The sequence below is a fragment of the Actinokineospora sp. NPDC004072 genome (assembly GCF_053604195.1).
The window spans coordinates 202828-313462 of the sequence record NZ_JBSGHB010000003.1; the positions used below are offsets into that span (position 1 = coordinate 202828).

Below are 110635 nucleotides of genomic sequence, written 5' to 3' on the forward strand. Positions count from 1 at the left end.
AACGATGGAGGCAACCACGAACCCTGACCCACAACCGAATAGCGCGGCTCACCCGCGCACCTGCACAGCACCTCGCGGCATCGCCGCCCACCGGTGCCCGCCCGTCACACCCGATCGAGCCACCGTCTCGGGTCGACAGGCAGGAAACCGCTCGGGCTGCCCACTCCGGCCGCCGCACGACCCCGACGATGTGGAACGCGCCCTGTCCCCTCCCCGCCCCCCGGCTGGCTGGGCGAGGGCTCGGTCAGGCCGACTCGCGGAGATAGGCGAGTTGGGCCTGGACCGACCACTCGGCTGCGTCCCAGAGGGACGGGTCGACGTCGGCGTAGACGAGTTCGACCACCTGTCGGGCCGTCGCGGTGGGGCCCAGTTGGGTCAGGGCGGTCCGGATCTGGGATAGGCGTTGTTCGCGGTGGGCGAGGTAGGTCGCGGCCGTGGTCGGGAGGTCCGGGAGGTCCGGGCCGTGGCCGGGGAGGACCCGGGTGCCGGGGCTGGTGGCTGCCAGCAGGCGCAGCGAGTCCAGGTACTGGCCCAGGTGGCCGTCCGGTGGGGCGATGACCGTCGTCCCCCTGCCGAGCACCGTGTCGCCGGTCAGGACGGCCGTGTGGCCGTCGTGGGCGATCGACAGGCAGATGGAGTCGGCGGTGTGGCCCGGGGTGTGCCGGACCTCCAGCTCCAGCCCGGCCAGCGCCAGGACCTCGCCGTCGCGGAGCGGGCCCTCGCCTGCGCAGAGGGCCGGGTCGAACGCCCGGATCGGGGCGTTGGCGGCGCGGGCCAGCCAGGGGGCGCCCTGGACGTGGTCGGCGTGGTGGTGGGTGATGAGGATGGCCGCCACCTGCCCCGCGGCCTCCAGTACGCGGCGCAGGTGGGGTTCGTCCTCGTAGCCGGGGTCGACGACGACGCACTCGGCGGCGCCGGGGGCGCGCAGGAGCCACGTGTTGGTGCCGTCGAGGGTCATCGTGCCGGGGTTGTCCTCCAGCAGGACCGATGCGAACGGGGTCACCGGGCGGACCACGCCGTAGGCCGGGTGCGTCATGCGGGGTCCTCGGGCAGGACGACGCGGGTGACGCCGCCGTCGCGGACGATCTTGGGGATGATCTTGCCGAGCCTGCGGTCGGCGGCCATCGCGTCGGCGACCGTGAAGTGCTCGGCCAGCTCGGACAGGGTGACCCAGGTCGGCGGCATCAGCGCGCACTCGCCGCCGCGCCAGTCGGCGAGGGTGTCGGCGGGGCGCTGCCAGTGGGCGTGGTCGGCCTCGGTCGTCTCGCCGTCGGCGCGCTGGCCCGCGGGCAGGGCCGCGAGGAAGAACCGGGTGTCGTAGCGCCGCGGCTCCTCCGCGGGGGTGACCCAGTTGGACCACGGCCGCAGCAGGTCCGCCCGCAGCACCAGCCCGGCGTCGGCGAGGAAGCCCGCCAACGAGATCTCCCGGGCCACCAGCGCCGCCCGGGCCTCGTGGTACGGCCGCGCGTCGGCCACCACGCTGCCCCCGTCCGGCCCGGCCAGCAGCACCCCGGACTCCTCGAACGTCTCCCGCACGGCCGCGCACACCAACGCCCGGGCCAGCGCGGGCGAACACCCGAACCCGTGCGCCCACCAGTCCGCGTCCGGCCCGTGCCACGCCACCGAGGCATCCACGTCGCGCTGGTCGACGCCCCCGCCGGGGAACACGGTCATCCCCCCGGCGAACGCCATGCCGACCACCCGCCGCTGCAGGAACACCTCCAGCCCGCCAGGGGTGTCCCGCACCAGCATCACGGTGGCGGCATCCCGGGGGACGGCAGGCGGATCAGGCGGCACCGGTGGCACGAACCCGTCAGGCAGCACCATCTCCGCAGGCAGCTCACGCACGCCCCGACCCTATACGCGCCCACCCGGCCCAGAGGACCCGCAGGCCGGAGCCAGGACCAGCCGATACCCGGAAAGGCACGGCAGAAGAGACCGCGGCCGGAGCTGAAGCGAACGTTGCAAGGAAGCAAGGGATGGCGACTGGTGACCGGTGGAGGGGCGGGCGTTGCCGATTTAATGAGCCGCATGCTGCGGGTTGGGTTGATCGGGGCGGGGCCGTGGGCCCGGCGGGTGCACGGGCCGGGGCTGGCGAAGCACCCCGGGGTCGAGTTCGTCGGGGTGTGGGCGCGGCGGCCCGAGGCGGCGGCGGGCATGGGTGGGCCGGTGTTCGGGGATGTCGCGGAGCTCTTGGGGGAGGTGGACGCGGTCGCGTTCGCGGTGCCGCCCGCGGTCCAGGGCGGGCTGGTGGTGGAGGCGGCACGTCGGGGGAAGCACGTTCTGCTGGAGAAGCCGATCGCCGGGACCGTCGAGGACGGGGAGCGGGTCGCGGGGGCCGTCGGAGACGCGGGGGTGGTGTCGCTGGTGAACCTGGTGCGGCGGTTCGCCGGGGAGACCGAGGAGTGGCTGCGGGACGTGCACCGGCTCGGCGGGTGGGCAGGCGGGAGCGCGCGGTGGCTGTCGGGGGCGCTGCTAGGTGGGGAGTACTCCACCTCGACCTGGCGGCATGAAGGCGGCGCGCTGGCCGACGTCGGGCCGCACGTGCTCGACTTGCTCGACGTCGCGTTGGGGCCGGTCGAGGAGGTCCTGGCGGCGAGCTGGTCGGCGCCTGACCTGTGGCACGTGGTGCTCGGCCACGCCGGTGGGGCGACGAGCACCGCGACGCTGTCCATGCGGCTGCCGATGCGCCCCACCATCACCGAGGTCTCGGTGTACGGGGAGCACGGCTACCGCGAGGTCGTCGGCCGGGCCACCGGCCCCGAGGACGCCTACGCCGCCGCGCTGGACCGGTTCCTCGCCCTCATCGACGCCGGCCAGCCCGAGCACGACCTCGACGTGCGCCGCGGCCTGCGGCTCTGCAGGCTCGTCGACGCCGTGCGCAAGGCCGTCTAGGAGCGCTGGTCCGGCGGTTGCAGCGGCACGCCGTTGACCATCGTGTTGGCCTCGTGCCAGTCGAACGGGTGGTTCGCGGGCGCGGGCAGGTCGCCCTGCCAGGCCGCGGGCTGCTGGGGCGCGGCCCCGTCGGCCTGCTCGCGGCGGGCCAGCTCCTCCTGGAGCTGGCGCAGCAGGTCCAGCTCGTGGTCGTTGAGGGACTCCGGCGCGGGCTGCGGGGCCTCCTCCATCCAGGACGGACCGGCAGGCTCCGGCTCGGCGACGACCTTGACCGGCGTGGCGGACACCGCGGGCGGCAGGGACGCGCGCTCGGCCATCACCTCGGTGGCGTACCGGACGGCGGCGTGGTGGTAGTCGCTGTGGTCGGCGCCCTCGCGGAGCACCTCGACCGACGCGGTCAGGCCCGCGCGGCGCAGGGCGTGCTGGACCCGGTAGGCGGTCGCGGGCGCGAAGCCGCCGGGGCCGACGCCGATCAGCACGACCCGGTGCGGCACCGGCCCGGACACCGCCCCCGCCGGGGTGGTCCGCCAGACCGCCCAGACGGCGCGGATGTCCGGCAGCACGTCGAGCACCCGCGACGCGGCCTCGGCGACGCCGTCCTCGGGGGACACACCGTCGACGCGGCCCGCGACGAAGCGGTGGCGGAAGGCGGCCGCGGCCTCGGTCACCGGCACGCGGGCGGCCACGGTGGGGTCGCAGTGGGCGGCGACCATCAGGTCGTGCAGCTCCGCCTGCTCGTCCGGGGTGAGCGGGATCGGGCCCGCGACCAGGCAGCCGACGACGAATTCCAGCGCCCGATCGACCTCGGTGGCCGCGACCAGCTCGCGCGCCTCGGCCAGGGCGTCGTCGTCCAGCCTGCCCGCGAGCGCGAGCAGCAGGTCGTGCACCCGGATCGGCAGCGCGGTCCCCTTCCTAGCGGTGACCTGTGTCACGGTCGTCCTCCCCTTGCGTCGGGACCAGCGCCGCGGCTGGTCGTGACCTGCCGGGTCTAGTGGTGGGCCAGCGCGACCAGCGGCTCGGACGCGGCCAGCGCCGCGCGGTGGTAGTCGGGCACGTCGTGCCCGCGGACCAGCACCTCGACCGCGGGCTCGTCGCTGCCCAGCGCGCGCAGCACCCGCTGCAGCTCGCCGGTCAGCCGCACGGCGTCGCCGGTCACGGTGACCAGCACGACCCGGGTGTCGCCGGAGCGGCCGCGCCGCCAGCTGGAGCGGGCGTCGACCACCTCGGGCCGCCCGCGCAGCAGCGCGCCGATGACGACCGCGAGCGAGTCGCCCCGGCTGGCCCATTCCGGTGATTCCGCGCTGAAGGTGAAGCCCAGCTCGGGCACCTCGTCGACCCACGGGACGGCGTTGAGCCGCTCCGGGTCGGCCCCGGCGGGCACGAGGACGGCGCCGAGCGCGCGGGACTCCTCGGGGGTGATGCCGACCCGCTCGCGCAGCAGCATCAGCGGCAGGGCGCGGGCGACCGCGTCGACGGCCCCGGCCGCCACCCAGTCGCGCAGCCGCCACAGCTCGCGGTCGCCGATCCGGCCTGCGAACCGCAGCAGCAGCTCGTGGCAGTCCTCGGCGGTGCTCACGCGACCTCGACGATCAGCTCGACCTCGACGGGGGCGCCCAGCGGCAGCTCGGCGACGCCGACGGCGGAGCGGGCGTGCTTGCCCGCGTCCCCGAACACCTCGGCGAGCAGGTTGGACGCGCCGTTGATGACCGCGGGCTGCCCGGTGAACCCGGGTGCGGAGGCGACGAAGCCGACGACCTTCACCACCCGGACTACGGAGTCCACGCCGACCAACTCGTCGATGGCGGCCAGCGCGTTGAGCGCGCAGATCCCGGCGAGCGCGGCGCCCTCCTCGGCGCTGAGGTCGCTGCCGACCTTGCCGGTGGCGGCCATCTTGCCGTCGACCAGCGGGACCTGGCCCGCGGTGTAGACCAGCGAGCCGGTGCGGACCGCGGGCAGGTAGGAGCCCGCGGGCGCGGGCACCTTCGGCAGCAGGATGCCCAGTTCGTCCAGTCGCCTCTGCGCGGACACGTCAGGCCGCCTTCGGCCGCTTGAGGTAGGCGACGTGCTGCTCGCCGGTCGGGTTCGGCAGCACCGTGACCAGCTCCCAGCCGTCCTCGCCCCACTGGTCGAGGATCTGCTTGGTCGCGTGGATCAGCAGCGGGATGGTCGCGTACTCCCATCGAGTCATGACCGCAGCCTAGGGCAGGCCGGATGACGCGCGGACTACGGTGGCCCGATGGAGGGTTGGCGGATCTTGGCGACCGCGCTGCTGGCCGCGGGCGGGCTGCTGCTCGTGCTGGTCACGATGGCCAAGGTGCGCGACCGGGCGGGCCGGTCGGGTCCGGTGGCGATGGCGGGGGCGGTGGCCACGGCCGTGCTCGTCCTCCTCTGCCTGCTGACCGCGACGGTGCTCGCCCCGCTGGTCGCCTGGGGTGCGGTGGCCGTCGTCGGGGCCGCGGCCGCGGTGCTGGCGCTCGTAGGGTGAAGCATCACAGGGCGGGACCGACAACCCGGCATTTACCCTGAACAGGTGACCTCTCCCGTCGTGGGCTGGACCGCCGAGATCGCCCGTGCGCGCCTGCACGTGGTGACCGGCAAGGGCGGGACCGGCAAGACCACCGTGGCCGCCGCGCTGGCCCTCGCCCTGGCGCACGGCGGGCGCCGGGTGCTGCTGGTCGAGGTCGAGGGCCGCCAGGGCATCGCGCAGGTCTTCGACACCCGGCCGCTGCCCTACGCCGAGGAGAAGGTGGCCGTCGCGCCCGGCGGGGGCGAGGTCCGCGCGCTGCACATCGACGTCGAGGCGGCGCTGCTGGAGTACCTGGCGATGTTCTACAACCTCGGCTTCGCAGGCCGCACGCTGCGCCGGATGGGCGCCATCGAGTTCGCCACCACGCTCGCACCGGGACTGCGCGACGTGCTGCTCACCGGGAAGATCAAGGAGTGCGTGCGCCGCACCGACGCGGGCGGCAGGCACGCCTACGACGCGGTGGTGGTCGACGCCCCGCCGACCGGCCGGATCGTGAAGTTCCTCGACGTCACCCGGGCGATGGCCGACCTGGCCAAGGTCGGCCCGATCCGCGGCCAGAGCGAGGGCGTCGTGCGGCTGCTGCACTCCGGGGACACCGCGGTGCACCTGGTCACGCTGCTGGAGGAGATGCCGGTGCGGGAGACCGTTGACGCCGTCGGCGAGCTCGACGGCGCCGACCTGCGCCCGGGGGCGATCGTGCTGAACCGGGTCCGCCCGCCGCGGCTGCCCGCCCGCTCGGTCACCCGCGCCGCCGACGGCCGCGTCGACGCGGGCCGGGTGCGCGAGGGCCTGGCCGCCGCCGGGCTCGCCCTGGCCGACGACGTGCTGGACGGGCTGGTCGCCGAGACCGTCGAGCACGCGGTGCGGCTGCAGGCCGAGCAGCGGGCGCGGGCCCAGCTGGCCGAGGTCGACCTGCCCGCCGTCGAGCTGCCGGACCTGGTCGACGGCGTGGACACCGCCGCGCTGTACGAGCTGGCCGAGGCGCTGGTCGAGCAGGGGGTCCGGTGACCGCGCTGGACATCGACCGGCTCGTCGACGACCCGGCGACCCGGGTGGTCGTCTGCTGCGGCTCCGGCGGCGTCGGCAAGACGACCACGGCCGCCGCCATCGCGGTGCGCGCCGCCGAGCGCGGGCGCAAGACCGTCGTGCTCACCATCGACCCGGCGCGCAGGCTGGCCCAGTCGCTGGGCCTGGAGGAGCTCGACAACACCCCGCGCCAGGTCGAGGTCGACGGGTTCGCCCCGGCGGGCGAGCTGAGCGCGATGATGCTGGACATGCGCCGCACCTTCGACGACATGGTGCTCGCGCACGCGGGCCCGGAGCGGGCGCGCGAGGTGCTGGCCAACCCGTTCTACAAGACGATCTCCACGTCGTTCTCCGGCACGCAGGAGTACATGGCGATGGAGAAGCTCGGCCAGCTCGCGGCCGAGGGCGCCTACGACCTGATCGTGGTCGACACCCCGCCGTCGCGCTCGGCGCTGGACTTCCTCGACGCCCCGCAGCGGCTGTCCACCGCCCTGGACGGGCGCATGATCAAGCTGCTGATGGGCCCGGCCCGCGCGGGCGGGCGCGGGCTGCGCAAGGTGGTCAGCGCCGGGTTCGGCCTGTTCGCCAAGGCCGTGTCCACCGTAGTCGGCGGCCAGCTGCTGGCCGATGCGTCGGCGTTCGTGCAGGCCTTCGACAGCATGTTCGGCGGCTTCCGCGAGCGCGCCCGGCGCACGGCCGAGCTGCTGCGCTCCTCGGGCACGGCGTTCGTGGTGGTGGCCGCGCCGGAGCCGGACGCGCTGCGCGAGGCCAGCTACTTCGTCGAGCGGCTGGCCGCGGAGTCGATGCCGCTGGCGGGCCTGGTCGTCAACCGGACCCACCCGGTGCTGGCCGAGCTGCCCGCCGCCAGGGCGCTGACCGCCGCGGAGAGCCTGGAGGGCTCCGGCGGCGCGCCGCTGGCCGCGGCGGTGCTGCGCCTGCACGCCGACCGCGTGGCCCTCGACCAGCGCGAACGCAGGCTGGTGGCCCGGTTCACCAAGGCCCACCCCGGGGTCGCGCTCGCCGAGGTCCCGGCCATGCCCGCCGACGTGCACGACCTCGACGGGCTGCGGCTGATCGGCGGGAAGCTAGCCGACCTGTAGCTCGCGGTCGTGGCGCAGCGCCTCCTGGCGGGCGCTGTCGAGCAGGTCGCGCCAGTTGTCGACCTCGGGCCTGCGGCGCAGCAGCGCGCGGCGCTCCCGCTCGGTCATCCCGCCCCAGACCCCGAACTCGATGCGGTTGTCCAGGGCCTCGGCCAGGCATTCCGTGCGCACCGGGCACGCCACGCAGACCAGCTTGGCCTTGCGCTGCTCAGCCCCGCGGACGAACAGGCCGTCCGGATCCTCGTCCCGGCACGTCGCGCGGACCCGCCAGTCGACCTGTGCTTCGAGATACATGTATCCCCCACCCCTGTCGTCGTCGCGACCCATCAACCCGATACCCCCCGGTATCAGGTGCTCCCCGCCCGCCCGCAGATACACGGACCGTCGAAGAAGCGCTGTCGTGAGACGTTGACGGACTCTAGCGACCGTCGGTTCCATCGAGAACACCCGGGCGCACAGACGTTACGCAATGTCAATATCGAGGGCGTAGTGATCGGTGAGCCAATCGGGTGGCGCGTACTCTGGGGCCGTGCGTGTTGGAGACAGCCTGCTGAAGCTTCTCGGCCTCTGCCTGCTCGCTGGCGTGCTCGTCGCCGGCATGCTCTTCCCCGTGGTGGGGGCGTTGGGGGTGATGTCCAACCGGGCCAGCGACACCATCGACAGCGTGTCGGCCGACCTGGTCGCCACCGACCCGCCGCTGGTCACCCGCGTCACCGACGCGCAGGGCAAGACGATCGCCACGATCTACGACCAGTACCGGCTGCCGGTGACCCCCGAGCAGATCTCGCCCACGATGACGGCCGCCCTGGTCGCCATCGAGGACCGGCGCTTCTACGAGCACCACGGCGTGGACTGGAAGGGGACCATCCGCGCCGCCATCTCCAACCAGACCGGCGGCGACGTCCAAGGCGCGTCCACCCTGACGCAGCAGTACGTCAAGAACTACCTGATCAACGTCGTCAACCGGAACAACAAGACCGAGCAGAACAAGGCCCAGGAGCAGACCATCGCGCGCAAGCTGCGCGAGGCCCGCATCGCCATCCAGCTCGAGCAGAAGATGTCCAAGGAGGAGATCCTCACCGGGTACCTCAACGTCGTCGAGTTCGCCTACGAGGTCTACGGCATCGGCGCGGCCGCCAACGCCTACTTCGGCACGACCCCCGACAAGCTGACGGTGGCGCAGTCGGCGCTGCTGGCGGGCGCGGTGAACAACCCCGTGCTCTACAACCCGTGGAAGAACCCGGCGGGCACCCTCGCCCGGCGCAACCTGGTCCTCGACAAGATGGTCGAGACCCAGAAGCTGTCCCCGGAGGCCGCCGCGGCGGCCAAGAAGGAGCCGCTGGGCATCCTGCGGGAGGTGCGCAAGCCCCCGGCCAACTGCGTCGGCGCGGGCCCGGAGATCGGCTTCTTCTGCCAGTACGTGTGGGTCTACCTGCAGGAGATCGGCTTCTCCCCGGACCAGATCACCACCGGCGGCTACACCATCAAGACCACACTGGACCGTCGGGCCACCGACCTGGCCAAGCAGGCCGCCGAGGACCAGATCCCCAAGACGACCAAGGGCATCGCGAACACGATGGCCATCGTGCGGCCCGGCAAGGAGCGCCACGAGGTCATCGCCCTGGTGTCGAACCGCGACTACGGGCTCAACGGCGACAAGGGCCAGACGACCATCCCGTACCCGTACGGGGTGGAGAACAAGTTCGGCGCGGGCTCCATCTTCAAGATCTTCACCGCGGCCGCGTACCTCGAAGCGGGCGGCGGCATCAACAACACCGTCAAATCGCCGTACTACTACGTGTCGAACAAGTTCACCGGTGGCGCCACGCGGTGCCCGCGGGCTCCCAGCGGCACGACGAACATGTACTGCCTGAACAACTACAACGAGAATTACCCGCCGCAGATGACGCTCCAGCAGGCGCTGGCGACCTCGCCGAACACCTCGTTCGTCATCCTCGAGGAGAAGGTGGGGATGGGACCGGTGGTCGACATGGCCAGCCGCCTCGGCCTGCGCAAGACCATGGCCTCGAACATCCAGGGCGACCCGCCGAACCCGGGCGCCTCGGACGGGCAGCTCCGGGTGAGCCAGTCGGAGTTCTTCAAGCCGGGTGACCGCAACCCGCACGGCAACGCCTCGTTCACCCTGAGCCCGGCCGCGGTGAGCACCCTGGAGCTGGCGAACGTCTCGGCCACCATCATGAGCGGCGGCGTCTGGTGCCCGCCGACGCCGCTCAAGGAGGTCCGCGACCGCAACGGCAAGCTGCTGGACTTCACCGAGCAGCCCTGCGAGCAGGCGGTCGCCGAACCGCTGGCGAACGGCCTGGCGGTCGGCCTGAGCAAGGACCACTCCAGCGGCACCGCGGCGGGCGCTGCCAACATGTTCGGCTGGAAGCGGCCCAGCATCGGCAAGACCGGCACGACCCAGGACTACAAGTCCGCGGCGTTCCTCGGCGGCACCCCGCAGCTCGCGGGCGCCGTCGCGGTGTTCAACGACAGCCCGACCCCCCAGGGGATCTGCATCGACCCCGTGCGCCTGTGCGGCAGCGAGGGGAACATCTTCGGCGGCACCTACCCGGCCCGCACGTTCTACCAGGCCATGAGCAAGATCCTGGAGGGGAAGCCCGCGCTGCCCCTGCCCGCGACGAACGAGCGCTACCTCGAAGGCGGCCCGGAGGTGCGGGTGCCCAACGTCGTCGGCAAGTCCCGCGAGGAGGCCACCGAGATCCTCCAGAACGCCGGCTACAAGGTCGTCGCCCAGGACCAGAACGACGCCGCCAGCCGCGGCACGGTCATCGGCCAGTCCCCCCGGGGCGCCGCCCTCAAGGGCGAGACGATCACCCTCTACGTCAGCACCGGCTACATCCCACCCCCGCAGGTCAACGACCCGAGCACCCCGCCCCCATCCGGCAACCCGCCGGGCTCGGGCACCCCAACACCCCCGGACGGCAACCGCCCACCAGACGGCAACCGCCCCCCGGACGGCCCCGGCGGCCCCCCAGACGGCGACGGCCCCCCGATCACCATCGGCCCGGTCCACCCGTAGCGCAGGTGGCTGGGCGCCCGGCTTTAGCCCGGGCGCCCAGCCACCTCAGGCCTGGTCATTGCGCTAGGCCTACCGATCATCTTTGCGATCCTGCGCGGATCACCCGGAATCGAGCGTGACCGTGGCGGCCACCCTGCCTTCAGAGGTGATTTCAGGCAAGCTCGGATCGCACGCCACGTCCTCGATGGTCGCCACCGCGCCAGGACCGGAGCGGGCAGCCAATCGCGCGCAGAGCCGGACAACTACCGACTCCACTTGGGTCAACTCCGAAGCACGGCCCCACCCCAAGAAGCTCATATCCCGCATGACCCGCCCATCAGGCTCAATTCGGCTCCCGAAGATGGTGCCGAATAGCTGGTTGCGCAGGATGGGGTCTTCAGGGAGTGGGACCAAACCCTCCGTGATGAAAGCTCTACGCCGAATCCAGTACGCCGCCTTCATCCCTGGCGGCGCAGCGCCGACCACGGAGCGGGCTCGACGGGATCGCAATCCGCCTTGCAAACTCGGCAGTCGGATTGCTGAACCGATATCCCCGTACCGGGGGGGTGGACCGCTTACCGCTAACCGGGTCCGGCGAGCCGCCGCTCATCCTCGGCTCGATCCACCTTCGGAATGCGGAACGGGCGGCAGCGGAAGTCCGTTGCCGCCCGTTTCGCGGTCGGATCAGCCCGTCAGGCGGGACTTGACCACCGCGGAGATGCGCTTGCCGTCGGCGCGGCCCGCGGCCTTGGTGGTGGCGGCCTTCATGACCTGGCCCATCTGGCGGGGGCCGGGGGTCTCGCCGAGGGCGGTGGTGACCTCGGCGATGGCCTCCTCGACCAGGGTGGCCAGCTCGGCGTCGTCGAGTTGCTTGGGCAGGTAGTCGGACAGGACGGCGGCTTCGGCGAGCTCCTGGTCGGCCTGCTGGGCGCGGCCCGCGGCGCGGAAGGCGTCGGCGGCCTCCTTGCGCTTCTTGACCTCGCGGGTGAGGACGCGCTCGACCTCGGCGTCGGTCAGCTCGCGGGCGCTGTCGCCTGCGACCTCCTCGGTCGTCAGGGCGGCGAGGGCCATCCGGATGGTGGCCGTGCGGGTCTTGTCCCGGTCCTTCATCGCGCTGGTCAGGTCGGCCTGCAGCCGCTCCTTGAGCTGTCCCATGCCGCCCACGGTATCGCCTGGCGCACGCGGGTTTCCGGCGGCGACGTACCCTCGAAGGTGTGAGCCACCACGCCCGGTCCCTCGTCCTCGGCGCCACCGCGCTCGGCGCCGCCGCATTCGCCTACGCCGCCGGGTACGAGCGCACCCGCTGGACCCTGCGCGAGGCCACCCTCCCGGTGCTGGCCGACGGCGCCCGCCCGCTGCGCGTGCTGCACATCAGCGACCTGCACATGATGCCCGGGCAGAAGTCCAAGCAGCGCTGGGTCGCCGAGCTGGACTCGCTGGACCCGGACCTGGTGGTCAACACCGGCGACAACCTGGCGCACATGCAGGCCGTCCCCGCGGTGCTGCGCGCCCTCGGCCCGCTGCTGAACCGGCCCGGGGTGTTCGTCTTCGGCAGCAACGACTACTACGCGCCCAAGCCGAAGAACCCGGCGCGGTACCTGTTCCCCAGCGAGAAGCGCGTCCACGGCACCGCCCTGCCCTGGCGCGACCTGCGGGCGGCCTTCATCGAGCGCGGCTGGCACGACCTGACCCACACCCGCACGCTGCTGACCGTCGACGGCCGCCCGATCGCCTTCGCAGGCGTCGACGACCCGCACCTGCGCCGCGACCGCTACGGCGACATCGCGGGCAAGCCCGACCCCAAGGCCGCCCTGCGCCTGGGCGTCACCCACTCCCCCGAGCCCCGGGTGCTCGACGCCTTCGCCGCCGACGGCTACGACCTGGTCCTCGCCGGGCACACCCACGGCGGCCAGCTCCGCCTGCCCGGCTACGGCGCCATCGTCACCAACTGCGACCTCGACCGCAGCCGCGCCCGGGGCGCGTCGCGCTGGGGCGCCCACATGTGGCTACACGTCTCCGCAGGTCTGGGCACCTCCCCGTACGCCCCGGTCCGCTTCGCGTGCCCCCCGGAGGCCAGCCTGCTGACCCTGGTCCCCCGCCTGTCGGGCGGCTCGGCGACCGCGAGGGGAACCCGGTTCGGAGCCCGTGCGGGCGTCCGCTAGACTTCCTGACGTTCCACCGGGGTGTGGCGCAGTTTGGTAGCGTGCTTCGTTCGGGACGAAGAGGTCGCAGGTTCAAATCCTGTCACCCCGACAGCCAGAAAGGCCAGGTCAGAGGCTCCTGATTGGAGCTTCCAGCCTGGCCTTTCGGCTTGTCTATGGCCATGCGGTCAGCAGGTAGTCAGCGCGGCCCCATCGAAGCCGTCCGGGTCGTCGTCTTCGTCGTCGGCGAGCGCCCGCAGGATGCGGCTCGGGTCCTCGGTACGCCGGGTGTAGAGCTGCAAGGTGGTCGAGGCGTGCTCGTGGCCCATGACGCGCTGAACCATGTTTACGGGCACGCCGTCATCCACCAGCCACGTCGCGTACGAGTGCCGCAGGTCGTGGAAGCGCAGCCCACCGCTCTGGTTCCGGGCCACGTGCACAACCGCGCTGGACTCGCGGGAGAACACCTCGGAGTGCACGCCGTCGCTGTCCGACCAGATGGCTTCATACTTGCCGTCGCCCAGGTCCACGACCTCACCGAGCAGCCCAGCCCGCACGAGAGAGGGCTTCCAGACCCGCGACCGGAACAGCGTCCGCCGCAGTGCCCCGCTCGCCGCGTTGGTGAACAGCAGCCCGCCGGGACCGTTCGGGTACACCTCAACATGTGCCCGGATCATGGCCACCAGCCACGGCGGCAGCGGCACCGTGCGGCGCCCCGCTCCCGACTTCGGGTAGGGCTTGAACGAGGTGTGTCCCTTGACCTCGATCACCGTCCGCACCACGCGCAACTCTCCCGCATCGAGGTCGATCGCGTCCGCGCACAGCCCCACGGCCTCACCCCACCGCAGGCCCGCGCCACCAGCCACCGCGACAACGGCCCGGTGCCGGTCAGGAACCGCGGGAAGCAGGTACCGCCGGAAGTTGGTCCGGCTGATCACCTGGCCGTCTGTGTCCTGCTTGCGCCGCTTCGGCAGCCGCACGCCGTCGAAGGGGTTGCCCCCGATCAACCGGTTGGCGATGGCCGAACGGATCACCGCTGACGCCAGCCGGTGACACTCGGTCACCGATGCCGGAGCCAGGTCCGCGCCCAGCCTGGTCACCCAAGCCTGAGCCGACATGTGGTCGATCCGGCCCAGCGGCCACGTGTCCCACTGCGCCAAGACGTGGTTGCGCATCAGCGACTCGTCTCGGGCGGCCGTGGTCTTCTCGGTGTTCCACGTCGCCATCCAGACCCGCGCATGCTCGCCGAAGAGCGCCCGCCCCGCATGGGGGGAGACGTAGTTGCCCTGTGTCTTCGCGGCCTCCAAGTGGTGCAAGAAGGTGGAGGCTTCCCGCTTGGTGCGGAAGGTCTTGGCACACTGGCGGCCCGAAGGATCACGCCAGTTGGCGCGGAACTTGCCGCTGGGGGTCTTGCTGATGTGTGCCACTGGTCATCCCTCCGTGCGGCCGTCAAGCCAGGTGTGGAACCGGTCGCGCGGCACCAGCCAGCGCCGTCCGAGCCGGATCGCAGGAATCGCGCCGCTTCGCACGTGCGCGTAGGTCACACCGCGCGAGAGGTTCAGCAGCGCCGCCACCTCTTCCACGGTGTAGGTCATCGAGCGGGTGTCGATCACTGGGCCGAGGCGGCCCGCGTCGGTCTCGGAGATCACCGCTGGTCACCGTCCTCCCGGAGAGTGTTCAGCCAGGCCATCAGGGCCGGTCGCCAGACGAGCCACTCGCCGTCGACCTGGATCCCGGGGACCGTGCCGTCCCGCAGGTGACTGGCCGTCTCGGCGACCGGCATGTCCAGCAGGAACGCGGTTTCGGTGAGCGTGTAGACAGTCGCGTCCGGACAGAGGTCCAGTTCGGGGCCGTCGTAGCAGGCGTCCCAGTCCTCCGGGTAGTCGTCGTCGCTGTCGCGTGGGGTCGGGAAGTTGATGATCACGAGTGGTCCCCCTTGGTGTAGGTGCCGCGCGTTCGTCGCATGGCGACCTGGTCGCCGATGGCTTCGGCGAGTTCGCGTTGTGCGGTGGTGCCGTAGCCGATGCCCGAGAGCGTCCAGTCGTTGACGACGGTCACCGTCTCGGTGTCGGTGATGCCGAGTTCGGCGAGCTCGCGGGTCATGCGGTGGTGTCCGCGTGCGGCGCGGAGTGCGCCGAAGGTGACGGAGTAGTGGCGGGACTTGGTGAGGAAGTGGCCCCGGAAGCCGAGCATGTGCGCCCACTTCCGTAGGCGCAGGTCCGCGAACTCGGGTAGCCCGCCGAGCCGCCAGGCGGTGGCGATCATGGTGCGGGCGTGTGCGGTGACGTCCAGGTCGGCGATGTGGTGCTCGTGCCGGATCGGCGAGTCGACCCCGGCGGTGGCCCCGGTGCCCTTGACGGCGTACTTGGCGACGTAGGCCGCGACGTTGCGTTCCCGGGCCAGCTCCCCCGGTTCCCCCGGGTCGTCGGTGGCGATCGGGGCGACGTCCACCTGGTCACCCCACCTGAGCGTGCGGATGCCGACCGCCGCCGAGTCCGGGGTGTCGACCGCGACCGAGGCGGCAGCGTCGCGGACCACGGCGCAGAGCAGGTCAGCGGTGACCGCCGAGGGTGGGGGCGAGACGGGCCCCCGGGGGCCGTCGACCCGGATCACGGCGTGGAAGTGCACCAAGCCGCGGCGCTGGTACTCGGCGACCTTGGCGTAGGACACGCGTAGGTGTTCCCGCAGCTCACTGGACCGGATGCCCAACGCGCGGGCCAGGCGACGCGCGCACAGGATCGTGAAGCGGCGCCACAGCTCCGGGGCGTGCGCCTGCCACAGCACCGCCCCGGTGTAGTCGTAGCCCGCCGGGTCGACCGGCTGCCCGAGGCGCGGGTCGTACTCGTGGTGGCGCTCCCCGCACGCGCACGGCCGAGCCTTGCCGGTGGCGGTGGTGGGCCGGTTGTGGACCGCGCCGAACGACGGGGCCGTCAGCGTGGCGAACACCCGCACATGCCCGGACACAGTCTCCGGGACGCCCTTGCCACCCGACAGCCCGGCTCGCACGAGGTGGAAGGTGTCACCGGCGTAGCGGGCGGAGCAGGCCGGGCAGACCCGTTCACGGCGGTTGCCGCACGGCGTCCACAACGTCCCGTCGACCTCGCGGAGGATGGTGCCGTCCTCGGTGGTCCAGGTGGCGGAGCCGGACAGCCGGACCGGCTTGACGCAGCCGCCGACCGCTTCCACTTTGGCCCGCCAGGTCTTGAACCCTTTGGAGCGCAACAGGTTGCAGAGTCGGTCGTCCTCGGTGGGCAACGCGGCCACGAGCTGCCCGGGACGGTTCAGCGTGGCCGTCATCAGCACCACGCCTCGGGGTTGTCCAAGCCGTCCACGATGTTGTGGCCAGCGTGCGCCGGGTTCACCGAGGCGGCACCGCGCGCGCACGGGCACAGGTAGCCGGCCCCGACCCTGCCCGTCATCGACCCGTCCGAGTCGCGGACGACCAGGGTGTCCCAGCACTCGTGGCAGCGAGCAGACGGCGGCGTCCGGTCGTCGTTCCGCTCAGCGACCAACGCCAGGAAGTCCGTGATCGGGTACCAGGTGAACACCCCTGCCACCGAGTACGCCTCACCCTCTCCCACCAGTCGGTCCCAGCGCCACGCAGCCAGGTCGAGCACCGACTCCACCACCCGCTGCGCATAACCCGGCAGGTCATCGAACCGAGACCGCGCGTACGCCAGTCCCGTAACCGGGTTCTCGTCCGAGAACCGGAACCCCTCCGGCATCACCCACACACCCGGAGCCGCCGTCTGCCTGGTCTTCGCCAGCCTCAGCATGGTGGTCATCACCGGCCCGCCCGCTGCAGGAGCAGGCTGTAGGCCAGGTCATGGGCGCGCTCGTATCGACGCTGCCCGCCGCCCCCGAACAGGGCAAACAGCTCCCGCTTCCACACCGACAACGGCACCCGCAGACCCCGCGCGTGGTACTCGCCCACCGTCGCCCTCGCCCGAACCGCCCGAGACCGCACCTCTGCCAGCCCCACACGCGCCACACCGGCCAACGCCGACCGACGAGCACCCGCCACATCCCCCAAAGCGGGCAACGGCCCATCCGCCACCGCGACAGCCACCGCCAACTCAGTGACGCTGAGCCCCGACAGGTCCACCACGCCCGACGCAACCGCCGAGCCCTCCAACACACCGGTACCGTTTCCCACGGTCGTCTCCCTAAGTCAGGCGGCCTGTTTCACGCCCCGTCCGGGTCGCGTCCGGGCGGGGCTTCTCACTACCCACCTCGTATACGAGGTAGTTCGTATGTGAGGTTACGGCGGCTCAACCTCGTATGTCAACATACGAGGCTCTGTGCGAGAATGGGCGGGTCGAGCGAGAGCGAAGGTGTGCCATGAGCGAACTGGTGTTCGGCCCGCACCCCGACTTCCCGGACAACGAGGAAGCGGCCTACAGGCGGATTGCCAAGCTGTACCGAGACAAGATCATCAGCGGCGACCTGCAAGACGGGGAGAAGCTTCCGAGCGAGCGGGAGTTGTGTGCCCTACATGAGGTCTCCACCATCACCGCACGCGCAGCGGTCAACCTGCTGCGGGAGTGGGGCCTAGCTCAGGGCGTGCGCGGCAAAGGCGTGTTCGTCCGACGACTCGCCACCTTGACCCGGATCGCGCCGCAGCGGTACTTCCGGTCTCAGGAGGCGCGCACATACGTGCGGGAGGCGGAGGCGTCCGGCGTGGACGTCAACGTCGAGCACGAAACCAGCAAGCGGGAGGCCCCGCGCGAGATCGCACGCCGACTCGGCATCACCGAAGGTGACCCGGTAACGGCGACTTCCTACTTCATCCGCATGGGCGGAACTCCCGTAACCATGTCCGTCGCGTGGGAACCTCTAGCCATCACGGGCGGTACGGCCATCGAGCATCCCCACGAAGGCCCGCACGCCAACGACGGGATCGTGAAGCGGTTCGACGCGATCGGCGTGCACGTGAACCGGGTCGAGGAGCGGCTAACCGTCCGGAACCCCTCCGCAGAGGAAGCGGCCAAGCTGGAGGTCCCCCGTGGTCTCCAAGTTGTGGAGATCACCCAGACGTTCTGGCACGTCGAGTCCGGCGCAGACCTAGACGTCGCCGTTGAGACCGCCGACATCGTGTTCCCTGCCGACCGCTACCAGCTCGTGTACGACATGGAGATCCACTAGCGGCGTGAGCATCTGGTGAGAACTTTCTCTACTGGTTCAAGGCGGGCGGCCTACCGGCCGCCCGCAGGCACCATGCCGATCCCGGTCGGCGCACACCCGCGCGGGGCGTGCGGCCTCCGGCCGGTCCCCGCGCGGGCACGCCGACCGAACAGGCGTGCCCCGGATGACCAGGTAGCCCCCGCCAGAGCAGAAGAGATGCGCTCGCCGCGCGGGCAGGTCTCCGGGATGGCAGGAAGGGCGTGAAGGCTGCGGTTCGTCGGTGGCTGCCTGCCATCCCGACGACCTCCCAGAGGGCTACCACGGTGCCCACCAGGCGCGCAGAGCCTGGCACCAGGCGCAGACCCACCCGAGGCCCTGACACCCAGCCCAGGCCGCCGGACACGTCGAGGCGGGACCTCGGGCAGCTCTACGCCCAAACCTCACGACACGTCGAGGGCTGCACGCCTGGTGGCCACCGTGGTAGGGCTACGCCAGGTCGACGGGATGGCAGGAAGCCCCCGCCTAGTGGGCAAGGGCAGACAGTGACTACTTGCGTACTATCTGCACCTATGAGCGTCTATGTCACGGCAGACAGTCTCCCGGTAGGTCTCATGGTCTCCGGCGAATCAGCGTGCGTGCGCACAGTGTCTCGTCTCATCAGGGAGTGGGCTGAGCGCAGGCAACCTCTAAGCGTCACCGCTGGTGATGATCACGCCATCCTCTTCAACTTCTCCCAGTGCCAAGCAGTCGATTGTCGCGCGGAGATTCCCGAGACCGTCAGCAACTCGATCGAGTACATTCACGTCCCGGTGGAAGCCCTCGCACTTCCTGCACCCTCATAGCGCGAATTGCGTGCAGCGCAGTCAGCCACCGGTCAGCGAACGTGGTGGTACTCAGACGACGAGGCCAGCCCTCCGTGACACGTCCGCCCAGCTCAACGACACTGCGCGGCACAAGCGAGCGCCCTGCAACCGCGTTCGGGACGAAGAGGTCGCAGGTTCAAATCCTGTCACCCCGACCAGCTAAAGGGCCGGTCCACAAGTTGTGGACCGGCCCTTAGTCGTCTCATCGGCCAATGCGCCGAGCCCGGAAACGGAACGCCAGCCCCGTGTACGCGGGGACCACCCCCGCACGTGCGACGAGCGGATCGGGGAGAAGGGAACAGCCCCGCGTGTGCGGGGAGCACGAGCCGCCGCCGCGAAAGTCGGCGTGGATGGCCGTGTGTGTGGGGAGCGCTCGTCTAGGAGATCGCGCGTTGGTGGTTTACGTAGGCGGTGGCTTGGGAGGCCAGCCAGGCGTCGAGTTTGGGGAGGTTGGTGTTGGCCGGGATGCGGTAGGCGCGGGAGCGGCGGGTGTCGATGACGACGGGGGTTGCGTCGGGGAGGAGGTCGAGCATGCAGACCTGCATCAGGCGGGCGGCGGCGATGGCGGTGTCGCGGGGGAGTTCGGCCTCCTTGAGGTGGAACAGGGCCACCTCGGAGCCCGTCTTCGTGCGGTACGCCAGGTGCGGGGTGACGTTGATCCGCAGGCCGCCGGTCTCCAGGATCGACTCGCCCGAGGTCACGACGACGCCGCGGGTGCGGCGCCACCACTCCAGGAGGCCGTCGGTGGCCTCGGCGTAGGCGCGTTCCTGGCCGCTGAGCTCCAGGCCCTGGGCGGCGACGGTGAGCACCGCGGTCGGGTCCGCCGAGGCCAGGGCGACCGGGATCGCCTCCAGCAGGGGTGCGTAGTACTGGGCGCCGACGTACTCGTCGGCCGGGATGCGGCGGGTCGCGACGATCTCCGTGCGCCGGGTCCTGGTGCCCGTCGCGTACTCGGCAAAGGTCAACGCGCTCAGCGTTACCGGCATGCCGTTCTCCCCTCGATCTAGGCTTCCACCAGGGGAAACGTTACCGAGGGGGTACGACAGAAACGCACCGCTAAGCGAGTAGATCCCGCCCGTCCTCGCTGACCGAGATGGCCATCCCCGGGCACATCTCGGCGGCGTCGATGACGTCGTCGTCGGGCTCGATGTCGGTGGCCGTGGGCGCGGCGGCGGCCCCGTTCATCACGAACCGGCCGGGGGCGGTGGCGACGCACAGGCCCGATGCCATGCAGCGGTCGGCGCTCACTTCGATCTTCCAGGTCACCCCGACACCGTAGGCCGACGGCGACCGCCGCGTCATCCTCTCCGCAGCCCTGCTGCGCCTGGCAGGATCGGGGCGTGACCCACACTCATCCCGCCGCCGAGGTCCCCGACCGCCTCTTCGCCGACGACGCCGCGGAGGAGCGCTGGCGGGCCCGCTTCCGCGCCCCCCGGGTGACGCTGCCGGACTGGGCCAGGGAGGCCCCCGACCGCACCGCGTACGTCTCCAACGCCAGCGGCGTCTGGGAGGTCTACGCCTGGGACCGCTCGACCGACACCCACCGCCAGGTCACCGACCGGCCGAACGGCACGATCCACGCCACCGTCTCCCCCGACGGCGAGCACATCTGGTGGTTCGACGACACCGACGGCGACGAGTTCGGGGTGTGGCGGCGCGAGCTGTTCGCCGGGCGGCCCGCAGGCGCCGACGCCGAGGTCGCGGTGCCCGGGGTGCCCGCCGGGTACCCGGCCGGGCTGTCGCTGGGCTCGCGGCTGTGCGCGGTCGGCGTCTCCGGCGACGACGGCACCGCGGTCTACCTCTCCCGCGACCACGGCGATGCCGAGGTCGTCTACCGCAGCGAGCACGACGCCGGGGTGTCGGCGCTGTCGGAGGACGAGACGCTGCTGGCCATCGCGCACTCCGAGCACGGCGACAACCGGCACCCGGCGCTGCGGGTCCTCTCGACCGCCGACGGGTCGACGGTCGCCGAGAAGTGGGACGGCAAGGGCAAGGGCCTCGACGGCATCGCGTTCAGCCCGGTGGAGGGCGACCAGCGGCTGCTGGTCGCGCACGAGCGGCGCGGCCGCGAGGAGCTGCTGATCTGGGACGTCGCCGCGGGCGCCGAGACCGAGATCGTCCTCGACCTGCCCGGCGAGGTCACCGCCGACTGGTACCTCGACGGGACCGCGCTGCTCATCGCGCACACCCACCAGGCGCGCACCACGCTGCACCGCTACGAGATCGCCACCGGCGAGCTGTCCACACTCGACACCCCGGCGGGCACGATCAACGCGGCGCACACCCGCCCGGACGACACCGTGGAGTACGCCTGGTCGTCGGCGGCCGAGGCGACGGTGGTCCGCGCGCTGTTCACCGACGCCACCGACCGCGTGCTGCTGGCCCCGCCCGGCGAGCGCGCCCCGCGCTCCCAGCCGCTGGCCGACGCCTTCGTCGACACCCCCCACGGCCAGGTGCACGCCCTGGTCGCCCGCCCGGACGGCGACGGTCCCGCGCCCACGGTGTTCAGCCTGCACGGCGGGCCGCACGCCGCCGACGAGGACCGCTTCTCCGCCTACCGGGCGCTGTGGCTGGACGCCGGGTTCGCCGTCGTGCACGTCAACTACCGCGGCTCGACCGGCTACGGCTCGGCCTGGCGGGACGCGATCGAGGGCAGGCCGGGGCTGACCGAGCTGGCCGACGTGGCCGCGGTGCACGACTGGGCCGTCGCCGAGGGCTTGGCCGACCCGGCGCGGTGCGTGGTCAACGGCGCGTCCTGGGGCGGCTACCTGACCCTGCTGGCCCTGGGCACCCAGCCCGAGCGCTGGGCCGCAGGCGTGGCCGCGGTGCCGGTCGCGGACTACCTGGCCGCCTACGAGGACGAGATGGAGCCGCTGCGGGCCTTCGACCGGGCGCTGTTCGGCGGTTCCCCGGACGAGGTGCGCGACCGCTACGTCGAGTCGTCGCCGATCACCTACGTCGACCAGGTCCGCGCGCCGGTGCTGGTGCTGGCCGGGGAGAACGACCCGCGCTGCCCGATCCGCCAGATCGACAACTACCTCGACCGGCTGGCCGAGCGCGGGGCGCCGTACGAGACCTACCGCTACGACGCCGGGCACGGCTCGCTCGTGGTCGCCGAGACCGTCAAGCAATCGGCGATCGAGGTGTACTTCGCCCTGCGGGCCCTGAAGCTGCGCTGAGGGCGAACTCGGCGACCTGGACCCCGATCTGGCGCAGGATGCTCGCGACCTTCTCGTCCGAGCATCCGCCTGCGCCGTCGAAGGTGACCTCGGCGCTGTTGATCGAGGCCCCCAGCGGCGTGGGCCAGCCGCGCAGGGCGTGCACGATCGAGCGCAGTGCGGTCAGCGTGGTGACGCTGGCCTGCCAGCCGGAGGCGGTGGCGACGCAGCCGACGGCGCGCCCGTCGAGGTAGGGCCGCCCGTCGCCGCGCAGGTCCTCGATGTAGTCCAGGGCGTTCTTGACCAGGCCGGAGACCGTGCCGTGGTAGCCGGGCGAGACGAGGATGACCCCGTCGGCCTCGCGCAGCTCCTCGATGAGCCTGCGCGCGGGTCCGGAGCGCTCGGGGACCGACGGGTCGTAGAACGGCAGGACGATGTCCGCCCCGGAGAGCGCGGTCGTCTTGGCGCCGAGCTCGGCCGCGCCCGCCAAGGCCAGGCGCAGGGCGCGCTCGGATTGCGAATCCGTGCGCAGCGACCCGCCGATGCCTACCACCGTCACCGTCACCAGACCCATCCTTTCACCGCTCCCAGCACCGTACGACCTCCAGCGGGGTCGAGGTCCAGATCGTGTGAGACGGGTTACCGGTTGGCCTACCAGCGGGTAACGTGCCGGTCATGCCGAAGCTGATGAGCCGCGTCCCCATCGGCGTGCAGGCGGGCTTCGCGCGCGCCGCGTTCGCCCTGCCCGAGCGGGTCCGCCGGGCCATCGCGGGCCCGCCGGTCCGCATCGACGGTCAGGAGCTGGCGCTGGACGCCCAGCTGCTGCTGGTGCTCGACCGCCTCGGCGACCACGAGTTCGTCCGCGGCACGCCGGAGCAGGCCCGGGCCAACCTGGCCCGGTCGGTGCCGCTGGTCTCCGGCCCGCGGATCGAGCCGGTCGCGGTGCGCGAGCTGAGCCTGGGCGGGGTGCCCGCCCGGCTCTACACCCCGGCGGTCGACACCGACGCGCTGCTCGTCTTCTACCACGGCGGCGGCTGGGTGCTGGGCACGCTGGACAGCCACGACAACACCTGCCGCTACTTCGCCCGCGAGGCGGGGGTGAAGGTGCTGTCGGTGGACTACCGGCTCGCCCCCGAGCACCCGTTCCCCGCGGCCGTCGACGACGCGGTGACCGCCTTCCGCCACGCCCACGCCAAGGCGGCCGACTTCGGCGTGGACGCGGGCCGCATCGCCGTGGGCGGGGACAGCGCAGGCGGGAACCTGGCCGCGGTGACCTCGCTGCTGACCACGCGCGACGGCGGCCCGGCGCCCGCCTTCCAGCTGCTGCTGTACCCGGGCGCGGACTCCAGCGTGCGGCGGCCGTCGCGGGACCTGTTCGCCGAGGGGTTCTTCCTCACCAGCGCGAACATCGACTGGTTCTGCGACCACTACTGCCCCGACGTCGACCAGCGGCTGGACCCGCGCTTCTCGGTGCTGCTGGCCGCGGACCTGTCCGGGCTGCCGCCCGCCTACCTGGCGACGGCGGGCTTCGACCCGCTGCGCGACGAGGGCGAGGCGTTCGGGGCGAAGCTGGCCGAGGCGGGGGTGCCGGTCACCGTGCAGCGCCAGCGGGACCTGATCCACGGCTACGCCAGCTTCCTGGGCCTGGGCACCCGGTTCCGGGAGGCGACGGCCCAGGCGGCGGGCGCGCTGCGCACCGGGCTGGCGCTGGCCGGGTAATTCGCTTGCTTTGATCCGATGAGGCCAGGTCTCATCGGCGCATGCGGCAGTACCGGGCGATGCTCGCCCTCCCGGGAGTCCGCGCCCTCATGATCGTCATGTTCTTCGCCCGCGTCCCGGTGACCGCCGCCCCGATGGTGCTCACCCTGCACGTGGTCGAGGGGCTCGACCGCGGCTACGGCGCGGCCGGTCTGGTGGGCGCGGCGGGCACCATCGGCATCGCGCTGGGATCGCCGGTCGTGGGCCGCATGATCGACCGCTACGGGCTGCGGCCCATGCTGGTGGTCGTCACCGTCGGCGAGACGCTGTTCTGGGCGGTCGCCCGGTTCCTGCCGTTCCCGGCCCTGCTGGTCTGCGCCTTCCTCGGCGGGCTGGTGATGGTGCCGGTCATGTCGATCGGGCGGCAGGCGATCGCGGCCCTGGTGCACGAGGAGCTGCGGCGCTCGGCGTACTCGGTGGACTCGGTGTCGGTCGAGCTGACCTTCATGATCGGGCCCGCCGCCGCGGTCGCCCTGGTGACCCAGGTGTCCACCGAGGCCGCGCTGACCGCCATGGCCGTCACGGTCTGCGTCGTCGGCATGGGCCTGTTCGCCATGAACCCGCGGATGCGCTCGGCGGGCGAGGCCGTCGCCGAGAAGGTGCCGCGCCGGGAGTGGCTGACGCCGCGGATGGTCGCCGTGCTGGCCATCGGGGCGGGCGCGGTGTTCGTGCTCGCCGGGCTGGAGGTCACCGCGCTGGCCACGCTGCGCGAGAGCGGCCAGCTGGGCTGGACCGGCGCGGTCTACGCCGCGATCTGCCTGGCCTCGGCGATCGGCGGCCTGGTGCACGGCGCGGTGCGGCGGCCGCTGCCGCAGCTGACGCTGATGGTCCTGCTGAGCGCGCTGGCGATACCCGCAGGCCTGCTCGGGGACACCTGGTGGGTGCTGGCGCTGGCGCTGCTGCCGTCGAGCTTCGTGTGCGCGCCGACGATCGCGGCCACCGGCGAGGAGGTCGCCCGGCTGGCCCCCGCGGGCAACCGCGGGGAGGCGACCGGCATGCAGTCCTCGGCGTTCACCCTCGGCTCGGCCGCGGGCGCGCCGGTCGCGGGCTTCGTGGTCGACCACGCCGCGCCCGCGATGGGGTTCGTCGTGGCGGGCGCGGGCGGCCTGCTGGTGGCCGCGACGGCGTTCGCGCTGTCGCGGACCAAGGCGCTGGCCCCCGCCCCGGCCTGACCGCGGGGCCGCCTCGGGGAAGGGCGGCCCCGCGGTCCACCTAGGCGGTGACCAGGGCTTCGGCGATCTCGTAGGTGTTGAGCGCCGCGCCCTTGCGGAGGTTGTCCCCGCAGACGAAGAAGTCCAGCGTGTTCGGGAAGTCCAGCGCCTGGCGGACCCGGCCGACGTAGGTCGGGTCGCCGCCGACGACGTCGGCGGGCGTGGGGAACTTCCCGGCTGCCGGGTCGTCCACCAGGACCAGCGACGGCTGGGCCTCGAACAGCTTGTGCGCCTCGGCGACCGTCACCGGGTGCTCGAAGGTCGCGTGCACGGCCAGCGAGTGGGTGGTGACGACCGGGACCCGCACGCAGGTGGCCGAGACCTTCAGGTCCGGGATGCCCAGGATCTTGCGGGACTCGTTGCGGACCTTGAGCTCCTCGCTGGCCCAGCCGTCCTCCTTGAGCGAGCCCGCCCACGGCACGACGTTGAACGCCAGCGGGGCCGGGAACGGCGACTCGGCGGGCAGGCCCGCGGCGGCCAGCGCCTCCCGGACGTCGCCCGCGCGCTCGCCGACCTGCTTGCCCGCCAGAGCGGCCGCCTCGGCGTAGAGCCGGTCGATGCCGTCCTGCCCGGCGCCCGAAGCCGCCTGGTAGGAGGCCACGACCAGTTCGCGCAGGCCGTACTCGTGGTGCAGCGCGCCGAGCGCGGCCATCATCGACAGCGTGGTGCAGTTGGGGTTGGCGATGATCCCGCGCGGGCGGTCGGCGATCTTGTCGCGGTTGACCTCGGGCACCACCAGCGGCACGTCGGCGTCCATGCGGAAGGCGCCGGAGTTGTCCACGGCCACCGCGCCGCGGGCCGCGGCGACGGGGGCCCACTCGGCCGAGACGGCGTCCGGGACGTCGAACATCGCCACGTCCACCCCGTCGAAGACCTCCGGGGCCAGGGCCTGGACCGTCAGCTCCTGCCCGCGGACGGTGATCTTCTTGCCCGCCGAGCGCGGCGAGGCGATCAGCCGCACCTCGCCCCACGGCCAGGTGGACCGGCCGTTCAGGATGTCGATCATGACCGTGCCGACGGCTCCGGTCGCGCCCACCAGGGCCAGCGTGGGGGCCATCAGCGACCACTCCCCGCGTACACCACGGCCTGCTCCTCGCCGCCGAGGTCGAAGGCGTCGTGGATGGCCTTGACCGCGTCGTCGAGCTGGGTGTCGCGGATCAGGACCGAGATGCGGATCTCCGAGGTGTTGATGATCTCGATGTTCACCCCGGCCTTGGCCAGCGCCTCGCAGAACGTGGCCGTCACGCCCGGGTGCGAGCGCATGCCCGCCCCGACCAGGGACACCTTGCCGACGTGGTCGTCGTAGAGCACCGCGCCGAAGCCCAGCTCCGCGCGGATCTTCTCCAGCGCCGCCACCGCGGTCGGGCCGTTGGTCTTCGACAGGGTGAAGGTGATGTCGGTCTTGCCGGACTCGGTGCTGGAGACGTTCTGCAGCACCATGTCGATGTCGATCTCCGCGTCGGCGACGGTGCGGAAGATGCGCGCCGCGACGCCCGCGTGGTCGGGCACGCCGGTCACGGTGACCTTCGCCTCCGACCGGTCGTGCGCGACGCCGGTGATCATCGCCTGTTCCACGTTCAAGTCCTCCACTGAGCCGGACACGATGGTCCCGGGCTTGGTGCTGTACGACGAGCGGACGTGGATGCGCACGCCGTAGCGGCGCCCGTACTCCACGCAGCGCAGCATGAGCACCTTGGCCCCGCTGGCCGCCATCTCCAGCATCTCCTCGTAAGTGACCTCGTCGAGCTTGCGCGCGTCGGGCACGATCCGCGGATCGGCCGAGTACACGCCGTCGACGTCGGTGTAGATCTCGCACACGTCGGCCTTGAGGGCCGCGGCCAGCGCCACCGCGGTGGTGTCCGAGCCGCCCCGGCCGAGCGTGGTGATGTCCTTGGTGTCCTGGCTGACGCCCTGGAACCCGGCGACGAGCACGATGCGGCCCTCGTCGAGCGCGGCCTGCACCCGGCCCGGGGTCACGTCGATGATGCGCGCCTTGCCGTGCGCCGACGTCGTGATCACCCCGGCCTGCGAGCCGGTGAACGACCGGGCCTCGGCGCCCAGGGCGCTGATGGCCATGGCGACCAGCGAGTTGGAGATGCGCTCACCCGCGGTGAGCAGCATGTCCATCTCCCGCTCCGGCGGCACCGGGTTCACCTGCTTGGCCAGGTCCAGCAGCTCGTCGGTGGTGTCGCCCATCGCCGAGCACACCACGACCACGTCGTGGCCCGCTTTGCGGGTCGCCACGATCCGCTCGGCCACCCGTTTGATCCGGTCGGCGTTCTCCAGCGAGGAACCACCGTATTTCTGGACGACCAGCGCCACTGGCTGCACCCTCCTCAAGCCGCGCGGGGCGGGAGGCAGCACGTCGCGCACGGGACGGCCGCCGTCCCTATCGTGCGCAGGGTACCGGTCGGCCCCGCCGCGGCAGCGTGCCGCTGTGGCCTCCGCCACTACCCGACCTGGGATGATCTGCCCCGACTGCGCCGCACTGGCCGAACAGGGAGGGTCGTCGGTGACCGCGACTCAGGTGGCTCCCGCGCAGGCCGCCGCACCGCCCGCGGGGATGGACCGCCGCAGGCTGCTGCTGCGCGCGCTGGCCCCGGCCGGGCTGTTCCTCGGCGTGCGCACCGTCGGGCTGGTCGTGCTGGCGGCGATGGCCGGGCCGAACGGCACCACCCCGGCCGCCGCGCTGCGCTCGTGGGACGGGCAGTGGTTCCTGGCCATCGCGGCGGGCGGCTACGGCAGCGTCCCGCCCGGCCTGGTCGACGCCTTCGGCAACCGCACGGCGCAGACCCCGCTGGCGTTCTTCCCCGGCTACCCGACCGCGGTCGGCTGGCTCTACGACCTGGGCCTCCCGCTGACGACCTCGGCGCTGGCGGTGACCGCGCTGTGCGGGGTCGGCTGCGCCTACGGCCTGGTCCGGCTGGGCGAGCTGGTGCGCGGCGGGTCGCGGCGGGCCGGGCTGGTCCTGGTGGCGCTGTTCGCGGGCGCGCCGATGTCGATCGTGCTGTCGATGGCCTACTCGGAGGCCATGTTCTGCGCGGCGGCGGTGTGGGCGCTGGTGTTCGTGCTCAAGCGGCAGTGGGTCGCCGCCGGTCTGCTGACGGCAGCGGCGGGCCTGGTCCGGCCGACGGCGGCGGCGCTGGTGCTGGCGGTCGGGCTCGCCGCGCTGGTCGCGGTGCTGCACCGGCGGGAGGGCTGGCGGCCCTGGGTCGGCGGGGCGCTGGCCCCGCTGGGCCTGCTCGGCTACCTGGCCTGGGTCGGCGCCCGGACCGGCGAGTGGCACGGCTGGTTCAGCCTGCAGAGCCGGGGCTGGGACTCGCGCTTCGACGGCGGCGCGGCCACCGCCCGCTTCGGCCTGCAGGTGCTCGCCGACGCGCGGTCGGTGCTGGAGGTGACGACCGTCTGGCTCATCGCCGGCGCGCTGGCCCTGCTGGTCGTCGCCTGGCGCAGGCGGCTGGAGTGGCCGCTGCTGGTGTACGCGGCGGGGGTGCTGGCGATGGACGTGGGCTCCAACGGCCTGATGAACTCCAAGGCCCGGCTGATGGTCCCGGCGGTGACGCTGCTGGTGCCGGTCGCCATCGCGCTGGCGCGGCGGCGGCCGGCCACCGCGATGGCCGTCCTGGGCGGGGTCGCCCTGTTCGGCTCCTGGTTCGGCGCCTATGCGATCACGGCGTGGGGCTATGCCATCTGACCCGCACCCCCTGATCAGCGGCCGGTGGAGCCCGCGCGCCCTCGACCCCGACGGCGAGGTGCCCCCGCAGGCGCTGCGGCGGATGCTGGAGGCCGCCCGGTGGGCGCCTTCGTACGGCAACACCCAGCCCGCCCGCTACCTGGTCGGCCCGCGCGGCACGGCGACCTTCGACCGGGTGCTGGCGCTGCTCAACACCGGCAACCAGGCGTGGGCGTTCCGGGCGGGCGCGCTGCTGGTCGCGTGCGCGCAGACGGCCAACGAGAAGGGCGAGGTGCCCTACGCCGAGTACGGCGTCGGATTGGCCACCGAGAACCTGGTGCTCCAGGCCGTCGCCGAGGGACTGGTCGCCCACCAGATGGCCGGGTTCGACAAGGCGGGCGTGGCCCGGGAGTTCGGCCTGCCCGAGTCGGTGCGCCCGCTGGTGGCGATCGCGGTCGGCGTGCTGGGCTCCCCGGAGCTGCTGCCCGAGCGCAACCGGGAGCGCGAGACCGGGCCGCGGCGGCGGCTGCCCGCGGCCGAACTGTCCTTCACCGACGGGTGGGGAACGCCGTTCCTCAGCCCAGACGGCGGATGAGCCGGGCGGCCACCGAGGACACGACCAGCCAGAACACCGCGGCGATGCCGTAGTTGACCAGCACGCCGAGCTTGCGGTCCTCGGGGGTGAACAGGTCCTTGAACGCCAGCGACAGCGGCTCGGCCGCGCCGCGGAAGAACGCGGTGATCGGGTTGGCCTGGTTGGCGTTGCCCATCACCAGCACCACGTGCACGACCAGCACCAGCGCCACCAGCAGACCGGCCCACCGCACGACGCCGGCCAGGGCGCCGACCACACGCGCGCGGGTGGTGGCGCCCTGGGCGGTCTCCGTCATGGGACGCAGTGTCGCACTAGCGCACCAGCCTGGCGATCAGGCCGGTCACCACGAGCCAGAACACCGCGGCCAGGCCGTAGTTGACGAGGATGTTGAGCTTGTCGTTGTCGATCGGGAACAGCCCCGGGAAGAACAGCGCCAGCGGCTTGGCGATCGACGCCATGAACTGCACGAAGGCGTTGGACGAGTTCGCGCCGAGGATCACGAGCAGGATGTAGACGACCTCGATGAGCGCGAACAGCGCCCCGATACCGGTGATGATGCGGGCCGCGGCACCGCGGTTGCGGTAGGCGGCCCATCGGTGCGTAGCCATGCCGGGAAAGTGCCCCGGACCTGCGAATCCCTAACTGCTCCGATCGGCCCAACCGGTACCGCCGCCCAGGATGTGGACACGGGTTTCCACAATCGCGGTCGACCTGGCTACCCTGGCCGCGTGGCTCGCAGCCTCCTGCTTCGCTGCCGCGACGGGGCCTGATCCAGGCCGGCCCCCCGTCGCGGAGTTCGGCGTTGCCGCCGGTCGCCGTCCCGACCGCACGGGGAGCCCCCTGATGTCCGATTCCTTCACCACCGGGTCCAGCCGCATCCGCACGCCCTCCCGCGAGGTGCCCGCCGACCAACCCGGGTGGAACCGCCAGCGCGGCAGCGCGATGCCGTTCCACCGCTACAAGCCCTTCCACGAGCTGGTCGAGCCGATCGAGCTGGCCGACCGCACCTGGCCGTCCCGGCGCATCGAGCGCGCGCCGCTGTGGTGCGCGGTGGACCTGCGCGACGGCAACCAGGCGCTGATCGACCCCATGTCGCCCGCGCGCAAGCGCCGCATGTTCGACCTGCTGGTGCGCATGGGCTACAAGGAGATCGAGGTCGGCTTCCCGGCGGCCAGCCAGACCGACTTCGACTTCGTCCGCGAGATCATCACCGAGGACGCCATCCCCGAGGACGTGCGCATCCAGGTGCTGACCCAGGCGCGGCCGGAGCTGATCGAGCGCACCTTCGACGCCCTGGAGGGCGCGCACAGCGCGATCGTGCACCTCTACAACTCCACGTCGGTCCTGCAGCGGCGGGTGGTCTTCCGGCAGGACCGCGCGGGCATCAAGAAGATCGCCACCGACGGCGCCGAGACCGTGCTGGCCTTCGCCGAGAAGCACGGCGACATCGACTTCCGCTTCGAGTACTCCCCCGAGTCCTACACCGGCACCGAGCTGTCCTACGCGGTCGAGGTGTGCAACGCGGTGTCGGCGATCTGGAGCGCGTCGGTCGAGCGGCCGGTGATCATCAACCTGCCCGCGACCGTGGAGATGGCCACGCCCAACGTCTACGCCGACTCCATCGAGTGGATGGGCCGCAACCTGGACAACCGCGAGGCCATCATCCTGTCGCTGCACCCGCACAACGACCGCGGGACCGGGGTGGCCGCCGCCGAGCTGGGCTACCAGGCGGGCGCCGACCGCATCGAGGGCTGCCTGTTCGGCAACGGCGAGCGCACCGGCAACGTCGACCTGGTGACGCTGGGCATGAACCTGTTCAGCCAGGGCATCGACCCGCAGATCGACTTCTCCGACATCGACGAGATCCGCCGCACGGTCGAGTACTGCAACCAGCTCCCCGTCGCCGAGCGCCACCCGTGGGGCGGCGACCTGGTGTTCACCGCCTTCTCCGGCAGCCACCAGGACGCGATCAACAAGGGCTTCGACGCCCTGCGCGCCGCGGCCGCCGCGGCCGAGGTGCCGGTGGACGAGTTCCCGTGGGAGGTCCCGTACCTGCCGATCGACCCCAAGGACGTCGGCCGCACCTACGAGGCCGTCATCCGGGTGAACTCCCAGTCGGGCAAGGGCGGCGTGGCCTACGTGATGAAGACCGAGCACCAGCTCGGCCTGCCGCGCCGGCTGCAGATCGAGTTCTCCCAGGTCGTGCAGGCGGTGACCGACAGCGAGGGCGGCGAGGTCACGCCCAAGGAGATGTGGGACATCTTCTCCGGGGAGTACCTCGACCGGGTGTCCCCGCTGCGCCTGCGCCGCAGCCGCGTCGCCGACGACGGCGAGGGCCAGGACGAGCTCATCGCCGTGGTCGAGGTCGAGGGCGAGGCCCACGACGTGGTCGGCACCGGCAACGGCCCGATCGCCGCCTTCGTCGACGGCCTGGCCAGCGTCGGCTACGACGTCCGCGTCCTGGACTACTCCGAGCACGCCATGACCTCCGGCGACGACGCCCGCGCCGCGGCGTACGTGGAGTGCGCCATCGGCAACCAGATCCTCTGGGGCGTGGGCATCGACAGCTCCATCGTCACCGCGTCGCTGCGGGCCGTGGTGTCCGCGGTGAACCGGGCGCACAAGTAGGGACGCGAACGGGCCCACCTGCTCCGCGGAGCAGGTGGGCCCGTTCGGCTCGTGCGCCCTAGTGCCGGTCCATCGCCTCGGTCATCGAGGCCGGGCCGATCAGCGGGACGTCGGGGACGACGTCGGCGTCGGGCGGCTGGAACACCGGCTCGACCTCGTGGCGGGCGATGCGGCCCGCCGCGATGTCCTCGGCCCAGTGGCAGGCCACCCGGTGCCCGGAGCTGATCTCGCGCAGCGCCGGGCGCTCGGTGTCGCAGCGGGTCGGCTGCCGCCACGGGCAGCGGGTGTGGAACCGGCAGCCGCTGGGCGGGTTGGCCGGGGAGGGCAGGTCGCCGGTGAGCAGGATCTGCTCGCGCTGGTCCTCCACCACCGGGTCCGGCACCGGGATCGCCGAGAGCAGGGCCTTGGTGTAGGGGTGCAGCGGCTCGGCGTAGAGGCTGTCGGAGTCGGTCTCCTCCACCAGCGCGCCCAGGTACATCACGCCGATGCGGTCGGAGATGTGCCGGACGACGGCCAGGTCGTGGGCGATCACCAGGTAGGTGAGGCCGAACTCCGCCTGCAGGTCCTCCAGCAGGTTGACCACCTGCGCCTGCACCGAGACGTCCAATGCGGACACCGGCTCGTCGGCCACGATCAGGTCCGGCTCCAGGGCGAGGGCCCTGGCGATCCCGATGCGCTGGCGCTGGCCGCCGGAGAACTCGTGCGGGTACTTGCGCAGCGCGGTCGCGGGCAGGCCGACCGCGGAGAGCAGCTCGCGCAGCCGCCTGGCCGTGCTCTCCTTGCCCTTGTCCAGCCCGTGCGCGCGCATCCCCTCCACCAGCAGCGACTCCACCGACTGGCGAGGGTCCAAACTGGACAGCGGGTCCTGGAAGACCATCTGCATCCGCCTGCGCATCAGCCGCATCTGCTCGCCGCGCAGGGTGGACAGGTCCGTGCCGTCGAAGACGACCTTGCCGCCGGTCGGCTCCACCAGCCGCAGCAGGCCGCGCCCGAGGGTGGTCTTGCCGCAGCCGGATTCCCCGACCAGGCCATAGGTCTCCCCGCGCTTGATCTGCAGGCTCACCCCGTCCACGGCGTAGACGTAGCCGACCGTGCGGTCGAGCACGACACCGCGCCGGATCGGGAAGTGCATCTTCAGATCCTCGACGGTGACCAGGGCGTCGCCCTGGTTCGCCAGCTCGCTCACGCCGTCACCTCCGCCCCGACCGGGGGCTTGACCGGGTTGTGGCAGCGCAGCATCCCGCCGCGGTCGTCGACCAGCTCCGGGCTGACCTGCACGCACCGCTCCAGCGCGTTCGGGCAGCGCGGGGCGAAGGCGCAGGCGTGGCTCCACGGGATGTTGTCGGCCACCGAGCCGCGGATGGGCACCAGCTTCTCCCCGCGCGGCGCGTCCAGCCGCGGGATCGAGGCCAGCAGGCCCGCGGTGTAGGGGTGGCGCGGTTCGGCGAAGAGCGCGTGCCGCTTCGCCCGCTCGACGATCTTGCCGCCGTACATCACGTTCACCTCGTCGCACAGCCCCGCCACGACGCCCAGGTCGTGGGTGATCATGATGAGCGCGGTGTCGGTGCCGGAGACCAGCTCGGCGAGCAGGTTGAGGATCTGCGCCTGGATCGTCACGTCCAGCGCGGTGGTCGGCTCGTCGGCGATGAGCAGCCGCGGGCGGCAGGCCAGCGCGATCGCGATCAGCGCCCGCTGCCGCATCCCGCCGGACAGCTGGTGCGGGTACTCCTCGATGCGCCGCTTCGGGTCGGGGATGCCGACCCGGTTGAGCAGCTCGGCGCTCTCGGCCATCGCCTCCTTGCGGGAGCGGCCGCGGTGGCGCTGGAGCACCTCGGCGACCTGCAGCCCGACCGGGATGACCGGGTTGAGCGAGGACAGCGGGTCCTGGAAGACCATGCCCAGGTCGCGGCCGCGCCGCTCGTCCATCTCCTTCTGCGAGAGCCCGAGCAGCTCGGTGCCCTCGAACTTCACCGACCCGGTCACCTCGTTGCCGCGCCGGGGCAGCAGGCCCATGATCGCCAGCGAGGTGACCGACTTGCCGCAGCCGGACTCGCCCACCAGGCCCACGGTCTGGCCGGGGTGGACGTCGAAGCTGATCCCGTCGACCGCGGCCGTGGGCTCCTCCCCCTTGCGGCGGAAGGAGACGGCCAGGTCGCGCACTTCCAGCAGCGCCATCCCCATCACCGCCGCTGCCGCGGGTCGAGCGCCTCGCGCATCGACTCCCCGACCAGGGTGAAGCCCAGCGCGACGACGACGATGCAGGCCGCAGGCAGGATCGCCAGGTGCGGCTGGCTGTCGAAGTAGTCCTGGGCGTTGCCGAGCATCTGTCCCCATTCCGGAGTCGCGTCGTCTGCGGCGCCGAGGCCCAGGAAGGACAGGGCCGCCGCGTCGAGGATGGCGATCGCCAGCACCAGCGTGGACTGCACGATCACCGGGCCGAGCGAGTTGGGCAGGATGTGCCGGAACACGATGGCCCGCCGCTTGACGCCCAGCGCGCGGGCGGCCAGCACGTGGTCGCTCTCCCGCACGCCGAGCATGGTCCCCCGCAGCAGCCGCGCGAAGATCGGGATCTGCACGATGGCCACCGCGAGGATCACGGTGAACTGGGTCTGCTGGGAGAACAGCGCGCCGATGGACACCGCGAGCAGCAGCGACGGGATGGAGAGCATCACGTCCACCACGCGCATCACGAGCGTGTCCACCCAGCCGCCGAACGCGCCTGCCAGCGTGCCCAGCACCAGGCCGCCGCCCAGGCCGATCACCGTGGCCAGCAGCGCGACCATCAGGGTCTGCTGGGAGCCGAGCAGCATCCGGGAGTACAGGTCGCGCCCGTACTGGTCCCCGCCCATCGGGTGGCCCGGCTGGGCTGGCGGGATCTCGTTGCGGGCGCGGGAGACCTGGTCCTCCAGCAGCCGCAGGCCCGGGTCGTGCGGGGCCAGCAGCGGGGCCAGGATCGCCAGCAGCAGGAACAGCCCGATCACCACGGCGCCCACGATGAACACCGGGTTGCGCCGGAGCCTGCGCCACGCGGACGCCGCCAGGCTCAGGCCGCTGTCCGGCGGGACGCCGTCGGGGTCGCCGCCGTCGGCCGGGCCGGGCCGCACGGCCGCCGCGGCGAGCTTGTCGATCTTCGTCGCGCGGGTCGACGCCATGTCAGCTCCCCTTCTGCGCCGTGCGGATGCGCGGATCGATCACCGCGTACGACAGGTCGACCAGCAGGTTGACCAGCACGTAGGCCATGGCGGCCGCGATGATCACCACCTGGAGCACCGGGAAGTCCTTGCGCTCGAACCCGATGGCCAGCGCCTGCCCCACGCCCTGCCAGGCGAAGACGGTCTCGGTGAGCACCGCGCCTGACAGCAGCGCTCCGGTCTGCAGGCCGACGGTGGTCACCACCGGCAGCATCGCGTTGCGCAGGATGTGCCGGTCGCGGATCACCCGCCCCGCCAGGCCCTTGGAGCGGGCCGTGCGCACGTAGTCCTCGTCCATCACGTCCAGCACCGAGGCCCGGGTGATCCGGAAGATCACCGCGAACGGGATCGACGCCAGCGCCAGCGCGGGCAGGAACAGGTGCCGCAGCGCGTCGAGCGCGGCGTCCCACTCCCGGGTGAGCAGGCCGTCGAGGACGAAGAACCCGGTCACCCGCGTGGCGTCGATGGTGGCCGACTGCCTGCCGCCGGTGGGCAGCAGCCCGAGCTTGATCGACAGCACGTACTTGAGCAGGAAGGCCAGGAAGAAGATCGGGATCGAGATGCCGATCATCGAGCCCACCACGCCCGCGTTGTCCAGCCAGCCGCCGCGGCGGCGGGCCGCGATGTAGCCGAGCGGGATGGCGGTGACCAGCGCGATGATGATCGCCGCGATGCTCAGCTCGATGGTGGCCGGGAAGCGCTCCAGGAACAGGTCCAGGGCGGGCTTGCCCGGCGAGACGCCGGTGGAGGTGCCGAAGTCCCCGGTCAGCGCGCGGCCGACGAAGCGCAGGTACTGCACGAAGATCGGGTCGTCGAGGCCGAGTGCCGCGGTCAGCTCGGCGCGGGTCTCCGCGGTGCCCCGGTCCCCCAGGAGGGCCGAGACCGGCCCTCCTGGGAGCGAGCGCAACCAGGCGAAGATCAGCACCGACAGCACCCAGACCACGAGCACCAGCTGCAGCACCCGTCGAACGGTGTAGCGGAGCACTGCTCGCCGATCAGCTCGTGACGCTGACCGCGCCGAACTCCTCCTGGGTCAGCGGGCTGGGCACCAGCCCCTGGACCTTGGAGGAGACCACGATCGCGGGCGGGGAGTGCGAGATCGGGATGGCGGGCAGGTACTCGGCCATCAGCTTGCGGTTGATCTCCTGGTACTTGGCCTCGCGCTGGGCCTCGTCGACGGTCGCGTCGGCGTCGTCGATGGCGGTGGCGAGGTCCTTGGCCCACGGCGAGCCCGCGGTCCAGAACTGGTTCTCGGTGGTGCCGAAGAACGTGCCGATGAAGTTGTCCGGGGAGTTGTAGTCACCGGTCCAGCCCAGCAGGAACAGCTGGGCGCGGGCGACCTCGACGTCGTCGACGTAGCCACCGGCCCACGGCTTGCTGATCGGCTTGACGGTGATGCCCGCCTCCTGGAGGTCCTCCTGGATGGCGCCGAAGATGCTCTGCGGGTTCGGCATGTACGGGCGGGTGACCTGGGTCGGCCACCAGAACTCCACGGTCAGGTTCTCGTAGCCCGCCTCGGCCAGCAGCTGCTTGGCCTTCGCCGGGTCGTGCGGGTACTGCATCACGTCGTCGGCGTAGCCGACCACGGTCGACGGGTAGAACTCCTTGGCCACCTCGGCGCCCTCGGGGAGCACGGACTTGACCAGCGTCTCCCGGTCGATGGCGTAGGCCAGCGCCTGGCGGACCTTGAGGTTCTTCAGCGCCTCGTTGTTCTTCTGGGTGATGCCCAGGTAGAGGACGTTGAACGGGTCGCGGATCATCAGGTTGTAGCCGCCCTCCTTGAGGGAGGCCCAGTCCGCGGGCGAGGGCAGGTCGTAGCCGTCGATGTCGCCTGCTTCGAGAGCCTGCTTGCGCGCGGTCTCGTCGGGGATGATCCGGAAGATCAGCTTGTCGAGCTTGGCCTTGTCGCCCCAGTAGGCGTCGTTGCGGGCCAGCTCGATGGTGCCGTTGGCCTCGTCGTAGGAGACGAACTTGAACGGCCCGGTGCCCGTCGGGTGCTTGAGGGCGTACTCGGAGAAGATGAAGCTGTCGCCCTGGGCCTTGACGTCGTTGGCCTTGTGCTTGTCCATCGCCGTCGGGCTCTGGATGGCGAAGGCCGACTGGGACAGCATCGTCGGGAACCGCGCGGTGAAGCGGGTCAGGCCCAGCTCGACGGTGGCCTCGTCCTTGGCCGTGCAGGACTTGTAGAGCGAGGGGTTCTTGCCGTCGCTGAAGCCGCCGAAGTTCTCGATCCAGTAGTAGGACAGCGCCGCGGTGGCGCCCGCCCCGGTCTGGTTGAACCAGCGCTCGAAGTTCTTGCAGACGGCGTCGGCGTTGAACGGCGTGCCGTCGTGGAAGGTCACGCCGCTGCGCAGCTTGAACGTCCAGGTCAGGCCGTCGGGGGTGGACGACCACTCGGTCGCCAGCTCCGGCTCCAGGTCGGCGGTGCCGGGGGTGATCCCGACCAGGCCCTCGTACAGCTGCCGGGTGACCCGGAACGTCTCGCCGTCGGAGGCGTAGAACGGGTCGAAGTTCGACGGCGCGCCCGCGGCGCCGAAGACCAGCGTGCCGCCGGTCTTGCCCTCGCCGCCACCGCCCGCGTCAGGACCGCGCTCGGACTCGGCACAGGCGGACAACGAGACCGCGACCGCGCCCGCAAGCCCGATCAGGGCTATGCGGCGTGGTCGGGTCACCCGCGTTTGGAGCATCATGCCACCCCTTGAGACTTGTCGGTCCGCGGCCGTGTTGCGAGCGCGCGGCTATCCGGCGTGTGGTGGGGACCATAGCCGCTTATTACGGTCCGGCTTCACTACCGCAGGTCACGATCCGGCCAAGTGACATCCACAGAATTAGCTCAATGTGGTGATTCATGAGCGCAACGTCACAATTTCGGCGTGCGCGTCCGGTAATCGGACGAAGATCATCCGCAGACCGGCCGGTGGGTGGCCCGGTCGGCGGTGCGGTCCACCGCGTACCAGCCGTTCTCGAACCGCTGCCACGCCGTCAACTCCGCCCGTGCGCTCTCGCCGTCGCGGGCGACCGCGCGGGCCAGCCGCTCGGCCGGGTCGGGGACCTCGATCCACACCAGCGCGGACAACGCGGGGGTTATGGCCCGCCTGCCCGCGGAGACCCCTTCGAGGACGAGGATGTCGGGCACGTCGACGTCGACCCAGGCGCCCGGGTGGGGGCGCCCGCCGGTCCACTCGGTGCGCCGGTAGCGGCCGGGGCCGCCCGCGGCCAGCGGGGCCAGGACGCCGCCGACCAGCCGGGGCCACCAGGCGACGGGGTCGTCCCAGGTGGCGAAGTCGTCGGTGCGCACGACGCGGACCCGGCCGGGCAGCGCGTCGGCGAGCCGGTCGGCCCAGGTGGACTTGCCCGAGCCCGACGGGCCGTCGACGGCGACCAGCCGGACCCGGCCGAGCCGGGGCGGCGCGGCCAGGACGTCCCGGGCGATCCCAGCGGGGGTGACCACCGCTTTCAGCGCGTCCGGGCGGCCATCACCTGGGTGGCCATCACCTGGGTGGCCATCACCTGGGCGGCCATCACATGGGCGGCCATCACATGGTGCGGCGGCCGGACAGCGCCCGGCCCAGGGTCAGCTCGTCGGCGAACTCCAGGTCGCCGCCCATCGGCAGGCCGGAGGCGAGCCGGGTGACGGTGAGGCCGGGGAAGTCGCGCAGCATGCGGACCAGGTAGGTGGCGGTGGCCTCGCCCTCGGTGTTGGGGTCCATCGCCAGGATCACCTCGGTGATCTCCGCGCCGCCGATGCGGGCCAGCAGCTGGCGGATGCGCAGCTGGTCGGGGCCGATGCCGGAGAGCGGGTCCAGCGCGCCGCCGAGGACGTGGTAGCGGCCCTTGAACTCGCGGGTGCGCTCCACGGCCAGCACGTCCTTGGGCTCCTCGACCACGCACACCACCGTCGGGTCGCGGCGCGGGTCGCGGCAGATGCGGCAGGTCTGCTCGGCGGAGACGTTGCCGCAGACGTCGCAGAACACGACGCCCTCCTTGACCTTCTGCAGGGCCTCCTGCAGCCGGGTCACGTCGGCGGGCTCGGCGGCCAGCAGGTGGAAGGCGATGCGCTGGGCGCTCTTCGGGCCGACCCCGGGCAGCCGCCCCAGCTCGTCGATCAGGTCCTGGACCGGTCCCTCGTACACGCCGGCTACATCCCGGGCAGGCCGAACCCGCCGCCCAGCCCGCCCGCGAGCGGGCCCATCGTCTGCTCGGCCAGCTTCTGGGCGTTGGCGCCCGCGTCGCGGACCGCCGCGACCACGAGGTCGGCCAGCGTCTCCACGTCGTCGGGGTCGACGGCCTCGGGGTCGATCACCAGGGCCTTCAGCTCGCCGGAGCCGGAGACGGTCGCCTTGACCAGCCCGCCGCCCGCGGAGCCCTCGACCTCGGCGTCGGCGAGCTCCTGCTGGGCGGCGATGAGCTGCTCCTGCACCTTCTGCGCCTGCTCAAGGATCGCCTGCATGTCGGGTGTGCCGCCACCAGGGAACACTGCGACCCCCTCCAGGTCGTGGAAGCTGTACGCCACCCAGCTTAGACGGGCCATCCGAGCCGGGTGCGGGCCGCTGTGACAGGGTGGAGATCATGTCCGGGAACCGGGTGCTCGACGCCGCCGACCTCCTCCTGATCGGCACGGACGCGGGCCTGTTCGAACTCGACGCGGCGGGCGCGGCCACGCCGCTGGCCGCGGGGCCGGGACCGGCCCGCTACCTGCCCGGCACCCGCGACGTCGTCTACCAGGACGGCCCCGCCCTGATGCTGCGCGAGCGCGGCCGCACCCGGCAGCTCGTGCGCGCCGAGCACGCGGCCGAGCTGCTCGACGTGCTGCCCGGCCGGGTCGTCTACCGCGCCAACCCCCGCCACCGCCTCCTGTGGGACGTGATGATCCGCAACGTCCTCGTCGGCGAGGCCCACGCGGTCTACACCCGCGGCGGCGACGTCCGCGCGGCCGCGGTCAGCCCCAACAGCCGCCACATCGCCCTGCGCCTGCCCCGCAAGCTCGTCCTGGTCGACACGATGCCGGTCACCGAGGACGACCACGTCCGCCTGATCTGCCCCGAACCGGCCGAGGGCGGCCACCGCGACCTCACCTGGCTCCCCGACTCCACCCGCCTCATCGCCACCGCCGACGGCGAGGTCTCCCGCTACGACGTCGAACGCGAGACCTGGGAGCCCCTCGTCACGGGCATCTCCCCCACCGCCACCTGCACCGCCGCCCCCGACGGCCGCCGCCTGGCCATCCTCGACTCCGGCCGGGTCAGCTTTCACCACGCAGGCACCGGCGACCTCCTCCGCGCCGTCGACCTCCCGGCCCACGGCACCCCGGTCTGGACCCCCGACTCCACCGCGATCGCCCTCGCCACCGACGACGGCGTGGCAACGGTCGTAGCCCAAACCGCCGCGGTGCACCGCATTCCACTGTGATCACGACGGCGGCCCTCGCGTGGGGACTGTCCTAACGGGACCATCCTGGCGAGCCGGAAGACCAAGCCGCGCAAGGGTTCCTGCCTGCGGGGCGCGGATCAGTTGACCGGCTTGGCGCCCAGCTTCTCGGCGAGGAGTTGGAGCATGGCCGCTTCCGGGTCCTGGCGGGGGTCGCCGTCGGCGGGTGGGGTGGGGGTGCGGGCGGCCTCGGCGAGGAGTTCTTCCTCGTCCTCGGGTTCCGGGGGTGGGGGTTCCGGCTCCGGCGGGGGCTCCGGGGGCAGGTCGGAGACCGGGGTGTAGCGGCGCTGGGGCGGTTCGGCGCTGGGGCGCTGCGGGGCCGGGGCGGGCTGGCGGGCCGGGGTGGCGGCCGGGGGGGCGCCTGCGGCGGCGTGGATGCAGCGGACCTGCCAGGAGCCGCCGACGACGGCGGTGATCGCCTTGGCGATGGCCTCGGCGTTGCGGGGCTCGGACAGGCGCACGGCCAGCGGCTGGGCCGGGTGGCCGATGACGACGGTGTTGCCCTCCACCGAGTGCACCGCGGCGGGCAGCAGCATCGCGTGGGTGCTGCGGCTGGTGGCGGTCGTGCGAACGGCGGCGAGGACCTCCGGCCAGATCCGGCGGAACGCGGCGGCGTCCATCGTGCCGGGGGCGGTCGGGTCCACCTGGGCGGGCTGGGCTGCGGGGTCGCCTGCGTTGCTGCCCGCGGGCTCGGCGGGGCGGCCTGCGGCGGGCTGGCCCGGGGCGGGGCGCAGGGATTCGGCGGGGCGCGGGGCCTCGGCGCGGGTCTGCTCGGCAGGCCGCGGGGGCGCTTCGGCGGCGCGGCCGGAGGGGCGGGTGAACTGCTGGCGGGCGGCCTGCCGCTCGGGACCGGGCTCGGCGCCGCGGACCGGGCCGGGCTCGGCTGCCCTGGTCGGGGCAGGCTCGGCGGAGCGGGTCGGTTCGGCGGTGCGGGTCGGTTCGGCGGTGCGCCGGGCGGGTTCGGCGGGGCGGGTGGGGGCCGGGCCGGAGTGGGCTGCGGGCTGGCCTGCGGCGACGCGGGTCTCCAGCTGCTCGAGGCGCTGGAGGACGGCCGCGTCGGCGACGGCGTCCGTGGGGACGGCGCCGGGCAGGAGCATGCGGGCGCACAGCAGCTCCAGCAGGAGCCGGGGCGCGGTCGCGCCGCGCATGTCGACCAGGCCCGCGTGGACGATCTCGGCGTAGCGGGTCAGGGCGGCCGGGCCGAGGCGCTCGGCCTGGCCCGCCATCTTCTCCAGTTGGTCGGCAGGCGCGCTGACCAGGCCGCGGGCCGGGGCGTCGCGGACGGCGCGCAGCAGGACCAGGTCGCGCAGGCGGTCGAGCAGGTCGGCGGCGAAGCGGCGGGGGTCGTGGCCCGCCTCGACCAGCGCGTCCACCGTGCCGTACACCGCCGCCGCGTCGCCAGCGGCCAGGGCGTCGACCATGTCATCGATCAGGGCGACGTCGGTGACGCCGAGCAGGGAGACGGCGCGCTCGTAGGTCACGCCCTCCGGGCCAGCGCCCGCCAGCAGCTGGTCCAGCACCGACTGGGTGTCCCGGGCCGAGCCGCCGCCCGCGCGGATGACCAGCGGGAACACCGCGGGCTCCACGACCGCGCCCTCGGCGGCGCAGTTGCGCTCCAGCAGCTCGCGCATCGCGCCGGGCGGGATCAGCCGGAACGGGTAGTGGTGGGTGCGCGACCGGATGGTCGGCAGCACCTTCTCCGGCTCGGTGGTGGCGAAGATGAAGACCAGGTGCTCCGGCGGCTCCTCCACGATCTTCAGCAGGGCGTTGAAGCCCTGCGTGGTGACCATGTGCGCCTCGTCGACGATGAACACCCGGTAGCGGGACTGGGCCGGGGCGTAGAAGGCGCGGTCGCGCAGCTCGCGGGCGTCGTCGACGCCGCCGTGGCTGGCCGCGTCCAGCTCGACGACGTCGACGTTGCCCGGGCCGTTGGGGGCCAGCGAGACGCAGGAGTCGCAGGTGCCGCAGGGCTCGTCGGTGGGCCCCTGCTCGCAGTTCAGCGAGCGGGCGAGGATGCGGGCGCTGGAGGTCTTGCCGCAGCCGCGCGGACCGGAGAACAGGTAGGCGTGGTTGACCCGCCCGGCGGCCAGCGCCGTGCGCAGCGGGACGGTGACGTGTTCCTGCCCGACGACCTCGGCGAAGGTCGCCGGCCGGTACTTGCGGTAGAGGGCGAGCGCCACGGCGACGACCCTACCCGGGCCCACCGACGCCCCCGCCGGCTACCGCAGCGCGTCGAGGGCGAACGCCGCGTACGCCGCGACCCCGTTCGGCATCGCCGCCTCGTCGAACACCACCCGGTTGGAGTGGTTGGGCTGGGCGTCGGCGACGCTGGTCTCCGGCGGGCAGCCGCCGAGGAAGGCCATCGCCCCGGGCACGCGCTCCAGCACGTAGGACCAGTCCTCCGCGCCCATGATCGGGTCGGGCATCCGCGAGGAGTTCTTCGGGCCGAGCACCGCGGCGGCCAGGTCGAGGACGCGGTCGGCGACGCCGTCGTCGTTGACCGTCACCGGGTAGCCCGGCTCGAAGTCGAACGACACCGTGCAGCTGTGGGCGGCGGCGATGTGCTCGCAGACCTTCGGGATCTCGTCCAGCATGATCTTGCGCGTCTGCTCGGACAGGGTGCGCAGGGTGCCCTTGAGCTGGGCGGTCTCCGGGATGATGTTGGTCGTGGTGCCCGCCACGATGCTGGCGATGGTGAGCACCGCGGGCTCGAACACGCTGATCCGCCGGGTCACGACGGTCTGCAGCGCGCCGACGATCGCCGCGGCCGCGGGCACCGGGTCGCAGGCGTCCGACGGCATCGATGCGTGGCCGCCGCGGCCGGTGACGGTGATCGTGAACATGTTGGCGCTGGCCATCAGCGGGCCGCGGCGGCAGCGCAGCACGCCGGACTCCTCCTTGGCCGTGATGTGCAGCGCGAGCGCCTTCTCCACCGGCGCGTCCGCGGCGTCGAGCACGCCTTCGTCGAGCATGTGCTTGGCGCCGTGGTAGCCCTCCTCGCCGGGCTGGAACATGAACACGACCTGCCCGGCCAGCTCCGACCGGCGCTCGTGCAGCAGCCGCGCGGCCGAGGCCAGCATCGCGGTGTGGGTGTCGTGCCCGCAGGCGTGCATCGAGCCGTCCACTTCGGAGGCGAACGGCAGCCCGGTGTCCTCCTGCAGCGGGAGCGCGTCCATGTCCCCGCGCAGCAGCACGGCGGGCCCCGGCCTGCCGCCGTCGAGCACGGCGACGACCGAGCCGAGCGACTCGCCGGTGGTGATCTTCAGGTCGAGGCCGTCGAGGGCGTCGAGGACGGCCTGTTGGGTGCGGGGCAGGGCCAGGCCCTGCTCGGGGTGGCGGTGCAGCAGCCTGCGCAGGGCCACGGTGCGCGGCTGCAGGGCGTGGGCGGCTTCGCGCAGGCCGGTGAACCTGGGATCATCCGTCAGCGGTGTGGTCATTCCCCGATACTGGCACCGAATCCCCGGGCGGAATACCGTGTGCCTCATGGCCGAGCAGGTGTCGGGGTTCGGGGTGGCCGTCATCCGCGAGGAGGGGCGGTGGCGCTGCGCGGCGATGGACGACGCCGCCCTGCGCTCGCTGGACGCGGCGATCACCGAACTGCGCAGCATCCGGTCCACCGGCGCGGTGTTCGGGCTGCTCGCGGTGGACGACGAGTTCTTCATCGTGCTGCGGCCGAGCCCGGGCGGGGTGGCCCTGCTGCTCTCCGACGCCGCGGCCGCGCTGGACTACGACATCGCCGCCGACACGCTGGACCTGCTGCGCGTCGAGCCGCCCGACGACGTCGACGACGTGTGGCCGGAGGGGTCGCTGGACCTGCTGGCCGACCTGGGGCTGCCCGCCGCCGAGCTGCAGGTCATCGTGGACGAGGTCGACCTCTACCCGGACGAGCAGCTGCAGATGGTCGCCCAGCGGCTCGGCTTCGCCGACGAGTTCGCCAAGCACCTCGACACCATCCTGCAGTGAAGTCCGCCGAGCTGGTCCGCCTGGCCATCGACGCTGCCAGGAAGGCCGAGCTGACCGGCGACGTCCCGATCGGCGCGGTGGTGGTCGACGCGGACGGCCGGGTGCTGGCCTCGGCGTGCAACGCCCGCGAGGCCACCGGCGACCCGACCGCCCACGCCGAGATCCTGGCCCTGCGCGCCGCCGCCGCCGTCCACGGCGACGGGTGGCGGCTGACCGGCTGCACCCTGGCGGTGACGGTCGAGCCGTGCACGATGTGCGCAGGCGCGCTGGTCATGGCCCGGGTGGCGCGCGTGGTGTTCGGCGCGTGGGAGCCGAAGACGGGCGCGGTCTGCTCGCTGTGGGACGTCGTGCGCGACCGCAGGCTGACCCACCGCCCCGAGGTCGAGGGCGGCGTCCTGGCCGAGGAGTGCGCGGCGCTGCTGATGGACTTCTTCGATGTGATGTGAATCACAATCAGGTGGTCTTGGGCCATTTGGTGGACACCCCCTACCCGAGGGAAGGGAGTGTTTCGCATGAGCATGTTCGACAAGGCCAAGGACAAGGCCGAGCAGCTGGTGGGGCAGGCCAAGGAGAAGCTGGGCCAGGCCACCGACAACCACGACCTGGAGACCTCCGGCAAGGCCGACCAGACCAAGGGCGAGGCCAAGGAAGCAGGCCACGACCTGCGCGACCGCGCCGCTGGCGCCGTCCAGGACATGAAGGACCGCTTCAAGCGCTAGGCCCCGCCATCGGCCCGCACCCCACCGTTCGGTACCCTCATCGGCGGTGGCGTGTCCGAGCGGCCGAAGGAGCGCGCCTCGAAAGCGCGTGACGGGCAACCCCCGTCCGTGGGTTCAAATCCCACCGCCACCGCTCTGCAAGCCGAGAACGCCGGTTGCCTTCCCCAGGCAACCGGCGTTCTTCGTTAGGACCAACCCCGCGCGCGCGGGGACGACGTCGTGCCAGCCTGCTCGCCCTTTATGCCTTGGGGACCAGCCCCGCGTGCGCGGGGACGACTGGCCCGGTCACCCATCCAGCGGCTTGACTCGAGGACCAGCCCCGCGTGCGCGGGGACGACGCCGCACCTGCGGCGGCTGGCATCTCACCAAACGGACCAGCCCCGCGTGCGCGGGGACGACCTTCGACTACGGCGACGTCCCCTGCGCCACCGGGGGACCAGCCCCGCGTGCGCGGGGACGACACTTCCTGACCTGCGACTCTACCGCTGGACTCCGCGTTTCTCATTCACTTTCGCCGCCGCGGGACGACTTGGACAGCCGGAGCCGCGCCAGCGCTGCAAGGGTGTTGGGGTCTCAGCTCGGGCCGTCACCGGCCACCGCGTGCGGACGCCGGTCGCCTGGAAACGGGTGATCGGGGTTCTCGCGTTCCGCTTGTGATAGGTAGAGCCGATGGTGCGCTCATTACCGACGCAGTCCTGGCGGCCGCCAGCGACCGGCGCGTGCGCGGTGGTGGCTACGACGACGCGCCCTCGTCCCACTACAGCTGGGACAGCACCGTCCCCAACAGCCAAGGACCCCAGCCCGGCGACGGCGTGGTCCTCTGGGACGGCAAGGCCCTCATCGGCACGTCGATCATCGACGCGATTCACCAAGGCCGCACCGACAAGGCGATCAACAAGTGCCCGGAGTGCGGGAAGGGCCGCATCAAGCTGCGCCGGAAAGAACAGCCGCGGTTCCGCTGCGACCCGTGCGGCGCCAAATTCGACCATCCCGCGACCCGCGTCGAAGCGGTGACGACCTACCGGGCGCAGTACCAGGCCGGGTGGATGGAGCTCGCCGGGCGGCTTAGCGGGGATGAGCTGCGGGTGCTGAGCGATCGGCCGAAGTCGCAGCACAGCATCAGGAGGATTGATCTCGCGCGGTTCTGGGCGGCGCTCGGCCACCCGCGGGCCACGCCCTTCGAGGCCGCGCTCGGACGCTGGGTCGACGGGCACACGACCCGCATCGCGCGGGTGCGGCTCGGGCAGGCCGAGTTTCGGCGGTCCTTGATCGACCGCTTCGGCAACATGTGCGCCTTCACCGGACCCGGGCCGCTGGAGGCCCTGCAAGCGGCCCACCTGTACTCCTACGCCAAGAGCGGCAAGCACGACCCGCACGGCGGCTGGCTCATGCGCAGCGACCTGCACGACCTGTTCGACGTCGGCCACATCGCCGTCGACCCCACGCGGCTCGTCATCAACGTCAGCCCGGACGTGCGGGCCTACCCCGCCTACGGCGCCCTCCACGACCAGTCGATCAAGGTCGCGGTCGAGCCGCGGCATCGGGACTGGCTGGCGCTGCACTGGTCGCGGAACCGGTAGTGGCATCCGTCACCCGCCGATCACGTGCAGGGCCGTGAACTGCCACGTGCGGCCGGTGTGCTCCAGGCGGGCGGCGAGGGCCTTGGCGCGGCGGCCTGCGATCAGCGTGGCCGCGATCTCGACCGTCGTGGGGTCGAGTTGGCAGGTGTGGACGGAGCGGAGTCGGAGGGTCGGGGGTTGGCGGGGGAGGACGCGCAGGGCGGTTTGGGTCGGGTAGGTCAGGTGCGGGGCCAGCTGGTTGGGGCTGCGGCGGCCCGCCATGGCCTCGACCAGGGCGGTGAGCAGGCGGGTCAGGTGGCGGTGGCCGGGGAGGCTGGTGGGCGGCAGCGGGGTGGGGGCGCTGGTGCGGGGGTGGCGGGCGCGCGCGGGCGGGCTGGGCAGCGGGCGAGGCTCGTACGTGGGCAGCGCGGTCGGCATCGGGTCCTCCCTGGACGGTTCGGTCGGTCAGGAAGGGGCGCGAGCCGGGCGCCGGAGGCGCGAAGTCATCCGGGTTGGTCAACTTCGGGCAAACCCGAGCGGGACCGCGCCCAGTGGGGTAAGGGCGCGGGGCGGCCACCTACGCTGGGGGGCATCCGACCAGGTGAGGAGTGGGCATGAGCGACCGCCCGGCTCGACGGGATCCGTCGAATTTGGTGGCAGCGCAGGGTTTCCGGGACTTCGTGCGGGACGACTGGGGCCCTGCTGATCGGGGTGTGCGGGCGGTCGAGGGAGCCGCGGCGGCTGCGGCGGCGCACCGGGAGCGGCTGTCGCAGGCGTTCCCCGGGAAGCGGATCGCCGTGGCGGCGGGCCGGGCTCCGGTGCGGTCCAACGACACCGACTACCTGTTCCGGGCCGACAGCGACTTCGCGTGGCTGACCGGTTGCTACGCCGAGGGCGCGATCCTCGTCATGCACCCGGTCGGCGACGGCCACGACGCCGTGCTGCACCTGCGCGAGCCCGCCGGGCCGGACGAGCCCGACTTCTTCGCCAACGCCCGCGACGGCGAGCTGTGGATCGGGGCGGCGCCCGGCTTGGCCGAGTGGTCGGCCGCGCTCGGCCTGGTCTGCCTGCCGCTGGAGGGCCTGGCCCGGTCGCTGCGCGGCAGGCTGCCCGGGGTGCTGGCCGCCAAGGGCGTCGACCCGCTGCTCGACGCCCACGTCGACGCGCACAGCCCCGAGCTGCGCACCACCCTGGCCGAGCTGCGCCGGATCAAGGACGACTGGGAGATCGGCCAGCTCAAGGCCGCCGTCGACGCCACCGTGCTCGGCTTCGCCGACGTCGCCCGCGAGCTGGACACCGCGGTGCGCGGCGGCGGCGAGCGGTGGTTGCAGGGCACCTTCGACCGGCGCGCCCGCACCGCGGGCAACGGCCCCGGCTACGCCTCCATCGTCGCCGCGGGCCCGCACGCCCCCGTGCTGCACTGGACGCGCTGCGACGGCCCGGTCCCCGAGGACGGCCTGCTGCTGCTGGACGCGGGCGTCGAGCTGGACACCCTCTACACCGCCGATGTCACCCGCACCTTCCCGGTCGGCGGCGAGTTCTCCCCCGCCCAGCGCCAGGTGTACGACCTGGTGCACGACGCGCACGTCAAGGCGATGGCCGAGGTCCGCCCCGGCGCCGACTACCGGGCCTTCCACCACACCGCCATGCGCGTGCTCGCCGAGGGCCTGCACGACTGGGGCCTGCTCCCGGCGTCGGTGGAGAAGGCGCTGGACCCCGACGGGCAGCACCACCGCCGCTACATCGTCTGCGGCGTCGGCCACTACCTGGGTCTGGACGTGCACGACTGCGCCGCGTCGCGCGCGGAGGCCTACCACGAGGGCAAGCTGGAGCCGGGCATGGCGCTGACGGTCGAGCCGGGCCTGTACTTCCACCCCAACGACCTGACCGTGCCGCCGGAGCTGCGCGGCATCGGCGTGCGCATCGAGGACGACCTGGTGGTCACCGCGGACGGCCACGAGGTGATCTCCGCCGCACTCCCGATCACGGCTGGGGGAATCGAGGGGTGGGTGCGGGAGCACCGGCGGTAGCCTCCCCGCTGATCGGGCTCGGGGGAGCCCGCTGGAGTGTGTGGAGGAAGAACGTGTCCGACGACGACCGCCCGGGCAAGCACCGCGCCCCCGAGGGCGCCGAGGTGCACCCGCTGATCGACCTGTCCCGCGACCCGAACCCGGGCACGCCGGACCACGCGGCCGAAGAGGACTAGCAGCGGTCCACCCGCCCGCCGTCCCCCGATCGGGGGGCGGCGGGCGGTGTCGTTCGAACAGGTGGTCGATAGTGTCGGCCCGAAGCGGCATGATGGCCGCATGCGAACACATGATCGAGTCTCGGCGGCCGTGGTCGCCGCCCGGCTCATCGGGTCCGCCCAGGTCAGGGCCCGCGGCGGGGCGGCAGGTGTGCGCGAGCTCGCCGACCTCGGCCCGGCCGTCGTCGGCGCGGCCGCGGCCGCCGCGCTGACCAAGTCCCTGGCCGAGCTGTGGGAGCGCGGCTGGACGCCAGCCGACGTCGCCGCCGCCGTCCCGCGCCACCTCGCCGACCTCGCGCTGGACGCGGTCGCCGCCGACACCGCCCGGCACCCGGCCGCCCACCTGCACCCGCGCTGGGCCGCGGAGTCGCGCGCGGCGGCCACCGTGTGGTGGCGCCGCGGCGAACCGCACCTGCCCCAGTGGGCCGAGCGCGCGGGCCTCCCCCTGGCCGACGCGCTGGACCGGCTGGTCGACGTGCTCGCCGAGTTCGCGGGCCTGCCCGCGCTGCCCGCCCTGCTGCCCCCGCCCGGCCAGCCCGGCGCCGTCGCCGACGGCGGGGTCGACGCGCGCGTGCTGGCCCGGGTGAAGGCGCTGCTGGCCAAGGCCGAGTCCACGGCCTTCCCGCAGGAGGCCGAGGCCCTCTCGGCCAAGGCCCAGGAGCTGATGGCCCGGCACGCCTTCGCCGAAGCCGCCACCGACCCCCGCCCGCAGCGCGCCGCCGCGGGCCGCATCTGGCTGACCCGGCCGTACGTGACGGCGAAGGCCCAACTGGTCGACGCCGTGGCGGAGGCCAACCGCTGCCGCTCGGTGTTCTACCCGCGGCTCGGCTGCGTGGTGCTGGTCGGCCACGAGACCGACCTGGAGATCGTCGCGGTCCTCTCGGAGTCCCTGGGCATCCAGGCCACCCGAGCCCTCTCCGCCGCCCCCGGCCGCACCCGCGCCTACCGCAACGCCTTCCTATCCGGCTACGCCCACCGAATCCGAACCCGACTGGACCTCGCCACCGCGACGGTGACCGACGCCCGCGCCCTACCTGTGCTGGCCCGGCGCCGGGAGGTCGTCGAGGACACCTTCGCCAGCCTGTTCCCGGGGGTCCGCACCCGCCGCAGCACCGTGTCCAGCCCGTCGGGGTGGGGTGCGGGCCAAGCGGCAGCCGACCACGCGGACCTCCTTCCCGTTCGTCCGCGGGTGGCGGGGTAGCGGGGACGCCGGGGAGGTGACCGGTGGTTCATGGCGGGAAGATGTGGGACGGCTCAAGCCAGCTCGCGGCTGTGCTGAGTTGGGGAAGTGAATGAGAATGGCGGGCTGTGGCGGTAACGCTGCAGGTCAGGCAGTGTCGTCCCCGCGCATGCGGGGCTGGTCCCGAGCCACCGCGCGGGCGGCGGCCCGTCCCCGAGTCGTCCCCGCGCATGCGGGGCTGGTCCCTCGTCGTCCCGGGCGGTGACGAACTCGTGCCGGTCGTCCCCGCGCATGCGGGGCTGGTCCCGGTGATGGAACGGTCCTGGTCGCTTCCGTCACGTCGTCCCCGCGCATGCGGGGCTGGTCCCCCGGCCGGGCGCACCGGCCGCACCGGCCGCAAGTCGTCCCCGCGCATGCGGGGCTGGTCCCAGCACGTCCATGCCGCCCGCCCCATTCTCGTCGTCGTCCCCGCGCATGCGGGGCTGGTCCCGCGGGCGCCGCACGCTTGGCGGCGATTCGAGTCGTCCCCGCGCATGCGGGGCTGGTCCCGCCTCCGCGCGCCCGTACGCCACCGGCTCGACGTCGTCCCCCGCGCATGCGGGGCTGGTCCCTGGTCGAGCAGCCCGGCGGCGTCGCCGGTGCCGTCGTCCCCGCGCATGCGGGGCTGGTCCCGCGACCGCCAGCGTCACCGCGCCGAGGGTGGCGTCGTCCCCGCGCATGCGGGGCTGGTCCCCCGGTCAGCGCCCCGAGGTCCACCCATCCGCCGTCGTCCCCGCGCATGCGGGGCTGGTCCGGTGACGGCGGGGCTGCGGGCGATCAGCCCGTCGTCGTCCCCGCGCATGCGGGGCTGGTCCCGAGGTGGTGGGACGGTGTCTGTCATCCGGCACGTCGTCCCCGCGCATGCGGGGCTGGTCCGGACGTGCCGATTGTCGATGTGCAGGTGACCGGGTCGTCCCCGCGCATGCGGGGCTGGTCCCCCGCCCGTCACGACGCCACCGCCGCAGCCTTGGTCGTCCCCGCGCATGCGGGGCTGGTCCCACCTCGGCGTCCTCGTCGAACACCTTCGCCGGGTCGTCCCCGCGCATGCGGGGCTGGTCCGCTTGCAGCCGTGGTGGCACTCGCGCACCAGCCCGTGGGCGACCGAGGGGTCGTGCAGGTGTCGCGCGGTGATCCCGTGGACGAGTGCGATCGCTGCTACGCCATGCGGATCCGCATGTGGGGGTTCCGGCCGCACGCCGAGTTCGAGGTCGTGCCCCACTCGTCCGACTGGGACAGCCCGTTCAACTCGGGAGCCACCCTCACCATCGATGCCGACGGGACGGAGGAGTTCGACCGGTTCGTGCTCGGGCCGCACGACCACGTCGTGTGGGTTGTCGTGACCATCGACGGCCGGGAGGTGGAGTCGAACCGCTATCGGTGGCCCGTGCACTGAGTCCAGGAACGCGGGAGCGCCGGTCACCGTGATCTGGTGACCGGCGCTCCCGGTGCGCGGAGGATGCGGGATTTGAACCCGCGAGGGGCTATCAACCCCAACACGATTTCCAATCGTGCGCACTAGGCCACTATGCGAATCCTCCGCGGGAGAGGGTACCGGACGGGGGGTGGGGTGCTCGAAACGGGTGGGTGGGCGCCGGTGGCCTGGCGGAGCCGGGCGGCGGCGGTGCAGACTGTCGCTGCCTCGGGCGCGAGCAGGCGGGGGCGGTGGGAGCGCCCGTGAAACGACCTGGGAGAGGGAAGTCCGTGCACGTGAGCGCCAGGCGTCGATCCGTTGCCGCGCTGGTGGCGCTGGCCGCCGCGCTGCTGCCCGGCCACGCCGCCGCGGAGCCGCCCGACGCGACCCACCAGTGCCGCACGAGTTCGAGCGCGAACGGCGTCGACCTCCACCGGTACGCCGGGGCCAACCGGTACGAGACCGCGGCGTGCGTCGCCTACTGGACGTGGGATCGGCACGACGACACCGCGGTCGACGCCGAGCGCGCAGGCGCCGTGGTGCTGGCCCGCGGTGACGCCTTCCCGGACGCGCTCGCAGGCGGGCCGCTCGCCGGGCACGTCAACGGGCCGCTCCTGCTCACCAGCCCGACCGCGCTGCTGCCGGTGACGCGGGCCGCGCTCACCCGGGTGCTGGCCCCCGGCGGGACGGTCTACCTGCTCGGCGGCACCGGGTCGCTGTCGGCCGGGGTGGAGGCGGCGGTGAGCGCGGCCGGGTACACCGTCAAGCGGCTCGCGGGGGCCAACCGGTTCGAGACGGCGATCCGCATCGCGCGGGAGATGCCGACGACGAACCAGTTCTTCGTCACCACCGGCATGGACTTCCCCGACGCGCTCGCCGCTGGCACCTACGCGGCGTGGCACACCGCCCGGGCGGCGGGCAAGCCGTTCGCGCTGGTGTTCACCCAGGACGCGCGGATGCCCGCCAGCACGCGCGACTTCATCGCCACCCGCCAGCGCGAGCACGGCGGCAGCCTGCTGCTCTACACCGCGGGCGGCGCGGCCGACCGGGCGACGGCGGGCGCGTTCGGCGCGGGGCAGGTGCGCCCGTTCGTCGGGGCCAACCGGTTCGAGACCGCGGCCATGATCGCCGAGTCGCTCTACACCGACGGCAGCGGCGCGCTGACCGGCACCGGGGTCGGCCTGGCCAACGGGCTGTCCTTCCCGGACGCGCTGGCGGGCACCGGGATGCTGATGCGCACCGGGCGGCCGCTGCTGCTGACCGCGGCGGGCTCGCTGGCCCCGCAGACCCGGGTGTTCCTGCGCAGCCACCGCGGCGAGGTCAGCACCCCGGCGGAGGACCCGCGGGCGCACCTCGACGTGTTCGGCGGTCCCGGGGTGGTCGCCGAGGCCACCGCCCAGGACGCGCTGGTTTCCTTTTCGCCCTGATCCGCTGTCCGATTTGTCAAAGCCGCTGGCATCAGGGGATCAGGTCTTGCAGACTGTCCCCGGCTTCGGGAACGAGCAGCCGGGGGCTGCTCGACGCCGCCTGTGAATCAACCCTGGGGAAAGGATCCCGTGCACATCTCCCTCACCCGACGCTCGCGCGCGCTCGCGCTCGGCGTCGCCACCCTGACCGGAGCGCTGGTGTTCAGCGGCCTGGCCACCGGCACGGCGGCCGCCGAGCAGGCGCCGCTGCGGGCCGAGCACCTCAGCAAGGCCGAGGTCACCGGGAACATGGCCTACGCGCGCGAGCTGAGCGCCAAGCGCGCCGCCCTGCGCGCGGGCACGCGGACCGCCGCGGCCGCCGCCGCGCCGTGCTGGACGCGGTTCGAAGGCGCGGGCGTCACGATGACGCGCGTCTCCGGCGCGAACCGCTACGGCACCGCGATCTGCTCGTCGCAGTACGCCTGGTGGGACCACAACGACCCGGACCCGGAGGCGCCCAAGGCCAACGCGGTCGTGCTGGCCCGCGGCGACGCCTTCCCGGACGCCCTCGCGGGCGGTCCGCTGGCCGGGTACGTCAACGGCCCGCTGCTGCTGAACAACCCGTTCACCCTGCTGCCCGAGGTGCGCGCGGAGATCCAGCGCGTGCTCGCCCCCGGCGGCACCGTGTACCTGCTGGGCGGCACCGGCTCGCTGTCGAACGGCGTGCAGTCGGCCATCACCTCGCTGGGCTACAAGACCGTGCGCCTCGGCGGCGCGAACCGCTTCGAGACCGCCATCCGCATCGCCCGCGAGATCCGCTCGACGAACCTGTTCTTCGTCACCACCGGCATGAACTTCCCCGACGCGCTGGCGGCGGGCGGCTTCGCGGCGAACTACACCCAGAGCGTCACGCACGGCCCGAACCCGAGCAAGCCGATCGTGCTGCTGTTCACCAACGACACCCGGATGCCGACCAGCACCCGCGACTTCATCGTCGAGCGGGCCAACCAGTTCCCCGACGGCTCCGGCACGCCGACCGTCGGCCTGCTGACGGCGGGCGGCGCGGCCAACACCGCCACCCGGGCCGTCTTCGGCGACATCGTCGACCCCTACGTCGGCAGCAACCGGTTCGAAACCGCGGCCCTGATCGCCGAGGCCTGGTACACCGACAACGAGGGCAAGCTGATCGGCGCGGGCGTCGGCCTGGCCAACGGGATGAACTTCCCCGACGCCCTGGCGGGCACCAGCATGCTGATGAACTACGCCCAGCCGCTGCTGCTGGCCCGCACCACGGTGCTCGACGCCCCGACCAAGTCGTTCCTGACCGCGCACGCGGGCGACGTGACGCCCACGGCGTACCTCGACGTGCTCGGCGGCACGGGCGTGGTGTCCAACTCGGTCGCGAACGCGGCCATGCTCGCGTTCTCCTGACCGGCGCGACCGCTTGACCCGCCGGGCGAGTCGATGGCGACTCGCCCGGCGGTTCCGCTTTCCGGGGGTCGTCCCCGGGCCACGAACCCCTGAGAGGAACGAACCAACCATGCACAGCCGACGGTTCCGCGGGCTCGCCGCGAGCGCCACGGCCGCCGCCGCCGTCCTCGCGGCCGTGTGCGGGCCGGTGGGCGCCGCGAGCGCCGCGGTCGACGAGAGCTGCCGGGTCGCGGGCAAGGGCGGTGACGTCGTCGCGCTGCGCTACGCGGGCGCGAACCGGTACGCCACGGCCATCTGCGTCTCGCTGAGCACGTGGTCCCCCGCTGGCGCGGACGAGAAGGACGAGTTCCGGGCCAACGCCGTGGTCCTGGCCCGCGGCGACGACTTCCCGGACGCGCTGGCGGGCGGGCCGCTGGCGGGCCACCTCGGCGCGCCGCTGCTGCTGACCTCGCCGACGGCGCTGCTGCCGGACGTGCAGGCGGAGATGAAGCGCGTGCTCGCCCCCGGCGGCACCGTGTACCTGCTCGGCGGCACCGGCTCGCTGTCGGCCGGGGTGGAGAGCACCGCCAGGTCGATGGGCTACACCACCAAGCGCCTGGCGGGGGCGAACCGGTTCGAGACCGCCGTGCGCATCGCCCAGGAGCTGCCGAAGACCAGCAAGTTCTTCGTCACCACCGGGATGGGCTTCCCCGACGCGCTGGCCGCGGGCACGTTCGCGGCCACGGTCAACCGCGGCGGCGCGGAGACCTGGGCGCTGGTGTTCACCAACAACACCACCATGCCCGCGGCGACGGCGGCGTTCGTCCGGCAGCGCCGCACCGAGCTCGGCGGCGGGGAGCTGGCGACCGCGGGCGGGGCCGCCGACACCGCGGCCGCGCGGGCCTTCGGCGCGGCGAACCTCACGGCCCGCTACGTCGGCCGCAACCGCTTCGCCACGGCCGCAGCGATCGCCGCGGAGTACGTCGTGGACGGTCAGCTGATCGGCGAGGGCGTCGGCCTGGCCGACGGGATGAACTTCCCCGACGCGCTGGCGGGCACCCCCACCCTCGCGGTGTACGGCGAGCCGCTGCTGCTGACCCAGGCGGGCGCCCTGCCCGCCGAGACCCGCGCGTTCCTGCGGAGCACCGCGGGCCGCGTGCCCGGCATGGACGGCGACCCGGCCACCGCCGTGATCGACGTGCTCGGCGGCGTCGGGGCGGTCAGCAACCCGGTGCGCGACGCGGCCGTGGCGGCGTTCACGCCCTGAGCTCGGCGTGGGCCTTCACCGCGGCCAGGGTGTGCTCGATGGACCCGGCGTTGAAGCCGGGGCGGTCGGTGCGGCCGGTGACGCGGGGGCCCATGACGCGGCGGATGAACCAGTTGCCGACGCGGAACCAGTGCTCGGTGAGCACGCAGCCGTCCGGGGTCGGGGTGATCTCGTAGGACCAGCGGGACACCCGGACCCCGAACGGGGTGCGCACGTCGAAGGTGAAGCGGCGCGGCGGGTCGCACTCGACGACCCGGACGCGGGTCCACCACTCGCGTGATCCGTTGCGGTTGGTGCCGCGGAAGCGGGCGCCGACGGCGGGGCCGCCGGGGTCGAGCCAGCGGCCACCTGCGTTCTCCGGGCTGAAGCGGCCCATCCCCGGCAGGTCGGTGACCAGGGCCCACACGGCGGCGGCGTCGGCGGCCACGGCGGTGCTGCGCGAGATCGTCGGCTCCACCCCGCCACGGTGGCGGGGCGCATCATCCCAGGGCAACTCCGGCGGCTGAATCCGGCACGGCGGGAGAACCGGTGCCAGAGTGTTCCCATAGTGTTGGCGGCGTCACTGCCGAAGCGAAGGAAGAGAACGTGGCAACTGGAACGGTCAAGTGGTTCAACGCGGAAAAGGGCTTCGGCTTCATCCAGCAGGACGACGGCCCGGATGTGTTCGCGCACTTCTCCGCCATTGAGGCGACCGGGTACCGCAGCTTGGAGGAGAACCAGCGCGTGGAGTTCGACGTCGTGCAGGGCCCGAAGGGCCCGCAGGCCGACAAGATCCGCGTCATCGGCTGACGCGCATCACGTTGCGCCGGGGCGGCGGGTGATGGACAGTTCGGGCACTTGCCGACAACCGTGGAGTGCTTGTGGCCGAGCTGGTCTACCCGCCCGTCGTCCTCGTCGCGAAGACCGCTTTCCGCCTCCTTGACCTGCGGATCGACGTCCGCGGGGCCGAGCACGTCCCGGCGTCGGGCGGGGCGGTCATCGCCTGCAACCACATCAGCTACCTCGATTTCCTGTTCTGCGGCCTCGGCGCGCAGCCCGCGCGGCGGCTGGTGCGGTTCATGGCGAAGCGGGAGATCTTCGCCAACCGGGTGGCGGGCCCGCTGATGCGCGGCATGCACCACATCCCCGTCGACCGCGCCGCGGGGGCGCAGTCCTACGCGGCCGCGGTCGGCGCCCTGCGCGCGGGCGAGGTCGTCGGGGTGTTCCCGGAGGCGACGATCAGCCGGTCGCTCACCGTCAAGGACATCAAGTCCGGCGCGGCGCGGATGGCCGCGGAGGCGGGCGTCCCGCTGATCCCGATGGCCGTGTGGGGCACGCAGCGCCTGTGGACCAAGGGCCGCAAGCGCGAGCTGACCAAGCGGCACGTGCCCATCACCATCCTGGCGGGCGAGCCCATGCGCGTCGGCCCCGATGACGACGTGGACCTCCGCACGGAGGAACTGCGGACGCGCCTGTCCGGGCTCCTGGACACCATCCAGCGCGACTACCCCGACCAGCCGTCCGGCCCGGACGACCGCTGGTGGCTGCCCGCCCACCTCGGCGGCACCGCGCCCACCCCCGAGCAGGCCGCCGAACTCGACCGCGGCTAACTTCCGGAAGCGCTCCCAGTCGGTTATCATTCCCATTGGTTTCGACAATTCAGGCTGAAATTATCGAAACTGTGGGATGGGACCAGCCGGCCAGGGCGATGGGCGGCTCCACGCTCCGCTGACAATGTCGTTCGTGCGGAACAGGAGAAACCTGTGTCTTTCCGGAAGTTCGTCGACAAGCGCTGGGCTGCCGCCACCGGCATCGCCACCGCAGCGGCCACCGCGGCCGCCCTGCTGACCCTGGCCGCGCCGGGGACGAGTGCCGCGGCCGCCGGCCTGGGCGGCATCGCCGAGTCCACCGGCCGCTACGTCGGGACCGCCGTCGACCCGAATAGGTACACCGACGGCAGCTACGGCGCGATCCTTGACTCCGAATTCAATTCGGTGACCGCCGAGAACGCGATGAAGTGGGAATCCCTGCAACCCTCGCGCGGGCAGTACAACTGGGCGCAGGCCGACCGCATCATGGAACGCGCCGAAGCCACCGGGCAAATGGTCCGCGGCCACACGCTGGTGTGGCACAGCCAGACGCCGTCCTGGGTGCAGAACCTGTCCGCCGCCGAGCTGCGCCAGGTGATGGTCGACCACATCACCACCGTGATGACCCGCTACCGCGGCCGCATCGAGCACTGGGACGTGGTCAACGAGGCGTTCAACGACGACGGCACCCGCCGCCAGTCGTTCTGGCAGCAGAAGCTGGGCGACTCCTACATCGCCGACGCCTTCCGCGCCGCCCGGGCCGCCGACCCCAGCGCCAAGCTCTACATCAACGACTACAGCACCGACGCGATCAACGCCAAGAGCACCGCGATCTACAACCTGGTGCGCCAGTTCAAGCAGCAGGGCGTGCCGATCGACGGCGTGGGCTTCCAGGCCCACCTGATCATCAACCAGGTGCCCGCGGACTTCCGGCAGAACCTGCAGCGCTTCGCCGACCTCGGCGTCGACGTGGCGATCACCGAGCTGGACATCCGCATGCAGACCCCGGCGGACGCGCAGAAGCTGGCCACCCAGCGGGCCGACTACCAGAAGTCCTTCGCCGCCTGCTGGGCCGTCACCCGGTGCAAGGGCGTGACGATCTGGGGCATCACCGACAAGTTCTCCTGGATCCCCGACGTCTTCCCCGGCCAGGGCGCCGCGCTGCTGTGGGACGCCAACTACCAGCGCAAGCCCGCCTACGACGGCTCGGTCGCGGGCATGGGCAGCACGGTGCCGACCACCACGACCACGACGACCACCACCACCACCACCTCCGACGGCCCGCCGCCGGGCGACGGCTGCACCGCCACCTACCGGGTCATCAACCAGTGGGCGGGCGGCTTCCAGGTCGAGGTGCAGGTGACCGCGGCCGAGCCGATCAGCGGCTGGGCGGTGAGCTGGACCTTCACCGGGGGCGAGCGGATCTCCCAGATCTGGAACGCGACCGCCAGCGGGACCAGCGGCTCGATCACCGCGCGCAACGTCAGCTACAACGGCAGCCTCGGCCAGGGCGCGTCGACCACGTTCGGTTTCGTCGGGTCCGGCACACCCGGCACGCCGACCGCCACGTGCAACGCCTGACGGCGACCCCGCTACACTGACCACGGACCCCGCGCGGTGCGCATCCCATGAACCTCCCCAGGGCCGGAAGGCAGCAAGGATAAGTGGGCTCTGGCAGGTGCGCGGGGTCCCCTTTCGTCTTAGCGCAGCTTGGCGACCAGCTCGTAGCTGCGGAGCCGGTCGGCGTGGTCGTAGACGTTCGTGGTGATCATCAGCTCGTCCGCGGCGGTGCTGGCCAGCAGCTCGTCGATGCCCCTGCGCACGGTGTCCGGGCCGCCGATGATCTGGGTGGACATGCGGTCCTCGATGAAGGCCAGGTCCAGGTCGGTGTAGGGGTAGGCGGCGGTCTCCTCCGGCGTCGGCACCCGGCCGGGGGCGCCCTTGCGCAGCTGGAGGAACTGGAGCGCGGCGGGCCGGGCCAGCTCGCGGGCGGTGGCGTCGTCGTCGGCGCACAGCACCGACGCGGCCACCATCGCGTACGGCTCGGACAGCACCGCCGACGGGCGGAACCGCTCGCGGTAGAGGGCGAGGGCGGGCAGCGTGTTCTCGGCGCTGAAGTGGTGGGCGAAGGCGAACGGCAGCCCGAGCAGGCCCGCGACCTGGGCGCTGTAGCCGCTGGAGCCCAGCAGCCACACGGCGGGCTGGTTGCCCTTGGCGGGCACGGCGGTGATCGGGTTGGTCCCGGTGAAGTAGCCCACCAGTTCGGCGAGCTGCTCGGGGAAGTCGTCGGCCGACAGCGGGCCGCTCGTGCGGCGCAGGGCGCGGGCGGTCGCCGGGTCGGTGCCGGGGGCGCGGCCGATGCCCAGGTCGACGCGGCCGGGGTGCAGCGCCTCCAGCATCCCGAACTGCTCGGCGACGACCAGCGGCGGGTGGTTGGGCAGCATCACCCCGCCCGAGCCGACGCGCAGCGTCGTGGTGGCCATCGCCACGTGGGCGAGCAGGACGGCGGGGGCCGAGCTGGCGATGCCCGGCATGTTGTGGTGCTCGGCCACCCAGAACCGGTGGTAGCCCAGCTCCTCGACCGCCTTGGCCAGCTCAAGGCTGTTGCGCAGGGCGGTGGTCTCGGTGGAACCGGCGGCGACGGGGGCGAGGTCGAGCACGGACAGCGGCACGGGGATCACACCGGGGTCAACGCCCGGGCGCGCCGGTACCTTCCCGATGCTGCAAGATCCTCCGTTATGCGCGCGGTGTGTGTGATCGGGTTGGGCCTCATCGGCGGCTCCCTGCTGCGGGCCGCCGCTGCCGCGGGCAGGCGGGTGTGGGGCGCGACCGCCTCGGCCGAGGACGCCGCCGCCGCGGCCGCCGAGGGCTTCGCGGTGTCGGAGGTCGACGCGGCGCTGCGCCGGGCGGCCGAGGAGAACGCGCTGATCGTGCTCGCGGTGCCGCTGCCCGCGATCGACGCGGTCGCGCGGAAGGTCGCCGACCTCGCGCCGCACTGCCCGCTCACCGACGTGACCAGCGTCAAGGGCCCGGTGGCCGTCCTGGTCGAGCGGCACACCCCGAACCCGTTCGTCGGCGGCCACCCGATGGCGGGCCGCTCCGAGTCCGGCTGGGCGGCGGGCTCGGCGGAGCTGTTCAGCGGCGCGGCGTGGGTGGTGACCGTCGACGACGGGACGGACCTGGGGCTCTGGCGGGAGGTGGCCGAGCTGGCGCTGTCCTGCGGCGCCCACGTCGTCCCCGCCACCGCGGCGGCCCACGACGACGCCGTGGCCCGCATCTCGCACCTGCCGCACCTGCTCGCCGCCGTCCTGGCCGCCTGCGGCGCCGACGGCGGCCCGCTGGCGCTGGCGCTGGCCGCGGGCAGCTTCACCGACGGCACCCGGGTCGCGGCCACCCGCCCCGACCTGGTGCAGGCCATGTGCGAGGGCAACCGCTCGGCCCTGCTCGACGCCGTGGACGACGCGCTCGGCCGCCTGGGCGCCGCGCGCGGGGCGCTGGCCTCCACCGGCGGCCTGCGGGCCACCATCACCACCGGCCACACCGCCCGCCTGGCCCTGGACGCCCACCGCGCCCAGCCCACCAGCCCGGTGACCATCTCGCTCACCGACCCCGACGCCCTGGCCGACCTGCGCGACCTGGGCGCCGCTGGCGGCCGCGTCGTGCGGCTGGCCGGGACCGACGCCCACGCCGAGCTGCCGGACGGCGAGTAGCGCGGCACCGGCAGGTTGCGGGTCGGCAACGAAACCGTGACCTGGGCCGCCCTGGATTTACCTTGGCCCGGTGGATCACCAGCCCTCCCCGCCCAGCCGCGGGCGTCGTGTTGCGGTGGTGGCAGCGTCGCTGGTGGTCATCGGGGCCGCGGTGGTCCTGCTGCGGGAGCCGGAGGCGGCGGAGGACGGGCCGCGGCCCGCGCCGCCGCCGCAGACGACCGTCGCCGCCTACACCAGCGACGGGGTCGTCCTGCCCGAGCCGCAGGGCGCGCCCGTGCAGCCCGAGCGCATCGAGGTCGAGCCCGGCCCGCAGCGGCTGCGGCTGTGGTGGCCGCCGGTCGAGGACGCCGTGGGCTACGAGGTGCGCTGGGGCGAGCGGACCCGGCTGGTCGCCCAGCCCGCCGTCCAGCTCGACGGGCTGACCGACGGCATGCCCTACGCCGTCGAGGTGCGCAGCGTCGGCGAGCACGGCGAGCGGTCGCTGGCCGCCAAGACCCAGGGCATGCCCCAGCCCGACGACCAGACCGGGTGGGCCTTCGCCGACGACTTCGACGCGGGCGGCCCGCACCCCGGGCGCTGGCGGTTCACCAGCGTCGCGGGCTGCGGCAGCGCCGGGCCGGGCAGCGGCGACGACGCGCGCAGGCTGGTCGTGGCCGCCCAGTGCGGCAGCGAGCCGGTCTCCCTGGCCGCCCGCACCCCGCTGCGGCTGGCCGAGGGCCCCGGCGAGCTGGGCCGCTTCGTCGTCGACACCGACCAGCCCGGGATGGCGGGCGAGCTGGTCTTCGACCTCGTCCCCGGCCAGGTCGACCAGGTCGGGCCTGCCTCGGCCCCGCCGGGCGGGCCGGGCAAGGCGCAGGAGGACGCGGCGCTGCCGCCGGGCGCGGTCCGCGTCCGCATCGCGGCCGAGGCGGGCCAGACCGCCGTCGACGTGCTCGTCGGCCGGGGCACCCCGCGGCGCGGCGTGCCCACGCGCATCTCGAACGTGCCCCGGCCGGAGATCGGGGTGACCGCGCGCTGGGAGGTCGTCCTGCACACCGACGGCGTGCGCGTGCTGCGCGACGGCCTGGTGGTCGGCGCGGGCGACGCCGTCCCGGCCTGGCGGGAGGCCACGGCCATCGTCAGCCTCGTCGGCGACCGCACCGGCGTGCGGGCGGCGGTCGACTTCATCGCCTTCCGCGGCGCGCCGACGGTGACCCCGCCGCTCGTCCCGTCCCCGCAGCTCGACCCCGGGCAGGTCGTCTCGACCGGCGGGTCGCCGCAGACCCCCTCCGGCGGCGCGCGGGTCGACGGCGTCTCCGGCGGGCGGCTGCTGCTCACCCTGGTCCCGCAGAACGGCCCGGACGACCCCAAGGACGACGCCTTCGCCGTCGAGGTCGGCGGCAAGCAGTACCCGGCGAAACCGGCCGTGCCCGGTCAACCGCTGCTGCGCGGGGTGCGCTACCCGGTGGTCGCCGACCTGCCCACCGACGCGCTGATCCTGCGGGCCGACGGGCGCACGCTGCCGCTGCGCGTCCACGGGCCCGCCCACCCCGGCCGGGCGGCCACCCGGGTCGTCGCCGCCCACCTGGAGCTGACCCCGCGGCCCGGCGCCGTGCCGCCCGCCCCCACCCTGCGGATCGACCCGCAGGACCGCACCCGGCCCGCGCTGGCCCGCCCGAGCGCGGTGCTGCTCAACGCCGCGGGCACGCCGCTGGAGTCCGGCGGGCTTGCCCCGCGCGGGCGGCTGGTGGTCGAGGTGGCGCTGGACGCGGTCGGCGGGCAGCAGATCGGCGGCGAGCTGGCGGGCCTGGCGGGTGTCGAGGTCCGGCTGGACCGCACCCGGCTGGCGGGCATCCCCACGGTGGTCGACGGGCCGGGCATCGGCGGCACCTGGCGCATCGCCATCGACACCACCGCGCTGCCCCCGGGCAGGCACTCCATCGAGGTGCGCGCGGTGGGCGTGGACGCCCGCGCGGCGTTCGCCGTGGCCTACACGCCGTTCGAGCTGGCCTAGATCCGGGTCGCCACGCCCGCGAAGTCCAGGACGATGCCGTCGTGGTCGACGGTGATGCGCGAGGTCGCGCCCCCGCGGGTCAGCTCCAGCGTGGCGGCCTCGTCGTCGATGGCGACGGTGCGGTAGGCGTGGCGGACCACGGACACCGACAGGTCGGGCAGCGACACCGACACGACCGGGATCTCGAACTCGCCCGCCTCGCGGTGCAGCGCCAGGTGGCGCACCGGCAGCGTGGTGAAGGTGACCGAGCCGACCACGTCGACGGTGACCGAGCCGTCGAAGTCGGCCCGCTGGGAGGTGCCGTCGTGGTCGACCAGCCAGACACCGTCCTCGGTGCGGCTGATGGAGAGCTGGCGCTCGTGCTCGGCGGTGGTCGTGCGCAGCAGCACCCGGCCCGCGGCGTCGATCTTGTCCACCGACGCCTCGAAGGAGGCGCTGTAGGCCTCCGCGCCGACCTCGGGGTCGGCGGCGGCGATGAGCCTGCCGTACGCGCGCAGCCGGGCGTCGCCGATGAGCAGGCGCACCGACTCCAGGCGCGCGGGGTCGGCGCCCTGCCAGGTGTGCACGACGGGCTTGCGGGAGCGGGCGGCCTCGGCCGCCCGCTCCGGTGCGATCTGTTCTTGACTCACGCCTGGTTACCTGGCCGGGGCTTGTCGGGAATCATGTCCTGGATCTTGTCGACGACCTTGTCGACCTGCTCGTCGTGGCCGAACTTGTCCTTGACGACCTCGCCGAGCTTCTCGGCGCCCGCCTCGATCTTCTCGCCGTGCTGCTCGATGATGCCCTCGGCCTGCTTCTTCAACTCGTTGAAGTCGATGCCCACGGGTCATCCTCCTCACTTCGGCGAGCCCGTGGGCAACAGTACCCAACAGGTCCCGCGCGGCCCACCGCCGCAACCGCAGAACCTACTCAGTCCAGCCGATCCCGCGAGTCGGCCAGGCCGGGCCCGCGCAGCACCCCGCGGACCGCGCCGACCTCGGCCGAGACCCGCTCCAGGGTCGGGCTCGTCGGCAGCTCCCCCACCGCGGGCGGGCGCTGCTCGCGGACGGCGGCCGCCGCGTCGCGCACGGCGTCGGCCAGCGCGGCGACGTCGGCGGGGTCGGCGGGGCCGAGCCGGGCGGCGGCCAGCACGGCCCCGGTGATGGCGTCGGTCAGCCGCTCCAGCGTCATGATCACCGGCCACCACGCGGCCGCCTGCCTGCCCGCGTGGAACGGCTCGACCAGCGACTGCTGGAAGGCGGTGCGCAGGTCGGCCAGCGCGCGGTAGGCGCTGCGCCGCAGGTCGGAGCGGCGCTGCGGGTCCGGGCCGAGGGCGTCGGCGAGGTAGTCGGCGAGCAGGTCGAGGGCGTCGGCGAGGTCGGAGCCGACCCGGGGCTGCCGCGCGCCCGGCCAGAGCAGGTAGCCGAAGACGAGCACGATGACGCAGCCCAGCACGGTGTCCAGCAGCCGCGCGCCGACCAGGCTCCACTCGCCCGCGTTGGCCAGGTCGAGCTGCACGATCACCAGCGGCGTGACGAACGTGCTGAGCATGCCGTAGTTGCGCACCTGCCCGATGGGCAGGCAGAGGGCGACGACGGCGACGATCAGCACCAGCAGCCACGCCGGCGGCTCGGCGGCCAGCAGCGCCGCGCCGAGCAGCACCCCGACCGCGGTGCCGATCCCGCGCAGCACCGCCCGGCCGAACACCGAGCCGAAGTCGGGCTTGAGCACGATGGCCACGGTCAGCGGCACCCAGAACGAGTGCTCCAGCGGCAGCGCCTGGCCCGCGAGCACGGCCACCCCGACGCACAGGGCCAGCCGCACCACGTGCGCCCAGGTGACCGCGCCGAGCGCGACGGTGTCCCACCACTCGCGGAGGCGCTCGCCCAGCGGCGGGGTGGCCGAGCGCCGGTCGGTGTCGTCGCTGCCGCGGCGGAACTCCGAGACCGCGCACAGGCCCGCGTGCATCTGCCGCAGGGCCGGGCCCGCGTCCGCGGGCGGGTCCGGCGGCTCGGCCAGCGGCGTGCGGACGCGGATGCGCAGGGCGGAGTCGAACAGGTAGGCCACCACGTTCGGCGGCGCGGGCTTGCCGACGTTGACCAGGGCGACGGCGGCCTCGATGACCGGGGTCGTCTCGGTCAGCAGGACGAAGAGCCTGCGGTAGGACCAGTCCCGGCCCGCCAGCCGCGACCGGGTCTCCAGCAGGGCGTCGTAGGCGCGGTCGAGGGCGGCGGTGAGCCTGCGCCGGGCGGCGCGGGCCTCGTCGGTGCCGCTCGCGGCGAGCATCGCGGCCAGGTCCTCGTAGACCACGGCGACCGCCTCGCGCTCCACGGCCGCGCCGCGCACCGGCCAGGCGGCCAGGGCCAGCAGCACGGTGAGCAGCGCGCCCGCGGCGAAGCAGCCGATGGCCAGCCAGGGGTCGGCGGTCTGCCCGGTGCCCACGGTGGCGAAGACGAGCAGCTGCAGCCCGGCCAGCGACGCCGTGCTGCCCGCCGCGCTGATGAACGCCGACGCCGCCGCCACCAGCACCAGCCAGCCCGGGTGGACGTGCGTGCCGATGAGGTAGCCGATCGTGCCCAGCACCGCCGCGGCGAGCATCCGCTGCGCCCGGTGGGCGTAGGGCCCGTCGGTGTCGGCGAAGGTGACGCACAGGGCCCCGATGGACACCAGCACGCCGATCTCGCCGTGGCCGAGCGCGATGCCGACGCCGATCGGGCCCGCGAGCGCGATGACCGCGCGCGCCGAGCGCTTCCACGGGATCGGCACCGGGTTCTGGGTGAGCAGTCCCCGCAGCCAGTGCGGGGCAGCCAGGTCGGTCACGGTCTAGACCGTAAACGCCGCAGTCCCCCGCCCGGCGGACCGGACGGGGGACTGCGGGTGTCGCTTGGGGCTCTATCAGGCGGTCTTGCGGCGGCGCTGCCAGATCAGCGCGCCCGCGCCAGCACCCAGCAGGCCGATGCCGACCAGGACCGGGACCAGGATGTTGGCACCGGTGTCGGGCAGGTCGTCACCGGGGACCGGCGGAGCGGGGGTGGTGCTCGGCGCCGGGGCCTCGGTCGTGGTGGTGCTGCTCGGGGCGGGCTCGGTCGTCGTCGGCGCGGTCGTGGTGGTCGTCGTGGGGACGGTCCACGTGCCGGTCGCGCGGTCCTCGACCTTGGTCTCGCTGGACTCGGCCACGATCAGCGACTGCGCGGGGCCCTTGCCCCGGCCCTGGTCGTGGTAGCCCTCCACGACGAACAGGCGGCCGATGTCCACCTTGGCCAGCGTCTTGAGGCCGAAGGCGGCCTCGCCCGCCGCGGTGCCTGCCGCGACCTTGAAGAACAGCTCGGTGCCGTCGGTGATGTCGGCGGGCGCCACCGGCTTGCCGTCGGCGTCGGTCAGCTCGACGCCCTCGGGCAGCTCGCCGATGATCTCGGTGATGGCGCCGTTGGTGCTGACGGTGAACGGGCCGACCAGGCCGCCTGCCTCACCGGTGGCGGTCTCGGGGTTGATCTGCAGCACCGGGGTCGGCTGCTCGGCGAGGTCCTGGGCGTTGTCGATCAGGTACTTGTAGAGCGCCCAGATGTCCTGGTTGGCGTCCTGGCGGGTGGAGGGGGCCGACTGCTTGAGGTTGACCCCGTCGCTGAAGTGCCAGATGGCGGCCTGGGTCGCCGAGACGGCCTCGTTGGTCTCCAGCCCGTCGGCCGCGAAGTCCAGGTCCAGGGTGTTCAGCTCGTCCAGGGACTTGAACGGGAAGCCGTTGTGCAGCACCCAGTTGATCTTCCCGCGGTTCGCGTGGAACGGCGAGTTCGGGTTGGGGTAGGAGTCCCACGGCTGCTCGACCATGTCGCGCTGCTCGGTGGCGCCGACGTTGATCTCCACGCAGTACACCTTGAGGTGACCGCCGCCGTTGAGGTCCAGGTGCAGCAGGGACGCCTGGTAGGTGTCCTTGCGGCCCTCGATGTTGAGGGCCTCGCCCTCGATGTTCTTGTCCCGGTCGAGGCGCCCGCTGGCCGCCTCGGCCGCCGCGGGGAGCGCGGCGGTGCCCAGGAGAAGCGCTGCCGCCGCGATCGCGGCGCCAACCCGACCCAGTGTGCCCATTGACTGTCCTCTCGGTCCGAGTGCCCCGACTGGCCCGCCCAAATGATCAACTCACCCGATTGGGGAATGATCAGCCGATCCGGCGATGGCGCACTCTACTGATCGGTGGAATTGGTCCGGACCTCGGGGTCGAATTCGCGTGGGACTGTCACTCGAACAGACCAAGCTCTCCTAGGAGTAAGTGCCGGAATGGGCCTCCCGACCTGCGCCGCCTGCTCTAGGGTCGGCCTGTGGACCCGGTGGCGCAGGAGCCGGAACCGCCCGTGTGGCACCAGGAACCGGGCGCGGCGGATCGAGACCGAACCGTGACGGGGGCGCCGTCGCGGCTGCCCGCGGTGCTCGGCATCGCGGCGATCGTCGCAATTGTCGTCGCGGTTGTTGCAATTGTCCTGGTGCACCGCGGCGGCGAAGCGGGCGTCGCCGTTCCCGCGCCGGCCCCGAGCACCAGCGCGACCGCCGATTCGGTCGTGATCGCCAATCCGGACGCGCGGCTCACCTACCGGCTGCCGCCGACGTGGACGCCCGTGCCGGACAACACCCCGGAGATCCTGGGCGTCCGGTTCACCGGCGGGGCGGCCTACGGCGGCTACGAGTGCGGCGGCGCGTCCTACAGCCGCGCGGTGGTCTTCAGCGCGGCCTTGCAGAGCACCGAGGGCAAGCGGCTGGACCTGCGCGAGACCGGGCACCGCTTCGCCGCCGAGTTCGCCAGGGCCTTCCTCGGCCCGCCCGATGCCGCGCCGGCCGACGGCGAGCTGACCGAGTACGACGGCCACACCGGCCTGATGATGACCCTGCCGGTCACCATCCGCGACGCCGACCCGGCCTGCGCCGCCACCGCGGGCAAGGTCACCCTGCTCGCGATCGATCTGGACAACGAGTCCGCCACGACCAAGCGCGGCGTGGCGCTGCTGGTCTTCATCGAGGACACGGCGGGCGGGCCCGAGGAGCCCGCGCCGCCGCCGGGTGGGGACCTGCGCGGCTTGGTCGACGACCTCGCCGTCGGCTAGCCCTCCCAGCCCCGCACGACCTCGTCGAGCACCGACAGCGGCAGCATCCCGTTGCCCAGCACGACGTCGTGGAAGCCGCGGATGTCGAACCGCGCGCCGAGCCGCTGCTCGGCGGCGGCGCGGATGCGCTGGATCTCCAGCCGGCCGACCATGTAGGACAGCGCCTGCCCCGGGTAGGCGATGTAGCGGTCCACCTCGGCGTTGATGTCCACCGCGGACAGCGGGGTGTTCTCGCGCAGGTAGGACACCGCCTGCTCGCGGCTCCACCCCTTCGCGTGCAGCCCGGTGTCGACTACGAGCCTGCCCGCGCGCATGGAGTCCATCGCGAGCATGCCGATGCGGGCCAGGTCGTCGGAGTAGAGGCCCATCTCGTCGGCCAGCCGCTCGGTGTAGAGGCCCCAGCCCTCGCTGTAGGCGTTGACGTCGGCGATGCGGCGCAGCAGCGGCAGGTCCAGCTCCTGGGCGATGGTGAGCTGGAAGTGGTGGCCCGGCACGGCCTCGTGGAAGGCGGTGACCTCCGACAGGAACCGGTCGCGCTTCTCGGCCTCGTGGGTGTTGGCGTAGTAGACGCCCGGGCGCAGCCCATCCATCGACGGCTGCATGTAGTACGCCGCGGGCGCGCCCGCCGCCTCGTTGGCCGGGACCGCCTCGACCTTGCAGCGCTGGCTGGGCAGCCTGCCGAACCACTGCGGCGCCACGGCCTCGGCCCGCTCGATGCAGGCGCGGGCGTCGTCGAGCAGTTCCTCCGCGCTGGTCCAGCGCAGGGCCGGGTCCTCGATCAGCCGCCGGAAGACCTCGGCCTGGTCGCGGGTGCCGAACACCTTCTCGCCGAGGGCGGCGTACTCCTCGCGCAGGCCCGCGATCACGTCGAGGCCGGTCTGGTGCAGTTCGTCGGGGGTGCGGTCGGTCGTGGTGTGCACGCGGACCATCCGGGCGTACGCGGCGTCGCCGTCGGGCAGCGCGCACAGGCCGGGGCGGTCGTCGGGGCGGCCGTGCTCGGCGATGTCGTCCACCAGCGCCTGCCGGTAGCGGGCGAAGGCCGGGCGCACGACCTCGGCGACGACCCGCTCGCGCTCGGCGGCGAAGCCGCGGTCCTCGCCGGGCACCGCGGGGGCCAGCAGCGGGTCCGGCCCGCCCGCCAGGTGGCGGTCCAGGTGCGCGACGGCGTTGTCCACCAGCCGCCGCACCGGCACCCGGCCCGCGGCGACGCCCTCGCGGTGGCGCTGGGCGTGGGCGTCGAGGTGGGCCGGGATGGCGCGCAGCCGGGCCAGGTAGGACGCGGCGCGGTCGGCGTCGGGCAGCACGATCATCGGCAGGAACGACAGCAGGCTCGCCGCCGGGCCGACGAACAGGTCGGTGACGGTGTGCTCGCCCAGGCGCGCGTCGATGGCGTCGACCATCGCCTCGGCCTGCTGGGTGGTGACCTTGGCGGTGATCGCGTCCTGGCCCTGCAGCCCGGTCAGCGCCGCGGCCCGCCCGGCGATGTCGACCGCCGTGGCCCGCACCCGGGCCTCGGCCTCGGCCGACGGGTCGGCCAGCCGGTCGTCGTACCCGGGCACGCCCAGCAGGGTCGCGAACACCGGTTCGGCGTCGAACTTCAGCGTGGTCAGCTCATCGGCCAGGGCGGCGGCCGCGTCGCCAGGGGTCGTCATGCGCCCGACAGTACGTCACGGGCGGCCGCGCTCCTGCTCCCGCCAGCGCTCCAGCAGACCCGTGACCTCGCGCTGGAGGAACTCGAAGAACCGGCGGCTGGTGTCCAGCCGCTCGGCGGCCGGGCCGGGCCCGACGGCCTCGGCGCCCTCGCGCATCGCGCTGGCCCAGTTGTCCAGCAGCTTGTCGCGGTTGGTGAACGCCTCCATCCAGCTGTTGTCGCTGACCATGTAGTGGTCGCGCCGCTCCCCGGGCTCGCGGCCCTTGGCCACCAGCCCGACCTGCAGCAGGTAGCGCACCGCACCGGACACCGCAGCCGGGCTCACGTCCAGGGCCGCGCCCAGCTCGGCCGCGGTCATCCGGCCTGCGTCGGTGCTCATCAGGCACGCGAAGACGCGCGCGGGCATCCGCGCCATGCCGCCTTCGGCCAGCAGGAGCGCGAAGCGCTCGATGAACCTGGCCACCGCCTGCGGGTCCTTCTCGGTCACTGCCCACCTCCGGCGGCGATATTAGCGGATTCCTAACGTTCACAAGTTCGTGAACTGAGTGTATGTTCTGAAGCATGAGTACCGCAATCTCCGTGTCCGGGCTGGTCAAGACCTTCGGCCGGACCCGCGCGCTCGACGGCCTGGACCTGACGGTGCAGACCGGGGAGGTGCACGGCTTCCTCGGCCCGAACGGCTCCGGGAAGTCCACGACCATCCGCGTCCTGCTGGGCCTGCTGCGCGCCGACTCCGGGCGGGCCAGCCTGCTCGGCGGCGACCCGTGGCGGGACGCGACCGCCCTGCACCGCAGGCTCGCCTACGTGCCCGGCGACGTCTCGCTGTGGCCCAACCTCTCCGGCGGCGAGGTCATCGACCTGCTCGGCAGGCTGCGCGGCGGGCTCGACCGGCGCCGCCGCGACGAGCTGCTGGAGCGCTTCGACCTCGACCCGCGCAAGAAGGGCCGAACCTACTCCAAGGGCAACCGGCAGAAGGTCGCGCTGGTCGCCGCGCTGGCCTCCGACGTCGAGCTGCTGGTGCTCGACGAGCCGACCTCCGGGCTGGACCCGCTGATGGAGTCGGTCTTCCAGCAGGCCATCGGCGAGGAGCGCGACCGCGGCCGCACGGTCCTGCTGTCCAGCCACATCCTGGCCGAGGTCGAGACCCTGTGCGACCGGGTCAGCATCATCCGCCAGGGCCGCACGGTGGAGACCGGCACGCTGGCCGAGCTGCGCCACCTGACCCGCACCACGATCAGCGCCGAGCTGACCGGGCCGCCGAACGGGCTCGCGGGCCTGGCCGGGGTGCACGACCTGCAGGTGCGCGGCAACCACGTCTCCTTCGACGTCGACACCGCCGCGCTGGACGAGGCGCTGCGCGCGCTGACCCACACCGGGGTGCGCACGCTGACCAGCCAGCCGCCGACCCTGGAAGAGCTGTTCCTGCGCCACTACCAGGACGCGCGATGACCGGGACCTGGAACCTCATCCGGCTGGCGCTGCGCCGCGACCGCGTCATCCTGCCGATCTGGATCGTGCTGCTGGGGCTCATCCCGGTGTCCGGCATCACCGCCTACGAGCAGCTGTTCCCGGACGCGGCGTCGCGGGCGGCGCTGTCGGCGGGGGCGGGCAGCAACCCGTCCATCGCCGTCCTCTTCGGACCGGCCTACGACCTGACCACCGCGGGCGGCTTCACCGCGTGGCGCTTCGGGATGTTCACCGCCCTGTTCGCCGCGCTCATGGCGATCTTCACCGTCACCCGGCACACCCGCGCCGAGGAGGACAGCGGGCGACTGGAGCTGCTGGGCTCGGCCGTGGTCGGGCGCTACGCGGCGCTGACCGCCGCGCTGGCCGTCGCGGGCGGCGCGGCGCTGGTGATCGGCCTGCTGATCGGCGGCGGACTGGCCGGGGCCGGGGTGCCCGCCGCGCCGTCGCTGCTGTTCGGCCTGGGCATCGCGGGCACCGGGATCGCCTTCGCCGCGGTCGCCGCGGTCACCGCGCAGTTCACCGAGTACGCCCGCTCGGCCAACGGCCTGGCCACGGCGGTGCTCGGGGTGGCGTTCCTGCTGCGCGGCATCGGCGACTCCACGGTGTCGCTGACCTGGCTGTCCTGGCTCTCCCCGCTGGCGTGGCCGCAGCTGGCCAAGCCCTACGTCGACGACCGCTGGTGGGTGCTCGCGCTGCCGGTGGCCACCGCGCTGGTGCTCGGCGGGCTGGCCTACGCCCTCACCCCGCGCCGCGACCTGGGCGCAGGGCTGCTGCCGCAGCGGCTCGGCCCGGCGCACGCGCCCGCGTCGCTGGGCGGCCCCTTGGGCCTGGCCTGGCGGTTGCAGCGCGGCGGCCTGGTCGGCTGGGCGGTCGGGTTCGCCGCGACGAGCGCGATCTTCGGGTCGATCGCCAACGGCATCACCGACCTGTTCGGCTCCAGCGGCGAGATGACCGACATCCTGACCCGGATGGGCGGCGCGCAAGCGCTGGTGGACGCCTTCCTGGCGTCGATGGCGGGCATGTTCGGCATCCTCGCCGCCGTCTACGGCGTGCAGGCGGTGCTGCGCATGCGCGCCGAGGAGACCACGCAGCGCGCCGAGCCGGTGCTGGCCGCGGGCGCGAGCCGGTTCGGCTGGGCAGGCGCGCACCTGCTGTTCGCCCTGGTCGGGCCCGCGCTGCTGCTGGCGATCTCGGGGCTGGGCCTGGGCATCGGGCACGGCCTGCGCACCGGCGACCCCGGGGCGCAGCTGGGGCACGCGCTGGAGATCACCGTGGCCCAGCTGCCCGCGGTGTGGATCGTCGCGGGGGCGGCGGCGCTGCTGTTCGGCGTGCTGCCGTCGGTGTCGGTGCCGAGCGCGTGGGCGGTGCTGGCGGTCGTGGTGCTGGTGACGCTGTTCGGGCCGGTGCTGCAGGTCGACCAGTGGGTGATGGACATCTCACCGTTCACCCACGTGCCCCGGACCTGGGAGTTCGGGCCGCTGCTCGCGCTGACCGCGGTGGCCGCCGCGCTGCTGGTCGCGGCGCTGTCCGGCGTCCGGCGGCGTGACATAGGCTGATCGGACGTTTCCGCGGGGCCAACCGGCCCCGCGGGAATGGCCACCCCGGGAGCGCGGTTGACCCGATCGGGTGCGCGCGGCTTATAGTTCGCGCAGCTAACAATCTCGTCTTCCCTGGGGGTTCCGCGGCGTGAGCGTGTCGACGTTGGCCAAACCGGCGACGCTGCCCCGCGAGGTGTGGGTGATCATCTCCGCGAACTTCGTGATCGCGGTCGGCTTCGGCCTGGTGGCCCCCGCCCTGCCCACCTTCGCCCGCGGCTTCGACGTCAGCGTCACCGCGGCGTCCATCATCATCAGCGCCTTCGCCGTGGCCCGACTGGTGTTCGCGCCCGTGGCGGGCAGGCTGGTCACCGTGCTCGGCGAGCGCTGGGTGTACCTGGTGGGGCTGCTGGTCGTCGCGGTGACGACCGGGGCGTGCGCGTTCGCCACCGAGTACTGGCACCTGCTGGCGCTGCGCTGCCTGGCGGGCACCGGCTCGACGATGTTCACCGTCTCCGGCGTCGCGCTGATGCTGCGCCTGACCCCGCCGCTGCTGCGCGGGCGGGCCTCCGGGCACTGGGGCACGAGCTTCCTGCTGGGCAACGTCGCAGGCCCCATCATGGGCGGCGGGCTGATCGCCATCTCGCTGCGCACGCCGTTCCTGGTCTACGCCGGGTCGCTGTTCCTCGCGGTGTTCATCGTCTGGTTCGCGCTGCGCAAGTCGACGCTGATGGCGCCCGTGGGCAACTCCGACGTGCCCACGATGTCGCTGCGGGCGGCCCTGCGCGACAGCGGCTACCGCGCGTCGCTGGGCTCCAGCTTCGCCAACGGCTGGGCGGTCTTCGGCGTGCGCACCGCGCTGATCCCGCTGTTCATCACCGAGGTCCTGCGCCGCGACGAGTCGTTCGCGGGCACGGCGCTGGCGCTGTTCGCCGCGGGCAACGTGGCGATGCTGCTGGTGTCCGGGCGGCTCTCGGACCGCATCGGGCGCAGGCCCATGCTGATCACCGGCCTGCTGATCGCGGGCGCGTCGACGGTGTGGGTGGGCTTCACCGACTCGGTGTTCGAGTTCATAGTGGCGACCATCGTGGCCGGTCTGGGGACGGGCGTGTACGCGCCGTCGCAGCAGGCGGCGGTGGGCGACGTCCTGGGCAAGTCCCGGGGCGGGCAGGTGCTCGCGGTGTTCCAGATGAGCGCGGACGTCGGCGCGATCCTGGGCCCGATCGTCGCGGGCGTGCTGGCCGACAAGCTGTCCTACGTCGCCGCCTTCGGCGTCACCGGCGCGCTGCTGCTGGCTGCGGCGCTGGCGTGGCTGCCCGCCCGGGAGACCCTGCCCCGGTCCGAATGATCTACACGCTCCGTGCGCACCGCTACTCCGTTGGAGCGCATTGCGCGGCAAATTCGGGTCCGTACGGCCGATTCTGCTGCGGGGTGGTGATTCAGGTGGGAGCCTTCTGGGTACCTGTCTGAGTGGAGGCGGGTGTGATGACGACTCTGTGGATCGTTGCCGCCGCGCTGGTGGTGCTGCTGGTCGCCTGGCGGCTGCGGCGGGCCAACCACACGCTGGAGACCATCCTGCGCGAGGAACGCGAGCGCGCCGATCCGGAGCCCGCCCCGGCCGACGAGCCGATCCCCCAGCGCGAGCGCCCGTGAGGGCTGTGGACAACTTCCGCGGCGGGTGCGCCGGTCGGCCTAGCTTGGGGGCATGGCATTCACCCTTGAGCACACAGCGACCCATCGGAACACGACCTACCGGCTGAGCGTCACCTCGGAGGAGGGCTCGCTCACCCTCGACCTGCACGGCGCCTCCCCCGACGGCGACGTCGCCAGCGGCACGATCCGCCTGCCGGTCACCGGTTCAGCCGAGGCGGCCCGCCTCATCACCCGCGCGCTGACCGCCGCCAGCGCCTTCGACGGCACCCGAAAACGCGGCACCGCCCCGAATTCCCACGCCCCGTGGACGCTCGACCAGGACACCGCCCTGCGCGCGGACTGGGAGGCATACCCGGAGTCGACCAAGGCCGCCACCGCGATCCGCGAACTGGCTGCCGCCCGCCAACGCTCCTCCGCGTCCATCCGAGCCCGCCTCTCCCGTATCGGCTGCGACCCCGACGTCCCCGGCCGCCTCCTCACCCCGGAAACCGCAACCCTCATCGGCCGACCCCCGCCCACCAAGTAATCCATCCCCAGGCGATCCACACCTCCCTGTGGATCGCCTGGGGGTCCACCCCTTTCCCGCTGCCGGACCGACAGGAGCCTCCACACGACCAATAAACCCAAGAGCAGCCGCGTCTTCACGGACCCTCGTTCCGCGCAAGCGATTCGCCCTAGGCACACCCCCATTGCGCCTGAGCGAACCGCTCTACCTCGCCCGCACAGCGAACCCCTTGTCCGGCGCTGCTCTCCTGCACCGACGCCGCCCAGGCCGGTCCTGCTCTAGGGGGCGAACTCCGGGATGAGTTCGCCGGTGAGGCGGATGCTGGTCATCACCTGCTCGTGCGTCAGGCCGCCGATCTGGTGCAGGCACATGAGCCGGTCGATGCCGAGGTCGGCGTAGGCGCGCAGCTTGCGTCGGCACGTCTCCGGCGAGCCGACGATCAGGGACTGCTGGGCGCTGAGGACGTCGAAGATCTCCTCGTCGGGGATCTGCTCGCCCTGGATGATGCGGCCGATCAGCAGCTGGCCGGGGGTCGGGGCGGCGGCGGCCTCGGCGCGCAGGAAGTCGCCGGTCAGGCCGCCGCCAGCCGGGTCGGCCATGAGCTTCTGCTGGTCGGCGATGCGCTGGACGAAGTCCTTGCTCGCCTCGAAGAAGTTGAGGGCGGTGACCGTGTACCAGGCGGCGGCCGCGGCGGCGCCGTTGCGCATGGCCTGCTCGTCGGTCTCGGCGCAGTGGACGAAGGTGAAGAAGCCGATCTGGTTGTTCACGAACGCCCCCACCGGTTCCGTGCACGCCGCAGCGGCCTCGCGGTAGAGGCGGACCATGCGCTCGATGCGCTCCAGCGACTCCCAGAACGTCGTCCCGAGCACGCCCACGCCCCGCAGGCCGGCCTCCTCGAACGACGCCGGGCTCGCCGCCGCCTGCCACAGCGGCGGGTGCGGGCGCTGCACCGGCTTCGGCACGACCGACACCCCGTCGAGCCGGTAGGTGTCGCTGTCGTGGCTGACCGCGTCCTCGGTCCACAGCCGCGGCACCAGCTCGAACGCCTCCCGCGTCTGGCCGCGCACGTCGTCGGGGTCGATGTTGAACAGCCGCCACTCCGGGATCGTCGAGCGGGTCATGCCCAGCTCCACCCGCCCGCCGCTGAGGTGGTCCAGCGTCGCCGCCCGCTCGGCCACCCGCACCACGTGGTTGAACCGCGACGGCGCCAGCACCGCCGCGTGCCCCAACCGGATGCGCGAGGTCACCTGCGACAGCGCGGCCAGGAACACCTCCGGAGCCGACGAGAGGCTGAACTCCCCCGCGCCGTGGTGCTCCACCTGCCACCAGCACCCGTACCCCAGCTCGTCGGCCAGCCGGGCCTGCTCGATCGCCTGCCGGAACCGCTCCCCCTCCGACCCCCGCCCGCGGTTCTGGATCTCGTTGAACACGTCGATCTGCACCTGCCACCCCTTTCGGTCCGAATCCACCGACAGGGTCAGCGCATCGGGCAGAGGTGTTACCGGCTCATCTCCCAGCGCGGTGGAAGTCCTCCGACCGGGCCAACGCCCTGCCCCGACGCGCTCAGGCGCAGCGCCCGAACACCGCACGCACGCCTGCGGCGTCGACGCCGCAGGAGAGCAGGTGCAGCAACAGCACCCGTGCCTTGTAGGCGTCGAGGAACCCGGCCGAGATCAGCCCGCGGCCTAGCAGGTCCGACTCCGACCCCGCGAACCCGTACGTCGACGCCAGCACCGCCCCGCCGCCGGTCCGCGACGCCAGCACCACCGGCATCCGCCCCGCCAGCTCCCCCAGCGGCCCGGCCAGCTCCGCGGGCACGTGCCCCGCCCCGAACCCGGCCACCACCACGCCGTCGACCCGATCCGCGACCGCCTCCAAGACGATCCCGGTGTCGCCCAGCACCATCGGCACCACCGCCACCCGCACCTGCGGCCGCTGGACCTCGCGCGGCACCCCCGCCAGCCGGACCGGCCGGTTGATCAGCCGGACCTCCCCTTCCACGACGTACCCGAGCGGCCCGCCCGCACCGGACCGGAACGCCCCCACGCTGAACGAGTGCGCCTTCTGGACCCGTTGCGCCGCATGGATCTCATCGGCGAACACCACCACGACCCCGAGGCCCCGGGCCAGCGGGCTCGCCGCGGTCCGCACCGCGGCCAGCAGGTTCGCGGGCCCATCCGCCCCGGCCAGCGTCGGATTGCGCATCGCGCCCGTCACCACGACCGGCTCATCGCGGTGGTGCAGCAGATCGAGCAGGAACGCCGTCTCCTCGATCGTGTCCGTCCCCTGCGTCACCACCACCCCGTCGGCGCCTGCGGCCAGCACCGCCTCGACCTCGGCCGCCAGCGCGCGCACATCCCCGACCGCCACCGACGCCCCCGGCACCCGCCGGAAGTCCACGACCTCCAGGTCGACCCCCACCAAGCCGGGCACCGCCGCCACCAGGTCCGCCGCGGACAGCGCGGGCACCACCCCCTGCCCGCCACCCGGCCCCATCGCGATGGTCCCGCCGAGGCTGAAGACGACAACCCTGGCCACAGAACGCCTCCTCATCCAGTTGCCCCGGGCATGGGCAATTCGACACCCGGCGACCACATCCCACCGCGCGGAAACCACGGCGGTCCACCCTTTCGACCGTTTAGCAGAGCGCAACTGCGCTGGTCAGCGGCATAGCTGAGGGCTTGTACCACCAATTGGGCGGCCTCGCCAATGGCTGACGCTCTGCATCACATGATCGGCAAAGACATTCACGCCGTGGATACCGGGAGGTAGCCTGATCGGGTACCTCTGGCGCGGTGCGGGTCGGCGGGAACGGCAGCGCGGCAGGGCACCTCCGCGAGGGATTGGACCGCGCATGGACACCGACGACGCGAATATCGGCAGGCGCGTGCGCGAGATCCGGTCCTGGCGGCAGATGGACCAGAAGGCCTTGGCGGGGCTGGCGGGCATCTCCCCCGGCTACCTCAGCCTCATCGAGCGCGGCGAGCGGCCGGTCACCAAGCGGAAGCTGCTGGAGAACCTCGCGCGGGCGCTGAAGGTCTCGCCGAGCGAGCTGACCGGGCGCCCCTTCGACCCGACCGACGCGAAGTCCGCCGAGACCCACGCGCAGATCCACGCCATCGAGGACGCGCTCACCGGCTGGTGGCTCGGCGAGGTCCCGGACTCCCCGCCGCGCCCCTGGCCCGCCATCCAGGCCGACCTCGACGAGCTGAACCTGCGCCTGCGCCCCAACGCCGACTACGCCGCGCAGGCCGCGCTGCTCCCGTCGCTGATCCGGGACCTGCTCGCCGCGGTGGCCGAGCCGCCCAACCGCGCCGCCGCGCTCGTCGGCCTGCTCGCCGCCTACAAGGCGATCGCCTACCTGACCCACGACCTCGGCCTGCCCGGCCTGCCGATGCTCGCCGTGGAGCGGATGCAGCGGGTGGCCGAGGAGCTGGGCGACCCGGTGTGGCTGTCCTATGCCGCCTACCAGCGCTGCCAGCTGCTCGGCGGCACCAACCGCATGCGGCAGTACGAGCTGGCCGTCGCCGTCGCCGACCTGCCCAGCTCCCGGGTCGAGGTCCGCGGCCTGGCCCACCTGGCCGCCGCCCTGTCCTCGGCCGCCCAGGGCAGCGGCGACCTCGCGCTCACCCACCTGGACGAGGCCGCCACCCTGGCCGAGCAGATCGAGCCCGACGTGAGCCCGTGGATGCAGACCAACTTCGGCCGCACCAACGTCGGCATCTGGCGGGTGTCGATCGGCCTGGAGATGGGCGTCGGCGGGAAGGTCGTCGAGCTCGCCGCGGGGATGAACCCGGTGGGCGTCTCGCGCTCGCGGCAGGCGGCGTTCTGGATCGACTACGGCCGCGGCCTGATGTCCGACCGCAAGTCCCGCGAACAGGGCCTCTCGGCCTTGCTGCGCGCGGAATCCCTGGCCCCGCAGAAGGTCCGCACCAACGTCTTCGCCCGCGAGGCCGTCGCCGACATGCTCCGCCAGTCCCGCCGCGAAGCAGGCGGCCGCGACCTGCGCGGCCTGGCCTGGCGCATGGGCGTGGCCCCAACCGGGTGATCTCCGGCGCCGGTTTACGTCTAGTAAATCGCCTGCGCCGCACCCCACTTAGCGTCATTCCACGAGCACGGGAAGTGCCCGAGGGAGATCTCCCGCGCACCCGCCTCCGCACTCCCCCCAACCGCACGCGGCGGCCCGGCCCTGCCCCGACTCGGCCGGGTCGCCGCAACCAGGGAGACCACATGCGGCCCACCCCCACCCACAGGTGAACCGGACGGCCCCCATGCCCACCCCACCCGACCCGGACCCCCCGGACCCCGACTCCCCCGGCTACGGCGTCTTCCGCCCCTTGGTCCACCGATTCCCCGCCTGGCCCCCAGCAGTCGTGGCCTCCGTAACCGTCCGCGGCCTCACATTCTGGTTCGCCGCCTGCCACTCCCCCTGCCTGATCTCCGACCGCCACTCCCCCACCCGAACCCGCCACCTCTGCCCCACCTGCTGGCCGGACAACGAGAACAGGACCCACTCCGGGGGTAGGGCCTAGGTCTCGCGCTTTCCGGTGGTGATGCGGATTTCCAGTGCTAGTTCGGTACAGGCTCCCCAAGGCCCGCAGGCGCGGCGAGATAAGCTACCCCGAGCGTCAGCGTGGCGAAGACAAACAGCCGCAAGCCTCGCGTGAAGTAGGCGAACTTCGCCTTGGCGATCAGCGCCAACGCCCGAGCCTGGAACCAGGACTCTTCGCGCTGCTTTTCCATGTCGAGCTCGGGAACAAAACCATCACCTGCGCCCACCAGCGACGGAAACGCATAGCGCGAGAACCGCACGGGCAGCTCCAACTTGGGCGTGAGAGCCAGGACCAGATAGGTCGCCGCACCTAGGAGGAGGAGGGTGGAAACCGCGATCGAAGAGAAACTGAGCCAGTGGAACAAGTCTCGCGGGGGAAGCTCTCTGAAGTGCGTCCTCAACTGGACGAAGTCTGCGGCGCCAACAGCTATGACGCCGGTAGCAAGAAACCCGCTCTTCGTGTCCGCGTTGACGATCCAGCCAGCTATCTGGGTAACTACCAAAGTTCCGTCGTTCCGGTCCGGCTCGGTTGGTTCAGCACTCTGCGCGGCCATCGCATCCGCCATGGGCAAGCCCTCTCGTGAATTCGCCGGATTTGTCCGACATCGAGCGGAGCGCGCATGCTTGTACACGTTCTCGTCCGCGATCCCGTTCGATGCGCCAGCGTGCAATGCACTCACGATATCAACCGGGTCGCTCATGCAGTTACCCAGCGTCCTAGTTCCCACCCCCCGATGGGCTGAACCGGCGTATGCCAGCAGGCAACAGGGTGATCGCACGCGCAGCAGGTGGACCACTCCCGATATTGCGGCAGGCTAGGTCGCCTGATCTGCACACAGGAGATGATGTTGACCAGACCAGTTCCCCGGTGGTCGCCATCGACGCTTCTCGGAAGACTTGACGAGCAGACCCGGACAGCCTTGCTAGCCGGAAGGCCACGCCTGAAGTTCGAGGAACGCAGTTGCCTCCTGCGCCAAGACGACCCGGGGGATTCGGCCTTGGTGCTCCTGAGCGGCGCCGTGAAGGTCTACGTGGACAGCGCAGAGGGGCACCGCAGCCTGTTGGGCGTTCGGCTCGCTGGCGACATGGTCGGTGAGATGGCGGTGATCGAGGGGACCGGCAGGCGGTCGGCCACGGTGCAAGCGGCCCTGCCCGTGCAAGCGGTGCAACTGCACAAGGCCGAGCTGCTGGAACTGATGGCCGACCACAACGGGTTCGCGCTCGCTGTCAGCAAGATGATCGCCAGCAGGCTGCGTTGGGCCAACCGCCGCAGGTTGGACGCCACGGCCGATCGGCCGTTCGTCCGGCTGAGCCGAGTCCTCGTGGACCTGGTGGACCACATCGGCAAGGAGTCGGACGGCTACTGGGAGCTGGAACCCAAGCTGACCCAGCACGAGATCGGCTTCATGGCGATGCTCAAGCCGCGCACCGTGGAGAAGACCCTCGCCGAGATGGCGAAGCGTGGAGTAGTGTCCCTCGGTCGAAGGCCGATCAGGGTACATGATCGGGACCAGCTGGTGCTCTGGGCTAACGGTGCCATCTGATCCGTCTGGGTGCGTAACAGACTCCTCCTCCCATGCCTCACCGTAGTGGCCATTATCTGTGGCTACACGAAAGGCGCAACTCCATGCCCCCGAATGGAGCTCAGCGGCGACTGTGCGTCGCCGTCGACGCTCGCCGCTATAGCCAGGGAGACGACCACTGGCACCTCGAAGTGCATCACGGTCTCCTCGGCGTTCTCGACAATGCCACCGCCGCTAGCGGCCTGAACCGGGCCGACTGGGACCGGCAACAAGCGGGTGACTCCGAACTGGCTGTCCTCCCCGCAGACACCGACGAGGTCACGGTGGTGGATCGCTTCATTCGCGAGATGGACGCGGCCCTTGCCCGGCACAACGCCCGACGCATTCCCGACGGGAGGCTGCGGCTGCGGCTGGCCATCCACTTCGGCCGGGTAGTTCCGGGACCGAACGGATACGCGGGGCCGGCTCCCATCGAGGTCAGCAGGCTGTTGGATTCGGCTGACCTGCGCTCGGTCCTGGAGGACCACCCGGCTGCGAACCTCGCTGTGGCGCTATCCGACGAGGTGTACGGCAACATCATCGCCTCCAACCACACAACTTGGCGCCCGGAGGAGTTCGTCAGCACCCGAGTCTCGGTCAAGGAGTTCACAGCCACGGCTTGGTTGTTGCTCCCAGGTCACCCCCTCCGCATGGCGTCCGCCACCTCCCGCACCGCTCCCGCACCTCCACCTGAGCCAGAACCCGGGCCCGCCGCCGAGGACGTGCCCCCAGTTTTGCGGACCACTGTCGGAACGGTCAACGCCACCGATGTCGTCTTCGGTATCCGCAATGGGTGAAGGCGTCGCGCCCGAAGGCGATCCGGCAGCACCTCCCGATTCGGAACAACTGCTGGACACTGGTGGGGCCGACGGTGACAAGCCCCTGCCTGGGAGGGATGAGCCCGCGCGCGGCATCGATGAGAACGAAGGCGCAGCAGAGTTCCGGAGCCACCAGATCGTGTTCAACACGATCCACCACATGCAAGCTGACAGCGCGACCTTCGGCGTGGAGGGCAGCCGGGCGCGGGTGGGGCGTGCGACGGGCCCGATACGCCCGCAGGACGTGACCGCGGCGCTCACCCACCACCTGGTGGCGGCGAACCGGGACAAGACGGACGCCGTCCTCCGCGAGCGAAAGGTGTTGCTGCTCGTCGGACCGGCAGGGACGGGCAAGCATTCCGAAGCGTTGGCCCTGCTGATGGCCGTGTGCGGAAACGACAAGATCATCGGCGTCTCCCCGGCGCTCTCGCTGTCCGATCTCGCTTCCAGCGTCAACTACCAGCGCGGGCACGGCTACCTAGTGGTGGATCACGTGTCCGAACCAGCAGAGTTCGTCACCGCGGCGCACGACTTGGTGGTGCTGGAGAACAAGCTCGCGACGGCAGGCGCATTCCTGGTTCTCACCACCCGCTCGCTCGGCCTGGACGAGGGCAGGCTTGCGACCAACGCCGTCCGGCACCAGCCGCCCGACGCGGTCGAACTGCTGACGCACTGCTTGGGGGGCGTCGTCCTCGACGCCGAGACCCTCGAACGCGCCCAGGAGGCTGCGCGCAGGTCGTGCACGCCGGGGGAAATCGTCTCCCTTGCCGCCAGATTGCGGATCAACCCCGATTCGGCGTTTGACGACCTGATGGACGAGGCGAAGGCGCGGGTATCCGGATGGATCGACACGGACCCCAACCTGTTCGACCTATTGGGGGTCACCACTCTCGCCCTTGTGGGACCACAGGAGGAACCCAAGTACGAGCTGATGCACGCGATGCTGGTCGAGCACGCAAGACCAGCGCCTGAAAACCGTGCTCCGGTAGTACACGACGTGATGCGCCAAAGCATCCCCCGGCGCAACCGGCAGCATCCGTTGGTCATGGTCGAATCGGCGCCGCACTCAACCGGTCGATGGGTGCGCTTCCGCTCTGATGAACTGCGCGTAGCAACCCTGGAAGAATTGCACGAACAATACGGTTACCAGGTGTGGGAGCCGGTCCGTTCCTGGCTGGCCGACCTGTCCGCGCGGAAACTCCGCCCCGAGATCGAGGTTGGACTCGCCCAGGGTCTGGCCTGGTTGGGTCGCAGCGACTTCAACGATGTCCTGCACTCCTTCCTCCAACGGTGGTCGGGGGGCACCGCGTCCGAGCGGTCGACCGCGGCGATGGTCCTCTGGTTCATGGGCAAGGACGACAAGCTCGCCCCGCTCGCCTTGCACACCGCCATGGGGTGGGGTGACGGGTGCGGACTGCAAAGGGCGGTCACCGCGGCAATGGCGCTCGGGGGTCCGCTCGGACTCCGGTACCCGGACGAAGCGGTGCGGAGGTTGTGCTTCCTGGCGTTCCGCGCCAAGCGGATCGCCGCCGTCGCCCGGCTCTCCTTGGCGGTTCTGTGGGCCAACGCGGTCGTCGAGAGCGCGGAAAGCTGCACCCACATGTTGACGATCATCAGCGAGCAGCACAGCAGGGCCATGGGGACCGGCGCCAAGGACGCCTACGACATCACGTCCTCCGACCCGCTCGTCCGATCCCTCAAGGACAAGAAAGAGGAATACGAGCAGGGTTGGAACGCGCGGGTTGTTCGGGCGGCACGGCAGATGGTGGTTTCCATATTGGCCGCCAACGACCTCGACGGAAACCCGGTTTCGGCATTGGTTCTGCGAACTCGACCGGAAAGCGTGCCGATTCTCGGCCGGTTGTGGGCTGACGTGCTCTGCAGCGCGCCGCACCGAGCGACGGCGATGGACGCGCTTTACCGAACCCTGCGACTGCTTGAGCACGATAGGCCAGCGGACAGCGCACTGGTCGAACTCGGCACCGCGATCCACCATGGCATGCCCGCTGAACACCGCAAGCTCCGGATTCCGGAATTGCTGCGCGTGCTTGAGCGCAGGAAGCCCGACCAGGCAGTCCCCAAGATCTTCATTTCGACCCTGCTTGCGGCCATCAGCGGCACGACAGCACAGATTCGCTGAGCAATCTCAGGAGTAAGTATGCAGAATCGCTATCCGGTGGTGTCCGAGGTGGCGCTGGACAGGGCACCCCGCAAGGTGCTCGGTCGCAGTCGTAGTCTCTCCGACCTCCCGAAGGCCGCGCCGGGCACCGAGCTGGTCTTCGAGACCAGTTCCGGCCACATCGCCTTCACCGACCGCATCCACCTCTCCGGCCGGGAGGACCTGGTCGTCAACGCGGTCTCCGTGGCCGTCGTCGACATCCGTCCCCGCCTCGTGCCCGTCTTCCTCCGCATCCCGTCCGCGAGCCCGGCGGACGACTTCACTGTCCAGGTCGACTTCGCCTGCCAGGTGCTCAGTTCCGAGCGCGTCGCGAAGGTGGGCCTCGTCGACGTGGCCACCCCGCTTGCGGTGCACTTGGGACAGGACACGCCCCTCACCCAGATCGCGGCCACCCGCTCCGTCGAGGAGATCGCGGCCGTTCGGTCGGCGGTCTCAGCGCGGGTCCACGCTTACTGCAAGCTGAGGCCGCCCAGCGTTGACGGCATGGAGATCCGGCTGACGAGCGTCCACGTCCTGACCCCGTCCGACCTGGCTGCGCATGCCAAGCAGATGCGCGATCTGGGGTGGTCCCAGTCCGTCAAGGACCGCGAGGTCGCCGCCGAAGACAGGGAGATCGACCGCCTGGCGCGCGTTTACCAGAGCGGGCCCGAGTATGTCGCGAGCCTGGCGACGGCCCGGGGACAGGCCAACCTCGCCGAAGCCGCGGAGCGCGAGTACGCGCGCGCCGACCGAAGGCGCGAGGAACTCCTGCGGCTGCTGGAGAAGCTCCCGGAAGGCGCACTCGACACGGTCGCCATCGACGTCGAGCGCGTCGTGGCGGCCGCGGTGTCGGGGATCGTCGGCCCTGACCGGCGGGGGCCAGCGCACGGTCGCGACGACGAGAAGCCCGAGCGTCTCCTGGGTGGGGGGCAGTGACCGCCGCGTCCAGCTCCCGACGGGACGGCCCGCCCGATCTCGCATCCAATGACGGCCACGTCGTTCGCAGGGGCACCCGGGTGGGGCGCGGGCTCCGGATGCTCACCGGGGTGGACGAGAAGCTGCTGGCCAAAGCTCCCTCCGAGTACGCCAGGTACACCGCCCTCGGCGGTGTGGTGTTGGGAACCGCCACCATCGCCGCGATTTCGATGGCCCTCGCCCTAGGCGCGGTGTCCGGCGGCTTCACCCTCGCCGCGCTGCTCGCGGCCCTGGTGTGGGGTGTGTTCATCTTGAACTTGGACCGGTGGCTGGTGTCGACCTCGGCTGGGACCGCGTGGCGCATCCGAGCCGCCGTGCTGATCCCCAGGCTGGTGCTGGCCTTCATGTTCGGCGTGGTCATCGCCGAACCCCTCGTCCTGCGGATCTTCGAGACCGCCATCGAGGAGCACATCCGAGGTGAGCGGGAGGAGGAGGTCCGCGTGCTGACTGGTGCCCTCGTCACCTGCAACCCCGAGGTCAACGCCGACGCCGATGCTCGTGCGGTCAGTCCTGAGTGCGAGCCGCACCGGCTCAATGTCGCGGCGGTCCACACCGCGCTCGGCGACGAGCTGGTCGGCCTCAACCAGCAGGCGGACTCCCTGCGAACGAGCATCCGCGCCGACACGGACGAGCAGGCCAGGAGGGACATGCTCGCCAGCAACGAGTGCAACGGCACCCCCGCCCCGGGAACGAGCGGCAGGCCCGGTCGCGGACCGGAGTGCCTGGCCCGTGAGCGGGAAGCCGCCGAGTTCCGCGTCACGCACGACCCCAGGACACGGGCCGCTCAGCTTGCCGCGATCGAGACCCGGATCACGGCGCTCCAGGGCGAGCTGAGCAGGTCCGAGGCGCGCTACGAGCAGGAACGGTCCGCGGCCATCCAGCGAGAAATCGACGACCTGAAGGAGAACCAGCGGGCGATGGGCCTGCTGGAGCGGTTCAGCGCTCTGAACGAGCTAACCTCCTCCAATGCCGTCTTGGCTTCGGCGACGTGGTTCATCCGGTTGTTCTTCATCCTGATCGACTGCCTGCCGGTGCTCGTGAAGTTCTTCAGCGGCACCAGTCGCTACGAACAACTGGTCGATCTCCGCGCCAACAGCGCCAAGCGGGTGTTCACCGAGGAGGTGCACACCGACGAGTTGGCCGCCATGGCCGAGCTGCGCACGAGGCAGCGGCACCTGGAGACAGCGACCGCCAAGGAGAAGGCCAGTTTCGAGGCCGACCTTCGATGGCACGAGGCCTCCGCAGAAATCGAGCTCAACCGTCAGGTCAGCGCCTTGGCCTCCCACATGAGCCAATCCGCCGGGTGTGCCGAGGACCGGTCGACCGGCACGTCGTAGCCGACCGAGGGGCCAGCCGCCACAGCCGAGGTGCCAGACGAACTCGCCTGGCACCTCGGCCAGCTGATGACGTCTCGTACGCCGCCAAGATCGGATCAGGCGTGCTGCCATGGCCGTGGCCGTCAAGCGCGGCCTCGCCAGCGTTGAGCCAGCGGTCCTGGCGTGGTCCGAAGCTTGCGCCGAGCCGCGCTGCTCAGACATAGACGAACCGCAGCCAGGTCAAGCCTGGCTGCGGTTCGTGTGGCGCGCCCGAAGGGATTCGAACCCCTAACCTTCTGATCCGTAGTCAGATGCTCTATCCGTTGAGCTACGGGCGCTTGTTCAGTTGTCACCCGGCGGGCCGGGTGTCAGCGGAGGCTCCGGGATTTGAACCCGGGAGGGGCGATGAACCCCAACCGCATTAGCAGTGCGGCGCCATAGACCAGACTAGGCGAAGCCTCCCGGGGCCCCAGGCCGCTGGCGGTAAGACTACACAGGGGGTGTCCGCCGGAGCAAAACGCCCCCCTGCATGCGCCGACTGCGCAGGTCAGGGGCGTGGTGCGGGGGGACATGGGCCAGGCGGGCGATATGGCGGTCGCGGACGTGCCGGGGACGGGGGGTGCGGCACTAGAGTCGCGTCTGCCACACCCAGAAGGAGGGGCAACGAGATGGACAAAGTCGTCCGCAGCGCTGCTGATGCGGTCGCCGACATCGCGGACAACGCGAGCCTGGCGGTGGGCGGGTTCGGGTTGTGCGGGATACCCAGTGAGCTGATCAAGGCCCTGCTGGAGCGGGGCGTCACCGGGTTGGATGTGACGTCCAACAACTGCGGCGTCGACGAGTGGGGGCTGGGGCTGCTGCTGCGCGAGCGGCGGATCGCGCGGATGACCAGTTCCTACGTCGGGGAGAACAAGGAGTTCGCCCGGCAGTACCTCTCCGGGGAGCTGGAGGTGGAGCTGACGCCACAGGGCACGCTGGCCGAGCGGCTGCGGGCCGGGGGCACCGGGATCCCCGCCTTCTTCACCCGCACCGGCGTCGGCACCCAGGTGGCCGAGGGCGGGGTGCCGTGGAAGTACGACGCCGACGGCGGGGTCGCCGTGGCGTCACCGCCCAAGGAGGTGCGGGAGTTCGACGGCCTGGAGTACGTCATGGAGCGGGCGATCGTCACCGACTTCGCCCTGGTGCGGGCCTGGAAGGGCGACCGGCACGGCAACCTGGTCTTCCACGCTTCGGCGCGCAACTTCAACCCGCTGTGCGCGATGGCCGGGCGGATCAGCATCGCCGAGGTCGAGCACCTGGTCGAGCCCGGGGAGATCGGGCCGGACGAGGTGCACCTGCCCGGCATCTTCGTGCAGCGGGTCGTGCCGCTGACGCCCGAGCAGGCCGCAGACAAGCGCATCGAGCGCCGGACCGTCCGCCAGAAGGAGGCCTGAGGTGCCGCTGACCCGCGAGCAGATGGCGGCCCGCGCCGCCGCGGAGCTGACCGACGGCTCCTACGTCAACCTGGGCATCGGCCTGCCGACCCTGGTCCCCAACTACGTGCCCGACGACGTCGAGATCGTCCTGCAGTCGGAGAACGGCATCCTCGGCGTCGGCGCCTACCCGTACGACGGCGAGGAGGACCCCGACGTCATCAACGCGGGCAAGGAGACGGTGACCCTGCGCAAGGGCGCCTCCTACTTCGACTCCGCCCTGTCCTTCGCGATGATCCGCGGCGGCAAGGTGGACGCGGCGATCCTGGGCTCGATGCAGGTGTCCAAGGACGGCGACATGGCCAACTGGATGATCCCGGGCAAGATGATCAAGGGCATGGGCGGCGCGATGGACCTGGTCCACGGCGCGAAGAAGCTCATCGTGCTGATGGAGCACGTCGCCAAGGACGGCTCCTACAAGATCGTCAACGAGTGCTCGCTGCCCTACACCGGCAAGCGGGTGGCCCACCGGATCATCACCGACCTGGCGGTCATCGACATCACCGAGCGCGGCCTGGTGCTGCGCGAGCTGGCGCCGGGCGTCACCGAGGAGGAGGTGCGGGCCAAGACCGAGCCCGAGCTGCTCGTCGAGGGCCCCATCGGCTCGATGGTGTGAGCGCGCGGTGGGGCGGGCCCGCTGCCCGCCCCACCCTCAGCGCAGGTGCGCGTCGAACCAGTTCAGCGCCCGCTGCCACGCCTCGGCCGCGCCCGTCTGGAACGGGAAGCGGACCACGTCGGTGGCCACCTGGGCGGTGTCGGCGGCGTCGCGCAGCTTGGCCACCTCCTCGGCGCTGGGGCTGTCGACGTCGGCGCGGTAGAGCCCCAGCCACGGCACGCGCAGCTCGCCCGCGACCTCGACCAGGGCGGGCAGGCCCTCGGCCAGGGGCTCCAGGATGCCGTCGCCTGCGACCGTGACGGCCGCGCCGATGTCCCGCCGGGCGGCCACCACCAGGGCGACCGCGCCGCCGAGCTCGAAGCCGATGACGCCGATGCGGTCGGCGGCGACCCCGCGCCCGGCCAGCCAGGCGAACCCGATGTCGGTCGCGGCCAGCACCGAGTCCCCGGACAGCTCGCTGACCTTGTCTGCCGCCTCGGCAGCGGCGACCTCGGCCGAGCCCGACGGGTACAGGTGCGGCACCACGACCAGCCACCCCTCCGCCGCCAGGCCCGCCACCATCGTGGTGACGGTGTCGGTGATGCCGCGGGACTCGTGCAGCACCACCAGACCGCCGCGCACCACCCCGTCCGGTTCGGCGTACGTCAACCGCAGCGCGCGGCCGTCGTCGAGCCGGTGATCCGTCGTGTGGGTCTGGGCCATGCCCCAGCCAACCATGCCGAGGTGAACTCCAGTCAACGTGATCACCCGCTCACCTGATGTGGCGTATTAGGTTGCGGGTAGCGTCACCCACGCGACGGACGAGGAGCTGTGAATGAGCGTGCGAACCCGCGCCGACCTGGCCGCCCTGCCCGGCTACGTGCCCGGCCGCAGCATCCCCGGGGCGGTGAAGCTGGCCAGCAACGAGGTCTCCCTCGGGCCGCTGCCCAGCGTGGTCGCCGCCGTGGCCGAGGCCGCGGGCCGGATCAACCGCTACCCCGACAGCGGGGCGGGCGAGCTGGTGGCGCGGCTGGCGGCGAAGCTGGGCGTCACCGAGGGCCAGGTGTCGGTGGGCTGCGGCTCGGTGACCCTGTGCCAGCAGCTGGTCCAGGCGACCTGCACCGCCGATGACGACGTGCTGTTCGGCTGGCGCTCGTTCGAGGCGTACCCGATCATCACCCAGGTCGTCGGGGCCGGTCAGACCCGGGTCCCGCTGACCGCCGACCACGCGCTGGACCTCGACGCGATGGCGGCGGCGGTCACCGGCAAGACCCGGCTGGCCTTCGTCTGCACCCCGAACAACCCGACCGGCACCGCCCTGACCCGCCCGCAGCTGCAGCGGTTCTTCGACGCCGTGCCCGACGACGTGCTCGTGGTCATCGACGAGGCGTACCGGGAGTTCGTGGACGACCCGTCCGTGCCCGACGGGGTCGACGTGGCCAAGGAGCAGTGGGCGCGCGGTCGGGACAACGTGGCCGTGCTGCGGACCTTCTCCAAGGCCTACGGCCTGGCGGGGCTGCGGGTGGGCTACCTGGTGGCGCCGGAGGCGGTGACCGAGGCGGTCCGCAAGGTCTTCGTGCCGTTCGGGGTGAACGCGCTGGCCCAGGTGGCCGCGCTGGCGTCGCTGGACGCCGAGGACGAGCTGCTGGCCCGCTGCCGCGACATCGTGGCCGAGCGCGGCCGGGTCCGCGCCGCGCTGCTGGAGATGGGCTACACCGTGCCGGAGTCGCACGCCAACTTCGTGTGGCTGCCGCTGGGCGAGCGGACCGCGGCGTTCAACGAGCACTGCCTGGAGCACAAGGTCGTCGTGCGCGCGTTCGCCGGGGACGGCGCGCGCGTCACCATCGGCACGCCCGAGGAGAACGACCTGTTCCTCTCTGCGGCCAAGTCCTTCGCCTGACGCCGGGTGGGGCGTGCGTCCACCCCGGACGCACGCCCGCTCAGCTGACCAGTTGGACGATCGCGGCGATGCCGACCACGACGATGACGCCGCGCAGCACGGTCGGGGAGAGCTTGCGGCCGACCTTGGCCCCGATGAGCCCGCCCATGATCGCGCCGACCGCCACCAGCCCGACCGCCTCCCACGCGACCTCGGCGACGAAGACGAACACCAGGCCCGAGGCCAGGTTGACCACCGCGGCGAGCACGTTCTTGATGCCGTTGATCCGCTGCAGGCTCTCGTCCATCAGGATGCCCATGATGGCCAGCAGCAGGACGCCCTGCGCGGCGCCGAAGTAGCCGCCGTAGATGCCGGTGGCGAACACGGCGAACAGCAGGCCGATCCCGCCGTGGACGTGCACTTCGGACTTGCGCTCGCCGAGCCTGCGCGCCAACCACGGCTGCGCGACGACGAGCACCAGCGCCAGCACGATCAGCACCGGCACGATCGCCTCGAACGCCTCCGGCGGCAGCACCAGCAGCGACACGGCCCCGACGAGGCCGCCGACCAGCGACGCCGTCCCCAGCCGCAGCAGCCGCGCCCGCTGCCCGGCCAGCTCGTGGCGGTACCCGATCGCCCCGGTCAGCGACCCGGGCACCAGCCCGAGCGAATTCGACACGTTGGCGACCACCGGCGGGTAGCCCACGGCCAGCAGCACGGGGAAGGTCACCAGGGTCCCCGATCCGACGACGGTGTTGATCCCGCCCGCGAACACCCCCGCCACGATGACGCCGAGCGCTTCCCAGACCGTCATGGGTTTCGTCCCATCATCGGCCAGATGCTAGTCCCGGCCCCCGCGGCGGCACCCGAAACGCGACGAGTGTCTCTTTCCGCCGCGGAACTCCCACCGAATCGGCTGGTCAGCTGGCCAATCGGCCACGCATCTCATCCGCGCGGGGATCGCCGAGCAGGCTGTAGAGCTCCAGCGCGGCGCGCCACTGCTCGGCCGCCTCGTCGGCGCGGCCCGCGCCGTCCAGGGCGTCGCCGAGCAGCTCGCAGGAGCGGGCCCGGCCGTTCCAGTAGTCGACGGCGGTCAGGATCTCCAGCGCCGACTTCGCCAGCTCCTCGGCGCCCGCGAAGTCGCCCCTGACGAGGTGGACGTGGCTGACGTCGTTGAGGGCGTTGCCGATGTTGCGCTGGTCCTGGTGCTCGCGGCGGATCTGCAGCGCCCGCTGCGACTCGGCCAGCGCCAAGTCCAGCTCGCCGGTCTGCACGTGCGCCTTCGCCAGCCCGGCCAGCGCGGTCGCCTCGCCCCAGGTGTCCCCGTCGGCCAGGTGCATCTCCAACGCCTGCTCGAGCATGGCGATCGCCTCGGTGTGCCGCCCCAGCTGGCGGTAGGTCGCGCCGGTGTCGCGCAGCGCCCAGGCGATGCCCCACCGGGTGCCGTCCTCGCGCCAGCGGGCCAGCGCCTGCGTCAGCTGGTCGAGCGCCCGCTCGGGGTCGCGCGACTCCCGCTCGGCGATGGCCGCGCTGGTGAGCAGCCACGCCTCGGCCGCCCGCTCGCCGCAGGCCCGCGCCGCGGCGACCCCGATCTCGTGGGTCGCCAGCCAGTCCGCGTGCGGCCTGCGGACGAGCATCAGCCCGAACATCAGCACCGGCAGCCGCCAGGCCAGGTCGTCCATGCCCGTCGCCGCGGCCTGCCGGACGGCGGCCACCAGGTTCGCCCGCTCGGCGTCACCCCACGCCAGGGCGGCCGCGCGGTCGGCGAACTCGGGGGTCGGCGCCGGGGCCTCGGGGAGGTCGACCGGGATCTGGGTGAAGAAGGGGATGATCACGGCCACCGCGTCCCGGGTGGCGTGGGCGTACCAGACCAGGAGGCGGCGGACCGCGGCGCGCCGCTCCGCTTCGGGCTCGTCGGCCTCCGCGCACTCCGCCGCGTGCAGCCGGAGCAGGTCGTGCAGCTGGTAGCGCCGGTCGTCCCGCTCGGTGAGCAGGTGCACCGAGGTCAGCTCCGACAGCACCCGGCGGGTCCGGCCCGGGGACATGCCCAGCAGGGCCGCGGCGGCGGGCAGGCCGATGTCCTGGCCGGTGGGCAGGCCGAGCAGCCGGTACGCGCGCGCCTGGTCGGGGGTCAACGCGCGGTAGGACAGGGAGAACACCGCCCGCACGGCGGCCGCCTCGTCCCCCGGCGCGGCCAGCACGTCGAGCCGCTCCCGCTCGACGGCCAGCTCCTCGACCAGCTCGGCGATGGGCGCGTGCGACCGCTCGGCGAGCCGCTCCGCGGCGATGCGCAGCGCCAGCGGCAGGTAGCCGCAGTAGGCGATCAGCCGGTCGACGGCCGCCGGCTCGGCGAGCACCCGCTCGGCCCCCGTGATCTGGCCCAGCAGTTCCTTGGCCCGCTCCGGCGGCAGCACGTCCAACGGCATCCGCTGCGCTCCGTTCGTCACGACGAGCCCGCTCATGTGGCTGCGGCTGGTGATCAAGACCTTACAGGTGGGAGTGCCGGGCAGCAGCGGTCTGACCTGCTCGGGGGTGGCGGCGTCGTCCAGCAGCACCAGCATCCGCCGCCGGTGCAGCAGCGAGCGGTACAACGCCGCCCGCGCATCCACCCCGCTCGGTATCCGCTCAGCCGGGATGTCCAACGCCCGCAGCACCGCCGCCAACGCCTCCCCCGGCTCCACCGACCGCTCCGGGTGGTACCCGTGCATGTCCACGAACAGATCCCCGTCGGGAAACCGATCCCGCACCCGGTGCGCCCAGTGGGTGGCCAACGTCGTCTTCCCGACACCCCCGACCCCCGCGATCACCTCAACCGGGTGCGCCTGCCCCTCCGGCTCATCCAGCCACTCGTGCAACCGGGCGAGGTGGTTGACCCGGTTGACGAAGTCGGGGACGTCGGGGGGTAGCTGCCGGGGGGCGGGCAGGGCTTGGACGGGGTAGTGGAAATGCACATCCCCATGCACATCCCGCGCCTGCACCACAGCCGCAGCCTGCCCAGAGAACTCATTCCGCGCCCCCGCCGCGTCCACCGCCACCTCCGCGGATATGCCTTTGCCTGCAACGAAAGTAGCGGATGCGGGGGCGAGGCGGATATCCTATTAAGGTTCGACCGAATGGTTCGCAACCATTCGGCGCAACCATTCTCGAAATGAGCCGAACTCATTCCCGTGGTGGTGACTCGAATAGTCGCCAGCTAGTTCGTCCGTCGATTGAAGACATCAACGCGGAGCGCGCCGCTCCATTGCAGGGATGAGCCTGAACGGAAGCCCTGGTCGTCACGTCCCAACGAGCGACCCGCTCGACCCGTCGAACCTAACGGTGGCCAAAGGGGTTCCCGGTCGTTGCTGCACCCGTAGCTGCAGCGAAGGGGTGCCAAGCCTCCACACAGGAGGGTTGACACCCCTTCCGAGCTGCGGAGGCGGAGGGATTTGAACCCCCGGACGGTTGCCCGTCTTCCGCTTTCAAGGCGGATGCATTCGGCCGCTCTGCCACGCCTCCTGGGTGCGGGGCCAAGCCTAGAGGGCGGGGTCAGGTGGGGTCGAGGTGGGCGATGACGCGCTCGAAGAGGGCGGCGATGGCTTGTTGTTCCGGGGCGGTCATGAGGTCTACGAGGTGGTCGCGGACGCCGTCGACGTGGGTGGGGGCGGCGGTGCGGAGGGTGTCGAGGCCGCGGGGGGTGATCTCGGCTATGACGCCGCGGGCGTCGTCGGGGCAGTTGTGGCGTTTGACCAGGCCTGCCTTCTCCATGCGGGCGATCTGGTGGGACAGCCTGCTCTTGGAGGAGGCGACCTGGCCCGCCAGGTTGCTCATGCGCATGCGGCCGTCGGGGCGCTCGGAGAGGCGGACCAGGACCTCGTAGTCGGCCAGGGCCAGCTGGTGGCGGTCCTGGAGCTCGCGGTTGAGCTGCTGGCGCAGGAGTTCGCTGCCGATGACGTACGCGCGCCAGGCGCGCATCTCCGCCGGGCTCAACCAGCGTGGTTCGGAGGTCACCGGACCAGATTACGGGGTGCGGACAGGGAAACGAGCAGTTCGCGCAGCAGGTCGGACAGTGCGTCGGCGGTCGACGGGGGCAGGTCGGCGAGCAGCGCGTGCTCCCGGGCCAGGTGGGTCTCGACCGCCTCGTCCACCAGGGCGCGGCCCTGCTCGGTGAGCCGGACGCGGACGCCGCGGCGGTCGTCCGGGTCGGGGTCGCGGGCGACCAGGCCGCGGCGTTCGAGGCGGTCGACGCGGTGGGTGGTGGTGCCCGAGCTGATCATCATCGTGGCCTGGAGCCTGCCGGGGGTCAGGGTGAACGGGGCGCCCGAGCGGCGCAGGGTGGCCAGGACGTCGAAGTCGGCCCGGGTGAGGCCGTGGCGGGCGAAGTTGGCCTCCAGCTCCCTGCCGACCAGGGCCGACACCCGGGCGAGCCTGCCGAAGAGGGCCATCGGGGCCACGTCGAGGTCCGGGCGCTCCCGGCGCCACTGGTCGAGGATGTCGTCCACCTGGTCGCGCATCGGATCAGTGTGCCAGGCGCCCGCCACCTGAAGTATCTTAATGTCGAGATACTTCACGTCGAGGGGATTGTCGCCGAGATGACCACGGTGCTCCGCACGGCCGTCGCGCCGCTGCTCTGGGGGACGACCTACCTGGTGACCACCGAGTTCCTGCCGCCGTCGCCGATGTGGATCGCGGTGCTGCGGGCGCTCCCGGCGGGCCTGCTCCTGCTCGCGATCAAGCCCGGGCTGCCGAGCCGGGGCTGGCTCGGCCGCTTGTTCGTGCTCGGCGTGCTCAACATCGGCGTGTTCTTCGCGCTGCTGTTCGTCGCGGCGACGCGGCTGCCCGGCGGGGTGGCGGCGACGCTGGGCGCGGCGCAGGTCATCGTCGTGCTCGGGCTGGCGGCGCTGTGGCTGAAGGAGCCGGTGACCACCCGCAAGGTGGCGGTGGCCATCGCCGGGATCGCGGGGGTGAGCCTGCTGGTCCTGCGCGGCAGCGCGGCGCTCGACCCGATCGGGGTGCTCACCGGGCTGGGCACCGCGGTCTCCCTCGGCGCGGGCCTGGTCCTGACCCGCAAGTGGGGCCCACCTCCGGGGATGACCGCGCTGACCGCCACCGGCTGGCAGCTCATCGGCGGCTCGATCCTCCTGGTGCCGCTCGCGATCGCCACCGAGGGTGCACCGCCATCGCTCGACTGGGTGGCCGTCGGCGGGTTCGTCTGGTTGAGCGTCATCAGCACCGCCCTGGCCTACGTCCTGTTCTTCTCCGGCCTGCGCAAGCTCACCGCTGGCCAGGTGTCGCTGCTCGGACTCGCCAGCCCGCTCACCGCGACTCTGCTGGGCTGGGCGGTGCTTGGCCAGTCGCTCACCGGGTGGCAGCTCGCGGGCGCGGCCCTGGTGCTCGGCGCGGTCGTGGTCGGCCAGCGACCGTCCCGGCCGGACCCGCGAACGTCCCATTCGGACAGTAACGGCGAGGTTCACCGGTTCAGGACGGCGCAAAGGGTTGTGTGATCAGGCACTCAGGCGCAAGATGGGGGGTGGCTGGCCCGAGTGGACACGGACGCACAGCCAGCAGTGCGCCCGCCGCCGCGACCGGCCGAGAGAGGTCAGGTGGTGCCGTGCCGGATCGAGAGACACACCATCAGTAGCGGCAACCGGCCGCTGCGACCCCGCGGGCGGGGCGAACCGCATCGGTCCGACCGCGATTGTGAGCAGTGACCGGACCGGTCGTCAGGGCGTCGCCCCGTGTGTGGCTGCGCGAGGTTCGCCCTCCCGGCGCCGTTGAGCCTGGCATCCGGATGCAGCCTCTGCGCCTTCCGGCCAGGCTCCGCGTCGGACCGGACTCACAACTGCCGCTACGTCACCGTGGGAACCTGGGCGCGGCCCCCCGACGGCGGGCCGCGCCCAGGCTTGTGCTCTAGGCTTCCCAGCACGAGAGCCGACGGGAGACAACCGTGGAGTTCGACGAGGGTGTCGCGCTGGACACCTCCCAGGTGCAGGACGCGCGGGGCGGCGGGGTCGGGGGCCGGGTCGCCCTCGGCGGCGGCGGGCTCGGCCTGGTGGGGATCCTCATCTACTTCCTGCTCAACCAGTTCGGCGGGCTGCCCGCGGGCACGCCGCTGAGCACCGACGACGCCGCGGCCGGGCGGCCGGTCAGCAGCGGCGACCTGGAGGCGGAGTGCCGCACCGGCCGCGACGCCAACACCAAGCCCGACTGCGCCCGGGTGGCGATCATCAACTCGATCCAGGCCTACTGGGCCGACGAGTTCGCCCGCTCCGGGCTGACCTACCGCGAGGCCGACACCACGTTCTTCCGCGGCGCGGTGAACACCGGCTGCGGCAGCGCGTCGGCCGACGTCGGCCCCTTCTACTGCCCCGCCGACCAGGGCGTCTACGTCGACCTGTCGTTCTTCGACGACCTCAAGACCCGCTTCGGCGCGCGCGGCGGCACCTTCGCCGAGGCGTACGTGCTCGCCCACGAGTACGGCCACCACGTGCAGAACCTGCTGGGCACCTCGCGCCAGGTCGGCCGGGAGACCGGGCCGACGTCGGGCAGCGTGCGGCTGGAGCTGCAGGCCGACTGCTACGCGGGCGTGTGGGCCAACCACGCCACGACCACGCCCAGCGCCGGCGGCCAGCCGCTGATCAAGAACATCACCCAGGACGACGTCGACCGGGCGGTGGACGTCGCCGAGCGCATCGGCGACGACTTCATCCAGGAGAACCTCGGCGGCGGCCGGGTGGACGAGTCGCAGTTCAGCCACGGCACGTCGGCCCAGCGCGAGAAGTGGTTCCTCAACGGGATCAACAACGGCCAGCCCACCCAGTGCGACACCTTCGGGGCCAGGAACCTCGGATAGGCGGACGCCCCCGCGCGAGGGGCGTCCGCCCTCCGGCTACGCGACGTCCTGGTGGTTGCAGCCGTCGTCTGCCGAGTGGGCCGTGCGGGCCACCATCACCGACTTCTGCGCCAGCCGCGCCTCGGCCCGCTCGGCCTTGGCCGCGGCGGCCTGCTTGGCGGTGACGCGCGGCGGCACGCCGTTGATGTCCTCGGTGCTGATGCCGTAGGAGGCGACGACCCACGCCATCGCGTCGGCGTTGCGGTCCAGGAGGTCCCGGTTGACGTTGCCCAGGTTGTCGCAGCGCTGGTGGTAGCACGGGTCGTACGCGACGCCCGCCTGGCCGCCCCACTTGGCCGCCTGCGCCGCGGTCTTGATCCCCTCGGCGCCGGTGGCCAGCCCACCGGCCGGGATGCCCTGGGCGATGAACTCGCCGTAGTCGGAGCGGCCGGTGAAGTCCGAGCCCTCGGTGGGCGTGCCGGTGGCGCCCAGGAAGTCGACGAACGCCGCCTCGATCTGCGCCGAGCCGTAGGGGCCGGGGCCCGCGCCGACGCGGTCGGAGTCGTCGCCGTCGTAGACGAAGTGCCCGCCGTTGGGCGAGCCGACCATGTCGAAGTTGAGGTACAGCGCGATGTCGAGCTGCTCGTCGAAGCTCAGCGACCGCACGTAGCGGGTGGAGCCGACCAGGCCCAGCTCCTCCGCGCCCCACCAGGCGAAGCGCACGGCGTTGTTCACCCGCGGCGAGCCGCCCAGGCGCAGGGCGGTCTCCAGCAGCGCGGCGCTGCCGGTGCCGTTGTCGTTGATGCCCGCGCCCGCGACCACGCTGTCGAGGTGCGCGCCCGCCACCACGACGTTGTCCTTGCGGCCGGTCGTGGTCTCGGCGAGCAGGTTGTAGGTGGTGCGCTCCTCGCGCAGCGCCCGCAGCTCCAGGGTGACCGGGCCGCCCGCGGCGGCCAGCGCCGCGCCCTCGGCCTTGGTGATCCCGCCCGCGGGCACCTTGGCCGCCTCGACCGAGCCGAGGGTGCCGCTGAGCTGGCCCTCGACGTTGTTGTAGACGATCACCGCGACCGCGCCCGCGTCGAAGGCGGCCTGGTTCTTCTGCGCGTAGGTGCACGCGCCGCGCTGCGCGAGCGCGATCTTGCCCGCGGCGTCGGTGTAGTCGCTGGCCTCGCAGCCCGGGGTGGCGTCGACCGCGGCGATGGCCAGCGGGGCGGTCACGCCGCCGACCGGAGTCGACGAGCTGTAGGTCATGATGTTGATCGGGATGGACCGCCCGCCCGCCGTGAGCGACTGGGCCAGCGTCTGGGTGAAGGTGAACGGGAACGGCTGCCTGGTCACCTCGAACCCGGCTTCGATGAGCTTGTCCTCGGCGTAGGCCAGCGAGGCGTCGAAGCCCGGCGTGCCGGAGGCGCGGGTGCCGCCGTTGCGGTCGGCCAGCCGCTGGAAGGCGATCAGGTGGCGGTTGACGCCCGCGCCGGTCACCTTGGCGACCAGGTTCCTGGCCAGCGCCGGGCCGTCGGGCAGGTCGCCGGTCGCGGCGGGCGCCGCTGCCGACGGGATGGTCGAGAAGGCCAGCGCGCCTGCGGCCGTGATCACGGCGGCGCCGACGCGGAAGGTCCGAGCTCTGGGCATGCAGGTGTCCCCTCACTCCGATGATGACCAGCCGGTGACCGCCCCGACGCGGTCCGTGCTCCGGCGAGAGCCACCCTCGTCCCGATCCGGCCCGCGGGTCAAGAGGCGTCTATTACCAACCGCACAGGCCGATGTTCGGCGAGTGGGCACCTGCAACGAAAAGAACTCCGTGCCGCCACATGGCGGCACGGAGTTCTTCCGGTCGGGTGATTCAGGAGGCAGCGGCGTGCGAGTGCTCCCCGCCGAGGTCGTGCGCCCCGCTCTCGATGACCGAGAGGCGGTAGGCCGCCCGGGCGTCGCGGACGGAGGTGGCCGACATCGTGGTGGTCTTGCCCGCGGTGGCCATCCGCGGCGGGACGCCGTTGATGTCCTCGGTGCTGATGCCGTAGGACGCGGTCACCCACGCCATCGCGTCGGCGTTGCGGTCCAGGGCGACGCGGTCGACGTTGCCCAGGTTGTCGCAGCGCTGGTGGTAGCACGGGTCGTAGGCCACGCCCGCCTGGCCGCCCCACTTGGCCGCCTGCGCCTCGGTCTTGACGCCCTCGGCGCCGGTGAACAGGCCACCGGCCGGGATGCCCTGGGCGATGAACTCGCCGTAGTCGGAGCGGCCGGAGAAGTCGGTGCCCTCGGTCTCCACCCCGGTCGCGCCGAGGAAGTCGACGAACGCCGCCTCGATCTGCGCCGAGCCGTACGGGCCCTCGCCCGCGCCGACCTGGTCGGAGTCGTCGCCGTCGTAGACGAAGTACGCCGCGTTCGGCGAGCCGATCATGTCGAAGTTCAGGTACAGCGCGATGTCGAGCTGCTGCTCGAAGGTCAGCGACCGCACGTACTCGGTCGAGCCCACCAGGCCCAGCTCCTCGGCGCCCCACCAGGCGAAGCGCACCGCGTTGTTCACCCGCGGCGAGCCGCCGAGGCTGAGCGCGGTCTCCAGCAGCGCGGCGCTGCCGGTGCCGTTGTCGTTGATGCCCGGGCCGACCTCGACGCTGTCGAGGTGCGCGCCCGCCATGACCACGTTGTCCTTGCGGCCGGTCGTGGTCTGGGCGATGACGTTGCGCGAGGGGCGCTGCTCGATGTGGAAGCGCATGTCGACGGTGGCCGAGCCGCCGGCGAGGCCGAACAGGGTGTCGCCGTCGGCGCGGCTGACGCCGCCGGTCGGGACGACGCCCTCGCCGACGGTCACGTTGGTCAGCGCGCCGTCGACGTTGTTGGCGATGAGCACCGCGACCGCGCCTGCGGCGTGGGCGTTCTTCGCCTTGATCTCGAAGGTGCACGAGCCGCGCCGGATCAGCGCGATGGCGCCGGTCATCGGCAGGCCCGCGAAGTCCGCGGCCTCGCAGCCGGGGGTCGTGTCCTGCGGGACGGCCACCAGCGGGCCGGTCACCCCGCCTGCGGGGGTCTGCGGCGACTCCTCCATCGGGATCGCCTGGACCTGGGTGGTCCCGACCTTGGCGAAGGCCGCGTCGTAGACCTGCACCGGGTAGGTGAACTCGGGGGTGGTGACGTCGTAGCCCGCCGCGCGCAGCTTGTCGGCGACGTAGTCGACGCTGGCGTCGTAGCCGGGGGTGCCCGCTGCGCGCGAGCCGCCGTTGCGGTCGGCGAGGCGCTGGAAGGCGATGAGGTGGCGGTTGATCCCGCTGACGGTGACCTTCTTGACCAGGTTCCTGGCGAGCGCGGGGCCGTCGGGCAGCTGCGCCTGCGCGCTCGCGGGCACCGAGGTGAACGCGAGGCCAGCACACGCCGCGAGCAGGACGGCTCCTGCCCTGACCGGTGTCCGGGTGGGCATAGTGAACTTCCCTTCGTGGGGGTGGAACGTGCCGGCCAAGATCCCCGACATTTCCGGCGTGCGTGACTCTGACCTGTGATCCGCTCGTGGTCAAGAGTTCAACTGCGACTGTGACCCGTCCGGGGTGCGATTACCGTATGTCCACATGCAGGCGATCACCATTTCCGCGCCCGGCGGACCGGAAGCGCTGGTCCGCTCGGCCGTACCCGATCCGACGCCCGGCCCCGGCGAGGTGCTGGTGCGCGTGGCCGCCACCGCGGTCAACCGGGCAGACCTCTTGCAGCGCAAGGGTTTCTACCCACCACCGCCCGGGGCATCGGAGATCCTCGGCTTGGAGTGCTCGGGAACCGTCGTGGCGCTGGGCCCCGGCGTCGAGTCCTGGTCCGTCGGCGACCAGGTGTGCGCCCTGCTGGCGGGCGGCGGCTACGCCGAACTGGTCGCGGTCCCGTCCGCCCAGCTCATGCCGGTGCCGTCCGGTGTGGACCTGGTGTCGGCGGCCGGGCTGCCCGAGGTGGCGTGCACCGTGTGGTCCAACGTGGTCCAGACGGCCCGGCTCGGCGTCGGCGAGACGCTGCTGGTGCACGGCGGGGCAGGCGGCATCGGCACGCACGCGATCCAGGTCGGAAAGGCGCTCGGGGCCACGGTCGCGGTGACCGCCGGTTCTGCCGAACGGCTCACCCGGTGCGCCGAATTGGGGGCCGACATCACGCTGGACTACCGCAGCAGCGCATTCGAAAAGGAAGTCGCCGCCGATGTCATCCTGGACAACATGGGCGCGAAATACCTCGCCCGGAATATCGCGGCGCTCAAGCGGGGCGGGCGGCTGGTCGTGATCGGCATGCAGGGCGGGGCCAAGGCCGAGCTCGACCTCGGGGCGCTGCTGGCTAAGAACGCGACGGTCACGGCGACGGGCCTGCGCTACCGGCCGGTCGCCGAGAAGGGCGTCATCTGCGCGGCGGTGGTGGAGCACGTGTGGCCGCTGGTCGCCGCGGGCGCGGTGCGGCCGGTGGTGCACGAGGTGCTGCCGCTGGAGCGCGCCGCCGACGCCCACCGGATGCTGGAGGAGGGCGGGGTGTTCGGGAAGCTGGTGCTAGCGGCTGAGGGCTGAGACGAGCTGGTCCACCTCGACGGCGGTGGTGTAGTGGGCCAGCCCCACCCGCACCGCGCCGCCGACCTCGCCGACCCCGAGCGTGGCGAACACCCCGGTCGGGGTGTCGTCGGCGAAGGCGCAGATGCCGTGCTCGGCCAGGTCCTCGACCACCTCGGCGGCCTTGCGGTCGGCCACGGTGAAGGCCAGCGCCGGGATGCGCCGCATGGCGTCGCCGATGACCATGACGTGCCGCAGCTGGCGCAGGTCGCCGATGAGCCGCGACAGCAGGCCCGCCTGGTAGCTCTTGGCCGAGCTGATCGAGGTGGCGATGCGCTCGCGGCGGGTGCCGGTGGCGGCGTCGTCGAGGTCGGCGAGGTAGTCGACGGAGGCGACCAGGCCCGCCAGCATCGGGTAGGCGTGGCCGCCGAGTTCGAGCCTGCGCGGGCCGGTGGCGCGCGGGTCCAGCGAGCTGGCGGGCAGCCGGTCGATGGCGGCCGGGTCGGCGAAGACCAGCGCGGCCACGGCGGGCCCGCCCCACGCGACGGCGGACAGGGCGATGACGTCGGCGCCGAGCGCGGCGATGTCCAGCGGCACGAACGGCGCGGCCGACGAGGCGTCGACGACGACGAAGGCGCCCTGCTCCTTGGCCTTGGCGATGATCTTGGGCAGGTCCGGGCGGGTGCCGACCGCGCCGGACGCGGCGGTCACGGCGACGACCTTCGTCCGCGGGGAGATGAGGTTCTCGTACTGCCACGCGGGCAGCTCGCAGGTCTCGATGTCGATCTCGGCCCAGCGCACGGTCGCGCCCGCCCGCTGGGCGACGCGCAGCCACGGCACGGTGTTGGCCTGGTGGTCCAACCGGGACAGGGCCACCTCGTCGCCCATCAGCCAGCGCTCCCCGTGCGCCTCGGCCAGCCGGTCCAGCAGCACGGCGGGGTTGGGGCCGAGCACGACCCCCGCCGCGTCGCCGTTGACCAGGTCGGCGACCGCGCGCCGGGCGGCGTCCTCGATCGCCTCGGCGCGCTGGGAGGCGGGGAAGAGCCCGCCGGGACCGGAGACGGGGGCGCGCAGCGCGGTGGAGACCGCGGTGGCCACCTGTTCGGGCACTTGCATGCCTGCCGGCGAGTCCAGGTGCACCCAGCCGTCACCCAGCGCGGGGAACAGCCCGCGAATTCGAGCGACGTCGAAGGCCATGCGCCACACCGTACGCAGGCCCGCCGTCGGTCGTTTCCCGGGTCCGCGCGGCGGCTACCCTCGCACCCATGAGCGAGCCCGGACAGCGCGACGACAGCAACGAGCAGGCCCACCACGTGATGGTCGTGGGCCCGGACGGCTCCCCGCTCGGCGCCGCCCGCATCAACGAGGACGGCTCCAGCGAGTCGGTGGGCGACATGGTGGAGCAGCCCGCCAAGGTCATGCGCATCGGCACCATGATCAAGCAGCTGCTGGAGGAGGTCAGGGCCGCCCCGCTGGACGAGGCCAGCCGCAACCGCCTCCGGGAGATCCACACCCGCTCCATCAAGGAGCTGGAGGACGGCCTGGCCCCCGAGCTGGTCGAGGAGCTGGAGCGGCTGTCGCTGCCGTTCACCGAGGGCGGCACGCCCTCCGACGCCGAGCTGCGGATCGCGCAGGCCCAGCTGGTCGGCTGGCTGGAGGGGCTCTTCCACGGCATCCAGACCGCGCTGTTCGCCCAGCAGATGGCCGCGCGCGTGCAGCTGGAGCAGATGCGCCGGGGCCTGCCGTCCGGGCAGGGCGCGACGCCGGACGGCCCGCACCTGCGCGGCACCGGCCAGTACCTCTAGGCCCGGTCCGCGTCAGCGCTGGTAGGCGGCGAAGCCCCGGGCGTCGGGGCCTGCGGTCCTGCGGTAGCCCGCGCCGGCGAACAGGCGGCGGGAGGCGGCGTTGTCCTCGTGGATGCGGGCGTGGACCCGCTGCCCCGCGACGGTGTCCTGGGCGGCTTCCAGGATCGGGCGGGCGAGGCCGCGCCCGCGCGCCTCGGGGGCGATGGTGATGCTGACCTCCACGCCGTCGGGGAGCGGGTCGAAGCGGACCACGCCGACGGGCGTGCCCGCCTCCTCGGCGATGAGCAGGTGCCGGTCCCGCGCCAGCCAGCGGCGGTGGTCCTCCGGGGAGACCGGGTCCGGGTTGAGCGACCAGCGGCGGGTGCCGGGGTCGTTGCGCCAGGCGAGGAGGCGCTCCGCGTCGGCCTGCGCGGCCGGGCGCAGGGTGAGCCGGGCGGCGGCGTTGAGGATGCGGCGCGCGCCCTGGCCGTCCACGACCTTGCCCGCCGCCGCGGCGAGGGCGACCCGGGCGGCGGGCGTCGTGAGCAGGTGGTGCAGCGTGCCCGCGGCGGAGTCGTCCAGCTCGCCCAGGCCAGCGGCCAGCCCGCGCTCGACGGCGGCGGTGTAGCCGGGCCGCTGGTTGTCGGCGATGACGGCCACGGCGGCGGGGACGCCCAGGCAGCAGAGTTCGAGCAGGGTGACGCCCGCGGCGCTGACCACCAGGTCGGCCTCGGCGAACAGGTCGGGCAGGTCCGGGCGCGGCCCGACGACCCGCACCCCCGGCCCGCCCGGGTCCACCGCCGCCGCGGAGACCACCAGCACGTCCAGCGCCAGCCCGGTCGCGCGCAGCGCGGCCAGCGCGGCCGACACGGCGCCCCCGGCGGCACCGCCGCCCATGGCCACCACCACGCGCGGCGGCGTGCCGGGGGCGCCGGAGCGGGCCGCCCGCCGCTCGCGGGCGGTGCGGACGGCGGCGCGCAGGGGGGCGTAGGCGGGACCGCGCAGGACCTCGGCGGACCCGTCGGCGGGACGGGGCTCGGGGGCGAGGGCGGGGTCGACGACCACGTCGGCGCGGCGGCGGCCGAAGGCGCCGTCCTCGATGGAGACCAATCGGATGTCGGGCGGGGTGACCGGGCCGTAGTGGTCGACGACGGCGATGTCCGCGTCGGGCCAGTCCGGGCGGATCTCCACGCCCAGCTCGGTGAGGCGGTCGACCAGCCAGTCCCCCGCGGTGAGGTCGCCGGTCAGCGTCACCGCCCAGCGGCGGGCCACGGCCTCCTCGGCGAGGGCGGCGCAGCGGGCGAGGTGGCCCACGCCGATGCCCGGCGAGGCGTCGGCCCGCAGGGCGAGCCTCACGGGGCGACCTGCTCGACGTGGCTGTTGCGGGCGGCGATGTCCGGGTTCGCGCGCAGGAAGGCCACGACCTCCCGCCACGACGGCTCGCCCAGCGCGGCCACCACGGCGTCGATGACCGCGGCGTCGGCCTCGGTGTCGAGGGTGACCCGCAGGTCCGCGGCCGCCGGGGCGGCGACCACGCCCGCGCAGCGGTGGCGCGGATCGGTGTAGACCCCGGACGTGACGTGCTCGCGGTGCGGGCCGACCGGGACCGCGGCCTGGGCGCGCAGCACGTCGACGCGCACGACCTCGGCGTCGTAGCCGCGGGGCAGGGTGCGCACGAGGGTGTTGCTGGCGTAGTCCAGCGACGGGTCCGCCCGCCACAGCCCGACCACCTGGTCGAGCAGGACGGGGTCGTGCAGGGGGCAGTCGGCGGTGATGCGCAGGACGGCGTCGCACGGGTGGCGGTCGACCGCCACCAGGAACCGGCCCAGCACGTCCTCCAGCGGGCCGCGCACGACGTCGACGCCCCAGTCGCGGGCGGCGATGGGGTCGTCGGACGGGTCGTCGGAGGTGGCGATGACCACCCGGTCGACGGCCGCCCGCCGGGCCGCCCGCACGGCCCACTCCAGCACCGGCCTGCCGCCGAGGTCGCGCAGGACCTTGCCGGGCAGCCGGGAGGAGGTCATCCGGGCCTGGATTACGGCGTTCACACGCACGGATGCCATGATTGCGCACCCGCTGACGAACCGAGGCCGAGGGTGGACATGCTCCAAGGCGCCAACATCCTGCTGACCGGCGGCACCGGCTCCTTCGGCCGGGCCTTCATCGCCCACGCGCTGGCCGAGCTCGACCCGGCGAAGGTGATCGTGCTCAGCCGCGACGAGCTCAAGCAGTACGAGGCGCGCAAGGAGTTCGGCGACGACCCGCGGCTGCGCTGGTTCATCGGCGACATCCGCGACCGGCGGCGGCTGGAGCGGGCGATGCGCGGGGTGGACTACGTGGTGCACGCGGCCGCGCTCAAGCAGGTCGACACCGGCGAGTACAACGCCTTCGAGTTCGTGCAGACCAACGTGCACGGCTCGCAGAACGTCATCGAGGCCGCCATCGACTGCGGGGTCAAGCGGGTCGTGGCGCTGTCGACGGACAAGGCGTCGAGCCCGATCAACCTCTACGGCGCCACCAAGCTGTGCGCCGACCGCATGTTCATCAGCGCCAACCACTACGCCGCCGGGCACCCCACCCGCTTCGCCGTCGTGCGCTACGGCAACGTGATGGGCTCGCGCGGCAGCGTGATCCCGTTCTTCCGGAAGCTGGCCGAGCGCGGCGAGTCGCTGCCGATCACCGACAAGCGGATGACCCGGTTCTGGATCACCCTCGACCAGGCGGTGCAGTTCGTGGTCGACAGCTTCGCGCTGATGCGCGGCGGCGAGCTGTACGTCCCGCGCATCCCGAGCATGCGCCTGGTCGACCTGGCCAGGGTGATCGCCCCGAACTGCCCGATGCACGAGATCGGCGTGCGGCCCGGGGAGAAGCTGCACGAGGAGATGATCGCCCCCGACGACGCCCGCAGGACGCTGCTGCACGGCGACCGCTACATCGTCATGCCGCACATCGCGGGCTGGGGCTACGAGCCGCCCGCGGCGGGCGTGCCCGTGCCGGAGGGCTTCGCCTACCGCTCGGACACCAACGACCTCTGGCTGGACGACGAGGCGCTCCGCGACCTGGTCGCGCGGCATGGCTGAGCCGCTGCCGTACGGGCGCCAGTCCGTCGACGAGTCCGACATCGCCGCGGTCGCGGCGGTCCTGCGCGGCGACTGGCTGACCACCGGGCCCGCGGTCGCGCGGTTCGAGGCCGACCTGGCGGAGTGGACCGGGACGCCCGCGGTGGCCGTCACCTCCGGCACCGCGGCCCTGCACACCGCCTACGCGGCCGCCGGGGTCGGCCCCGGCGACGAGGTGGTGTGCGCGCCGATGACGTTCGTCGCCACCGCGGCCACCGCCGCCCTGCTCGGCGCGCGGGTGGTCTTCGCCGACGTCGAGGACGAGACGCTGACCCTGGACCCGGCCGCCGTCGAGGTGACCGCCCGGACCCGGGTCGTGGCCGCCGTCGACTACGCGGGCCACCCCGCCGACTACGCCGCCCTGCGCCGGGTCAGCGGGGACGCCCTGCTGCTGGCCGACGCCGCGCACTCCGTCGGCGGGACCTGGGCGGGCCGCCCGGTCGGCTCGCTGGCCGACCTGACCACGTTCTCGTTCTTCCCCACCAAGAACCTCACCACGGCCGAGGGCGGCGCGGTGGCCACCGCCGACCCGGGCCTGCTGGCCGCGGCCCGCCGCTTCCGCAACCACGGCCTGGTCCGCGACCCCGCCGAGCAGCGCCACCCCGACGAGGGCGGCTGGCACCAGGAGGTGCACGGGTTCGGCCTCAACTACCGGCTGCCGGACGTGCTGTGCGCCCTGGGCAGCAGCCAGCTCCGGCGCCTGCCCGCCTTCAAGGCCCGCCGCGCCGCCATCGTCGACCGCTACCAGGAGGGCCTGGCCGACGTGCCCGGGCTGCGGCTGCCCACCCGCCACCCCGACGCCGACCCGGTCTGGCACCTCTACGCGGTGCGCGTGCTGGAGGGCCGCCGCCGGGCCCTGTACGACCACCTGCGGGCCGCGGGCATCGGGGTGCAGGTGAACTACATCCCCGCCTACTGGCACCCGGTCTTCGCCGACCTGGGCTACCGGCGCGGGCTGTGCCCGGTCGCCGAGCGGTTCTACGCCGAGCAGCTGTCCCTGCCGCTGTTCCCCGACCTCGCCGACGCCGACGTGGACCGGGTCATCGAGGCCGTCCGCGGCTTCTTCGGCGCCTAGACCAGGTCCCAGCTCAGCGGCGTCCCGCGGGCGACGTCGGTGGTGAACGTCCGCCCGAGCACGGTCGGCAGCGCCGCGGGCGGCAGCCCGCCCGCCGGGCGGATCGAGCGCACGTTCTCCGGGGTGACGGCATCGCCTGCCCGCACGTCGGCCACGACGTAGAGCGAGCGGCGCAGCCGCAGGCCCTCCCGCTCGCTGGGCCGCGGCCCGATCCGCGCCGTCCCCAGCGCCGACCAGGCCCGCTCGCTCTCCACCACCAGCGCGGCCAGCTCGGCGGGCTCCAGGGAGAAGGCGCTGTCCACGCCGCCGTCGGCGCGCGAGAGCGTCACGTGCTTCTCGATGAGGCACGCGCCGAGGGCGACCGCGGCCAGCGGGGCGCCGATGCCCGGGGTGTGGTCGGACAGCCCGACCAGCGCGCCGGTGGCGGCGGCCAGCAGCGGCAGGCCGCGCAGGTCGCTCTCGCCCGGGTCGGCCGGGTAGGACGCCGTGCAGCCCAGGACGACGAGCTGGTCGTTGCCCGCGGCGCGGGCGGCGGACACCGCCGCGGAGATCTCGGCCAGCGTCCCCATCCCGGTGGAGATGAGCAGCGGCTTGCCGGTGCGGGCGCACGCCTCGATCAGCGGCAGGTCGACCAGCTCCGACGAGGCGATCTTGTAGGCGGGGGCGTCCAGCGACTCCAGCAGCTCGATGGCCGAGGCGTCGAACGGGCTGGAGAACACCACCAGCCCGCGCTCCCGCGCCCGCTCGAACAGCGGGCCGTGCCACTCCCACGGCGTGTGCGCCCGCTGGTAGAGCGAGTGCAGCGTCTCCCCGCCCCACAGCTGGTGCCCGTCGGAGACCCGGAACTCGGGCCGGTCGACGTCGATGGTGATGGTGTCGGCGGTGTAGGTCTGGAGCTTGAGCGCCTGGGCCCCGGACGCCGCGACCGCGTCCACGATCTCCAGCGCCCGGTCCAGCGAGCCGTTGTGGTTGCCCGACATCTCCGCCACCACGAACGGGCGGTGGTCGGGGCCGATCGGGTGCCCGCCGATGCTCAGCCCGCTCATGCGAGCCGGTCCTCCAGGCTGCCCAGGCGCTCCTCGTACTGGGCGATGCCGGTCAGCCGGACGCGGATCTGGGCGTGCTCGCGGCGGATCTCCTCGATCAGCGAGCGGGCCTGCGCGACCTCCTCCGGCGCCCCGGCGGGCACGCCCGCGAGCAGATCGTCGATCCCGGCCATGCGCGCCTCGATGGCGGCGATCTGCGGGATCATCCGCTCGACCTCGCCCGCGGTCCAGCCGTGCAGCCGCTCCACCTCGGCCAGCCTGCGCTCGTGCTCGTCGATGCGGCGGGCGTGCTCGTCGGCGCGCCGGTCGTGCTCGGCGATGCGGTGCCCGACGGCCAGATCGATCCGGAAGTCGATCAGCCGGGCGATCCGGTCGGACACTCGGCCGCGCACGGCGGCCACCGTTTCCCGCATGGGGTTCCCCTCAACGAAGCAGCCGGGTGCGGCTGGTCTTGGTCCACGAGTCGAGCAGCCTGCCCTCGGCCGCGATCCGGTGCTCCGGGCCGACGATGCACGAGTCACCGGCCGCGTGCTCCCACGCGGTCTGGTTCGGGTCGTCGATGAAGGAATAGCCGGTGAGCAGCAAGTCGGCGTCCGGGTAGCAGGTGCGGGCGATCCAGGCGGCCATTGTCCCGGTGGTCGCCCACGCCGCCTCCGACCGGGTGGGGATGCCCACCGCGTCCGACAGCGGCAGGGTGACCTCCCGGTTCGACACCGGCACCAGGCCCAGGTCCGGCGGCCACCAGCCGGGCAGCCCGGCGGGCTCCCAGTGCAGCCTGCCCGGCTCCACCATCAGGTAGAGCCTGCGGCGGTAGTCCCGGAACAGCCACTTCGTGGCCCGCACCGCCCGGTTGAACACCACGACGTGGCAGGCGCTGCCGACCGTCGGCGGCGCGCCCGGCTCGTCCAGCACGAAGCCGTTGACGCGGATGACCAGGTCGCAGGCGTCGACGGCCTTCGCGCGGTCGGCGTCCGGGGCCATCGGCATGTTGCCGACCACGGCCACCGAGCGCGGACCCGGGTGTTCGGCGTAGGCGTCGAGCAGTTGCCTGAGCAGGCTGGACGCACCGGTGATGGGGACCACAGGCGGGAAGCTACCCCACCTGACCGGGGCCGGGACAGGTAGCACCGACCGCGCACAACCGGGTGACTTCCCGCCGGTACGCTCGTACCCCGTGCAAGCAACCAGCGTGGTGGAGGAGCCGCCGGTGACCGTGGTTCACGCCGGACGGAACTTCCCGGCGGCCATCTCCGACATCCGCCGCGGCTTCGGCCAGCGCGAGCTGTGGGCCTATCTGGGCTGGCAGGACATCAAGCAGCGGTACCGGCGCTCGGTCATCGGGCCGCTGTGGATCACCCTGAGCATGGCCGTCACCGCGGCCGGTCTGGGCCTGCTCTACTCCCAGCTGTTCAACATCGCCATCGGCACGTTCCTGCCCTACCTGACGGTCGGGTTCATCGTCTGGAACTTCGTGCTCGGCTGCATGGTGGAGGGCTCGGACACCTTCATCTCCAACGAGGGCCTGATCAAGCACCTCCCGGCGCCGCTGACGGTGTACGCGCTGCGCACGGTGTGGCGGCTGACCCTGATGTTCGCCCACAACCTGCTGGTCTACTTCGTCGTCCTGGCCATCTTCTTCGGCGAGCTGTCGCGCGATGGCTACCTCCTGCACCCGAACGGCACCCCGCAGCCCGGCGTGGACTGGACGATCATCACCGCCGTCCCGGCGTTCGCGCTCATCGCCATCAACGGCACCTGGGTCGCCCTGCTGTTCGGCATCATCAGCACGCGCTACCGGGACATCCCGCAGGTGGTGAACGCGCTGACGCAGCTGCTGTTCTTCATCACCCCGATCGTGTGGCCGGTCGACATCCTGGCGGAGAAGTTCAAGGAGACCGGCAGCTGGCAGATGCTGGTCGCCGAGCTGAACCCGCTCTACCACTTCATCCAGATCCTGCGCGCCCCCCTGATCGGCAGCCAGCAGAGCTGGCACCACTGGGTTGTGGTGCTGGCCATCACCGTGGTGGGCTGGGGACTGGCACTGCTGGCAATGCGCAACTACCGCGCACGAGTTTCCTACTGGGTCTGAGCGAGGCTTGACGACATGGTCAACATCGAGGTCGCCAACGCCTCCGTCGACTTCCCCATCTTCGACGCCAAGACGCGGTCGCTGAAGAAGGCCGTGCTGGGCAAGGTCGGCGGGAAGATCGGCACCGAGGCGCGGGTGCCCATCATCGAGGCGCTGCACGACATCAGCCTGAGCCTGAAGGAGGGCGACCGGGTCG

At 72.6% G+C, this 110635-nt stretch carries 109 protein-coding genes, 6 tRNA genes, 1 other RNA gene and 2 CRISPR repeat arrays (1 of these 118 cut by a window edge); of the genes, 56 read left to right on the forward strand and 60 right to left on the reverse strand.

Going from position 1 to position 110635, the window contains the following annotated elements; all coding sequences use genetic code 11:
* Positions 1 to 244 precede the first annotated feature (244 nt).
* Positions 245 to 1036, reverse strand: coding sequence for an MBL fold metallo-hydrolase (locus ACWEPX_RS05740; RefSeq protein WP_451895924.1), 792 nt, complete (start codon positions 1034 to 1036; stop codon positions 245 to 247).
* A complete protein-coding gene (locus tag ACWEPX_RS05745; RefSeq protein ID WP_451896171.1) occupies positions 1033 to 1827 on the reverse strand; it encodes an NUDIX hydrolase in 795 nt (264 codons plus the stop codon). Before ACWEPX_RS05745 ends, ACWEPX_RS05740 begins: the two co-directional genes overlap by 4 nt.
* A gap of 195 nt (positions 1828 to 2022) precedes the next feature.
* On the opposite strand from ACWEPX_RS05745, the gene ACWEPX_RS05750 reads away from it, so the two are divergent.
* On the forward strand, positions 2023 to 2895 hold the full coding sequence (locus tag ACWEPX_RS05750) for a Gfo/Idh/MocA family protein (protein ID WP_451896172.1): 873 nt from the start codon (positions 2023 to 2025) through the stop codon (positions 2893 to 2895).
* Here the strand turns inward: ACWEPX_RS05750 and ACWEPX_RS05755 are convergent.
* Genes ACWEPX_RS05755 through ACWEPX_RS05770 form a run of 4 tightly spaced genes read right to left on the reverse strand, consistent with a single transcriptional unit; the run spans position 2892 to position 5083 of the window.
* The gene (locus ACWEPX_RS05755) at positions 2892 to 3827 is read right to left on the reverse strand and encodes a hypothetical protein (RefSeq protein WP_451895925.1); all 936 of its coding nucleotides are present in this window, start codon (positions 3825 to 3827) and stop codon (positions 2892 to 2894) included. The two genes, ACWEPX_RS05750 and ACWEPX_RS05755, sit on opposite strands and share 4 nt — an antisense overlap.
* Positions 3828 to 3883: 56 nt before the next feature.
* Positions 3884 to 4471 carry a hypothetical protein gene (locus ACWEPX_RS05760; protein ID WP_451895926.1) on the reverse strand — a complete coding sequence of 196 codons (588 nt, stop codon included), beginning with the start codon at positions 4469 to 4471 and terminating at the stop codon, positions 3884 to 3886.
* Complete coding sequence (locus ACWEPX_RS05765) at positions 4468 to 4923, reverse strand: RidA family protein (protein WP_451895927.1); 456 nt, start codon at positions 4921 to 4923, stop codon at positions 4468 to 4470. Before ACWEPX_RS05765 ends, ACWEPX_RS05760 begins: the two co-directional genes overlap by 4 nt.
* A 1-nt stretch (position 4924) precedes the next feature.
* Complete coding sequence (locus tag ACWEPX_RS05770) at positions 4925 to 5083, reverse strand: hypothetical protein (protein ID WP_378250681.1); 159 nt, start codon at positions 5081 to 5083, stop codon at positions 4925 to 4927.
* Positions 5084 to 5131: 48 nt separating this feature from the next.
* On the opposite strand from ACWEPX_RS05770, the gene ACWEPX_RS05775 reads away from it, so the two are divergent.
* The 3 genes from ACWEPX_RS05775 to ACWEPX_RS05785 are packed head-to-tail and all read left to right on the forward strand — an operon-like array spanning position 5132 to position 7548.
* Positions 5132 to 5380, forward strand: a complete 249-nt coding sequence (locus ACWEPX_RS05775) for a hypothetical protein (protein WP_451895928.1) — start codon at positions 5132 to 5134, stop codon at positions 5378 to 5380.
* Between the two features lie 45 nt (positions 5381 to 5425).
* The gene (locus ACWEPX_RS05780; RefSeq protein WP_451895929.1) at positions 5426 to 6430 is read left to right on the forward strand and encodes an ArsA-related P-loop ATPase; all 1005 of its coding nucleotides are present in this window, start codon (positions 5426 to 5428) and stop codon (positions 6428 to 6430) included.
* Positions 6427 to 7548, forward strand: a complete 1122-nt coding sequence (locus ACWEPX_RS05785; RefSeq protein WP_451895930.1) for an ArsA family ATPase — start codon at positions 6427 to 6429, stop codon at positions 7546 to 7548. Before ACWEPX_RS05780 ends, ACWEPX_RS05785 begins: the two co-directional genes overlap by 4 nt.
* On the opposite strand, the gene ACWEPX_RS05790 is transcribed toward ACWEPX_RS05785, so the two are convergent.
* Positions 7534 to 7842, reverse strand: coding sequence for a WhiB family transcriptional regulator (locus tag ACWEPX_RS05790; RefSeq protein WP_451895931.1), 309 nt, complete (start codon positions 7840 to 7842; stop codon positions 7534 to 7536). The two genes, ACWEPX_RS05785 and ACWEPX_RS05790, sit on opposite strands and share 15 nt — an antisense overlap.
* A 235-nt stretch (positions 7843 to 8077) precedes the next feature.
* Between ACWEPX_RS05790 and ACWEPX_RS05795 the strand changes: the two genes are divergently transcribed.
* A complete protein-coding gene (locus ACWEPX_RS05795; protein ID WP_451895932.1) occupies positions 8078 to 10591 on the forward strand; it encodes a transglycosylase domain-containing protein in 2514 nt (837 codons plus the stop codon).
* Positions 10592 to 11254: 663 nt separating this feature from the next.
* On the opposite strand, the gene ACWEPX_RS05800 is transcribed toward ACWEPX_RS05795, so the two are convergent.
* Positions 11255 to 11725 (reverse strand): GatB/YqeY domain-containing protein, encoded by a 471-nt coding sequence (locus ACWEPX_RS05800; protein ID WP_451895933.1) that lies wholly within the window; start codon positions 11723 to 11725, stop codon positions 11255 to 11257.
* A 59-nt stretch (positions 11726 to 11784) separates the two neighbouring features.
* On the opposite strand from ACWEPX_RS05800, the gene ACWEPX_RS05805 reads away from it, so the two are divergent.
* Complete coding sequence (locus tag ACWEPX_RS05805; RefSeq protein WP_451895934.1) at positions 11785 to 12732, forward strand: metallophosphoesterase; 948 nt, start codon at positions 11785 to 11787, stop codon at positions 12730 to 12732.
* Positions 12733 to 12749: 17 nt separating this feature from the next.
* A tRNA-Pro gene (locus tag ACWEPX_RS05810) sits at positions 12750 to 12823 on the forward strand.
* 76 nt (positions 12824 to 12899) lie between these two features.
* Here the strand turns inward: ACWEPX_RS05810 and ACWEPX_RS05815 are convergent.
* The 6 genes from ACWEPX_RS05815 to ACWEPX_RS05840 are packed head-to-tail and all read right to left on the reverse strand — an operon-like array spanning position 12900 to position 16867.
* Positions 12900 to 14138, reverse strand: coding sequence for a tyrosine-type recombinase/integrase (locus ACWEPX_RS05815; RefSeq protein ID WP_451895935.1), 1239 nt, complete (start codon positions 14136 to 14138; stop codon positions 12900 to 12902).
* Positions 14139 to 14141: 3 nt separating this feature from the next.
* Positions 14142 to 14360 carry a helix-turn-helix domain-containing protein gene (locus tag ACWEPX_RS05820; RefSeq protein WP_451895936.1) on the reverse strand — a complete coding sequence of 73 codons (219 nt, stop codon included), beginning with the start codon at positions 14358 to 14360 and terminating at the stop codon, positions 14142 to 14144.
* On the reverse strand, positions 14357 to 14635 hold the full coding sequence (locus ACWEPX_RS05825; RefSeq protein WP_451895937.1) for a hypothetical protein: 279 nt from the start codon (positions 14633 to 14635) through the stop codon (positions 14357 to 14359). The genes ACWEPX_RS05820 and ACWEPX_RS05825 overlap by 4 nt, the downstream gene beginning before the upstream one ends.
* A complete protein-coding gene (locus tag ACWEPX_RS05830) occupies positions 14632 to 16008 on the reverse strand; it encodes a replication initiator (RefSeq protein WP_451895938.1) in 1377 nt (458 codons plus the stop codon). The genes ACWEPX_RS05825 and ACWEPX_RS05830 overlap by 4 nt, the downstream gene beginning before the upstream one ends.
* Positions 16008 to 16499 carry a hypothetical protein gene (locus ACWEPX_RS05835; RefSeq protein ID WP_451895939.1) on the reverse strand — a complete coding sequence of 164 codons (492 nt, stop codon included), beginning with the start codon at positions 16497 to 16499 and terminating at the stop codon, positions 16008 to 16010. Before ACWEPX_RS05835 ends, ACWEPX_RS05830 begins: the two co-directional genes overlap by 1 nt.
* Entirely contained in the window at positions 16496 to 16867 is a 372-nt protein-coding gene (locus ACWEPX_RS05840; protein WP_451895940.1) for a hypothetical protein, read from the reverse strand. The genes ACWEPX_RS05835 and ACWEPX_RS05840 overlap by 4 nt, the downstream gene beginning before the upstream one ends.
* 185 nt (positions 16868 to 17052) lie before the next feature.
* Here ACWEPX_RS05840 and ACWEPX_RS05845 point away from each other — a divergent pair, with 185 nt between their 5' ends.
* On the forward strand, positions 17053 to 17856 hold the full coding sequence (locus tag ACWEPX_RS05845) for a GntR family transcriptional regulator (RefSeq protein ID WP_451895941.1): 804 nt from the start codon (positions 17053 to 17055) through the stop codon (positions 17854 to 17856).
* A 1219-nt stretch (positions 17857 to 19075) separates the two neighbouring features.
* Here the strand turns inward: ACWEPX_RS05845 and ACWEPX_RS05850 are convergent.
* Together ACWEPX_RS05850 and ACWEPX_RS05855 are read right to left on the reverse strand one after the other, a co-directional pair.
* Entirely contained in the window at positions 19076 to 19684 is a 609-nt protein-coding gene (locus ACWEPX_RS05850) for a hypothetical protein (protein ID WP_451895942.1), read from the reverse strand.
* A gap of 70 nt (positions 19685 to 19754) precedes the next feature.
* The gene (locus ACWEPX_RS05855; RefSeq protein ID WP_451895943.1) at positions 19755 to 19964 is read right to left on the reverse strand and encodes a ferredoxin; all 210 of its coding nucleotides are present in this window, start codon (positions 19962 to 19964) and stop codon (positions 19755 to 19757) included.
* Between the two features lie 74 nt (positions 19965 to 20038).
* On the opposite strand from ACWEPX_RS05855, the gene ACWEPX_RS05860 reads away from it, so the two are divergent.
* Positions 20039 to 21877, forward strand: a complete 1839-nt coding sequence (locus tag ACWEPX_RS05860) for a S9 family peptidase (RefSeq protein WP_451895944.1) — start codon at positions 20039 to 20041, stop codon at positions 21875 to 21877.
* On the opposite strand, the gene ACWEPX_RS05865 is transcribed toward ACWEPX_RS05860, so the two are convergent.
* Positions 21822 to 22421 carry an NADPH-dependent FMN reductase gene (locus ACWEPX_RS05865; RefSeq protein WP_451895945.1) on the reverse strand — a complete coding sequence of 200 codons (600 nt, stop codon included), beginning with the start codon at positions 22419 to 22421 and terminating at the stop codon, positions 21822 to 21824. The two genes, ACWEPX_RS05860 and ACWEPX_RS05865, sit on opposite strands and share 56 nt — an antisense overlap.
* A 110-nt stretch (positions 22422 to 22531) precedes the next feature.
* On the opposite strand from ACWEPX_RS05865, the gene ACWEPX_RS05870 reads away from it, so the two are divergent.
* Together ACWEPX_RS05870 and ACWEPX_RS05875 are read left to right on the forward strand one after the other, a co-directional pair.
* A complete protein-coding gene (locus ACWEPX_RS05870) occupies positions 22532 to 23575 on the forward strand; it encodes an alpha/beta hydrolase (protein ID WP_451895946.1) in 1044 nt (347 codons plus the stop codon).
* 41 nt (positions 23576 to 23616) lie between these two features.
* A complete protein-coding gene (locus ACWEPX_RS05875) occupies positions 23617 to 24786 on the forward strand; it encodes an MFS transporter (RefSeq protein WP_451895947.1) in 1170 nt (389 codons plus the stop codon).
* 40 nt (positions 24787 to 24826) lie between these two features.
* Here the strand turns inward: ACWEPX_RS05875 and ACWEPX_RS05880 are convergent, their stop codons facing one another.
* Positions 24827 to 25882 carry an aspartate-semialdehyde dehydrogenase gene (locus tag ACWEPX_RS05880; protein ID WP_451895948.1) on the reverse strand — a complete coding sequence of 352 codons (1056 nt, stop codon included), beginning with the start codon at positions 25880 to 25882 and terminating at the stop codon, positions 24827 to 24829.
* Positions 25882 to 27147 (reverse strand): aspartate kinase, encoded by a 1266-nt coding sequence (locus tag ACWEPX_RS05885; RefSeq protein ID WP_451895949.1) that lies wholly within the window; start codon positions 27145 to 27147, stop codon positions 25882 to 25884. Before ACWEPX_RS05885 ends, ACWEPX_RS05880 begins: the two co-directional genes overlap by 1 nt.
* Positions 27148 to 27337: 190 nt before the next feature.
* Here ACWEPX_RS05885 and ACWEPX_RS05890 point away from each other — a divergent pair, with 190 nt between their 5' ends.
* Both ACWEPX_RS05890 and ACWEPX_RS05895 read left to right on the forward strand, forming a co-directional pair.
* Positions 27338 to 28519 (forward strand): hypothetical protein, encoded by a 1182-nt coding sequence (locus ACWEPX_RS05890; protein ID WP_451895950.1) that lies wholly within the window; start codon positions 27338 to 27340, stop codon positions 28517 to 28519.
* Positions 28509 to 29093 (forward strand): nitroreductase family protein, encoded by a 585-nt coding sequence (locus tag ACWEPX_RS05895; RefSeq protein ID WP_451895951.1) that lies wholly within the window; start codon positions 28509 to 28511, stop codon positions 29091 to 29093. Before ACWEPX_RS05890 ends, ACWEPX_RS05895 begins: the two co-directional genes overlap by 11 nt.
* Here the strand turns inward: ACWEPX_RS05895 and ACWEPX_RS05900 are convergent.
* Together ACWEPX_RS05900 and ACWEPX_RS05905 are read right to left on the reverse strand one after the other, a co-directional pair.
* Positions 29074 to 29388 carry a hypothetical protein gene (locus tag ACWEPX_RS05900; protein ID WP_451895952.1) on the reverse strand — a complete coding sequence of 105 codons (315 nt, stop codon included), beginning with the start codon at positions 29386 to 29388 and terminating at the stop codon, positions 29074 to 29076. The genes ACWEPX_RS05895 and ACWEPX_RS05900 overlap by 20 nt on opposite strands.
* A gap of 16 nt (positions 29389 to 29404) precedes the next feature.
* Complete coding sequence (locus ACWEPX_RS05905) at positions 29405 to 29701, reverse strand: hypothetical protein (protein ID WP_451895953.1); 297 nt, start codon at positions 29699 to 29701, stop codon at positions 29405 to 29407.
* Between the two features lie 235 nt (positions 29702 to 29936).
* Here ACWEPX_RS05905 and leuA point away from each other — a divergent pair, with 235 nt between their 5' ends.
* The gene (gene leuA / locus ACWEPX_RS05910) at positions 29937 to 31721 is read left to right on the forward strand and encodes a 2-isopropylmalate synthase (RefSeq protein WP_451895954.1); all 1785 of its coding nucleotides are present in this window, start codon (positions 29937 to 29939) and stop codon (positions 31719 to 31721) included.
* A gap of 58 nt (positions 31722 to 31779) precedes the next feature.
* On the opposite strand, the gene ACWEPX_RS05915 is transcribed toward leuA, so the two are convergent.
* The 8 genes from ACWEPX_RS05915 to ACWEPX_RS05950 all read right to left on the reverse strand — a co-directional run bounded on the left by ACWEPX_RS05915 (position 31780) and on the right by ACWEPX_RS05950 (position 39362).
* Positions 31780 to 32853, reverse strand: coding sequence for an ABC transporter ATP-binding protein (locus ACWEPX_RS05915; protein WP_451896173.1), 1074 nt, complete (start codon positions 32851 to 32853; stop codon positions 31780 to 31782).
* 50 nt (positions 32854 to 32903) lie between these two features.
* Positions 32904 to 33896 carry an ABC transporter ATP-binding protein gene (locus tag ACWEPX_RS05920; RefSeq protein WP_451895955.1) on the reverse strand — a complete coding sequence of 331 codons (993 nt, stop codon included), beginning with the start codon at positions 33894 to 33896 and terminating at the stop codon, positions 32904 to 32906.
* Positions 33897 to 33901: 5 nt separating this feature from the next.
* Positions 33902 to 34873, reverse strand: coding sequence for an ABC transporter permease (locus ACWEPX_RS05925; RefSeq protein WP_451895956.1), 972 nt, complete (start codon positions 34871 to 34873; stop codon positions 33902 to 33904).
* Position 34874: 1 nt separating this feature from the next.
* Positions 34875 to 35897: an ABC transporter permease gene (locus ACWEPX_RS05930; protein ID WP_451895957.1), complete on the reverse strand. Its 1023-nt coding sequence runs from the start codon at positions 35895 to 35897 to the stop codon at positions 34875 to 34877.
* A 10-nt stretch (positions 35898 to 35907) separates the two neighbouring features.
* Positions 35908 to 37599 (reverse strand): ABC transporter substrate-binding protein, encoded by a 1692-nt coding sequence (locus ACWEPX_RS05935; protein ID WP_451896174.1) that lies wholly within the window; start codon positions 37597 to 37599, stop codon positions 35908 to 35910.
* Between the two features lie 212 nt (positions 37600 to 37811).
* Positions 37812 to 38363, reverse strand: coding sequence for a uridine kinase family protein (locus ACWEPX_RS05940; protein WP_451895958.1), 552 nt, complete (start codon positions 38361 to 38363; stop codon positions 37812 to 37814).
* Positions 38364 to 38448: 85 nt separating this feature from the next.
* Positions 38449 to 39045, reverse strand: a complete 597-nt coding sequence (gene recR / locus ACWEPX_RS05945) for a recombination mediator RecR (protein WP_451895959.1) — start codon at positions 39043 to 39045, stop codon at positions 38449 to 38451.
* Positions 39046 to 39050: 5 nt separating this feature from the next.
* On the reverse strand, positions 39051 to 39362 hold the full coding sequence (locus ACWEPX_RS05950; RefSeq protein ID WP_451895960.1) for a YbaB/EbfC family nucleoid-associated protein: 312 nt from the start codon (positions 39360 to 39362) through the stop codon (positions 39051 to 39053).
* Between the two features lie 119 nt (positions 39363 to 39481).
* Here ACWEPX_RS05950 and ACWEPX_RS05955 point away from each other — a divergent pair, with 119 nt between their 5' ends.
* On the forward strand, positions 39482 to 40321 hold the full coding sequence (locus ACWEPX_RS05955) for a hypothetical protein (RefSeq protein WP_451895961.1): 840 nt from the start codon (positions 39482 to 39484) through the stop codon (positions 40319 to 40321).
* A 98-nt stretch (positions 40322 to 40419) separates the two neighbouring features.
* On the opposite strand, the gene ACWEPX_RS05960 is transcribed toward ACWEPX_RS05955, so the two are convergent.
* Both ACWEPX_RS05960 and ACWEPX_RS05965 read right to left on the reverse strand, forming a co-directional pair.
* Entirely contained in the window at positions 40420 to 42519 is a 2100-nt protein-coding gene (locus ACWEPX_RS05960) for a DNA polymerase III subunit gamma and tau (RefSeq protein WP_451895962.1), read from the reverse strand.
* A 39-nt stretch (positions 42520 to 42558) separates the two neighbouring features.
* Positions 42559 to 43776 carry a M20 metallopeptidase family protein gene (locus ACWEPX_RS05965; RefSeq protein WP_451895963.1) on the reverse strand — a complete coding sequence of 406 codons (1218 nt, stop codon included), beginning with the start codon at positions 43774 to 43776 and terminating at the stop codon, positions 42559 to 42561.
* A 46-nt stretch (positions 43777 to 43822) separates the two neighbouring features.
* Between ACWEPX_RS05965 and ACWEPX_RS05970 the strand changes: the two genes are divergently transcribed.
* The 5 genes from ACWEPX_RS05970 to ACWEPX_RS05990 all read left to right on the forward strand — a co-directional run bounded on the left by ACWEPX_RS05970 (position 43823) and on the right by ACWEPX_RS05990 (position 46601).
* On the forward strand, positions 43823 to 44302 hold the full coding sequence (locus tag ACWEPX_RS05970) for a tRNA adenosine deaminase-associated protein (protein ID WP_451895964.1): 480 nt from the start codon (positions 43823 to 43825) through the stop codon (positions 44300 to 44302).
* Positions 44299 to 44748, forward strand: a complete 450-nt coding sequence (locus tag ACWEPX_RS05975; RefSeq protein WP_451895965.1) for a nucleoside deaminase — start codon at positions 44299 to 44301, stop codon at positions 44746 to 44748. The genes ACWEPX_RS05970 and ACWEPX_RS05975 overlap by 4 nt, the downstream gene beginning before the upstream one ends.
* Before the next feature lie 66 nt (positions 44749 to 44814).
* Complete coding sequence (locus ACWEPX_RS05980) at positions 44815 to 45021, forward strand: CsbD family protein (RefSeq protein ID WP_451895966.1); 207 nt, start codon at positions 44815 to 44817, stop codon at positions 45019 to 45021.
* A gap of 45 nt (positions 45022 to 45066) precedes the next feature.
* Positions 45067 to 45154: transfer RNA gene (locus ACWEPX_RS05985), tRNA-Ser, on the forward strand.
* Between the two features lie 55 nt (positions 45155 to 45209).
* Positions 45210 to 45482: direct repeats of the CRISPR family, unit length 28 nt; unit sequence GGACCAGCCCCGCGTGCGCGGGGACGAC.
* A gap of 258 nt (positions 45483 to 45740) precedes the next feature.
* On the forward strand, positions 45741 to 46601 hold the full coding sequence (locus ACWEPX_RS05990) for an HNH endonuclease (RefSeq protein ID WP_451895967.1): 861 nt from the start codon (positions 45741 to 45743) through the stop codon (positions 46599 to 46601).
* Between the two features lie 9 nt (positions 46602 to 46610).
* On the opposite strand, the gene ACWEPX_RS05995 is transcribed toward ACWEPX_RS05990, so the two are convergent.
* Positions 46611 to 47018, reverse strand: coding sequence for an Rv3235 family protein (locus ACWEPX_RS05995; protein ID WP_451895968.1), 408 nt, complete (start codon positions 47016 to 47018; stop codon positions 46611 to 46613).
* Between the two features lie 176 nt (positions 47019 to 47194).
* On the opposite strand from ACWEPX_RS05995, the gene ACWEPX_RS06000 reads away from it, so the two are divergent.
* The 4 genes from ACWEPX_RS06000 to ACWEPX_RS06015 all read left to right on the forward strand — a co-directional run bounded on the left by ACWEPX_RS06000 (position 47195) and on the right by ACWEPX_RS06015 (position 51437).
* Positions 47195 to 48610, forward strand: a complete 1416-nt coding sequence (locus ACWEPX_RS06000) for an aminopeptidase P family protein (protein ID WP_451895969.1) — start codon at positions 47195 to 47197, stop codon at positions 48608 to 48610.
* A 53-nt stretch (positions 48611 to 48663) separates the two neighbouring features.
* Positions 48664 to 48786 carry a hypothetical protein gene (locus tag ACWEPX_RS06005; protein WP_451895970.1) on the forward strand — a complete coding sequence of 41 codons (123 nt, stop codon included), beginning with the start codon at positions 48664 to 48666 and terminating at the stop codon, positions 48784 to 48786.
* Positions 48787 to 48886: 100 nt separating this feature from the next.
* Positions 48887 to 50026: a DUF2786 domain-containing protein gene (locus ACWEPX_RS06010; RefSeq protein WP_451895971.1), complete on the forward strand. Its 1140-nt coding sequence runs from the start codon at positions 48887 to 48889 to the stop codon at positions 50024 to 50026.
* Positions 50027 to 50161: 135 nt separating this feature from the next.
* Positions 50162 to 51104: direct repeats of the CRISPR family, unit length 29 nt; unit sequence GTCGTCCCCGCGCATGCGGGGCTGGTCCC.
* 75 nt (positions 51105 to 51179) lie between these two features.
* On the forward strand, positions 51180 to 51437 hold the full coding sequence (locus ACWEPX_RS06015) for a hypothetical protein (RefSeq protein WP_451895972.1): 258 nt from the start codon (positions 51180 to 51182) through the stop codon (positions 51435 to 51437).
* Between the two features lie 57 nt (positions 51438 to 51494).
* Here the strand turns inward: ACWEPX_RS06015 and ACWEPX_RS06020 are convergent.
* Positions 51495 to 51582 (reverse strand) — tRNA-Ser (locus ACWEPX_RS06020).
* Positions 51583 to 51751: 169 nt separating this feature from the next.
* Here ACWEPX_RS06020 and ACWEPX_RS06025 point away from each other — a divergent pair.
* The 3 genes from ACWEPX_RS06025 (at position 51752) to ACWEPX_RS06035 (ending at position 55538) form a co-directional block, all read left to right on the forward strand.
* Positions 51752 to 52882 carry a cell wall-binding repeat-containing protein gene (locus ACWEPX_RS06025; protein WP_451895973.1) on the forward strand — a complete coding sequence of 377 codons (1131 nt, stop codon included), beginning with the start codon at positions 51752 to 51754 and terminating at the stop codon, positions 52880 to 52882.
* A gap of 129 nt (positions 52883 to 53011) precedes the next feature.
* Entirely contained in the window at positions 53012 to 54292 is a 1281-nt protein-coding gene (locus ACWEPX_RS06030) for a cell wall-binding repeat-containing protein (RefSeq protein ID WP_451895974.1), read from the forward strand.
* 109 nt (positions 54293 to 54401) lie between these two features.
* Positions 54402 to 55538 carry a cell wall-binding repeat-containing protein gene (locus tag ACWEPX_RS06035; protein WP_451895975.1) on the forward strand — a complete coding sequence of 379 codons (1137 nt, stop codon included), beginning with the start codon at positions 54402 to 54404 and terminating at the stop codon, positions 55536 to 55538.
* On the opposite strand, the gene ACWEPX_RS06040 is transcribed toward ACWEPX_RS06035, so the two are convergent.
* Positions 55528 to 55995: an SRPBCC family protein gene (locus tag ACWEPX_RS06040; RefSeq protein ID WP_451895976.1), complete on the reverse strand. Its 468-nt coding sequence runs from the start codon at positions 55993 to 55995 to the stop codon at positions 55528 to 55530. The two genes, ACWEPX_RS06035 and ACWEPX_RS06040, sit on opposite strands and share 11 nt — an antisense overlap.
* Before the next feature lie 128 nt (positions 55996 to 56123).
* On the opposite strand from ACWEPX_RS06040, the gene ACWEPX_RS06045 reads away from it, so the two are divergent.
* From ACWEPX_RS06045 to ffs, 4 genes are all read left to right on the forward strand, one after another.
* On the forward strand, positions 56124 to 56327 hold the full coding sequence (locus tag ACWEPX_RS06045; RefSeq protein WP_451895977.1) for a cold-shock protein: 204 nt from the start codon (positions 56124 to 56126) through the stop codon (positions 56325 to 56327).
* A 71-nt stretch (positions 56328 to 56398) separates the two neighbouring features.
* Positions 56399 to 57127: a lysophospholipid acyltransferase family protein gene (locus ACWEPX_RS06050; protein WP_451895978.1), complete on the forward strand. Its 729-nt coding sequence runs from the start codon at positions 56399 to 56401 to the stop codon at positions 57125 to 57127.
* Positions 57128 to 57280: 153 nt separating this feature from the next.
* Positions 57281 to 58687 (forward strand): endo-1,4-beta-xylanase, encoded by a 1407-nt coding sequence (locus ACWEPX_RS06055; protein WP_451895979.1) that lies wholly within the window; start codon positions 57281 to 57283, stop codon positions 58685 to 58687.
* 21 nt (positions 58688 to 58708) lie between these two features.
* Positions 58709 to 58803, forward strand: an RNA gene (gene ffs / locus ACWEPX_RS06060) — signal recognition particle sRNA small type.
* A 3-nt stretch (positions 58804 to 58806) separates the two neighbouring features.
* On the opposite strand, the gene ACWEPX_RS06065 is transcribed toward ffs, so the two are convergent.
* Positions 58807 to 59778, reverse strand: coding sequence for an LLM class flavin-dependent oxidoreductase (locus ACWEPX_RS06065; protein ID WP_451895980.1), 972 nt, complete (start codon positions 59776 to 59778; stop codon positions 58807 to 58809).
* A gap of 66 nt (positions 59779 to 59844) precedes the next feature.
* Here ACWEPX_RS06065 and ACWEPX_RS06070 point away from each other — a divergent pair, with 66 nt between their 5' ends.
* Both ACWEPX_RS06070 and ACWEPX_RS06075 read left to right on the forward strand, forming a co-directional pair.
* On the forward strand, positions 59845 to 60816 hold the full coding sequence (locus ACWEPX_RS06070; protein WP_451895981.1) for a prephenate dehydrogenase: 972 nt from the start codon (positions 59845 to 59847) through the stop codon (positions 60814 to 60816).
* 118 nt (positions 60817 to 60934) lie between these two features.
* Positions 60935 to 62809: a fibronectin type III domain-containing protein gene (locus ACWEPX_RS06075; protein ID WP_451895982.1), complete on the forward strand. Its 1875-nt coding sequence runs from the start codon at positions 60935 to 60937 to the stop codon at positions 62807 to 62809.
* On the opposite strand, the gene ACWEPX_RS06080 is transcribed toward ACWEPX_RS06075, so the two are convergent.
* The 4 genes from ACWEPX_RS06080 to ACWEPX_RS06095 all read right to left on the reverse strand — a co-directional run bounded on the left by ACWEPX_RS06080 (position 62806) and on the right by ACWEPX_RS06095 (position 66868).
* Positions 62806 to 63438, reverse strand: a complete 633-nt coding sequence (locus ACWEPX_RS06080; protein ID WP_451895983.1) for a putative glycolipid-binding domain-containing protein — start codon at positions 63436 to 63438, stop codon at positions 62806 to 62808. The genes ACWEPX_RS06075 and ACWEPX_RS06080 overlap by 4 nt on opposite strands.
* The gene (locus ACWEPX_RS06085; RefSeq protein ID WP_451895984.1) at positions 63435 to 63632 is read right to left on the reverse strand and encodes an Rv0909 family putative TA system antitoxin; all 198 of its coding nucleotides are present in this window, start codon (positions 63630 to 63632) and stop codon (positions 63435 to 63437) included. Before ACWEPX_RS06085 ends, ACWEPX_RS06080 begins: the two co-directional genes overlap by 4 nt.
* 86 nt (positions 63633 to 63718) lie before the next feature.
* A complete protein-coding gene (locus tag ACWEPX_RS06090) occupies positions 63719 to 65608 on the reverse strand; it encodes an FUSC family protein (protein WP_451895985.1) in 1890 nt (629 codons plus the stop codon).
* Between the two features lie 75 nt (positions 65609 to 65683).
* Positions 65684 to 66868: a thioester domain-containing protein gene (locus ACWEPX_RS06095; protein WP_451895986.1), complete on the reverse strand. Its 1185-nt coding sequence runs from the start codon at positions 66866 to 66868 to the stop codon at positions 65684 to 65686.
* Positions 66869 to 67173: 305 nt separating this feature from the next.
* On the opposite strand from ACWEPX_RS06095, the gene ACWEPX_RS06100 reads away from it, so the two are divergent.
* A complete protein-coding gene (locus tag ACWEPX_RS06100) occupies positions 67174 to 67875 on the forward strand; it encodes a hypothetical protein (RefSeq protein WP_451895987.1) in 702 nt (233 codons plus the stop codon).
* On the opposite strand, the gene ACWEPX_RS06105 is transcribed toward ACWEPX_RS06100, so the two are convergent.
* Positions 67872 to 69527: a DUF885 domain-containing protein gene (locus ACWEPX_RS06105; RefSeq protein ID WP_451895988.1), complete on the reverse strand. Its 1656-nt coding sequence runs from the start codon at positions 69525 to 69527 to the stop codon at positions 67872 to 67874. The two genes, ACWEPX_RS06100 and ACWEPX_RS06105, sit on opposite strands and share 4 nt — an antisense overlap.
* Before the next feature lie 15 nt (positions 69528 to 69542).
* Positions 69543 to 70013 (reverse strand): GbsR/MarR family transcriptional regulator, encoded by a 471-nt coding sequence (locus tag ACWEPX_RS06110; RefSeq protein WP_451895989.1) that lies wholly within the window; start codon positions 70011 to 70013, stop codon positions 69543 to 69545.
* Between the two features lie 74 nt (positions 70014 to 70087).
* Between ACWEPX_RS06110 and ACWEPX_RS06115 the strand changes: the two genes are divergently transcribed.
* The 5 genes from ACWEPX_RS06115 (at position 70088) to ACWEPX_RS06135 (ending at position 74707) form a co-directional block, all read left to right on the forward strand.
* Entirely contained in the window at positions 70088 to 70975 is an 888-nt protein-coding gene (locus tag ACWEPX_RS06115; RefSeq protein WP_451895990.1) for an ABC transporter ATP-binding protein, read from the forward strand.
* A complete protein-coding gene (locus ACWEPX_RS06120) occupies positions 70972 to 72549 on the forward strand; it encodes an ABC transporter permease (protein WP_451895991.1) in 1578 nt (525 codons plus the stop codon). The genes ACWEPX_RS06115 and ACWEPX_RS06120 overlap by 4 nt, the downstream gene beginning before the upstream one ends.
* A 130-nt stretch (positions 72550 to 72679) precedes the next feature.
* A complete protein-coding gene (locus tag ACWEPX_RS06125; RefSeq protein WP_451895992.1) occupies positions 72680 to 73876 on the forward strand; it encodes an MFS transporter in 1197 nt (398 codons plus the stop codon).
* Positions 73877 to 74013: 137 nt separating this feature from the next.
* Complete coding sequence (locus ACWEPX_RS06130) at positions 74014 to 74181, forward strand: hypothetical protein (protein ID WP_451895993.1); 168 nt, start codon at positions 74014 to 74016, stop codon at positions 74179 to 74181.
* A gap of 52 nt (positions 74182 to 74233) precedes the next feature.
* Positions 74234 to 74707 (forward strand): hypothetical protein, encoded by a 474-nt coding sequence (locus ACWEPX_RS06135; protein ID WP_451895994.1) that lies wholly within the window; start codon positions 74234 to 74236, stop codon positions 74705 to 74707.
* 257 nt (positions 74708 to 74964) lie between these two features.
* Here the strand turns inward: ACWEPX_RS06135 and ACWEPX_RS06140 are convergent, their stop codons facing one another.
* Together ACWEPX_RS06140 and ACWEPX_RS06145 are read right to left on the reverse strand one after the other, a co-directional pair.
* Positions 74965 to 76128: an LLM class flavin-dependent oxidoreductase gene (locus ACWEPX_RS06140; protein WP_451895995.1), complete on the reverse strand. Its 1164-nt coding sequence runs from the start codon at positions 76126 to 76128 to the stop codon at positions 74965 to 74967.
* Between the two features lie 121 nt (positions 76129 to 76249).
* Positions 76250 to 77224 (reverse strand): asparaginase, encoded by a 975-nt coding sequence (locus tag ACWEPX_RS06145; RefSeq protein WP_451895996.1) that lies wholly within the window; start codon positions 77222 to 77224, stop codon positions 76250 to 76252.
* Between the two features lie 316 nt (positions 77225 to 77540).
* On the opposite strand from ACWEPX_RS06145, the gene ACWEPX_RS06150 reads away from it, so the two are divergent.
* Positions 77541 to 78734 carry a helix-turn-helix domain-containing protein gene (locus tag ACWEPX_RS06150; protein WP_451895997.1) on the forward strand — a complete coding sequence of 398 codons (1194 nt, stop codon included), beginning with the start codon at positions 77541 to 77543 and terminating at the stop codon, positions 78732 to 78734.
* A gap of 521 nt (positions 78735 to 79255) precedes the next feature.
* Here the strand turns inward: ACWEPX_RS06150 and ACWEPX_RS06155 are convergent.
* Complete coding sequence (locus ACWEPX_RS06155; RefSeq protein ID WP_451895998.1) at positions 79256 to 79939, reverse strand: hypothetical protein; 684 nt, start codon at positions 79937 to 79939, stop codon at positions 79256 to 79258.
* A gap of 144 nt (positions 79940 to 80083) precedes the next feature.
* Between ACWEPX_RS06155 and ACWEPX_RS06160 the strand changes: the two genes are divergently transcribed.
* The 5 genes from ACWEPX_RS06160 to ACWEPX_RS06180 all read left to right on the forward strand — a co-directional run bounded on the left by ACWEPX_RS06160 (position 80084) and on the right by ACWEPX_RS06180 (position 86088).
* Positions 80084 to 80782 carry a Crp/Fnr family transcriptional regulator gene (locus ACWEPX_RS06160; RefSeq protein WP_451896175.1) on the forward strand — a complete coding sequence of 233 codons (699 nt, stop codon included), beginning with the start codon at positions 80084 to 80086 and terminating at the stop codon, positions 80780 to 80782.
* Positions 80783 to 80865: 83 nt separating this feature from the next.
* On the forward strand, positions 80866 to 81597 hold the full coding sequence (locus tag ACWEPX_RS06165) for a hypothetical protein (RefSeq protein WP_451895999.1): 732 nt from the start codon (positions 80866 to 80868) through the stop codon (positions 81595 to 81597).
* Positions 81590 to 83758 carry a hypothetical protein gene (locus ACWEPX_RS06170; protein ID WP_451896000.1) on the forward strand — a complete coding sequence of 723 codons (2169 nt, stop codon included), beginning with the start codon at positions 81590 to 81592 and terminating at the stop codon, positions 83756 to 83758. The genes ACWEPX_RS06165 and ACWEPX_RS06170 overlap by 8 nt, the downstream gene beginning before the upstream one ends.
* Positions 83759 to 83776: 18 nt before the next feature.
* Positions 83777 to 84712, forward strand: coding sequence for a hypothetical protein (locus tag ACWEPX_RS06175; RefSeq protein ID WP_451896001.1), 936 nt, complete (start codon positions 83777 to 83779; stop codon positions 84710 to 84712).
* A complete protein-coding gene (locus ACWEPX_RS06180) occupies positions 84709 to 86088 on the forward strand; it encodes a DUF4407 domain-containing protein (RefSeq protein WP_451896002.1) in 1380 nt (459 codons plus the stop codon). The genes ACWEPX_RS06175 and ACWEPX_RS06180 overlap by 4 nt, the downstream gene beginning before the upstream one ends.
* Before the next feature lie 241 nt (positions 86089 to 86329).
* Here the strand turns inward: ACWEPX_RS06180 and ACWEPX_RS06185 are convergent.
* Together ACWEPX_RS06185 and ACWEPX_RS06190 are read right to left on the reverse strand one after the other, a co-directional pair.
* Positions 86330 to 86405: transfer RNA gene (locus tag ACWEPX_RS06185), tRNA-Arg, on the reverse strand.
* 34 nt (positions 86406 to 86439) lie between these two features.
* A tRNA-Ser gene (locus ACWEPX_RS06190) sits at positions 86440 to 86529 on the reverse strand.
* A 206-nt stretch (positions 86530 to 86735) separates the two neighbouring features.
* On the opposite strand from ACWEPX_RS06190, the gene ACWEPX_RS06195 reads away from it, so the two are divergent.
* Together ACWEPX_RS06195 and ACWEPX_RS06200 are read left to right on the forward strand one after the other, a co-directional pair.
* Entirely contained in the window at positions 86736 to 87500 is a 765-nt protein-coding gene (locus ACWEPX_RS06195; protein WP_451896003.1) for a CoA transferase subunit A, read from the forward strand.
* A gap of 1 nt (position 87501) precedes the next feature.
* Complete coding sequence (locus tag ACWEPX_RS06200; protein ID WP_451896004.1) at positions 87502 to 88155, forward strand: CoA transferase subunit B; 654 nt, start codon at positions 87502 to 87504, stop codon at positions 88153 to 88155.
* 36 nt (positions 88156 to 88191) lie between these two features.
* On the opposite strand, the gene ACWEPX_RS06205 is transcribed toward ACWEPX_RS06200, so the two are convergent.
* On the reverse strand, positions 88192 to 88857 hold the full coding sequence (locus tag ACWEPX_RS06205; protein ID WP_451896176.1) for a dienelactone hydrolase family protein: 666 nt from the start codon (positions 88855 to 88857) through the stop codon (positions 88192 to 88194).
* Positions 88858 to 88969: 112 nt separating this feature from the next.
* On the opposite strand from ACWEPX_RS06205, the gene hisC reads away from it, so the two are divergent.
* Positions 88970 to 90034, forward strand: coding sequence for a histidinol-phosphate transaminase (hisC, locus tag ACWEPX_RS06210; RefSeq protein WP_451896005.1), 1065 nt, complete (start codon positions 88970 to 88972; stop codon positions 90032 to 90034).
* Positions 90035 to 90074: 40 nt separating this feature from the next.
* On the opposite strand, the gene ACWEPX_RS06215 is transcribed toward hisC, so the two are convergent.
* From ACWEPX_RS06215 to ACWEPX_RS06235, 5 genes are all read right to left on the reverse strand, one after another.
* Positions 90075 to 90827 carry a sulfite exporter TauE/SafE family protein gene (locus tag ACWEPX_RS06215; RefSeq protein ID WP_451896006.1) on the reverse strand — a complete coding sequence of 251 codons (753 nt, stop codon included), beginning with the start codon at positions 90825 to 90827 and terminating at the stop codon, positions 90075 to 90077.
* A gap of 106 nt (positions 90828 to 90933) precedes the next feature.
* On the reverse strand, positions 90934 to 92964 hold the full coding sequence (locus ACWEPX_RS06220; RefSeq protein WP_451896007.1) for an ATP-binding protein: 2031 nt from the start codon (positions 92962 to 92964) through the stop codon (positions 90934 to 90936).
* Positions 92965 to 93426: 462 nt separating this feature from the next.
* Positions 93427 to 93511: transfer RNA gene (locus ACWEPX_RS06225), tRNA-Ser, on the reverse strand.
* Positions 93512 to 93541: 30 nt separating this feature from the next.
* The gene (locus ACWEPX_RS06230) at positions 93542 to 93967 is read right to left on the reverse strand and encodes a MarR family winged helix-turn-helix transcriptional regulator (protein ID WP_451896177.1); all 426 of its coding nucleotides are present in this window, start codon (positions 93965 to 93967) and stop codon (positions 93542 to 93544) included.
* Between the two features lie 32 nt (positions 93968 to 93999).
* Complete coding sequence (locus tag ACWEPX_RS06235; RefSeq protein ID WP_451896008.1) at positions 94000 to 94506, reverse strand: MarR family winged helix-turn-helix transcriptional regulator; 507 nt, start codon at positions 94504 to 94506, stop codon at positions 94000 to 94002.
* Between the two features lie 78 nt (positions 94507 to 94584).
* Here ACWEPX_RS06235 and ACWEPX_RS06240 point away from each other — a divergent pair, with 78 nt between their 5' ends.
* Entirely contained in the window at positions 94585 to 95496 is a 912-nt protein-coding gene (locus tag ACWEPX_RS06240) for an EamA family transporter (protein WP_451896009.1), read from the forward strand.
* A gap of 443 nt (positions 95497 to 95939) precedes the next feature.
* Positions 95940 to 96845, forward strand: a complete 906-nt coding sequence (gene ypfJ / locus ACWEPX_RS06245) for a KPN_02809 family neutral zinc metallopeptidase (protein WP_451896010.1) — start codon at positions 95940 to 95942, stop codon at positions 96843 to 96845.
* 36 nt (positions 96846 to 96881) lie between these two features.
* On the opposite strand, the gene ACWEPX_RS06250 is transcribed toward ypfJ, so the two are convergent.
* Both ACWEPX_RS06250 and ACWEPX_RS06255 read right to left on the reverse strand, forming a co-directional pair.
* A complete protein-coding gene (locus ACWEPX_RS06250; RefSeq protein WP_451896011.1) occupies positions 96882 to 98456 on the reverse strand; it encodes a M28 family metallopeptidase in 1575 nt (524 codons plus the stop codon).
* A 211-nt stretch (positions 98457 to 98667) separates the two neighbouring features.
* Positions 98668 to 100239: a M28 family metallopeptidase gene (locus ACWEPX_RS06255; protein ID WP_451896012.1), complete on the reverse strand. Its 1572-nt coding sequence runs from the start codon at positions 100237 to 100239 to the stop codon at positions 98668 to 98670.
* A 145-nt stretch (positions 100240 to 100384) separates the two neighbouring features.
* Between ACWEPX_RS06255 and ACWEPX_RS06260 the strand changes: the two genes are divergently transcribed.
* A complete protein-coding gene (locus tag ACWEPX_RS06260; RefSeq protein ID WP_451896013.1) occupies positions 100385 to 101347 on the forward strand; it encodes an NAD(P)H-quinone oxidoreductase in 963 nt (320 codons plus the stop codon).
* Here ACWEPX_RS06260 and ACWEPX_RS06265 read toward each other — a convergent pair.
* The gene (locus ACWEPX_RS06265) at positions 101330 to 102523 is read right to left on the reverse strand and encodes a cysteine desulfurase-like protein (protein ID WP_451896014.1); all 1194 of its coding nucleotides are present in this window, start codon (positions 102521 to 102523) and stop codon (positions 101330 to 101332) included. The genes ACWEPX_RS06260 and ACWEPX_RS06265 overlap by 18 nt on opposite strands.
* 68 nt (positions 102524 to 102591) lie before the next feature.
* Here ACWEPX_RS06265 and ACWEPX_RS06270 point away from each other — a divergent pair, with 68 nt between their 5' ends.
* Entirely contained in the window at positions 102592 to 103131 is a 540-nt protein-coding gene (locus tag ACWEPX_RS06270; protein WP_451896015.1) for a bacterial proteasome activator family protein, read from the forward strand.
* A gap of 12 nt (positions 103132 to 103143) precedes the next feature.
* Here the strand turns inward: ACWEPX_RS06270 and ACWEPX_RS06275 are convergent, their stop codons facing one another.
* Together ACWEPX_RS06275 and ACWEPX_RS06280 are read right to left on the reverse strand one after the other, a co-directional pair.
* Positions 103144 to 104466, reverse strand: a complete 1323-nt coding sequence (locus ACWEPX_RS06275) for a GNAT family N-acetyltransferase (protein ID WP_451896016.1) — start codon at positions 104464 to 104466, stop codon at positions 103144 to 103146.
* The gene (locus tag ACWEPX_RS06280) at positions 104463 to 105173 is read right to left on the reverse strand and encodes a cytidylyltransferase domain-containing protein (RefSeq protein ID WP_451896017.1); all 711 of its coding nucleotides are present in this window, start codon (positions 105171 to 105173) and stop codon (positions 104463 to 104465) included. The genes ACWEPX_RS06275 and ACWEPX_RS06280 overlap by 4 nt, the downstream gene beginning before the upstream one ends.
* Before the next feature lie 39 nt (positions 105174 to 105212).
* Between ACWEPX_RS06280 and pseB the strand changes: the two genes are divergently transcribed.
* Positions 105213 to 106190 carry a UDP-N-acetylglucosamine 4,6-dehydratase (inverting) gene (gene pseB / locus ACWEPX_RS06285; RefSeq protein WP_451896018.1) on the forward strand — a complete coding sequence of 326 codons (978 nt, stop codon included), beginning with the start codon at positions 105213 to 105215 and terminating at the stop codon, positions 106188 to 106190.
* Positions 106183 to 107304 (forward strand): DegT/DnrJ/EryC1/StrS family aminotransferase, encoded by a 1122-nt coding sequence (locus tag ACWEPX_RS06290; RefSeq protein WP_451896019.1) that lies wholly within the window; start codon positions 106183 to 106185, stop codon positions 107302 to 107304. The genes pseB and ACWEPX_RS06290 overlap by 8 nt, the downstream gene beginning before the upstream one ends.
* On the opposite strand, the gene pseI is transcribed toward ACWEPX_RS06290, so the two are convergent.
* From pseI to ACWEPX_RS06305, 3 genes are read right to left on the reverse strand one after another with little or no spacing between them, the layout of a single operon-like run.
* The gene (gene pseI / locus ACWEPX_RS06295) at positions 107301 to 108350 is read right to left on the reverse strand and encodes a pseudaminic acid synthase (RefSeq protein ID WP_451896020.1); all 1050 of its coding nucleotides are present in this window, start codon (positions 108348 to 108350) and stop codon (positions 107301 to 107303) included. The genes ACWEPX_RS06290 and pseI overlap by 4 nt on opposite strands.
* A complete protein-coding gene (locus ACWEPX_RS06300) occupies positions 108347 to 108763 on the reverse strand; it encodes a hypothetical protein (RefSeq protein WP_451896021.1) in 417 nt (138 codons plus the stop codon). Before ACWEPX_RS06300 ends, pseI begins: the two co-directional genes overlap by 4 nt.
* A gap of 10 nt (positions 108764 to 108773) precedes the next feature.
* On the reverse strand, positions 108774 to 109433 hold the full coding sequence (locus tag ACWEPX_RS06305) for a hypothetical protein (protein WP_451896022.1): 660 nt from the start codon (positions 109431 to 109433) through the stop codon (positions 108774 to 108776).
* A gap of 124 nt (positions 109434 to 109557) precedes the next feature.
* Between ACWEPX_RS06305 and wzm the strand changes: the two genes are divergently transcribed.
* Positions 109558 to 110439 (forward strand): galactan export ABC transporter permease subunit Wzm/RfbD, encoded by an 882-nt coding sequence (wzm, locus tag ACWEPX_RS06310; RefSeq protein WP_451896023.1) that lies wholly within the window; start codon positions 109558 to 109560, stop codon positions 110437 to 110439.
* Positions 110440 to 110454: 15 nt separating this feature from the next.
* A protein-coding gene (gene wzt / locus ACWEPX_RS06315) for a galactan export ABC transporter ATP-binding subunit Wzt/RfbE (RefSeq protein ID WP_451896024.1) crosses the window boundary here: on the forward strand, positions 110455 to 110635 show its 5' portion. It continues 611 nt past the right edge of the window; only the first 181 of its 792 coding nucleotides appear in the window; it begins with the start codon at positions 110455 to 110457; the stop codon falls past the right edge of the window.

Bases quoted from the DNA above. Each gene is read 5' to 3' on its own strand.
- ACWEPX_RS05740 (WP_451895924.1), bottom strand. From the start codon at position 1,036: ATGACGCACCCGGCCTACGGCGTGGTCCGCCCGGTGACCCCGTTCGCA.
- ACWEPX_RS05745 (WP_451896171.1), bottom strand. From the start codon at position 1,827: ATGGTGCTGCCTGACGGGTTCGTGCCACCGGTGCCGCCTGATCCGCCT.
- ACWEPX_RS05750 (WP_451896172.1), top strand. From the start codon at position 2,023: ATGAGCCGCATGCTGCGGGTTGGGTTGATCGGGGCGGGGCCGTGGGCC.
- ACWEPX_RS05770 (WP_378250681.1), bottom strand. From the start codon at position 5,083: ATGACTCGATGGGAGTACGCGACCATCCCGCTGCTGATCCACGCGACC.
- ACWEPX_RS05775 (WP_451895928.1), top strand. From the start codon at position 5,132: ATGGAGGGTTGGCGGATCTTGGCGACCGCGCTGCTGGCCGCGGGCGGG.
- ACWEPX_RS05790 (WP_451895931.1), bottom strand. From the start codon at position 7,842: ATGTATCTCGAAGCACAGGTCGACTGGCGGGTCCGCGCGACGTGCCGG.
- ACWEPX_RS05800 (WP_451895933.1), bottom strand. From the start codon at position 11,725: ATGGGACAGCTCAAGGAGCGGCTGCAGGCCGACCTGACCAGCGCGATG.
- ACWEPX_RS05830 (WP_451895938.1), bottom strand. From the start codon at position 16,008: ATGACGGCCACGCTGAACCGTCCCGGGCAGCTCGTGGCCGCGTTGCCC.
- ACWEPX_RS05845 (WP_451895941.1), top strand. From the start codon at position 17,053: ATGAGCGAACTGGTGTTCGGCCCGCACCCCGACTTCCCGGACAACGAG.
- ACWEPX_RS05850 (WP_451895942.1), bottom strand. From the start codon at position 19,684: ATGCCGGTAACGCTGAGCGCGTTGACCTTTGCCGAGTACGCGACGGGC.
- ACWEPX_RS05870 (WP_451895946.1), top strand. From the start codon at position 22,532: ATGCCGAAGCTGATGAGCCGCGTCCCCATCGGCGTGCAGGCGGGCTTC.
- ACWEPX_RS05875 (WP_451895947.1), top strand. From the start codon at position 23,617: ATGCGGCAGTACCGGGCGATGCTCGCCCTCCCGGGAGTCCGCGCCCTC.
- ACWEPX_RS05880 (WP_451895948.1), bottom strand. From the start codon at position 25,882: ATGGCCCCCACGCTGGCCCTGGTGGGCGCGACCGGAGCCGTCGGCACG.
- ACWEPX_RS05895 (WP_451895951.1), top strand. From the start codon at position 28,509: ATGCCATCTGACCCGCACCCCCTGATCAGCGGCCGGTGGAGCCCGCGC.
- ACWEPX_RS05900 (WP_451895952.1), bottom strand. From the start codon at position 29,388: ATGACGGAGACCGCCCAGGGCGCCACCACCCGCGCGCGTGTGGTCGGC.
- ACWEPX_RS05905 (WP_451895953.1), bottom strand. From the start codon at position 29,701: ATGGCTACGCACCGATGGGCCGCCTACCGCAACCGCGGTGCCGCGGCC.
- leuA (WP_451895954.1), top strand. From the start codon at position 29,937: ATGTCCGATTCCTTCACCACCGGGTCCAGCCGCATCCGCACGCCCTCC.
- ACWEPX_RS05915 (WP_451896173.1), bottom strand. From the start codon at position 32,853: ATGCACTTCCCGATCCGGCGCGGTGTCGTGCTCGACCGCACGGTCGGC.
- ACWEPX_RS05920 (WP_451895955.1), bottom strand. From the start codon at position 33,896: ATGGCGCTGCTGGAAGTGCGCGACCTGGCCGTCTCCTTCCGCCGCAAG.
- ACWEPX_RS05925 (WP_451895956.1), bottom strand. From the start codon at position 34,873: ATGGCGTCGACCCGCGCGACGAAGATCGACAAGCTCGCCGCGGCGGCC.
- ACWEPX_RS05935 (WP_451896174.1), bottom strand. From the start codon at position 37,599: ATGCTCCAAACGCGGGTGACCCGACCACGCCGCATAGCCCTGATCGGG.
- ACWEPX_RS05950 (WP_451895960.1), bottom strand. From the start codon at position 39,362: ATGCAGGCGATCCTTGAGCAGGCGCAGAAGGTGCAGGAGCAGCTCATC.
- ACWEPX_RS05955 (WP_451895961.1), top strand. From the start codon at position 39,482: ATGTCCGGGAACCGGGTGCTCGACGCCGCCGACCTCCTCCTGATCGGC.
- ACWEPX_RS05965 (WP_451895963.1), bottom strand. From the start codon at position 43,776: ATGACCACACCGCTGACGGATGATCCCAGGTTCACCGGCCTGCGCGAA.
- ACWEPX_RS05970 (WP_451895964.1), top strand. From the start codon at position 43,823: ATGGCCGAGCAGGTGTCGGGGTTCGGGGTGGCCGTCATCCGCGAGGAG.
- ACWEPX_RS05980 (WP_451895966.1), top strand. From the start codon at position 44,815: ATGAGCATGTTCGACAAGGCCAAGGACAAGGCCGAGCAGCTGGTGGGG.
- ACWEPX_RS05995 (WP_451895968.1), bottom strand. From the start codon at position 47,018: ATGCCGACCGCGCTGCCCACGTACGAGCCTCGCCCGCTGCCCAGCCCG.
- ACWEPX_RS06000 (WP_451895969.1), top strand. From the start codon at position 47,195: ATGAGCGACCGCCCGGCTCGACGGGATCCGTCGAATTTGGTGGCAGCG.
- ACWEPX_RS06010 (WP_451895971.1), top strand. From the start codon at position 48,887: ATGCGAACACATGATCGAGTCTCGGCGGCCGTGGTCGCCGCCCGGCTC.
- ACWEPX_RS06035 (WP_451895975.1), top strand. From the start codon at position 54,402: ATGCACAGCCGACGGTTCCGCGGGCTCGCCGCGAGCGCCACGGCCGCC.
- ACWEPX_RS06070 (WP_451895981.1), top strand. From the start codon at position 59,845: ATGCGCGCGGTGTGTGTGATCGGGTTGGGCCTCATCGGCGGCTCCCTG.
- ACWEPX_RS06095 (WP_451895986.1), bottom strand. From the start codon at position 66,868: ATGGGCACACTGGGTCGGGTTGGCGCCGCGATCGCGGCGGCAGCGCTT.
- ACWEPX_RS06105 (WP_451895988.1), bottom strand. From the start codon at position 69,527: ATGACGACCCCTGGCGACGCGGCCGCCGCCCTGGCCGATGAGCTGACC.
- ACWEPX_RS06115 (WP_451895990.1), top strand. From the start codon at position 70,088: ATGAGTACCGCAATCTCCGTGTCCGGGCTGGTCAAGACCTTCGGCCGG.
- ACWEPX_RS06120 (WP_451895991.1), top strand. From the start codon at position 70,972: ATGACCGGGACCTGGAACCTCATCCGGCTGGCGCTGCGCCGCGACCGC.
- ACWEPX_RS06130 (WP_451895993.1), top strand. From the start codon at position 74,014: ATGACGACTCTGTGGATCGTTGCCGCCGCGCTGGTGGTGCTGCTGGTC.
- ACWEPX_RS06135 (WP_451895994.1), top strand. From the start codon at position 74,234: ATGGCATTCACCCTTGAGCACACAGCGACCCATCGGAACACGACCTAC.
- ACWEPX_RS06150 (WP_451895997.1), top strand. From the start codon at position 77,541: ATGGACACCGACGACGCGAATATCGGCAGGCGCGTGCGCGAGATCCGG.
- ACWEPX_RS06155 (WP_451895998.1), bottom strand. From the start codon at position 79,939: ATGAGCGACCCGGTTGATATCGTGAGTGCATTGCACGCTGGCGCATCG.
- ACWEPX_RS06160 (WP_451896175.1), top strand. From the start codon at position 80,084: ATGTTGACCAGACCAGTTCCCCGGTGGTCGCCATCGACGCTTCTCGGA.
- ACWEPX_RS06165 (WP_451895999.1), top strand. From the start codon at position 80,866: ATGCCCCCGAATGGAGCTCAGCGGCGACTGTGCGTCGCCGTCGACGCT.
- ACWEPX_RS06170 (WP_451896000.1), top strand. From the start codon at position 81,590: ATGGGTGAAGGCGTCGCGCCCGAAGGCGATCCGGCAGCACCTCCCGAT.
- ACWEPX_RS06175 (WP_451896001.1), top strand. From the start codon at position 83,777: ATGCAGAATCGCTATCCGGTGGTGTCCGAGGTGGCGCTGGACAGGGCA.
- ACWEPX_RS06195 (WP_451896003.1), top strand. From the start codon at position 86,736: ATGGACAAAGTCGTCCGCAGCGCTGCTGATGCGGTCGCCGACATCGCG.
- ACWEPX_RS06205 (WP_451896176.1), bottom strand. From the start codon at position 88,857: ATGGCCCAGACCCACACGACGGATCACCGGCTCGACGACGGCCGCGCG.
- hisC (WP_451896005.1), top strand. From the start codon at position 88,970: ATGAGCGTGCGAACCCGCGCCGACCTGGCCGCCCTGCCCGGCTACGTG.
- ACWEPX_RS06215 (WP_451896006.1), bottom strand. From the start codon at position 90,827: ATGACGGTCTGGGAAGCGCTCGGCGTCATCGTGGCGGGGGTGTTCGCG.
- ACWEPX_RS06230 (WP_451896177.1), bottom strand. From the start codon at position 93,967: ATGCGCGCCTGGCGCGCGTACGTCATCGGCAGCGAACTCCTGCGCCAG.
- ACWEPX_RS06235 (WP_451896008.1), bottom strand. From the start codon at position 94,506: ATGCGCGACCAGGTGGACGACATCCTCGACCAGTGGCGCCGGGAGCGC.
- ACWEPX_RS06240 (WP_451896009.1), top strand. From the start codon at position 94,585: ATGACCACGGTGCTCCGCACGGCCGTCGCGCCGCTGCTCTGGGGGACG.
- ACWEPX_RS06250 (WP_451896011.1), bottom strand. From the start codon at position 98,456: ATGCCCAGAGCTCGGACCTTCCGCGTCGGCGCCGCCGTGATCACGGCC.
- ACWEPX_RS06255 (WP_451896012.1), bottom strand. From the start codon at position 100,239: ATGCCCACCCGGACACCGGTCAGGGCAGGAGCCGTCCTGCTCGCGGCG.
- ACWEPX_RS06260 (WP_451896013.1), top strand. From the start codon at position 100,385: ATGCAGGCGATCACCATTTCCGCGCCCGGCGGACCGGAAGCGCTGGTC.
- ACWEPX_RS06265 (WP_451896014.1), bottom strand. From the start codon at position 102,523: ATGGCCTTCGACGTCGCTCGAATTCGCGGGCTGTTCCCCGCGCTGGGT.
- ACWEPX_RS06270 (WP_451896015.1), top strand. From the start codon at position 102,592: ATGAGCGAGCCCGGACAGCGCGACGACAGCAACGAGCAGGCCCACCAC.
- ACWEPX_RS06280 (WP_451896017.1), bottom strand. From the start codon at position 105,173: ATGGCATCCGTGCGTGTGAACGCCGTAATCCAGGCCCGGATGACCTCC.
- pseB (WP_451896018.1), top strand. From the start codon at position 105,213: ATGCTCCAAGGCGCCAACATCCTGCTGACCGGCGGCACCGGCTCCTTC.
- ACWEPX_RS06290 (WP_451896019.1), top strand. From the start codon at position 106,183: ATGGCTGAGCCGCTGCCGTACGGGCGCCAGTCCGTCGACGAGTCCGAC.
- pseI (WP_451896020.1), bottom strand. From the start codon at position 108,350: ATGAGCGGGCTGAGCATCGGCGGGCACCCGATCGGCCCCGACCACCGC.
- ACWEPX_RS06300 (WP_451896021.1), bottom strand. From the start codon at position 108,763: ATGCGGGAAACGGTGGCCGCCGTGCGCGGCCGAGTGTCCGACCGGATC.